This is a genomic window from Pseudomonas sp. HOU2 (genome assembly GCF_040729435.1).
GTDB lineage: Bacteria > Pseudomonadota > Gammaproteobacteria > Pseudomonadales > Pseudomonadaceae > Aquipseudomonas.
Genome location: NZ_CP160398.1, coordinates 4,420,105 through 4,535,447 on the forward strand (window position 1 = coordinate 4,420,105; position 115,343 = coordinate 4,535,447).

At 60.5% G+C, this 115,343-nt stretch carries 102 protein-coding genes and 1 pseudogene (1 of these 103 running past the window's edge); 58 read left to right on the forward strand and 45 right to left on the reverse strand.

Annotation, left to right across the window (positions count from 1 at the left end; translation table 11 throughout):
- On the reverse strand, positions 1-10 hold the start of the coding sequence (locus ABV589_RS19895; protein WP_367083196.1) for an MFS transporter. The gene continues 1,361 nt to the left of window position 1, outside the view; only the first 10 of its 1,371 coding nucleotides appear in the window; the start codon lies at positions 8-10; the stop codon falls past the left edge of the window.
- Positions 11-119: 109 nt separating this feature from the next.
- On the opposite strand from ABV589_RS19895, the gene ABV589_RS19900 reads away from it, so the two are divergent.
- On the forward strand, positions 120-1,001 hold the full coding sequence (locus ABV589_RS19900; RefSeq protein ID WP_367083197.1) for a LysR family transcriptional regulator: 882 nt from the start codon (positions 120-122) through the stop codon (positions 999-1,001).
- 133 nt (positions 1,002-1,134) lie between these two features.
- Here ABV589_RS19900 and ABV589_RS19905 read toward each other — a convergent pair whose 3' ends face one another.
- Together ABV589_RS19905 and ABV589_RS19910 are read right to left on the reverse strand one after the other, a co-directional pair.
- Positions 1,135-1,959: an SDR family oxidoreductase gene (locus ABV589_RS19905; RefSeq protein WP_367083198.1), complete on the reverse strand. Its 825-nt coding sequence runs from the start codon at positions 1,957-1,959 to the stop codon at positions 1,135-1,137.
- A 35-nt stretch (positions 1,960-1,994) separates the two neighbouring features.
- Positions 1,995-2,459: a hypothetical protein gene (locus tag ABV589_RS19910; protein ID WP_007969553.1), complete on the reverse strand. Its 465-nt coding sequence runs from the start codon at positions 2,457-2,459 to the stop codon at positions 1,995-1,997.
- Between the two features lie 178 nt (positions 2,460-2,637).
- Here ABV589_RS19910 and ABV589_RS19915 point away from each other — a divergent pair, with 178 nt between their 5' ends.
- Positions 2,638-5,490, forward strand: coding sequence for an RHS repeat-associated core domain-containing protein (locus ABV589_RS19915; RefSeq protein WP_367083200.1), 2,853 nt, complete (start codon positions 2,638-2,640; stop codon positions 5,488-5,490).
- Between the two features lie 74 nt (positions 5,491-5,564).
- Here ABV589_RS19915 and ABV589_RS19920 read toward each other — a convergent pair whose 3' ends face one another.
- The 13 genes from ABV589_RS19920 to yaaA form a co-directional block, all read right to left on the reverse strand.
- Positions 5,565-7,016: a mannose-1-phosphate guanylyltransferase/mannose-6-phosphate isomerase gene (locus ABV589_RS19920; RefSeq protein WP_007969551.1), complete on the reverse strand. Its 1,452-nt coding sequence runs from the start codon at positions 7,014-7,016 to the stop codon at positions 5,565-5,567.
- 209 nt (positions 7,017-7,225) lie between these two features.
- The gene (locus tag ABV589_RS19925) at positions 7,226-7,882 is read right to left on the reverse strand and encodes an alginate O-acetyltransferase AlgF (RefSeq protein ID WP_127651075.1); all 657 of its coding nucleotides are present in this window, start codon (positions 7,880-7,882) and stop codon (positions 7,226-7,228) included.
- Positions 7,883-7,897: 15 nt separating this feature from the next.
- Positions 7,898-9,070: an alginate O-acetyltransferase gene (locus tag ABV589_RS19930; RefSeq protein ID WP_367083203.1), complete on the reverse strand. Its 1,173-nt coding sequence runs from the start codon at positions 9,068-9,070 to the stop codon at positions 7,898-7,900.
- 10 nt (positions 9,071-9,080) lie between these two features.
- Positions 9,081-10,646, reverse strand: a complete 1,566-nt coding sequence (locus ABV589_RS19935) for an MBOAT family protein (protein WP_007969546.1) — start codon at positions 10,644-10,646, stop codon at positions 9,081-9,083.
- 248 nt (positions 10,647-10,894) lie between these two features.
- Positions 10,895-12,019, reverse strand: a complete 1,125-nt coding sequence (locus ABV589_RS19940) for a mannuronate-specific alginate lyase (RefSeq protein WP_123587185.1) — start codon at positions 12,017-12,019, stop codon at positions 10,895-10,897.
- Positions 12,020-12,027: 8 nt separating this feature from the next.
- Positions 12,028-13,488, reverse strand: coding sequence for an alginate O-acetyltransferase (locus ABV589_RS19945; protein WP_367083205.1), 1,461 nt, complete (start codon positions 13,486-13,488; stop codon positions 12,028-12,030).
- Between the two features lie 10 nt (positions 13,489-13,498).
- Positions 13,499-15,070 carry a mannuronan 5-epimerase AlgG gene (algG, locus tag ABV589_RS19950; protein WP_098968480.1) on the reverse strand — a complete coding sequence of 524 codons (1,572 nt, stop codon included), beginning with the start codon at positions 15,068-15,070 and terminating at the stop codon, positions 13,499-13,501.
- A gap of 26 nt (positions 15,071-15,096) precedes the next feature.
- Positions 15,097-16,578 carry an alginate export family protein gene (locus tag ABV589_RS19955; RefSeq protein WP_108589912.1) on the reverse strand — a complete coding sequence of 494 codons (1,482 nt, stop codon included), beginning with the start codon at positions 16,576-16,578 and terminating at the stop codon, positions 15,097-15,099.
- Positions 16,575-18,086, reverse strand: a complete 1,512-nt coding sequence (algK, locus tag ABV589_RS19960) for an alginate biosynthesis TPR repeat lipoprotein AlgK (protein ID WP_367083206.1) — start codon at positions 18,084-18,086, stop codon at positions 16,575-16,577. Before algK ends, ABV589_RS19955 begins: the two co-directional genes overlap by 4 nt.
- A 9-nt stretch (positions 18,087-18,095) precedes the next feature.
- Entirely contained in the window at positions 18,096-19,265 is a 1,170-nt protein-coding gene (locus ABV589_RS19965) for an alginate biosynthesis protein Alg44 (RefSeq protein ID WP_098967301.1), read from the reverse strand.
- A gap of 35 nt (positions 19,266-19,300) precedes the next feature.
- Positions 19,301-20,785, reverse strand: coding sequence for a mannuronan synthase (gene alg8 / locus ABV589_RS19970; protein WP_367086219.1), 1,485 nt, complete (start codon positions 20,783-20,785; stop codon positions 19,301-19,303).
- 245 nt (positions 20,786-21,030) lie between these two features.
- Entirely contained in the window at positions 21,031-22,347 is a 1,317-nt protein-coding gene (locus ABV589_RS19975; protein ID WP_007965217.1) for a nucleotide sugar dehydrogenase, read from the reverse strand.
- Positions 22,348-23,158: 811 nt separating this feature from the next.
- Positions 23,159-23,938, reverse strand: a complete 780-nt coding sequence (gene yaaA, locus ABV589_RS19980; RefSeq protein WP_367083207.1) for a peroxide stress protein YaaA — start codon at positions 23,936-23,938, stop codon at positions 23,159-23,161.
- 325 nt (positions 23,939-24,263) lie between these two features.
- On the opposite strand from yaaA, the gene ABV589_RS19985 reads away from it, so the two are divergent.
- From ABV589_RS19985 to ABV589_RS20010, 6 genes are all read left to right on the forward strand, one after another.
- The gene (locus ABV589_RS19985; RefSeq protein WP_367083208.1) at positions 24,264-25,388 is read left to right on the forward strand and encodes a polysaccharide deacetylase family protein; all 1,125 of its coding nucleotides are present in this window, start codon (positions 24,264-24,266) and stop codon (positions 25,386-25,388) included.
- Between the two features lie 337 nt (positions 25,389-25,725).
- Positions 25,726-27,120 (forward strand): PhoH family protein, encoded by a 1,395-nt coding sequence (locus ABV589_RS19990; RefSeq protein ID WP_007965210.1) that lies wholly within the window; start codon positions 25,726-25,728, stop codon positions 27,118-27,120.
- A 256-nt stretch (positions 27,121-27,376) separates the two neighbouring features.
- Positions 27,377-27,850, forward strand: a complete 474-nt coding sequence (gene moaC, locus ABV589_RS19995) for a cyclic pyranopterin monophosphate synthase MoaC (protein WP_367083210.1) — start codon at positions 27,377-27,379, stop codon at positions 27,848-27,850.
- Entirely contained in the window at positions 27,847-28,089 is a 243-nt protein-coding gene (gene moaD, locus ABV589_RS20000; RefSeq protein WP_007965206.1) for a molybdopterin converting factor subunit 1, read from the forward strand. Before moaC ends, moaD begins: the two co-directional genes overlap by 4 nt.
- 3 nt (positions 28,090-28,092) lie before the next feature.
- The gene (gene moaE / locus ABV589_RS20005) at positions 28,093-28,545 is read left to right on the forward strand and encodes a molybdopterin synthase catalytic subunit MoaE (protein WP_007965204.1); all 453 of its coding nucleotides are present in this window, start codon (positions 28,093-28,095) and stop codon (positions 28,543-28,545) included.
- Between the two features lie 263 nt (positions 28,546-28,808).
- The gene (locus ABV589_RS20010; protein WP_367083212.1) at positions 28,809-29,585 is read left to right on the forward strand and encodes an ABC transporter substrate-binding protein; all 777 of its coding nucleotides are present in this window, start codon (positions 28,809-28,811) and stop codon (positions 29,583-29,585) included.
- Between the two features lie 124 nt (positions 29,586-29,709).
- Here ABV589_RS20010 and ABV589_RS20015 read toward each other — a convergent pair whose 3' ends face one another.
- The 5 genes from ABV589_RS20015 to ABV589_RS20035 form a co-directional block, all read right to left on the reverse strand.
- Entirely contained in the window at positions 29,710-30,336 is a 627-nt protein-coding gene (locus ABV589_RS20015) for a transcriptional regulator (protein ID WP_108589922.1), read from the reverse strand.
- Positions 30,337-30,428: 92 nt separating this feature from the next.
- Positions 30,429-31,556: an FAD-binding oxidoreductase gene (locus tag ABV589_RS20020; protein ID WP_367083214.1), complete on the reverse strand. Its 1,128-nt coding sequence runs from the start codon at positions 31,554-31,556 to the stop codon at positions 30,429-30,431.
- Positions 31,557-31,693: 137 nt separating this feature from the next.
- Complete coding sequence (locus ABV589_RS20025) at positions 31,694-32,638, reverse strand: ornithine cyclodeaminase family protein (RefSeq protein ID WP_367083216.1); 945 nt, start codon at positions 32,636-32,638, stop codon at positions 31,694-31,696.
- Between the two features lie 136 nt (positions 32,639-32,774).
- Positions 32,775-34,247, reverse strand: coding sequence for an ATP-dependent RNA helicase RhlB (rhlB, locus tag ABV589_RS20030; RefSeq protein WP_367083217.1), 1,473 nt, complete (start codon positions 34,245-34,247; stop codon positions 32,775-32,777).
- A 96-nt stretch (positions 34,248-34,343) separates the two neighbouring features.
- Positions 34,344-35,000: an alpha/beta fold hydrolase gene (locus tag ABV589_RS20035; RefSeq protein ID WP_367083219.1), complete on the reverse strand. Its 657-nt coding sequence runs from the start codon at positions 34,998-35,000 to the stop codon at positions 34,344-34,346.
- A gap of 468 nt (positions 35,001-35,468) precedes the next feature.
- Here ABV589_RS20035 and ABV589_RS20040 point away from each other — a divergent pair, with 468 nt between their 5' ends.
- From ABV589_RS20040 to ABV589_RS20080, 9 genes are all read left to right on the forward strand, one after another.
- Positions 35,469-36,500 (forward strand): amino acid ABC transporter substrate-binding protein, encoded by a 1,032-nt coding sequence (locus ABV589_RS20040; protein WP_007965188.1) that lies wholly within the window; start codon positions 35,469-35,471, stop codon positions 36,498-36,500.
- A gap of 65 nt (positions 36,501-36,565) precedes the next feature.
- The gene (locus ABV589_RS20045; protein ID WP_367083221.1) at positions 36,566-37,747 is read left to right on the forward strand and encodes an amino acid ABC transporter permease; all 1,182 of its coding nucleotides are present in this window, start codon (positions 36,566-36,568) and stop codon (positions 37,745-37,747) included.
- Positions 37,748-37,757: 10 nt separating this feature from the next.
- Positions 37,758-38,855: an amino acid ABC transporter permease gene (locus tag ABV589_RS20050; protein WP_095667440.1), complete on the forward strand. Its 1,098-nt coding sequence runs from the start codon at positions 37,758-37,760 to the stop codon at positions 38,853-38,855.
- A 13-nt stretch (positions 38,856-38,868) separates the two neighbouring features.
- The gene (locus ABV589_RS20055) at positions 38,869-39,633 is read left to right on the forward strand and encodes an amino acid ABC transporter ATP-binding protein (RefSeq protein ID WP_003221897.1); all 765 of its coding nucleotides are present in this window, start codon (positions 38,869-38,871) and stop codon (positions 39,631-39,633) included.
- A gap of 234 nt (positions 39,634-39,867) precedes the next feature.
- The gene (locus ABV589_RS20060; protein WP_367083222.1) at positions 39,868-40,527 is read left to right on the forward strand and encodes a FadR/GntR family transcriptional regulator; all 660 of its coding nucleotides are present in this window, start codon (positions 39,868-39,870) and stop codon (positions 40,525-40,527) included.
- Positions 40,517-41,803 (forward strand): CynX/NimT family MFS transporter, encoded by a 1,287-nt coding sequence (locus ABV589_RS20065; RefSeq protein WP_007965178.1) that lies wholly within the window; start codon positions 40,517-40,519, stop codon positions 41,801-41,803. Before ABV589_RS20060 ends, ABV589_RS20065 begins: the two co-directional genes overlap by 11 nt.
- A 234-nt stretch (positions 41,804-42,037) precedes the next feature.
- Entirely contained in the window at positions 42,038-42,508 is a 471-nt protein-coding gene (locus ABV589_RS20070; RefSeq protein ID WP_367083223.1) for a nuclear transport factor 2 family protein, read from the forward strand.
- A 39-nt stretch (positions 42,509-42,547) separates the two neighbouring features.
- Positions 42,548-42,850 carry a GIY-YIG nuclease family protein gene (locus ABV589_RS20075; RefSeq protein ID WP_367083225.1) on the forward strand — a complete coding sequence of 101 codons (303 nt, stop codon included), beginning with the start codon at positions 42,548-42,550 and terminating at the stop codon, positions 42,848-42,850.
- An 84-nt stretch (positions 42,851-42,934) separates the two neighbouring features.
- Positions 42,935-43,870, forward strand: a complete 936-nt coding sequence (locus ABV589_RS20080; RefSeq protein ID WP_367083226.1) for a glutathione S-transferase family protein — start codon at positions 42,935-42,937, stop codon at positions 43,868-43,870.
- Positions 43,871-44,032: 162 nt separating this feature from the next.
- Here ABV589_RS20080 and ABV589_RS20085 read toward each other — a convergent pair whose 3' ends face one another.
- Positions 44,033-44,383 (reverse strand): glutaredoxin family protein, encoded by a 351-nt coding sequence (locus tag ABV589_RS20085; RefSeq protein ID WP_115986579.1) that lies wholly within the window; start codon positions 44,381-44,383, stop codon positions 44,033-44,035.
- Positions 44,383-45,387, reverse strand: a complete 1,005-nt coding sequence (gene yejK / locus ABV589_RS20090) for a nucleoid-associated protein YejK (protein ID WP_027610948.1) — start codon at positions 45,385-45,387, stop codon at positions 44,383-44,385. Before yejK ends, ABV589_RS20085 begins: the two co-directional genes overlap by 1 nt.
- A gap of 54 nt (positions 45,388-45,441) precedes the next feature.
- On the opposite strand from yejK, the gene ABV589_RS20095 reads away from it, so the two are divergent.
- Complete coding sequence (locus ABV589_RS20095) at positions 45,442-45,870, forward strand: hypothetical protein (protein ID WP_367083227.1); 429 nt, start codon at positions 45,442-45,444, stop codon at positions 45,868-45,870.
- A 47-nt stretch (positions 45,871-45,917) separates the two neighbouring features.
- A complete protein-coding gene (locus ABV589_RS20100; RefSeq protein ID WP_003221909.1) occupies positions 45,918-46,199 on the forward strand; it encodes an HU family DNA-binding protein in 282 nt (93 codons plus the stop codon).
- 193 nt (positions 46,200-46,392) lie between these two features.
- Here the strand turns inward: ABV589_RS20100 and rlmF are convergent, their stop codons facing one another.
- The 5 genes from rlmF to ABV589_RS20125 form a co-directional block, all read right to left on the reverse strand.
- A complete protein-coding gene (rlmF, locus tag ABV589_RS20105; protein WP_367083229.1) occupies positions 46,393-47,412 on the reverse strand; it encodes a 23S rRNA (adenine(1618)-N(6))-methyltransferase RlmF in 1,020 nt (339 codons plus the stop codon).
- A 226-nt stretch (positions 47,413-47,638) separates the two neighbouring features.
- Positions 47,639-50,485, reverse strand: a complete 2,847-nt coding sequence (locus tag ABV589_RS20110; protein WP_329695987.1) for a valine--tRNA ligase — start codon at positions 50,483-50,485, stop codon at positions 47,639-47,641.
- 264 nt (positions 50,486-50,749) lie between these two features.
- Positions 50,750-51,136 carry a hypothetical protein gene (locus ABV589_RS20115; protein ID WP_007965168.1) on the reverse strand — a complete coding sequence of 129 codons (387 nt, stop codon included), beginning with the start codon at positions 51,134-51,136 and terminating at the stop codon, positions 50,750-50,752.
- A gap of 8 nt (positions 51,137-51,144) precedes the next feature.
- Positions 51,145-51,573, reverse strand: coding sequence for a DNA polymerase III subunit chi (locus ABV589_RS20120; protein WP_367083231.1), 429 nt, complete (start codon positions 51,571-51,573; stop codon positions 51,145-51,147).
- A 60-nt stretch (positions 51,574-51,633) separates the two neighbouring features.
- Complete coding sequence (locus tag ABV589_RS20125; RefSeq protein ID WP_027610952.1) at positions 51,634-53,124, reverse strand: leucyl aminopeptidase; 1,491 nt, start codon at positions 53,122-53,124, stop codon at positions 51,634-51,636.
- A 308-nt stretch (positions 53,125-53,432) separates the two neighbouring features.
- Between ABV589_RS20125 and lptF the strand changes: the two genes are divergently transcribed.
- From lptF to pdxJ, 8 genes are all read left to right on the forward strand, one after another.
- Positions 53,433-54,554 (forward strand): LPS export ABC transporter permease LptF, encoded by a 1,122-nt coding sequence (gene lptF / locus ABV589_RS20130; protein WP_258678562.1) that lies wholly within the window; start codon positions 53,433-53,435, stop codon positions 54,552-54,554.
- Positions 54,547-55,608 (forward strand): LPS export ABC transporter permease LptG, encoded by a 1,062-nt coding sequence (gene lptG, locus ABV589_RS20135; RefSeq protein ID WP_007965162.1) that lies wholly within the window; start codon positions 54,547-54,549, stop codon positions 55,606-55,608. Before lptF ends, lptG begins: the two co-directional genes overlap by 8 nt.
- Before the next feature lie 172 nt (positions 55,609-55,780).
- The gene (gene lepA / locus ABV589_RS20140) at positions 55,781-57,577 is read left to right on the forward strand and encodes a translation elongation factor 4 (protein ID WP_007965161.1); all 1,797 of its coding nucleotides are present in this window, start codon (positions 55,781-55,783) and stop codon (positions 57,575-57,577) included.
- Positions 57,578-57,586: 9 nt separating this feature from the next.
- Positions 57,587-58,441, forward strand: coding sequence for a signal peptidase I (gene lepB, locus ABV589_RS20145; RefSeq protein WP_025112167.1), 855 nt, complete (start codon positions 57,587-57,589; stop codon positions 58,439-58,441).
- Between the two features lie 183 nt (positions 58,442-58,624).
- Entirely contained in the window at positions 58,625-59,314 is a 690-nt protein-coding gene (rnc, locus tag ABV589_RS20150; protein ID WP_024011703.1) for a ribonuclease III, read from the forward strand.
- Positions 59,307-60,209: a GTPase Era gene (gene era, locus ABV589_RS20155; RefSeq protein ID WP_003221935.1), complete on the forward strand. Its 903-nt coding sequence runs from the start codon at positions 59,307-59,309 to the stop codon at positions 60,207-60,209. The genes rnc and era overlap by 8 nt, the downstream gene beginning before the upstream one ends.
- Before the next feature lie 170 nt (positions 60,210-60,379).
- Entirely contained in the window at positions 60,380-61,069 is a 690-nt protein-coding gene (gene recO / locus ABV589_RS20160) for a DNA repair protein RecO (RefSeq protein WP_007965159.1), read from the forward strand.
- Positions 61,070-61,108: 39 nt separating this feature from the next.
- Positions 61,109-61,855 carry a pyridoxine 5'-phosphate synthase gene (gene pdxJ / locus ABV589_RS20165; RefSeq protein WP_367083233.1) on the forward strand — a complete coding sequence of 249 codons (747 nt, stop codon included), beginning with the start codon at positions 61,109-61,111 and terminating at the stop codon, positions 61,853-61,855.
- A gap of 85 nt (positions 61,856-61,940) precedes the next feature.
- Here pdxJ and mltF read toward each other — a convergent pair whose 3' ends face one another.
- Positions 61,941-63,401: a membrane-bound lytic murein transglycosylase MltF gene (mltF, locus tag ABV589_RS20170; protein ID WP_367083234.1), complete on the reverse strand. Its 1,461-nt coding sequence runs from the start codon at positions 63,399-63,401 to the stop codon at positions 61,941-61,943.
- 285 nt (positions 63,402-63,686) lie between these two features.
- Here mltF and purL point away from each other — a divergent pair, with 285 nt between their 5' ends.
- The 6 genes and pseudogenes from purL (at position 63,687) to ABV589_RS20200 (ending at position 72,193) form a co-directional block, all read left to right on the forward strand.
- Positions 63,687-67,583, forward strand: a complete 3,897-nt coding sequence (gene purL / locus ABV589_RS20175; protein ID WP_367083236.1) for a phosphoribosylformylglycinamidine synthase — start codon at positions 63,687-63,689, stop codon at positions 67,581-67,583.
- A gap of 5 nt (positions 67,584-67,588) precedes the next feature.
- Entirely contained in the window at positions 67,589-67,900 is a 312-nt protein-coding gene (locus ABV589_RS20180; protein WP_367083238.1) for a YqfO family protein, read from the forward strand.
- A gap of 386 nt (positions 67,901-68,286) precedes the next feature.
- Positions 68,287-69,378, forward strand: a pseudogene (locus ABV589_RS20185) (autotransporter outer membrane beta-barrel domain-containing protein); the annotation flags it as partial.
- A 1,117-nt stretch (positions 69,379-70,495) separates the two neighbouring features.
- Entirely contained in the window at positions 70,496-70,858 is a 363-nt protein-coding gene (locus ABV589_RS20190) for a DUF6124 family protein (protein WP_367083239.1), read from the forward strand.
- A gap of 260 nt (positions 70,859-71,118) precedes the next feature.
- Positions 71,119-71,757: a DUF6036 family nucleotidyltransferase gene (locus tag ABV589_RS20195; protein ID WP_367083241.1), complete on the forward strand. Its 639-nt coding sequence runs from the start codon at positions 71,119-71,121 to the stop codon at positions 71,755-71,757.
- Complete coding sequence (locus ABV589_RS20200; RefSeq protein WP_128615569.1) at positions 71,741-72,193, forward strand: hypothetical protein; 453 nt, start codon at positions 71,741-71,743, stop codon at positions 72,191-72,193. The genes ABV589_RS20195 and ABV589_RS20200 overlap by 17 nt, the downstream gene beginning before the upstream one ends.
- Before the next feature lie 78 nt (positions 72,194-72,271).
- Here the strand turns inward: ABV589_RS20200 and nagE are convergent, their stop codons facing one another.
- The 7 genes from nagE to ABV589_RS20235 all read right to left on the reverse strand — a co-directional run bounded on the left by nagE (position 72,272) and on the right by ABV589_RS20235 (position 81,269).
- Positions 72,272-73,987 (reverse strand): N-acetylglucosamine-specific PTS transporter subunit IIBC, encoded by a 1,716-nt coding sequence (gene nagE, locus ABV589_RS20205; protein ID WP_367083242.1) that lies wholly within the window; start codon positions 73,985-73,987, stop codon positions 72,272-72,274.
- A gap of 35 nt (positions 73,988-74,022) precedes the next feature.
- Positions 74,023-76,536: a phosphoenolpyruvate--protein phosphotransferase gene (gene ptsP, locus ABV589_RS20210; RefSeq protein WP_367083244.1), complete on the reverse strand. Its 2,514-nt coding sequence runs from the start codon at positions 76,534-76,536 to the stop codon at positions 74,023-74,025.
- 259 nt (positions 76,537-76,795) lie between these two features.
- Complete coding sequence (locus tag ABV589_RS20215; protein ID WP_367083245.1) at positions 76,796-77,818, reverse strand: SIS domain-containing protein; 1,023 nt, start codon at positions 77,816-77,818, stop codon at positions 76,796-76,798.
- Positions 77,799-78,905, reverse strand: a complete 1,107-nt coding sequence (nagA, locus tag ABV589_RS20220) for an N-acetylglucosamine-6-phosphate deacetylase (RefSeq protein WP_007967811.1) — start codon at positions 78,903-78,905, stop codon at positions 77,799-77,801. The genes ABV589_RS20215 and nagA overlap by 20 nt, the downstream gene beginning before the upstream one ends.
- A gap of 24 nt (positions 78,906-78,929) precedes the next feature.
- Entirely contained in the window at positions 78,930-79,670 is a 741-nt protein-coding gene (locus tag ABV589_RS20225; protein WP_367083247.1) for a GntR family transcriptional regulator, read from the reverse strand.
- Between the two features lie 448 nt (positions 79,671-80,118).
- Positions 80,119-80,634 carry a L,D-transpeptidase family protein gene (locus tag ABV589_RS20230; RefSeq protein WP_027610965.1) on the reverse strand — a complete coding sequence of 172 codons (516 nt, stop codon included), beginning with the start codon at positions 80,632-80,634 and terminating at the stop codon, positions 80,119-80,121.
- Between the two features lie 83 nt (positions 80,635-80,717).
- The gene (locus tag ABV589_RS20235; RefSeq protein ID WP_098967373.1) at positions 80,718-81,269 is read right to left on the reverse strand and encodes an NUDIX hydrolase; all 552 of its coding nucleotides are present in this window, start codon (positions 81,267-81,269) and stop codon (positions 80,718-80,720) included.
- A 146-nt stretch (positions 81,270-81,415) separates the two neighbouring features.
- On the opposite strand from ABV589_RS20235, the gene ABV589_RS20240 reads away from it, so the two are divergent.
- The 5 genes from ABV589_RS20240 to purT all read left to right on the forward strand — a co-directional run bounded on the left by ABV589_RS20240 (position 81,416) and on the right by purT (position 84,768).
- A complete protein-coding gene (locus ABV589_RS20240) occupies positions 81,416-82,015 on the forward strand; it encodes a CoA pyrophosphatase (RefSeq protein WP_007967803.1) in 600 nt (199 codons plus the stop codon).
- Between the two features lie 47 nt (positions 82,016-82,062).
- Complete coding sequence (locus ABV589_RS20245) at positions 82,063-82,587, forward strand: gamma carbonic anhydrase family protein (RefSeq protein WP_367083250.1); 525 nt, start codon at positions 82,063-82,065, stop codon at positions 82,585-82,587.
- Complete coding sequence (locus tag ABV589_RS20250) at positions 82,584-82,793, forward strand: DUF1289 domain-containing protein (RefSeq protein WP_007967801.1); 210 nt, start codon at positions 82,584-82,586, stop codon at positions 82,791-82,793. Before ABV589_RS20245 ends, ABV589_RS20250 begins: the two co-directional genes overlap by 4 nt.
- Positions 82,794-83,019: 226 nt before the next feature.
- Complete coding sequence (locus ABV589_RS20255; RefSeq protein ID WP_367083252.1) at positions 83,020-83,487, forward strand: preQ0 transporter; 468 nt, start codon at positions 83,020-83,022, stop codon at positions 83,485-83,487.
- Positions 83,488-83,586: 99 nt separating this feature from the next.
- Entirely contained in the window at positions 83,587-84,768 is a 1,182-nt protein-coding gene (gene purT / locus ABV589_RS20260) for a formate-dependent phosphoribosylglycinamide formyltransferase (protein ID WP_003221968.1), read from the forward strand.
- Between the two features lie 114 nt (positions 84,769-84,882).
- On the opposite strand, the gene ABV589_RS20265 is transcribed toward purT, so the two are convergent.
- The 3 genes from ABV589_RS20265 to ccsA form a co-directional block, all read right to left on the reverse strand.
- On the reverse strand, positions 84,883-86,199 hold the full coding sequence (locus tag ABV589_RS20265; RefSeq protein WP_047292737.1) for an MFS transporter: 1,317 nt from the start codon (positions 86,197-86,199) through the stop codon (positions 84,883-84,885).
- Positions 86,200-86,561: 362 nt separating this feature from the next.
- Complete coding sequence (locus tag ABV589_RS20270) at positions 86,562-87,794, reverse strand: transporter associated domain-containing protein (RefSeq protein ID WP_367083253.1); 1,233 nt, start codon at positions 87,792-87,794, stop codon at positions 86,562-86,564.
- Between the two features lie 12 nt (positions 87,795-87,806).
- Positions 87,807-88,619, reverse strand: coding sequence for a cytochrome c biogenesis protein CcsA (gene ccsA / locus ABV589_RS20275; RefSeq protein WP_027610969.1), 813 nt, complete (start codon positions 88,617-88,619; stop codon positions 87,807-87,809).
- 195 nt (positions 88,620-88,814) lie between these two features.
- Between ccsA and ffh the strand changes: the two genes are divergently transcribed.
- From ffh to ABV589_RS20305, 6 genes are all read left to right on the forward strand, one after another.
- The gene (gene ffh, locus ABV589_RS20280) at positions 88,815-90,191 is read left to right on the forward strand and encodes a signal recognition particle protein (protein ID WP_003221977.1); all 1,377 of its coding nucleotides are present in this window, start codon (positions 88,815-88,817) and stop codon (positions 90,189-90,191) included.
- A 261-nt stretch (positions 90,192-90,452) separates the two neighbouring features.
- On the forward strand, positions 90,453-90,704 hold the full coding sequence (gene rpsP / locus ABV589_RS20285) for a 30S ribosomal protein S16 (RefSeq protein ID WP_003185073.1): 252 nt from the start codon (positions 90,453-90,455) through the stop codon (positions 90,702-90,704).
- A gap of 5 nt (positions 90,705-90,709) precedes the next feature.
- Positions 90,710-91,246: a ribosome maturation factor RimM gene (gene rimM, locus ABV589_RS20290; RefSeq protein ID WP_047292745.1), complete on the forward strand. Its 537-nt coding sequence runs from the start codon at positions 90,710-90,712 to the stop codon at positions 91,244-91,246.
- A 3-nt stretch (positions 91,247-91,249) separates the two neighbouring features.
- Complete coding sequence (gene trmD, locus ABV589_RS20295) at positions 91,250-92,002, forward strand: tRNA (guanosine(37)-N1)-methyltransferase TrmD (RefSeq protein WP_003221981.1); 753 nt, start codon at positions 91,250-91,252, stop codon at positions 92,000-92,002.
- A 45-nt stretch (positions 92,003-92,047) separates the two neighbouring features.
- Positions 92,048-92,398 (forward strand): 50S ribosomal protein L19, encoded by a 351-nt coding sequence (gene rplS / locus ABV589_RS20300; RefSeq protein WP_003175895.1) that lies wholly within the window; start codon positions 92,048-92,050, stop codon positions 92,396-92,398.
- 148 nt (positions 92,399-92,546) lie between these two features.
- The gene (locus ABV589_RS20305; RefSeq protein ID WP_367083256.1) at positions 92,547-92,960 is read left to right on the forward strand and encodes an acyl-CoA thioesterase; all 414 of its coding nucleotides are present in this window, start codon (positions 92,547-92,549) and stop codon (positions 92,958-92,960) included.
- A 118-nt stretch (positions 92,961-93,078) separates the two neighbouring features.
- On the opposite strand, the gene ABV589_RS20310 is transcribed toward ABV589_RS20305, so the two are convergent.
- Positions 93,079-94,887 carry a sodium:proton antiporter gene (locus ABV589_RS20310; RefSeq protein ID WP_367083257.1) on the reverse strand — a complete coding sequence of 603 codons (1,809 nt, stop codon included), beginning with the start codon at positions 94,885-94,887 and terminating at the stop codon, positions 93,079-93,081.
- A gap of 108 nt (positions 94,888-94,995) precedes the next feature.
- Here ABV589_RS20310 and xerD point away from each other — a divergent pair, with 108 nt between their 5' ends.
- The 7 genes from xerD (at position 94,996) to ABV589_RS20345 (ending at position 102,287) form a co-directional block, all read left to right on the forward strand.
- Positions 94,996-95,892, forward strand: a complete 897-nt coding sequence (gene xerD, locus ABV589_RS20315) for a site-specific tyrosine recombinase XerD (RefSeq protein WP_096795208.1) — start codon at positions 94,996-94,998, stop codon at positions 95,890-95,892.
- Positions 95,893-96,191: 299 nt separating this feature from the next.
- Positions 96,192-96,923 carry a bifunctional protein-disulfide isomerase/oxidoreductase DsbC gene (gene dsbC / locus ABV589_RS20320; RefSeq protein WP_007967782.1) on the forward strand — a complete coding sequence of 244 codons (732 nt, stop codon included), beginning with the start codon at positions 96,192-96,194 and terminating at the stop codon, positions 96,921-96,923.
- 131 nt (positions 96,924-97,054) lie between these two features.
- Positions 97,055-98,359 carry a homoserine dehydrogenase gene (locus tag ABV589_RS20325; RefSeq protein WP_367083260.1) on the forward strand — a complete coding sequence of 435 codons (1,305 nt, stop codon included), beginning with the start codon at positions 97,055-97,057 and terminating at the stop codon, positions 98,357-98,359.
- Positions 98,360-98,425: 66 nt separating this feature from the next.
- On the forward strand, positions 98,426-99,835 hold the full coding sequence (thrC, locus tag ABV589_RS20330) for a threonine synthase (RefSeq protein ID WP_367083261.1): 1,410 nt from the start codon (positions 98,426-98,428) through the stop codon (positions 99,833-99,835).
- Positions 99,836-99,954: 119 nt separating this feature from the next.
- A complete protein-coding gene (locus ABV589_RS20335; RefSeq protein ID WP_367083262.1) occupies positions 99,955-101,307 on the forward strand; it encodes a transporter substrate-binding domain-containing protein in 1,353 nt (450 codons plus the stop codon).
- A gap of 128 nt (positions 101,308-101,435) precedes the next feature.
- Entirely contained in the window at positions 101,436-101,843 is a 408-nt protein-coding gene (locus tag ABV589_RS20340) for a response regulator (protein WP_367083264.1), read from the forward strand.
- A 162-nt stretch (positions 101,844-102,005) separates the two neighbouring features.
- Positions 102,006-102,287 (forward strand): DUF3509 domain-containing protein, encoded by a 282-nt coding sequence (locus tag ABV589_RS20345; protein WP_367083266.1) that lies wholly within the window; start codon positions 102,006-102,008, stop codon positions 102,285-102,287.
- Between the two features lie 175 nt (positions 102,288-102,462).
- Here the strand turns inward: ABV589_RS20345 and ABV589_RS20350 are convergent, their stop codons facing one another.
- Positions 102,463-103,299 carry a TIGR02285 family protein gene (locus ABV589_RS20350; protein WP_367086220.1) on the reverse strand — a complete coding sequence of 279 codons (837 nt, stop codon included), beginning with the start codon at positions 103,297-103,299 and terminating at the stop codon, positions 102,463-102,465.
- 70 nt (positions 103,300-103,369) lie between these two features.
- On the reverse strand, positions 103,370-104,569 hold the full coding sequence (locus tag ABV589_RS20355; RefSeq protein WP_367083268.1) for a CaiB/BaiF CoA-transferase family protein: 1,200 nt from the start codon (positions 104,567-104,569) through the stop codon (positions 103,370-103,372).
- 146 nt (positions 104,570-104,715) lie between these two features.
- Here ABV589_RS20355 and ABV589_RS20360 point away from each other — a divergent pair, with 146 nt between their 5' ends.
- The 4 genes from ABV589_RS20360 to ABV589_RS20375 all read left to right on the forward strand — a co-directional run bounded on the left by ABV589_RS20360 (position 104,716) and on the right by ABV589_RS20375 (position 109,115).
- Positions 104,716-105,258 carry a YaeQ family protein gene (locus ABV589_RS20360; protein ID WP_003222001.1) on the forward strand — a complete coding sequence of 181 codons (543 nt, stop codon included), beginning with the start codon at positions 104,716-104,718 and terminating at the stop codon, positions 105,256-105,258.
- A gap of 55 nt (positions 105,259-105,313) precedes the next feature.
- Positions 105,314-107,023 (forward strand): single-stranded-DNA-specific exonuclease RecJ, encoded by a 1,710-nt coding sequence (gene recJ, locus ABV589_RS20365; RefSeq protein WP_367083270.1) that lies wholly within the window; start codon positions 105,314-105,316, stop codon positions 107,021-107,023.
- A 363-nt stretch (positions 107,024-107,386) separates the two neighbouring features.
- Positions 107,387-108,493, forward strand: a complete 1,107-nt coding sequence (locus tag ABV589_RS20370) for an NADH:flavin oxidoreductase/NADH oxidase (RefSeq protein WP_115986545.1) — start codon at positions 107,387-107,389, stop codon at positions 108,491-108,493.
- Positions 108,494-108,581: 88 nt separating this feature from the next.
- Positions 108,582-109,115: a GNAT family N-acetyltransferase gene (locus ABV589_RS20375; protein WP_367083272.1), complete on the forward strand. Its 534-nt coding sequence runs from the start codon at positions 108,582-108,584 to the stop codon at positions 109,113-109,115.
- Between the two features lie 125 nt (positions 109,116-109,240).
- Here ABV589_RS20375 and ABV589_RS20380 read toward each other — a convergent pair whose 3' ends face one another.
- Positions 109,241-110,869 (reverse strand): glucan biosynthesis protein D, encoded by a 1,629-nt coding sequence (locus ABV589_RS20380; protein WP_367083274.1) that lies wholly within the window; start codon positions 110,867-110,869, stop codon positions 109,241-109,243.
- Between the two features lie 393 nt (positions 110,870-111,262).
- Between ABV589_RS20380 and ABV589_RS20385 the strand changes: the two genes are divergently transcribed.
- Positions 111,263-111,448 (forward strand): hypothetical protein, encoded by a 186-nt coding sequence (locus ABV589_RS20385; protein WP_003222012.1) that lies wholly within the window; start codon positions 111,263-111,265, stop codon positions 111,446-111,448.
- A gap of 163 nt (positions 111,449-111,611) precedes the next feature.
- On the opposite strand, the gene ABV589_RS20390 is transcribed toward ABV589_RS20385, so the two are convergent.
- On the reverse strand, positions 111,612-112,124 hold the full coding sequence (locus ABV589_RS20390) for a Bro-N domain-containing protein (protein ID WP_367086221.1): 513 nt from the start codon (positions 112,122-112,124) through the stop codon (positions 111,612-111,614).
- A 346-nt stretch (positions 112,125-112,470) separates the two neighbouring features.
- Here ABV589_RS20390 and ABV589_RS20395 point away from each other — a divergent pair, with 346 nt between their 5' ends.
- Both ABV589_RS20395 and ABV589_RS20400 read left to right on the forward strand, forming a co-directional pair.
- Complete coding sequence (locus ABV589_RS20395) at positions 112,471-113,052, forward strand: ComF family protein (protein WP_367083276.1); 582 nt, start codon at positions 112,471-112,473, stop codon at positions 113,050-113,052.
- A gap of 5 nt (positions 113,053-113,057) precedes the next feature.
- Positions 113,058-113,615, forward strand: a complete 558-nt coding sequence (locus ABV589_RS20400) for a hypothetical protein (protein ID WP_007967760.1) — start codon at positions 113,058-113,060, stop codon at positions 113,613-113,615.
- Positions 113,616-113,673: 58 nt separating this feature from the next.
- Here ABV589_RS20400 and ABV589_RS20405 read toward each other — a convergent pair whose 3' ends face one another.
- Entirely contained in the window at positions 113,674-115,158 is a 1,485-nt protein-coding gene (locus tag ABV589_RS20405) for an amino acid permease (protein ID WP_367083278.1), read from the reverse strand.
- Positions 115,159-115,343: the final 185 nt, after the last annotated feature.

The window sequence follows — 115,343 nt, forward strand, 5'->3', positions numbered from 1 at the left end:
GATAGGCCATGGCAGCTTCCCTGTGATGAGACGTGCAGGGTAGGGCGCTTGTGGCGTTAGGAAAACGCTGGTTTGCCTGCTAGTTTGTCAAAATTATTTTGACAGAGAGCGCACTGGACATGGTCAGCCTGGACCGTTTTGACACTTTCAAAGCCGTGGTCGAGGCCGGGTCGTTGACGGCTGCCGCCGATACTCTGGGCCAGACCCGGGCGGTGGTGAGCTTCAATCTCAAGCGCCTGGAAGAAGAACTGGGCGTCACCTTGCTCACGCGCAACACCCGGCAACTGGCCCTGACCGATGCCGGCGAGCGCTTCTATCGGCGCTGCCTGCGCACCCTCGACGAAGCGCGACTGGCGATCGAGGAGGCGCGCTCGGAGCACTCGCAACTCAAGGGTACGCTGCGCATCACCACCACCGTGGAATTTGCCCTGGCCCAGGTGGTGCCGGCGCTGGAAGTGTTTCGCCAGCAACAGCCGCAATTGAACATTCACCTGTCGACGTCCTCGACCCACGCCGATCTGATCTCCGAACGCTTCGACATGGCGATCCGTCTGGGGCGCATGCACGATTCCAACCTGCGCGCGGTGCAGTTGTCGACGTTCGAAGTGTTTGCGGTGGCCGCGCCGCAGCTGGTCGAGCGCTTTGCGCCGGTTGCCACGCTGGCGACGCTGGAGTCGATGCCGACGCTGGGCCATGGCCGCGTCCCGGAAATGACCGTTACCGACCCGACCGGCAGCGAGCATGTCTACCAGCCAAAACCGGGAACCACCGCCATCGTCGCCGACAACTCGGCGACGCTCAGAGCGTTTGCGCTGACCGGGCAAGGCGTGGCGATTTTGCCGCAGTGGTTGATTCAGGAGGATCTGCAGGCGGGGCGATTGGTGCGATTGCTCGCCGATTACCGCTTTGCCCAACAGGGTGTTTACGCGTTGTACCCGGATACCCGGCATTTGCCGCTGAAGGTGCGGGCGTTTATTGATTTCATGAAGGGTTGGGGCTGAGGATCTCGAGTGATTGTTCCGGCCTCTTCGCGGGCAAGCCACGCTCCCACAGTTTTTGTGTCGCTCTGGATATCCGTGTACACCGCAAAACCCTGTGGGAGCGTGGCTTGCCCGCGATAGGAGCACCTCGGTCTCAGAGCTGGCCGCGCAACCCGAACCGTTTCATCAACGTCGACTCCAGCAACCCCTTGGGCAACAACGTCGCCAGCAACGGCAACGCGCGGCTGCCATTGCCAATGCGGATCAATCTTGGCGGCGTGCCCTGCTGCACAGCCTTGAGTAATTGCGCCGCAAACTCAGTGGCCGGCGTCGGTTTGTCCTGCGAGGCCTTGGCCCGCGCGCGAATCCCCTCACGCAATGGAAACCACGGCGACTGTTCGTTGATCAGTTGCTCGGCCTCATGCCCGGCATTCTTGGCGAAGCTCGACTGGATCGCCCCCGGCTGTACCTCCATCACGCGAATGCCGAACGGCGCCAGCTCCATGCGCAACGCATCGCTCAAGGCATGCACCGCCGCTTTCGAAGCGCAGTAGGCGCCGGCGAACGGCGTCACCAGAACCCCCGACACACTGCCGATATTCACCACCAGCCCCTTGGCCCGGCGCAGCACCGGGAACAGTGCACGAGTCACGCCGACAATCGAGAACACATTGGTTTCGAACTGACGCTGCATGGCCGGCACGCCGCCATCGAGCAGCGGCCCCATCGCGCCATAACCGGCATTATTGATCAGCACGTCGAGGCCGCCGTGTTGCTGGTTGATGCGCTCGGCGAGTTGTTCCAGCGCCACGCTGTCATTGACATCCAGCGCGATGGCGGTGAACCCGGCAGCGGCGAGGGTCGCAACATCATCAGGCTTGCGCGCACTGGCCCAGACTTCGTAACCGGCGGCTTTGAACGCATCGGCGAGGGCGCGGCCAATGCCGCTGGAGCAACCGGTAATCAACGCAACGGGCATGGCGCATTCCTTGTGCAAAAAAGTGGGGAAGGGGATCAGTCGGAGAAACTGCCCTGCAAGCGCTCGGCGCGAAACTCCAGGGTTTGCGGACGGTAACCGGGGCGCAGCGGTGGCATCGGCAAGCAGTCTTCCCAGTCGCCGCCGGCCTGCAATTCACCGGGGCCGCGATAGCGTGGCGCGGTGTATTGGTTGTCGGCCAGATTCACCGTGTCACCCGGCGCATAGGCTGCGATGCGCCAGCGCAGTTCGGTCAAAGGCACGTCGTTGCCGTTTTTCATTTTCAGTTGCAACGGGCGATCCGCCGGGCACTGTTCAGGGGCGTAGGCAATGCGCATCTCCAGACGCGCCAGTTGCTTGAGTTCGCGGTTGTCCAGCCACACCACCCACACGGCCACCAGGCCCAGACCGATAGCCGCGGCCACGGAGACCGGCACAGCCTTGGCGGGATAGCGCAGCAGCAGAATCAACCAGGTGATGATCAGCAGGATGCCGATGAACATGAGGGAACGCTCCTTGGTTCGTGAGTACCATCCTACCGGAGGGCCGGCACAATGGACATTCGCGCGTATTCCGAATGTACCGTCAGTCGATACTGTAATTTCTGACAGTTGAAAATCGCAAAGCGCGGATGCTCTGATGCCCAGAAGCATGGTTAACGGTAGTGCCGGGAGCAAGCTGATGAACAAGCATGGCAAAACACCGACGCTTTCGGTAAGCGACCCGCGCGGATTGCAGATTCGGACGGTTGGTTATTGGCGTGCCGAAGACCTTTGCCCTGCTCAAGCCCGCATCAATCGCACGATGCGTGACGCTGCCGGAAGGGTTGTTGAACAGTGGGATCCGCGCCTGTGGGCACTGCAAACGACCGAGCCGCTGACGCCTGCGAATCTGCGCACCCTTTATTCGTTGATCGGGCAAACGCTGCGCTCCGACAGCGTCGATGCCGGTACGCAGCTGGCGTTGTACGGGCCAGGTGCCGAGACGCTGTACGACTGGGACAGTCGAGAAACCTGGCGCGAGGTGCAACACGACCCGCTGCTGCGTCCGATTGCCGTGTTCGAAGAAGGTGCATCCGAGCCTCGGCGGTGCGTCGAACGTCTCACTTACGGTCAGCCCGGCGCGGGTGATACCTCGCGGAATCAGCTGGGCCAGTTGATTCGGCACGATGATCCGGCGGGTAGTGTGTGCTCGCAAAGCTTTGCAATCAGTGGGCAATGCATTGAAAGCACACGGCACTTCACCCTCGACCACAGCGTCGCCGATTGGCCGCAAAACGTTGATGACCGCCAGCGCTTGCTGGAACCCGGCGACGGTGCCAAGACCCGCTGGCGCTTCGGGCCGCTGGGGCAGGTACTCGAACAAGTCGATGCGCGTGATAATCACCATGGCCGCGAGTTGACGCTCGACGGTCAGTTGCGCGCCTGCCATCTGCAATTGCGGCACCAGACCAAAGCGCTAACGCTGGTGAGCGACATTCGTTACAACGCTGATGGGCAAGTCACTCAGGAACTGGCGGGCAATGGTGTGCTGACGACGCTGACCTATCAGCCCGAGGACGGTCTTCTGCTAACCCGCCATGCGAGGAAAGCCGGGGCCGAGATATTGCAACATCTGATCTACGACTATGACCCGATGGGCAACTTGCTGAGCATCGAGGACAAGGCACTGCCGATCCGGTATTTCGCCAACCAGCGTATCGATCCTGTCAGTCGTTTCGACTACGACAGCTTCTACCAGTTGTATGTGGCCACCGGTTGGAAAGCAGGTGCTGCTACTCAAGGTCCGGCGTCCATCGGACGTGACGATCCGGCAGCAGTGAGCAATTATCGACAGACCTTCAACTACGATGAATCCGGCAATCTGCTGCTGCTGACGCATGTTGGCGCGCGCAATGGCCGCGAGCTCAAAGCTGCGCGATCAAGTAATCGCTGTTTGCCTTACCGTAATGGCGTGCCACCGACGGAAGAGGAGATTGCCGCGGCGTTCGATCCCCGTGGCAATTTGCGAGCGCTGTATGCGGGGAGTTCATTGACGTGGAATCTGCGTAATCAGTTGCAATCGGTCACGCCGGTCGAACGTGCCAGCGGACCCAATGACCGTGAACACTATTACTACGACGGTGCCGGCCAACGTGTGCGCAAGATTCGCTCACTCCAGACGAATGCCCGCGGCGTCACGGCCCAGGTGCGCTATTTGCCTGGGCTGGAGCTACGCACCGACACGGCCACCGGTGAGCAACTGCAAGTGATCTGCGTCGAGGGCCACATCAGCCGTGTACACGTGCTGCACTGGGAAAGTGCTCCGCCCACCGGTTCCAATGACCATTATCGGTACACGCTGACGGATCATCTCGGATCGACCTGCCTGGAACTGGGCGAGGATGCCCGGCTCATCAGTCAAGAAACATTCTTCCCGTTCGGTGAAACGGCGTGGAGCAAGGACACCGAGGCCAGTTACAAAACCCTGCGTTATTCGGGCAAGGAACGCGATGCCACAGGTCTCTATTATTATGGCTATCGCTATTACATGCCGTGGTTGCAGCGCTGGTTGAATCCTGACCCGAAAGGCTTTATCGACGGGCCGAACCTGTACCAGATGGTGGGTAACTCGCCCATGGGCCATGTCGACACCGATGGTGGCGGAAAGACCGCCACATCTGAATTGGCTGACAGTGTGCAAAAGCAGCAGGCATTAATGAGCACGATGACCTCGGCGGCAGCGGACGTCAGAAATTCATTGCTTAATCACACTCAGGCGCGACACCGGTTTCAGGCCCTTGTCAGGCGCGTCGGGACGCAACTGGCCAGCAGCATGTTCAGCGCAGGCGCTCAAGCCGCAGGGGGCACGATTGGCACTGCAATGGGCAACGTGTTCGGACCGGTAGCCGGTTCTCTTGGGGGCAAGATTGGCACCAAGGTCGGCGATAAGTTGGCGGGTGCAGCCATCGACAAATTGGTGGACACCTATCAGTTGAACCGACCTATCCATTTCAAAGGCAGCGAATTGAATCCCAAGGCTTTGGTTGAAAGCGTCGAGCCGAAAAAGAAGCTGAGTCTTGCCACAGTGAAACTGGAATTGGCAGCGCATGATCCGCGCACAGCCGACGGTCGATCACGTTTGACCAAAATGGCGCGCGCCAAGGTCGAGGACAAGGTGATCGAGGCAGTCTCTGAAAAACTGGGAGCGCAAACTCGGGGGCTGTTCCAGACGGGAAGGGAATTCATCGATGCAGCGCAGGGGATGAATGCCGAGGCGTTAAGCAACACTTACGAACATCTTTCGGCAGACATCGACATGGTCGAGTTCAGGACGCAAGCCATCCTGACCGAGCTGGCAACCACCGGCAGCTCGGATCCGGAGCTTTTCGAAGCGGTCTCCGACTTGTCGATGCAAACGTCCAGTACGGTGCAGGGCCTGCAGCGGACCCAGGACTTTATCGGACTGCTCGCACCGGCTCCTTACGCGGGAAGGCAGCAATCACTGGGGGGACATTCCCGGCCAAGGCTGACTCGACAACATTCGTTGAGTTGAAAAAAGCCCCCGCCCAACCCACTGCGGATAGGGGACGCAGCGGGCTGGACGGGGGCTTCTTGTTCTGCAGATCGTTACTGCGCGATGGTTTTCACCGACACGCCGCGTTCGATCGGGGTGGAGCGACCGTAGATATCTTCGAAGCGTTCGATATCGTCTTCACCCAGGTACGAACCGGACTGCACTTCGATGATTTCCAGCGGGATCTTGCCCGGGTTGCGCAGGCGGTGCACCGAGGCGATCGGGATGTAGGTCGATTGGTTTTCGCAGAGCAGGAACACATTTTCATCGCAGGTCACTTCAGCGGTGCCGCTGACCACGATCCAGTGCTCGGCGCGGTGGTGGTGCATCTGCAGCGACAGGCAAGCGCCCGGTTTGACCGAGATGTGCTTGACCTGGAAACGCCCGCCCATGTCCACCGAGTCATACGAGCCCCACGGACGGTAGACCTCGCAGTGGTTCTGGGTTTCGCTGCGGCCCTGCTCGTTGAGGGTGTTGACCATCTGCTTGACGCCCTGAACCTTGTCTTTGTGGGCGATCATCATCGCGTCCTTGGTTTCGACCACGACGATGTTTTCCAGACCGATCACCGACACCAGTTTGCCGTTGCCGTGGATCATGCAGTTCTTGCTGTCCTGGATCACCACGTCGCCTTTGCTGACGTTGCCGTTGGCGTCTTTCTCGTTGACTTCCCACAGCGACGACCAGCAGCCGACATCGCTCCAGCCAGCGGTCAGTGGCACCACGCAGGCGCGTTGGGTTTTTTCCATGACGGAGTAGTCGATGGAATTGTCCGGGCAGCAGGCGAAGGTGGCTTCGTCAAAGGTGATGGTGTCGGCGTCCTGCTGGCTGCGCTCGAGGGTCAGCAGGCAGGTGTCGTAGATGTCCGGATCGTGCTTTTTCAGCTCTTCGAGGAAGCGGCTGGCGCGGAACAGGAACATGCCGCTGTTCCAGTAGTAGCCGCCGGATTCGACGTATTCGGTGGCGCGTTTGACGTCAGGTTTCTCGACGAAGTGCGAAACGCGGCTGACGCCTTCAGGCAGCAACGAATCGCCGGTGGATTTGATGTAGCCGTAACCGGTTTCCGGTTTGGTCGCCGGCACGCCGAACAGCACCATCTCACCGTTTTCGGCGGCGACGGTGGCCAGGGCGAGGGCGCGTTGCAGGGCTTTCTGGTCTTCCAGCACGTGGTCGGCCGGCAGCACCAGCATCAGTTCGTCGCGACCTTCATTGACCAGCATCATCGCGGTCAGCGCCACCGCCGGCGCGGTGTTGCGGCCGAACGGCTCCATGAGGATGCGCTGGCATTCGAGGTTACGGTTGGCCAGCTGTTCGTTGACGATAAAACGGTGATCCTTGTTGCAGACCACGATCGGCGTGTCCATGCCTTCGAACACCAGACGTTCCAGGGTTTGCTGGAACAGCGTGTGTTCACCGGTCAGGGCGAGGAATTGTTTAGGGAATTGCTTACGCGAAAGCGGCCAAAGACGTGAACCGCTACCACCTGACAAGATCACCGGAATCATATTGTTTACTCCATAAAATCGATTGGTTAGAGGCACGAACGTTGTGTCGTTTCACTCTTGTTTTTGTCTCGTTCTGAACGTTCACCTCGGTCCCTGTGGGAGCCTGGCTTGCCAGCGATGGCATCACCTCGGTGTATCTGCAGAACCGAGGTGTCTGCATCGCTGGCAAGCCAGCTCCCACAGGGAGCCGGGTCAGTTCGGAAAATCTGTTAGCGAGTCGACACCGGGCGTTTCACCCAGACTGGCGACAGGCTGCTGCCGGAACCGGTGACGTACAGCACCGCTGCTTCACCGCGCTCCAGCGCGACCGGTTTCACGTCGCCGACTTTCTTGTCGCCTTCGTACAGCGCCAGGCTGACTTTCACCGGGTTGATTTCACGCTCGCCACGGCCCTTGGCGGCCACGTTCGGCACCACGTCGGTCTTGCCGTCGGCGGTCTTCAGGGTCAGCGGCTTGTCGCTGAGGTTCTGCACGCGCACCAGGGATTTCTGCTTGTTCTTGAACGGTGGTTCTTCGATCAGTTGCGGCGCGCCGGATGCGTTGTTGACCAGGGTGTAGTAGTGGTCGCCGGCGAGTTTGACCGGCAGGGTCTGGCTGCCGATCTTGGCGCTGTAGTCACCGCCCGGCATGAAGCTGAAGTCGCTGCTGGCCAGTGGTGCAACGTCGCTCAGGTTGGTGCTGCCGACGGTGGCGCTGACTTCGGCGTTGCTGGCGTTGTAGACACGCACGAAGGTCGAGCCTTTCGGCGCGGTCGGGCCGTACAGCGCGGCGTCACCACCGGCGAAAGCCTGGACCGACAGCACGCTCAGACCAGCAACCAGTGCGAAGCGTTTTGCGAGACGACGAGGAGTAGTTGTGAAAGTCATGGTGTTACCTCTCTTTCAGTTTTGCGCCCGATCGGGCGTCTCGGATTTAGTGTTGATGGCTACGTTTTGTTGGCGAGCACCGGCTTGTTTGAGCTCTGCGACCCACTGTGGGTCGGCGTCGCCGATTTCGTTGTTCACAGGCAGATATCGTTCAGGAAACTCCCAGATCAGCACCTGTGGCGGGCTGTTCTTGAAGTCATCGCTTTTCAGGTAGCTGAGCATCGGCAGGATCGGGCCGTGGCCGTCTTCGGCGTAATTCACGACGTCGCTGTGCAGCGCCTGTTTCAGCGCACCGACGAAGTTCCAGTTGGGGTTGGCGCTGTAGCTGGTGCCGATCAGTGCGACCGGTACTTCGCTGCTGGCGAACAGTGCGTCGTCACCGGCAGGTTGCTCGGCGGCCACGGTGTTGCGCTTTTGCAGCGGCTCTTGTGTCGGCATCAAGTTTTCGAACAGCGGGTCCAGCGGCAGGAACAGACGCAGGTCGCCCTTGTGCGTGACCTTCTCCGCTGGCGTGGTGACGAAGCGTTGCGGCTCGCCGCTGAGCGGGAACTTGTCGGCAATGGTTTTCGCCAGGGTGTTGGCCGCGATCTCGGCGCCTTCCGGGGTCCAGTGGGTGTCGGTGCGCAGGAACACTTGCTGACCGTTCTGCTTGGCTTTTTGCAGCGGGCCGAGCAGATCCGGGGCGAGGATCTTGTCTGCCGCGACACGGGCGTGGAAGTCCTGATAGAGGTTGGCGTGGATGCTCGCCGGCTTCACTTCACCCAGGTGTTCCGGGTACAGGCGCACCTTGGCCGGCACGATCGCCATCACCAGTTTCACGCCTTTCTCTTTCAGGGTCTGGCGCACGCCTTCGACCAGCGCGTAGTTGCCTTGCAGGTTCAGCTCTTCGTTGACGATCGGGTTGAATTCCTCGTCGCTGTACAGCCACTGATCGCGACCAAGCACTACGCCCGGACGACCTTCGTTGAACAGTTTGAAATCCAGCGCCGCCCAGAGGTTGGTGCCCAGACGCTTGATCGGAAACTGATCGTCGTAGTGGGTTTCCACGGCTTTGGTCCAGCGACCGTTAAGCACGGTCGCATCGGCGTTGGTGCTGAAGCCGAAGAAGCTGCGCACCGACCACAGACCGAGCACCAGCAGGGTCACCAGAAACAGCGCGATGTAGAAGATGCGTAATGAGCGGGTCATGTCAGATCCCTCAGAACTGGAAGTAAAGGAACGGCGAGAAGCTTTGCGCCGAGAGTTTGAGAATCGAGGCGATGAACAGCAGCAGGATCAGCCCGCGCATCACGTAGCGTGACCAGTCCGCCGTCCAGTAGGCCGGTTGCACCTGGGCTTCGACGCCGACGGTGTAGCCAGGCTCGTGGATGCTCGCCGGGTTTTCGCCAGGCGCGGCTTTGATCATGCCCGGGGTCGCGGTGGCAGGGCCGTTGGCCTCGACGTTGACTTCAGGTTTGCTCTTCACCGGAGGCTGGTTGGTGTACAGATCACGCAGGCCGAAGAACGCCAGGGTTGCGTACGCCACCACCAGGGTTGCCACTTGCAGACCGGTGAGGCTGGCGCGGTTGAGTTCCGACAGCGACCAGTCGCTGAAGCTGAACATCGCGCCGTACATGCGCCCGGCGACGTGCAGGTTTTCGGCACGGAAGATCACCCAGCCCATCACCACCAGCAGGAAGGTCAGCGCCCAGCGAATCGGGTTGAGGCTGCGCGGCGAGGTGTTGATGCCGAGCATTTTTTCGATCGCCAGCCACATGCCGTGCCAGGCGCCCCAGACGATGTAAGTGATGTTCGCGCCGTGCCACAGACCACCGAGGAGCATGGTCAGGAACAGGTTGCGATAAGTCATCAGCGTGCCTTTGCGGTTACCGCCGAGGGTGATGTACAGGTAGTCACGCAGCCAGGTCGACAGGCTGATGTGCCAGCGCCGCCAGAACTCGGTGATCGACTGGCTGATGTACGGCTGCTTGAAGTTTTCCATGAAGCGGAAACCCATCATCAGGCCCAGACCGATGGCCATGTCGCTGTAGCCGGAGAAGTCGAAATACAGCTGTGCGGTGTACGCCAGCGCGCCGAGCCAGGCGTCACCCGTGGTCGGGTTTTGCAGGGCGAAGCAGTGGTCGGCGACCACCGCGAGGGTGTCGGCGATGAAGACCTTCTTGATGAAACCCTGCATGAACCGCGTGCAACCTTCGGAGAACTTGTCGAGGGTGTGGGTGCGGTTGTTGAACTGATCGGCGAGGTCGCGAAAGCGCAGGACCGGGCCGGCAATCAGGTGCGGGAAAATCGCCACGAACGCCGCGAAGTCGATCAGGTTGCGCGTGGCCGGGGTGTCGCCGCGATACACGTCGATGATGTAGCTGATCGACTCGAAGATGTAGAACGAGATACCGATCGGCAGCAGCACGTGGGTCAGGATAAACGGCTCCAGACCGAACGAGGTCATGATCGCGTTGATGCTGTCCACGCCGAAGTTGGCGTACTTGAAGTAGCCGAGGATGCACAGGTCGACCGCCACGCCGAGCAGCAGCCAGCGCTGTGCCGGTTTGGTGCGCACGCCGGCGGCACCGACTTTCAGGCCGATCCAGTAGTTCCACAGGGTGACGCCGGCGAACAGCGCCAGGAAGTCCACCCGCCACCACGCGTAGAACACGTAGCTGGCGATCAGCAGCAACAGGTTGCGATAGCGTTGCCCGCTCAGGTAGTACAAGCCGAGAAAGATCGGCAAGAACAGAAACAGGAACACGTTGGATGAAAATACCATCCCGATCTCTCCATGTTTGAACCAACAGTCAAGGGCCAAAGCCCCCCCAAACCCCCCACGAAAAACGGGGTGGTTGTATTGCATGCTGCGCACTTGCCTGTGGCGAGGGAGCTTGCTCCCGCTGGGGTGCGAAGCGCCCCTGAAAACCTGATCACACGGTGTGTCAGTCAATCCGTGTTCACTGGGTTACGACTGCTTCGCAGCCGAGCGGGAGCAAGCTCCCTCGCCACAGGGGAATATCGTCAGCCTTACGAACCCTTGTTGCCCTTTTCGTGCGACGGGTCGTAGACCTTGGTCAGGTCGCCACCCAGGCGGAAGGTCTTGAACGGTTGCATGCCGTGCTTCTTCTCGATCACATCCGCCGGGCAGGTGTAGAGCGTGCAGAACGGTTCGAGCCAGGCGAATTTCATGTCCTCTTTCAAGTCGGTCATGTCCTGCTCTTTGCCGTTCTTCTTCTCGAACTGGTCCGGGTCTTTCACCCCGGCCAGCACCCGATCTCCCAGACGCTTGAGCGCGCTGTTGTTTTCCTGACGCAAATCGACACCGTTGACCTGGGCGAAACTGGCGATCATCGCCAGTGGCGGCAGGGCGTAGTTGTGATAGGCGAGGGCGCGTTGCTGGCGCTTGAGTTCGTTGGGCAGGAAGCCGTCGGCGTCGATTTGATTGACCCCGACCTTGTATTCCTTCACCGCCCAATCAAACAGGTCGCGGCGGTTGGTGGCGACGGCGGTAGCCATCACCGACCAGGCGGCCCAGTACGAGTGGTTGTTGGTTTTTTCCAGCGGCAGGTTGTCCCAGTCGCTGACCACCTGATCGGCCATCTTGCTGAACCACGCCTCGATCTGCTGCGCTTCTTGCTGATGCGTGGCCAGCGGATGCGAGTCGGAGAACTTCAGGCGAATGTACGAAGAGGCCATGCTGCCCAGCGCCCATTTGCGCATCGACTTGCCGGTGTGGTTGAAGTCTTTCGACATCAACGCATCGGCCTTGGCCCACGCGGTCAGCCAGTTCAGCGTGCAGTCGAGCTGCTCCGGACGACCGTCGCGCATGAACTGCATGACGCGTTTGGCGGTGCCGCGCTCCAGGGTGGTGATGTCCTTGGTGGTGTCGCGGAAGGCTTTTTCCGACTGCACGTTCAGGGTCGCGCGGGCCTTGTCCGAGCCTTCGTACTTGCTGCGAAATTGCAGCGGCCCGGTGTACGGCGCCGGCATTGCATCGCAGCCTTCGCTGTTGTCGCCGCTCTTGAATTTATCCACCGGCGCAAAGTAGCCCTGTGGCGGACGCAGTGGCGCGGCGGCCTGAGTGGCCCCGGCGAACATCGCCAGAGTCAGCAGGGATGGCGCAAGCAAGTGTTTGATCGTTCGATTTCGCATAGCAGACCTCATTGCCCGAGCTGAGCGGTTTGTGGCCCAGCGCCCGGGAATACGTTGCGTTTGCAGATTTTCGCTTCGACTTTTTGTGGCGCGGTGCCCGCTTCCGGGCCCTGGACTTCGACTGCCAGCAGGTTTTGCGAGGCCCAGTCTTCGTCCGTGCGCAACTCAAAGGCGAAACGACCGTCGGTGTCGGAGGTTTCCGGTTTCTCGATCTTGATGTCCTCGTGGCGACCGTTCATGTACCAGAGGGTGGCTTGCAGGGTTTTCACCGAGGTGTCGGCGAAGCGGATGTCGACCTGATGGCTGCTGTTCTGCAGGTTCAGGTTCTTGCTGTTGACCAGCAGTTCCTGTTTGCCGCCAGGCTTGAGCGTGGTGCTGGCGGACATTTGCGTGTCTTTGCCTTCGCAGCCGTTGTCGAGCAGCGACATCATCTGGCGGTAGATGGTCTCCTGGTCGAGGCGGTACAGCGGCGAGAATTCCCAGATCAGAATCTTCGGCGGAGTCTTCTGGAATTCATCGCTACCGAGGTACTGCAGCATCGAGCCTTCCAGACCACCGCCGGGGAAGGCGACGTTGAGAATGTCGGCGCCAATGGCCTCTTCGAGGAAGCCGGCGAAGTTGTAGTTCTTGCCGCTGTGCGAGGTGCCCACGAGGGTGATCTGCGGGTTGCCGGAATCACCGAACAGGTCGCCGTCACCGGCCTCGCCTTTCGGCTCGGTGGTGAACTGGTCCATGTACTGGATCGCGTAACTGGTGCCGCACAGTTGCCCGGCCATGTTGTGCAGGGTGCCGGTCTTGCCCATGCGCCCGGTGCGCTTGGTCTCGAATTCACGCTTGGGAATGTCGGCGAAGGCCGGGATCTGCTTGACCTTCTCGGCGACGATTTTCGCTGTGCGCTGAGCGCCGTACGGGGTCCAGTGCTGGTCGCCACGGAAGTAGAAATCGTGGGCGGGCAGGGTGTCCGGCAGCGATTCGTTGGTCAGCGGCGAGAGGTCCGGCACCACGTAACCCATCTGCGCGAAACGCCCGAGCATGGTCTTGTAGTTGCCCAGCGCTTTCTCGTAATCGAACGCGGCTTTTTCCTGTGGGTTGAGCTTGTTGCGGTTCACCAGGCCACGGGTCGGCTGGTAGACGATCACTAGTTCGACGCCTTTGGCCTTGAACGCATCGTGCAGCTGTTGCAGGCGTTTGTAGCCGGCCGGGGTGGTATTGAACTCGGTGCGCAAATCTTCCTGGGTACGGAATAGCCAGTCGCCCTGCGCCTGCACCAGGGTGGTGAAGTTCTGCTGGTAGCGCGTGGTGTAGTTCTTCGCATCGTGCGCGGCCGGGCACAGGCTGCAGCACGGTTCGGCGCTGAATTTTGGCGGCGTGGCGCCCGCCGCTTCATCGGCGCGGGCGCCTTGACTGGCCGCCAGAATGCCCACGGTCAGGGCCGACAGGCTGAGTAATTTGATCAAGTGTGGGTGCATAAAATTATCCTCAGTCCCGCAGTTCGGTCTGGCGTTCGACAGGGTCGATCAGTACGGCTTTCTGCTGGCGCACCAGCAGGTCGAGAATTTCATCCTGGCGCTCGCCGAGGATGCCGTTGAAGCTGATGCCGCTGGATTTGGTCGGCGCCAGCATCGATACCCGATACAGCTCGACGCTCAACGGCGAGTCGATGGCCATCGGCCCGCTGCCGTTGGCCGCCAGTTCACCGCCGACCACGATCAGCGAGACTTGCGCGTCGAACGGGTCGAGCTTGATGTCACGGTCGGTGTCGGTCAGATCCTTGATGTGGCCGTAGACGCCGGTCAGGCCGTTGGCCATGGCGACGTTTTCGTAGAGGCGGATGTTCACGCTGTTACGAATGCGGATGCCGTGGCGCTTGTTGCTGATGACCTTGTTGCCCCACAGCAGGTTGTCGGCGGACTCGTAAAGCGTGATGCCGTCGGTGTGGTTCTTGTAGATCTCGTTGTAGGCGATGATGTTGTTGACGCTGTTACGGTCGATCACCAGGCCCGAGAGATGGTTGTCGTAGCTCTTGTTGTTGAAGATGAAGCTGTCGTTCACTTCGCGGGAAATGATGATGCCGTGCTTCTTCTTCGTACCGTGGACGGTGTTCTCGGCAATGATCAGACCGTGGGAACGGTCGTGCGGGTCGATGCCGTAGACGATGTTGTCCTTGTAGGTGTTGCCCTTGACCACGAAGTCGCGGGTCTCGTAGCAGTAGAAGCCGTACCACATGTCGGAGAATTCGGAGCCGACGATCCAGCCGGTCGGTTCAGGGCGCTTGAGCACCTTGGCCATGTTCGGCGTGTACTGGGAAATACTCACCCCGTACGACTTGCTGTTGGCGTAGCCGAAACTGGCCATCTTGCTGTTGACGATGTAGGTCTCGGTGCCGCCCCAGGCCAGCAGGAACGGACGGAATTCCTTCGGCGAACGGAAGGTTGCCGGGCCGTTGTCCTTCTCGCGCCAGCCAGTGACTTTGGTGTCACGCACGAACAGCTGACCGTCGTTGACCAGGAACGAACCGGCCTCTTGCGACAGACGCAACTCCTGGGTCTGGCCGTCGATTTCGAGGATGCCTTTGCGGCCGACCACGATCGGCAGCTTCGCCAGGTACACGCCCGGCGAGGTCTCGCTGAAGTACTGCTTGGGCAGCTTCTGCGCCAGATCCTTGAGGTTCAGGTAACCGTCGTCGACGAAGATCGCCTGCGGGATGCCGTGCTGACGCACCACCCATTCGGCCATCTTGTTGTCGCCGCCGATGAAGTCCTTCAGCGCGTCTTCCTGCATCATCCGGCGCACGCTGATCTTGCCCGGTTTGCTGCGATTGATCTTCGCGGCAGCGGCCTCGGCGGTGAAGCCGGACAGGTCGGGCAGTTTCGGCTTGGCCAGTTCCAGCGCCTCGGTCGGCGCGCTGCTGACGGTGTAGGTCTTGGCTTGTTGCAGCTCTTTGGCGGTGGTCACAGGCTTGGCCGGTTCCACCGTGGCGAACGCGCCAGCGGAGGCCAGCAGCATGGCGCCGGCCAACAGGCTGAGCGAGCCTTTCCTTGCATGGTGCATGTCGGGCACTCCCTTGGCGGTTTGCATCAGAAGCGCCAGATCACGTCGATGAACGCGCGGTGCATGTACGAATCGACCTGGCTGCCATAGGCATCACCGGGCTTGAACACGCCGCCACGGAAACGCACCAGCGCCGACGGTTCGTCGATCGACTGGCTCAGGGCCGCTGGCAGCAAGCCTTGCTTGAAGTACTTGGTCACCACCAGGTCCATTTCCTGACCCAGGTCCTTGTTGCCATCCTGCAGTGGCAGCGAGGTGCTGGAGAGGATTGCGCCGGTGACGTCGTCGGTGTTGTTTTCCACGGCGTTGATGCCGTTGCTGCCTACCGGTTTGTTGCCGTCCACGCGCCAGAACTTGTGGTAGATCAGGCTGGCGTCGTACTGGTCGTTGAGCATCCACGAACCGAACAGGGTGGCAGTCTGCATGTTGTTCATTTCGCCACGGAACGCTTCGCCGAAGCGGTGCACGCGCGAGCGGGTACCGGTGTAGTTGGAGCGGTTGCTCTCCAGACCGTTCTGCTGGTAATCGGCGCTGGCGCGGGCGTAGGCCGCACCGACCTGCCACTGCGGATCGAGGCGCAGACGCACGCCAAGGTCGGTGGCCCAGCCGTTGATGTCATCGCTGTGTTTGGCCTGTGCCGGGCGGCTGCCATCGGCGTTCAGCGGGTTGACCGAATCGAGGTCGCCGCTCATGCCGGTGATGCTGCCCCAGTAGTTGACGGTGTTGGTGTTGCGCCAGTTGTAGGCGTCGCTGTCGGCAGTCAGGCCGAGCCAGCTGATATCGCCGTTCTGGGTTTTGTCGAGGGTGTCACGGGGCACGCCCGGTTCGGCGTAATCGAGCTTGCCGTTGTCGTGGGTGTGATGACCGCGAATGCCGACCCAGTTGCCCGGTGTCCACTGGTAGGCGGCATCGGCGTAAGCGTGCAGGCGATCCTTGTCTTTGGGCGCCAGCTCTTTGAGGTCGGTGCGGTATTCGCTGAAGCGTTCGGCGACACCGACGTTGGCACGCAACAGGGTGGTGTCGAAGGTCCAGTTCAGCGCTTCGATGTTGGTGTCGCGCCATTGCCCGTCGTCATTGCGCAGACGCTGGCGACCGAACTTGAGCATCTCGCCCGGGTACGGCGTGAAGCCGCTGTAGCCGACCCAGAATTCGCGCATCGCCAGGTAGTTTTTCTTGGTCTGGCGGTCACCGCTGTCGGTGGTTTCGGCGCCATCGGACTGCTGCAGGGTGTCGGTCTCGATGATGTCGGTCGAGGTCACGGCCTGACCCATGGCGTAGGCACTCCACGCACCGCTTTCGCCGTAGATCCAAGGACGCAGGTCCAGGCCCACACCGTTGACGTCGCCGCCGCTGGCGGTGCCGAGGTCGCGGTCGTCTTCGGACTGGCCGGTGATTTTCACTTCCAGGCCGAAGTTCTTGGTTTCAGTGATCGCGGCCAGTGTCGGGCAAGACCAGATCAGCGCGAACGTGAGGCCAATGCCGGCCTTCACAAAGGGATTCAACTTCATAGGGATTCCTCGCCGTCTTCTTCTTGCAGGGCGTGCAGTTGCAGCGTGTTCTGGTTCAGGGCGCCACGGCTGGCCTGTTCCTGTTGCAGCAGACGCTGGGCTTCGGCCAGATGCTCGGGCGGCAATTGCGCGGCCAGGGTGGTGGCCAGTTCATCAGCTTGCGGGGTGTTCTGCGCCTTGGCCAACTGGCTGAACACGTAGGCGTTGAGCGGGTCGGGCTTGGTGCCCTTGCCTTGGGAAAACAGTTGGGCGATGGCGAAATCGGCGCTGTTCTGGCCGTTGCGCGCAGCGGTCAGCAGATGGTCGAGAGCCTTTTGCGGGTAGACCTTGCCCAGGTAACCACGGCGATAGATCTGGCCGAGGTAGTAGTCGGCGGCGACTTCGCGGCCGACGGCTTTCTGGAAGTGTTCTTCGGCGACTTTCGCGTCGGCCGGTACCAGTTTGCCTTCGTAGTAGAGCTTGCCCAGCAACAGTTCGGCGCGCGGCTGGTCGGCGGCGCGGCCGTTGTCGAGGTATTTCATCATCTGATCGACGTCGCCCAGTTCCGGGAAGTCGTAGAGCAGCTGCGCGAGGGTCACCCACGACGCCGGGTAGCCCGGGGCGATCGGTTCGAGCAGCGACTGCGCGGTTTTCTCGTCGGTCTTGCCCAGGGTCGAATCGGCCAGCACGCGGGCCACCGAATCGACGCGCTGCGCACTGACCGTGCCACGGCTGTAACCGGCCTGCATCTGCTTGATCAGCTCGGCCTGTTGCTCAGGCTGGGCACGTTTCTGATAGACCGTGGCCAGTTCGACGTAGCAGATGTCGGTGGTGTTGAGCGCGGCTTTGCAGATCTTCTCCACGTCATCCAGATGCTGGTCGTAAGTGCCCTGAGTGCGATACAGCAGCACCTGCGCCAGACCGGCTTCCGGGTAGCCGGACTTGCGCCACTGATCGATCTGCTGCTGTGCGTTGATGTTCGGGAAGCTGTGCGGAAATTGCAGGTACAGCATCGCCAGCGGGATCAACGTGTTGCCTTCGCCATTGGCGGCGGCTTTTTTCAGCAGGCTTTCGGCTTCGTGGTGCTCGGCTTCGGTGGAACCCGGTTTGGCTACCAGCAGGCGACCGAGACGGGCCTGGGCCCGTGGCGAAACATCGGCGGCGGCGCGGTAGGTGGCCTCGGCCTGTTTGATCTGCTCGGGGTCGCGGCTGTCGACCTGGATATCGGCGAGACCGACTTGCGCCTCGCTGTAACCCAGATCCGCCAGCGCGCGGTAGTTCTGCGCGGCGGTGGCGGTGTCGCCACGCTTGAGCGCTTCGTTGGCCAGACGCTGGTCGGGCAGGCCGGCGCAACCGGCCAGACTGACGGCCAAAGCCAGCGAGCACACCATATGACCTTTGTGGGAGCTGGCTTGCCAGCGATTCAGGCGACTCGGTGTGTCAGACAGACCGCAGTGATCCAATCGCTGGCAAGCCAGCTCCCACAGGGATCGCGGTGTTCTCAGGAGACTGATGATGGTCACAGGCATGTCCTCGACTTAAAGACCGGCAGCCATGGCTTTGTCGATCAGCCAGTTCAGGTTCGGGCCACGGTCGCTGTTCACTTCCACCGGGCGCCCGGCGAAGCTGCTGTCCAGCGGTTCGTCCGGCTGGATCTGCACGCGGATGTCGGAGGACAGGTCGGCGCTTTTCAGGCTGGTGCTGCTGACGATCTTGCCGGTGCGGGTCTGGTCTTCGCCGGCGATCTGGAAGCTCACCGGGGTGCCCGGACGCACGTCGCCGAACTGGCGATAGGAGAAGCGTGCATCGACGGTGGCCTGGGTGTTGCGCGGCACCAGGGTGAAGATCACGTCGCCCTTGCTCGCGTACTGACCGTCAGCCACCAGTTGCTGGGCCACGGTGCAATCACACGGCGAAGTCAGGGTGCCGGTCATTTGTTTGCCGAACAGTTCTTCGACCTTGGCCGGTTGCAACTGGTCTTCGTCGAGATGGCCCTTGAGTACGTCGAGCATGCTGGTGCTGAAGGTCGCCAGCGGCGCGCCTTTGGCGGCGACGCCGTCGGACTTGACCAGGCTCTGCACGGTGCCGTCACGCGGCATGGTGATGTTCATCCCCGGCACGCTGACCAGACCTGCTTGCGCGTGGCTGACGAAGTACATGCCGTACACCGACTTGAAGACGAAACCGAACGCCACCAGGCCGATGGCGAAAATACCGGCGCTGAAGGTCACGGCTTTTAGCCGCCCGAACGGGGTCATGCCGCTGCCGCCGTCCTTGACCTTGCGCGCCTTGGTGAAGTTATCGCGCTGCAGGGTCGCCAACACTTCACCCATGCTGACGATGTCGCCGGCCAGGTGCGAAGTGATCAGGTGGCGCAGGGTGGAAATATCCTGCGGTTCCAGGTTCTGGAACTGGCAACCGGCGCGGCCGCTCTGGCGATCGTAGGAGCGCACTTGCAGTTCGACGTCCATGGCCAGGCCGAGGTTGTCGATGACGAATTGCAGGCGTGCCTTGTACACCTCGCCGAGGGTCAGCGGCAGTTGCCCGGCGTTGAACGCCAGACCCCCGGCGGACAGGTCCAGGACCCGCGCTTCGACCGGCGTCCGGTCCGGGCCGAAGAAGCGCAGTTTGGCCGGGATTTTCACTCGGGCGTGCTGACGCTGGGCTTCGGATTCATGCACTACGTTGGCGTTGACGGCGGTATTCATGGGGGCGATTTCCTTGTTAATTCAATAGGGGCAGGTCAGACCATCATCAGCAGCACGGCGACGAAAATGCTGCCGGCGGAGAAGGTCATGGTCCGAGACGACCAGGTGTTGAACCAACGTTGAAAGCTGGCGAGATCACGGGTCAGGGAAGTGGGTTGGCGTGTCCAGGATTGTTGGTCGAGGCGGAAGAACACGTAGATCTTCACCAGCGCACCGACGATCTGGTTGTAATACAGAATCACCGGGTAAGCCGGGCCGATCCGGTGACCGGAGCACGACAGCAACAGGGTCAGAATCAGGCGGGTGATGCCGATCCACAGCAGGTAGGCGAGGATGAACGCACCGCCGTACTTGAAGCTGGCGATGATCGCCACGGTCAGGCCCAGCAGCGAGGTCCACATCGACACGCGCTGGTCGAACAGCACCACCGAGGTGAAAGCGCCGAGGCGTTTCACACCCAGGCCCAGCGCTCGCGAGTTCTGGCGCAGGTTGTTGCCGTACCAGCGGAACATCAGTTTGCGGCTGGCCTTGATGAAGCTCTTTTCCGGCGGATGCTCAACGGTGTTGATCGCGGCGTCCGGCACGTAGAAGGTGTCGTAACCCAGGCGCATCAGGCTGAACCAGCTCGACTTGTCGTCGCCGGTGAGAAACTTGAAACGGCCCAGGCGCCAGTGCTGCAGCGAGTCGCTTTCGACGTCGGCGATGAACTCCGGATCGGTCACCACGGTGGCGCGGAACACCGACATGCGCCCGGTCATGGTCAGCACGCGCTTGGACAGGGCCATCGAGCACATGTTGATGTGGCGCTGGGCGAAACGCAGCTTGTGCCATTCGCTCATGATGTAGCCGCCGCGCACTTCGCAGAACTCGTTGGTGGTCAGGCCGCCGACATTGCCGAACAGCTGGAACCACGGCACGGTCTTGCGCACGGTGCCTTCGCCGAGCACGGTGTCGCCGTCGATCACCGCCACCACAGCGCGGTCGTCCGGCAGGTGGCGGGAGATCGCGCGGAAACCGTAAGCCAGGCCATCACGCTTGCCGGTGCCGGGAATGCGCACGAAGTCGAGCTTCACGCGGTCTGGCGGATTCATCCGCGCCCACAGCGCCTTGACCAGCAGCTCATCGGACATTTCGACGATCGAGCAGACCACGGTGGTCGGCAGTTCGCAGTCGATGGCTTCGCGGATCACCGAGCTGTAGACCTGCGCGGTGGTGAGCGCGTCGATACGGAAACTGGTGACCATCAGAAACACATGCGACGGATCCGCCGCCTTACCCAGCTTGCGCACTTTGCGGCGCAGATGCGGGTAAACGATGTAGAGAAAAATCATGCCGCGCACAAAGTGCGTTGCACCCATCGAGTAGCGCCAGATACCCACGGCGCCAATCAGGAAAATAAAGTCCTTCGACTCGGAGTCGAACGTGGACGTGGGCAGCATCAAGGCCAGGCCCAACAACACACTGAGGTAAAACAGCCAACCGGCGGCCTGAAGTAGGCCGTGCTTTAGCCTGTGCATAATCTGCATCCGTCTCTATCTCGGGCCGGGCCCGATGGGGTTAAGGCAGGCTTACAAAGAACTGCAATGTCACGCGCAATTCGGACGAACCCTGTGTAGGAGCTGCCGAAGGCTGCGATCTTTTGATCTTCCCCGGTTCACTCAGGACTCAAGTGCGCCGGGTAAAGATCGCAGCCTGCGGCAGCTCCTGCATTTGGGTTCACAGAGGTCGCGCGGCGTCGCGGATGCGGCGCCGTGCAACGTCTGCTTTACCAGCAGATACCTTCAGTGCGAGTACCTGGGTTGGTGGCTTTGGCCATGAAGCCGACCAGGTCGATGACCTGTTTGCCCTGCGGTGCTTCCTGGGCCAGCGAGCGGAACTTCTCGTCGCGGTTGCCGAGGATGATCACGTCGGAGTTGTCGATCACCGAATCGAAGTCCGAGTTGAGCAGGGACGATACGTGCGGGATCTTCGACTCGATGTAGTCCTTGTTCGCGCCGTGAACACGGGCGTACTCGACGTTGCTGTCGTAGATGCTCAGGTCGTAACCCTTGCCGATCAGCATTTCGGCCAGTTCCACCAGCGGACTTTCGCGCAGGTCGTCGGTACCGGCCTTGAAGCTCAGGCCGAGCAGGGCGACTTTACGTTTGTCGTGGCTTTCAACGATGTCGAAGGCGTTCTGCACTTGCGATTCGTTGCTGCGCATCAGCGAGTTGAGCAGCGGCGCTTCGACGTCCAGCGAACCGGCGCGGTAGGTCAGGGCGCGCACGTCTTTCGGCAGGCACGAACCACCGAAGGCGAAGCCTGGGCGCATGTAGTACTGGGACAGGTTGAGGGTCTTGTCCTGGCAGACCACGTCCATCACTTCACGACCATCGACGCCGACCGCTTTGGCGATGTTGCCGATCTCGTTGGCGAAGGTCACTTTGGTCGCGTGCCAGACGTTGCAGGTGTACTTGATCATCTCGGCGACCGCGATGTCCTTGCGGATGATCGGCGCGTCGAGTTCTTCGTACAGCGATTGCAGAACGTCACCCGAGGCCTTGTCGAACTCGCCGATGACGGTCATCGGTGGCAGGTCGTAGTCCTTGATCGCGGTGGATTCACGCAGGAATTCCGGGTTGACCGCGACGCCGAAGTCGACGCCGGCCTTCTTGCCCGAGCAGTCTTCGAGGATCGGGATCACCACGTTGGCGACGGTGCCCGGCAACACGGTGCTGCGCACGACGATGGTGTGGCGGGTGGTTTTCTCGCGCAGCACGAAACCGATCTCGCGGCACACGGCCTCGATGTAGTTCAGTTCCAGGTCGCCGTTCTTCTTGCTCGGCGTACCGACGCAGATCATCGACAGGTCGGTGTCACGGATCGCCTCGGCGAAGTTGGTTGTACCGCGCAGACGACCGGTCTCGATACCTTGAGCCAGAAGTTCGCCCAGACCCGGTTCAACGATCGGCGATTTACCGGCGTTGATCATGTCGATCTTGTCTTTGGCAACATCGACGCCAACCACGTCATGGCCCCGTGCAGACAGGCAACCGGCACACACTGCGCCAACGTAACCCAAACCAAATATGCTGATGCGCATCGCAATTACCTCTGTGTTTTATCAAGCCATTAGATGGCCGGAGTTAATGGTGTTCAGCGGTCATAGTGCACTCGAAAGTGCGGCATACAGGCGCCACAATGCCGTGTGCAGGCATACTAAGTTCCGAGTGTCTAAATAAGTGCACTCAAGATGTGCGCAACTAGGCCTTAGTTGTTATGACTTGCCCTGTTATGCAGCGGATCTTCTTTGTGGAAGACTCTGGTGCATGTGTCTTGTCCGCTTGATGTCGGACGTAACGCCCGTAGATCAAGGGATTGGGTGCTCAGGCGAGCACGTTTACAGGGGCGCAGCCTTGGCCTTGTAGAGGATGTTTATGGTGCGTATCACCTATCCATCGTTAATCGATCAGATGAGTGAACCATCTAGGCAAGTTGCTGTGACAACTTGGTTACATGGTTCTCCGCTCTGCGTAAGTTATCTCGTACAAAATCGGCGAGAATCGTTACCGGTGGTATGAGCTATGCATTTGGACATAGTTCCTACCCGCTCATCGCGAAATCTGAAATTTTTTGAAATATTGCCAAAGATGGCACTGGTCTCAATTTGATAGCACTTTCGATTTGGGCCTTTGTTAATCGGTGCGTAATCGAGCTAGATAGTTTTGTGCCACTACCGTAAAAAAATTTACGTGCCACTACTGAAAAAAAGTGCGGCTGTCGAGTGAAACTAAAATTAGAATCGGGGAGGACGATTTTATGGCGCCAATAAAGCGGCGAAATGTGGCGAGGGATTTTTGACGTCGTGCGAGCTGCACGACTCCTTCTATAAAGAGTCGTGCAATGGGCATGCTTTATTCCGGGGCGTGGTCGCGCAGAAACACCAGATTGTCCGGTTTCGATTGCTCGGCGCTGTAGCGATAACCCTGCACATCAAACTGCTTGAGCTGGGCGGGATCGTTGATTTTTTCCTGGATCACGAAGCGGCTCATCAGGCCACGGGCCTTTTTCGCGTAGAAACTGATGATCTTGTACTGACCGTTCTTCAGATCCTTGAAATCAGTGTTGATGATCCGCGCGTTCAGTGCGCTGCGCTTGACCGCCGAGAAGTACTCGTTGGAGGCCAGGTTCAGCAGCACGTCATCGCCTTGTTCGGCCAGCGCTTCGTTGAGCCATTCGCTGATGCGCGTGCCCCAGAACGCGTACAGATCCTTGCCACGGGCGTTGGCCAGTTTGGTGCCCATTTCCAGACGATACGGCTGCATCAGATCCAGCGGACGCAGCAAGCCATAAAGGCCGGAGAGCATGCGCAGGTGCTTTTGCGCGTAGTCGAACTGAGCTTCGCTGAACGATTGCGCATCGAGGCCGGTGTACACGTCACCCTTGAACGCGAGCAGGGCCTGCTTGGCGTTTTCCGGGGTGAAGGCGGGCGTCCAGCTACCGAAACGCGCTGCGTTGAGGCCGCCGATCTTGTCGGACACGTGCATCAGTTCGCTGATTTGCGCCGGGCTCAGTTCGCGCAGTTGCTGAATAAGCTCCTGGGAATGATCGAGGTATTGCGGCTGGGTAAAACGTTGTGTGGCCGGCGGTGTTTCATAATCGAGGGTCTTGGCGGGGGAAATCACCATCAGCATGAAGTCGTCTCCTTTAATCGTGGGGGCGATTCTAGGGGGTTGGCCGGGTTGACTCCAGCTATGAGGGTAATAGGTATCAGGAAGCTCGGGCATTTGCGACGGCTGGTGGATTTTTCCCTCACCCCAGCCCTCTCCCGGAGGGAGAGGGAGCTGACCGCGTTGTTCTCGAGTCATACATCGACCTGAAATATCCAGTCGAACTCAGGTTTGAAAACATGAAGATCGGCTCCCTCTCCCTCCGGGAGAGGGCTGGGGTGAGGGCAGCGTCCTTGAAGCTTACACATCAGCTATAGTGCCGCGCGGGTTTGGTAATGGAGACACCCCTTTGCGCATTGTTCTTTTATTCACCGCGTGGCTGTTGAGCTTCGGGGCCATGGCGGCGCCGGGTGATGTGGCGACGCTGGATCGCAGCACCTGGCCTGAACAACTGAGCAGCCCGACGCTGTTCGACGTCGCCTCGCGCGCGGAAATCCTCATGTTCGCCCGTGGGCTGCTGGGCACCGAGGCGCTGGACGAGGCTGCGCTGGCCCAGCGTCTGGGGCTGCGCACGATCAACGTCGACGCGATCAGCCGCCTGCGGCAGCGGCTTTGGGAACGTCTGTTGGCCAACTACAACTTCGCCCAGCAGAGCTGCGATCAGGACGCCTCGTTCTGCTTCCTTGTCGAAGACCTGCCGACCCTGCGCGAGCAGGCCGCCAAGTTCGTGGTCAGCGACGACAGCTATTACACCAAGTGGGCCGAGCCGAGCCGGCTGTTTCACTTGCAGTACCTCGACGAGCTGATGCGCAAGGCTGCGCTGTCGCCGCAGACCAGCAGCGAAGTCGATCGTTTTGGCGACTACGAGCGCAGTGGCGACGAGATGCACGACCGGCTGTTTCTGCTGAGTTTCGACAGCGCCGCCAATCTGCAGCCGGACAACACCGACTGGATTGCCGACTACCTGCGCAAATCCAGCCTCAGCGGTACGTTCTTTCTGTTGGGCAAGGATGTGCAGGCGCGGCTGGCGGATCGCTCGGTGAGCAACCTGCAATCGGAGTTCTCGAAACAGTGTGTGGGCGTGCAGGGTTGGGAGTTCCGTTCCCACAGCTATTGGCAGGACTGGCAGGACTCGGTGCGCCGCAGCGCCGATCTGGTGAAGAACAAGTTGCCGGAAAACTACGTGCCGCTGTTCCGTCCGCCGGAGGGTCAGCGCCGCCCTGATGCCGGCAGCTTCTTCCGCAATCAGGGCCTGCAAGTGGCGCTGTGGGATATCGATGCCCAGGACGGCGCCGGCAAGCTCAAGGGCGCACAGAGCGCGCAGCGGGTGCTGACCCTGATGCTGTTGTGGCGTCACGGAGTGATCAATTTCAACATGAAACAGGACGCAGTGAAGACAGCGATGCCGTGGCTGATCACGCAAACTGCGCAAAGCGGCATCGGCTTTGAAGACTGTCAGGACGGGTTTCGCTGACAAACGGCAAAAGCCCGGAAACATTGGGCTTGGGGCGATTTTTCTAGAGAATTCGATGCAGGCGGACTTCCGACTTTAGCGGGGTCTGGACGGTCCGCCAAGGGCTTTTCGTCACTCTGCAAAATAAACTTAAAAAAACCGTCAAAGTGCTTTTTTATGTCATGGGTTTTGGAGTATTACGAAGACAGACCGCCGAAACCTGCAACACAGGTGGCGTCTTCCAAGACTCCTTTTGTGTGCAGTTCATCCAGGCCCTCGTGGATGAATTCGGCAGTCACTTCGAGGCGCAGCACCGCCCAGGTATTGCGTCGAATGGCTCCCACAAAGGTGACCGAGTATGGATGATCACGGACGTAGCCCTTCTTCCAACCAGCCAATCCTTTATGTACTCGATACCAACGTATTGATTCACGATCCAAATGCCCTGCTGAATTTCGAAGAACACCACGTCGCGATCCCGATGACCGTGCTTGAAGAGCTGGACAAGCTCAAGAGCGGCCATCACAGCGTTGCTGCCGAATGCCGTCAGGCCATCCGGCTGATCGACAAGACCCTGGGCGATGCCTCCCCCGAGGACGTCGAGCTGGGTGTGCCGATCCAGCGCGGCAAGGGCGGGCCAAAGGGCTTGCTGTCAATTCTGATGAGCAAACAGGCCGAGTCGAACCTGATTCTGCCCGAGCATCTGAACGACAACAAAATCATCAACCAGTTGATCGATCTGCACACCCGTGATCCGAAGAAGGCCGTGGTGCTGGTCACCAAAGACATCAACATGCGCCTGAAGGCGCGCGCCTGCGGCATCGATGCCGAGGACTACAGCACCGACCAGTTGGTCGATGACGTGTCCCTGCTGCCCAACGGCTACCACAACATGACCGGCTCCTTCTGGGACCGCGTCAGCAAAGTCGAAACCCGTCAGGATCACGGCCGCACCTGGCATCAGGTGCAGTTGATCGACAACCTGCCGGCGGTGCACATCAACGAGTTCATCATTGACGAACAAGGCTTTGTCGGCTGGATCAAGGAAATTCAGGAAGACAGGCTGCTGATCCTCGATTTGCATCAGGAACCGCTGTTGCATCAGGAAGCCTGGGGTCTCAAACCACGGGACATCTACCAGAGTCTGGCGCTGTACGCCTTGCTGGATCCGGACATTCACCTGGTCAACCTTTCGGGTGCAGCGGGTTCCGGTAAAACCATTCTGGCGCTGGCCGCAGCGATTGAGCAGACCATGGTCAGCAAACGCTATCGCCGGATCATCGCGACCCGCAGCGTGCAGGGCCTGGATCAGGAAATCGGCTTCCTGCCCGGCACCGAAGCGGAAAAAATGGAGCCTTGGCTGGGCGCCATCACCGACAACCTCGAAGCCTTGCACATGGATGACGAAAACACCCATGGCAGCGTCGACTACATCCTCAGCAAAGTGCCGTTGCAGTTCAAATCGCTCAACTACATTCGCGGTCGCAGCTTCCAGCAGAGCCTGATCCTGATCGACGAATGCCAGAACCTCACGCCGCACCAGATGAAAACCATCATCACCCGGGCCGGCGCCGGTTCCAAAGTGGTGTGCCTGGGCAACCTGGCGCAAATCGACACCCCTTACCTGTCCGCGACCAGCTCCGGGCTGACCTACCTGACCGAACGCTTCAAGGATTTCCCCAACGGTGTGCACATCACCCTGCAAGGGGTGCCACGCTCGATTCTGGCCGAATACGCCGAATCGCATCTGTAACCCTTCCCACAAAACCGGGCGGCCCAAAAGCCGCCCGGTTTTTTATGCCTGAACCACAAATCCCTTGATTGATGCCAGCCTGATGAACACCACCGATCCACTGTAGGAGCTGCCGCAGGCTGCGATCTTTTGACTTTGATTGTTAAAAACAAGATCAAAAGATCGCAGCCTGCGGCAGCTCCTACACGAAGAATTCGTGCGTGCGGAAATTTGACCCGAAGGTTTACAATCCACGCTCCTGATCAGGAGTAATCCCGTGCTGACTCATCTCGATTCACAAGGTCGCGCCAACATGGTCGACGTCACCGAAAAAGCCGTGACGTTCCGTGAGGCGACGGCCCAGGCGCTGGTGCGCATGCTCCCCGAAACCCTGCAGATGATCGTCAGCGGCGGCCATCCCAAGGGCGACGTGTTTGCCGTGGCGCGCATTGCCGGCATTCAGGCGGCGAAGAAAACCAGTGATCTGATTCCGCTGTGCCATCCGCTGATGCTGACCGGGGTCAAGGTCGAACTCAGCGCTGAGGGCGCCGACAGCGTGCGCATCGTCGCCCGCTGCAAACTGTCCGGGCAGACCGGCGTGGAGATGGAGGCGCTGACCGCCGCCAGTGTTGCCGCCCTGACCCTCTACGACATGTGCAAAGCCGTCGATCGCGGCATGACCATCGAAAGCGTGAAACTGCTGGAGAAGGTCGGCGGCAAGAGCGGGCATTTTCAGGCGGAGCAGCCATGAAGCTGACGGTTAAATTCTTTGCCCGTTATCGTGAAGCGCTGGGCGTGGACGCGGTCGAGGTCGAAGGCGATTTCGCCACGGTCGACGCTGTGCGTGCGCTGCTCGCGCAACGTGATGGCGCCGAGGTGCTCAGCGAACAGAACCTGATGTGCGCGCGCAACGAAGACCTGTGCCAGCTCGACGAGCCGGTGAGCGATGGCGACGAAGTGGCGTTTTTTCCCACTGTGACCGGAGGCTGAAGCATGGCGATTCGGGTGCAGTCCACGGCGTTCGATCCCGGCGCTGAGGTCAACGCGATGCACGCGGCGAATGTCGGTGTCGGCGCGGTGGTGAGCTTTGTCGGCTACGTGCGCGACTTCAATGACGGGCTGGATGTGGCCGGGATGTTCCTCGAACATTATCCGGGCATGACCGAAAAAGCCTTGGGCAAGATCGCCGTCGAAGCCGAACAGCGCTGGCCGTTGCTGAAGCTCGAAGTGCTGCACCGCATCGGCGCGCTGGAGCCGGGTGAACCGATTGTGTTTGTCGGCGCGGCCAGCGCCCATCGCCAGGCGGCATTCGACGCCTGCGCCTTCGTCATGGACTACCTGAAAACCCGCGCCCCGTTCTGGAAGAAAGAGAACACCAGCGACGGCCCGCGTTGGGTCGAAGGGCGTGACAGTGATCATGCTGCTGCGGATCGCTGGAAGAAGTAATCTCTGCATCGCCCTTTAGTCAGCCATCGCTGGCAAGCCAGCTCCCACAGTGTTTTGTGTCGTGCACATATTTTATGTACACCACTGAACCGTGTGGGAGCTGGCTTGCCAGCGATGAGGCCATCTGCAACACCACAACCTCTCTTTCCTCTAATTGACGATTTGTACACATCAGTCCAATATGGATTTATAAGTACAAAAAAACCATTTCAGCTCTTTTCTTCTGTCTTGCCAAACCAACAACAACCCGCGAGAGAACGAACATGAAGAAACTCCCCCTGATCACCGGTCTGGCCCTGAGCCTGTTGGCGTGCACCAGCTCGTTTGCCGCCGAGAAAACCCTGCGCATCGGCATCGAGGCCGCTTATCCGCCGTTCGCCTCGAAAACCGACAAGGGCGAGATCGTCGGTTTCGATTACGACATCGGCAACGCCCTGTGCGCGCAGATGAAGGTCAAGTGTGTGTGGGTCGAGGGTGAGTTCGATGGCCTGATCCCTTCGCTGAAAGTGAAGAAAATCGACATGGCGCTGTCGTCGATGACCATCAACGAAGACCGCAAAAAGTCGGTGGATTTCACCCACAAGTACTACTTCACCTCGTCGCGGCTGGTGATGAAGGAAGGCGCCACGGTCGATGACCAGTACGCGAGCCTCAAGGGCAAGACCGTCGGCGTCCAGCGCGCGACCACCACCGACCGTTATGCCACCGAAGTGTTCGAACCGAAGGGCATCAACGTCAAGCGCTACGGCAACAACGAAGAAATCTACATGGACCTGGCGGCCGGGCGGCTCGATGCGATTTTTGCCGACACCATTCCGCTGACCGACTTCCTGTCGATGCCACGCGGCAAGGGCTATGCGTTTGTCGGGCCGGAGCTGAAGGATCCGAAGTACGTGGGCGAGGGAGCGGGGATCGCGGTGCGCAAGGGCAATACCGAGCTGGTCGGCGAGTTGAACACGGCCATCGACGGGATTCGGGCGAGTGGCGAGTATCAGAAGATTTCCCAGAAGTACTTCAAGTCTGACATCTACGGCGACTGACAATCCGCTATCGCTGGCAAGCCAGCTCCCACAGTGACCGAGTCGTGCACAGATTTTGTGTACACCAAAAAAACTGTGGGAGCTGGCTTGCCAGCGATGGGGCCGGAACCGCCAATGCAGATCTTCAGCCCTTCAATTCCTTCAAATGCTTGTACACCGTCGCCCGCCCCATGTTCAGCACATTGGCCACATAGTTCGAGGCGCTCTTGCCCTTGAACGCGCCTTCGGCGTGCAGCGCCAGCACCAGTTCGCGCTTGTGATCGCGGGTCAGCAGATTCAGGCTCAGCTGGCGCTCGCGCAGCCAGGCGTGGAGGAAGGTGTTGATGCGTTCCTGCCAGTCATCGCGAAACAGTGAATCCGGCTGCGGGATCAGCTTGCTCGGCGACAGGAACAGGTCGAGCGCGGCCTTGGCATTCTCGAACAGCGAAATATTCAGGTTGATGCACAGAACTGCCAGCGGCCGCTCTTCGCTGTCGCGCAGCACGGTGCTCAGGCTGCGGATTTTCTGGCCGTCCCAATTCAATTTTTCATAAGGCCCGATGTTCCGCTCGCTGACGTCCTCGCTGAGCATGTCTTCAAGCGATGAATCGTCGCCGATCTCGCGCTTGGACAGGTTGTTGGCGATGTAGTCGACCTTCTGTGTGCGCAGGTCGTGCAGCACCACTTCGGCGTGCGGAAAGAACAGCGTGGCGATGGCGTCGGCGATGGCACGGAAGTTATCCAGTGCCGGATCGAATTCGGGGGCGGTCATGATTGTGGAGCTCCAGGCGGCGTCAGCGCCCCCGTGCACGGGGGCGCTGCGAGTGTGCCGCAATCCGTTGGGCGCGTCATCCGCAGGGGGCATCAGCGCAGTCGTGAAAGAGAGAGCATGGCGCTGCTCAGACCGAACTGCTGCAACGACTCAGGCAACGGCTCACCGCGTACCAACGCCGCACTGGCCTGGCCCATGGCCGGTGAGGTCTGAATGCCGTAACCGCCCTGCGCTGCGACCCAGAACAGCCCCGGCACCTGCGGATCGAAACCGCTGAGCAGATCACCGTCGGCGACGAAGCTGCGCAGTCCGGCCCAGGTGCGGGTCGGGCGGCGGATGGTCAGGGTCGTGGCTTCTTCGATCTGGTAGATGCCCATGGCGATGTCCAGTTCCTCCGGCTGCACGTCGTGGGGTTCGACCGGGTCGGCGTTGGCCGGCGAGCCGAGGAACATGCCGGCGTCGGGCTTCATGTAGAACGATTCGTCGAGGCTGACCAGCATCGGCCAGTGATGAATGTCCACGCCCTCGGGGCCGGCGAAAATGAACGCCGCGCGGCGCTTGGGTTGCAGGCCCAACGCTGGTGCGCCGGCCAGTGCACCGATCTGGTCGGCCCAGGCACCGGCGGCGTTGATGATGACCGAAGCGCTGAAGGTCTGGCCGTTGGTTTGCACCTGCCAGAGGCCAGCGGCGTCGCGCGTCAGACCCAGCACCTCGCAGTCGGTGTGCACTTCGCCATTGTTGCGGCGGATACCGCGCAGGTAACCCTGGTGCAGGGCGTCGGTGTCAATGTCGCTGGCGGTCGGGTCGTAGATCGCGCCGTGGACTTTTTCCCGACGCAGAATCGGCAGACGGGCGCAGGCTTCATCGGCGCTGAGCAACTGCATCTCCGGCACCGTGGCCTTGGCGCTGAGGTACTGGTTGTTCAGTTCGGCGGCATCACCGGTGAAATCCACGGTCATTTCGCCGCGCGGTGTGAGCAGCGGATGCTCGCAGAAGCCACTCGGCGGGTTATCGAAAAACTCGCGGCTGGCCAGGGTCAGCGCGCGCACCTGCGGCGTGCCGTAGGCTGCGGTGTACAACGCCGCCGAGCGACCGGTGGAGTGATAGGCCGGGTGCGACTCACGCTCCAGCACAATCACTTTGGCGTGGGGCGACAGCCAGAAACCGGTGGAAGCACCGGCAATCCCGCCGCCGATGATGATGAAGTCTGCCTGGCTCATGAAAGTCTCCTGAGTCATTAAGGTTCCCGGTAGGAGCTGACGAGTGAAACGAGGCTGCGATCTTTTGATCTTGTCTTTTGAACATCAAAAGATCGCAGCCTCGTTTCACTCGTCAGCTCCTACAGGGGATCGAGGTGTCAGTGCGTGAGGTGATAAACCGCATTGGCCAACGCGATGTCTTCCAGGCCCAGGCCGATCGAGCGGAAAAACACGTGACGGTCGTAACCGGGGCGCGGCACTTTCTCGCTGAGCAGGTCGGCCAGGTCACCGACAATCGCAGACTTGTCCCAGCCATGCTGTTCGGTCGCGATCAACATCTCACCCGCCGAACCCGGTGTGGTCAGACGATAGTCACAGAACACCTGCATGTCGCCCAGGCTTTGCGGTGGCACCTCATGGGCGCGTGGCGCGTTGGTGCTGATCGAGGTGATCAGCGCCGGTTTGCTCAAGGTCGCCGGATCGATCACCGGGCTAGCGGACGAGGTGCAAAGCATGATCACGTCAGCATCGTGCACGGCGGTTTCGCGGCTGTCGGCGATCTGCACCCCCGGGAATATCTCCTGCAGTTGCGCACGGGTTTCAGCGTCTTCAGACAGGCTCGGCGAATACACGCTGATGCTCTGCCAGTCACGCAAACCTTTCACGTAATGCAGATGCGCCTGGGCAACCTTGCCGCTGCCGATGATCGCCAGTCGTGAGGCATTCAGCGGGGCGAGGGCATCGACCGCCACCGCAGTGGTCGCGGCGGTACGGGCGGTGGTCAGTTCGCCGGCATCGCACAGCAGCAACGGCTGGCCGGTTTTCATCGACATCAACAGCGTCCACGCCGTGACCAGTGGCCCTTGCTCGCGGACGATGTACGGCGAGGTTTTCACGCCGTACACGCCATCCTCGGCCAACACCCCCAGATAGTTGATGAAGTCGCCGGCGCCCTGCGGAAACTCAACCAATTGCTGCGCCGGTTGCACGGCGTGACCGGCGGCGAGGTCGCGGAACAGTTTGCGCAGGATCTGCGGCACGTCGATGCGCGCCAGCAGCTCGCGGGCCTGGGTTTGGTCGATCACGCAGGGTGTACTGGACATGTCAGGCTCCACCATCTGGAAATAAACTAATTTGTCTATTATGGACTTTTAGTTTTCTATCGCAAGCACCTGCTGAAACGCCGGGCAAAAAAAAGCGCAGTCCGTCGCCGGCTGCGCTTTTTTCGTCACAGATCGCTTATTGCGGCTGCGGACGCTTGCGTTCCACTGCACGCAACAAGTGAGTCGGCGGTGTTTCACAGCTGATCTTGCGACCGAGCTTCTCTTCGATCGACGGCAACTGGTAGGAGTCGTCTTCACCGGCGAAGCTGATGGATACGCCATCAGCGCCCGCGCGACCGGTACGGCCGATGCGGTGCACGTAGTCGTCCGGGACTTCCGGCAGGGTGAAGTTGATCACATGACTGATACCGTCGATGTGGATGCCGCGACCGGCGACATCGGTGGCCACCAGTACGCGAATCTTGCCTTCACGGAAGCCTTCGAGGGTCTTGATGCGCTTGTGCTGCGGCACGTCGCCGGACAGTTGCGCGGCGTTGATGCCATCGCGCACCAGGCGCTCCTCGATGCGACGCACTTCGTCCTTGCGGTTGGCGAATACGATCACGCGTTCCCAGCCGTTGTCGTTGACCAGGTTGAACAGCAACTTGTACTTGTCCGCACCGGCCACCGCATAGATGTGCTGCTCGACGTTTTCGTTGGCCACGTTGGTGACTTCGATTTCGACGATTGCCGGATCGGTGGTCCATTGCTTGGCCAGGTTCATCACGTCTTCGGTGAAGGTCGCGGAGAACAGCAGGGTCTGACGCTCGGACTTCGGCGGGGTCTGGCGAATGATCTGCCGCACTTGCGGGATGAAGCCCATGTCGAGCATGCGGTCGGCTTCGTCCAGCACCATCACTTCGACCATGTCCAGGTGCACGTCGCCGCGCTGGTTGAAGTCGAGCAGACGGCCCGGGGTGGCGACGAGGATGTCGCAGTGGCGCGCTTCGAGGTGCTTGAGCTGCTTGTCGAAGTCCATGCCGCCGACGAACGTCATCACGTTGAGGCCGGTGTACTTGGTCAGGTCGGCCGCATCCTTGGCGATCTGCACCACCAGCTCACGGGTCGGCGCGATGATCAGCGCACGGGGTTCGCCCATGTAGCGCTCTTTCGGCGGCGGCGTCTGCAGCAACTGGGTGATGATCGAGATCAGGAACGCGGCGGTCTTGCCGGTGCCGGTCTGCGCGCGACCGATGGCGTCTTTGCCGGCGAGGGTGAAACCCAGCACCTGCGCCTGGATCGGCGTGCAGTACGGGAAACCCAGATCCTGGATGGCGTGCATCAGTTCCGGAGCGAGTTTGAAATCGTGGAAGCGGGTTTTGCCTTCCTGTGGCTCGACGACGAAGTCTTCGAGTTTCCAGGGGATGACCGGTGCCTTGGGCTTCGGTTCGCGGCGCGGCCGGGGTGGTTTCGGCGCTTCGGCGCGGACCGGTTCGGTGGCGCTGGCGGGTTTCGGCTCGGGCTGGGGTGTCGCTACCGGAGCCGGACGTTCAGCCTTGGGTGCATCGCTGCGAGGGCCGGGGGCGTGCGACGGCGCACTGGGGACTGGCGCGAGCTGCTCAGCCTCGCTTTTACCGAACATTTTCTTGAGTGCTTCGAGCACGGTCATCTCATCAATTGGTTAAGGAATGTACGCCGGCCAGTGTAATGCAAGAAACGGGCGCGGCGTAGTGGGACGGATCAAAGGGTTTTTAAACGTTCAGATTCAACGCAGGCGTTCGCCCAGCCAGACGCCGATGTCGCGAATTTCTTCGGGTAACACTTCGTGCTCCATTGGGTATTCCTGCCATGTCACGGTGACACCATGCTTCACCAGATGCTCGTAAGCACTGCGGCCCATGGAGTTCTGCACCACGCCATCGAACTGGCCGTGCAGGCACAGCGCTGGAATGCGCTGCTGACTGGCTGAAAGCTCCATCTCGTCAGTGAAGGTCGGGGCGTAGGTGGACAGGGCAAGTACGCCACCCAGCGGACCTTGCCACTTTATATAAGCGGTGTGCAGAACAACGGCGCCGCCCTGGGAAAACCCGGCGAGAAAAATCCGCGAAGCGTCTATTCCGCTGGCGCGCTCCTTTTCGATCAATTCAATGATGCGATCCGCCGATGCTTCCAACTGCTCACGGTCAATCGACCGTGCCGGGCTCATGGCCTTGATGTCGTACCAACTCGGCATCGCATAACCGCCATTGATGGTGACGGGCAGGGTCGGCGCCTGCGGCAAGACAAAGCGTGTCGTCAGCAGGCTTTCCTGCAGCGCTTCGGCCACCGGCAAAAAGTCATAGCGGTCAGCGCCGAGGCCGTGCAGCCAGATAACGCAGGCGTCTGCAGGCTTTACGGGTTCAAGAATCAGGGGCTCGGTCATGGCTGCTCCAAAAATGTGCGGGCGCTCTCAATAAGTGCGTGATTTGCGTGCGCGCCCGGTCGATCCGTTAACAAGATGTCGCAAGGCTACAAGTTTTGCTATTGACCTGTCGCGCAATCGCTTCAGCAAGCGGTGTGGTACGGGCTTTGCTATGGCTCTCAGCGTGCAACCGATCTCGCGTGCGGCGGTAACACTATCAGTGTACGTCGTGCGATGGGATTGCAAAGAATCCGGTGATGGATGTTCGCCAATGGCCGCTACGGGCAAAGCGAACGTGAAAGGGCTACAGCCCGTTCGGCCGATTGGTGAGAAGTGAGTTGTCCATGATGTGGATTTTCTCCTACTAGACTCATAGCGAAGGTCTTACGTCGGTTGACCCCAAAAAAAGCCAACACGGGTCAACAACGCCTCAAAAGGGTGCGACTGGACTCAAGCTCCGACACAACAAGAGCAAAACTGGAGGTTTGAATGAAGATGTTGAAATCCACTCTGGCGGTCGTGACTGCAGCAGCAGTACTCGGCGTCAGCGGGTTCGCTCAGGCGGGTGCAACCCTGGATGCCGTGCAGAAGAAAGGTTTCGTGCAATGCGGCGTGAGCGACGGTCTGCCAGGTTTCTCGGTGCCGGACGCTTCGGGCAAGATCCTCGGGATCGACGCTGACGTCTGCCGCGCTGTGGCCGCTGCCGTATTCGGCGACGCCAACAAGGTCAAGTTCAGCCAGTTGAACGCCAAGGAGCGCTTCACCGCGCTGCAGTCCGGCGAAATCGACCTGCTCTCGCGCAACACCACCATGACCAGCTCGCGTGACGCCGGCATGGGTCTGAAATTCCCGGGCTTCATCACTTACTACGACGGCGTGGGCTTCCTGGCCAACAACAAGCTCGGCGTGAAAAGTGCCAAGGAACTGGACGGTGCAACCATCTGCATCCAGGCAGGTACTACCACCGAGCTGAACGTGTCCGACTACTTCCGCGCCAACGGCCTGAAGTACACCCCGATTACTTTCGACACCTCCGATGAAAGCGCCAAGTCGCTGGAATCCGGTCGTTGCGACGTGCTGACCTCCGACAAGTCGCAGCTGTACGCACAGCGCAGCAAATTGGCCTCGCCAAAAGACTACGTGGTGCTGCCGGAAACCATCTCCAAAGAACCGCTGGGCCCGGTCGTGCGTAATGGCGACGACGAGTGGCTGGCGATCGTGCGCTGGGTGGGTTACGCGCTGCTGAACACTGAAGAAGCCGGCGTGACCTCGAAAAACGTGCTGGAAGAAGCCAAGTCCACCAAGAACCCGGACGTCGCTCGTCTGCTGGGTGCTGACGGTGAATACGGCAAGGACCTGAAACTGCCGAAGGACTGGGTTGTGAAGATCGTTTCGCAGGTCGGTAACTACGGTGAAATCTTCGAGAAAAACCTCGGCAAGAGCACTCCGCTGGAAATCGACCGTGGCCTGAACGCGCTGTGGACCAACGGCGGCATTCAGTACGCACCACCAGTGCGCTAATGGTTCTATCACCCGGCGGGCCAACCGCCGGGTGATGTTCTGTTCCATTTCTTCCGGGGCACTTCATGCAAAATTCAATCGGCGCACCAAAGCAGAGGCTCAGCCTCAGCGATCCGCGAGTGCGTGCGTGGCTGTTTCAGATCATCACCGTCGTGGCGGTGGTCGCCATGGGCTGGTATCTGTTCGACAACACCCAGACCAACCTGCAACACCGGGGCATCACCTCCGGTTTCAGCTTTCTGGAGCGCAGTGCCGGGTTCGGCATCGCTCAGCACCTGATCTCCTACACCGAAGCGGACAGCTACGCTCGGGTGTTCGTGATCGGCCTGCTCAACACCCTGTTGGTGACCTTCATCGGCGTGATCCTGGCGACTCTGCTGGGCTTCATCATCGGTGTGGCGCGGCTGTCGCCGAACTGGATCATCAGCAAACTGGCGACCGTGTATGTGGAAGTGTTCCGCAACATTCCGCCGCTGCTGCAGATCCTGTTCTGGTACTTCGCGGTGTTCCTGACCATGCCGGGACCGCGCAACAGCCACAACTTCGGCGACACCTTCTTTGTCAGCAGCCGGGGCCTGAACATGCCGGCCGCGCAAATGGCTGACGGTTTCTGGGCGTTCGTCATCAGTGTGGTGCTGGCCATCGTCGCCATCGTGCTGATGTGCCGCTGGGCCAACAAGCGTTTCGAAGACACCGGCGTACCGTTTCACAAGTTCTGGACTGGCCTGGCGATCCTGCTGGTGATCCCGACCCTGTGCGCGCTGATCTTCGGCGCTCCGCTGCATTGGGAACTGCCGCAGCTCAAGGGCTTCAACTTCGTCGGCGGCTGGGTGCTGATCCCGGAACTGCTGGCGCTGACCCTCGCGCTGACCGTGTACACCGCCGCGTTCATTGCGGAAATCGTCCGTTCGGGAATCAAGTCGGTCAGCCATGGCCAGACCGAAGCGGCGCGTTCGCTCGGCCTGCGCAACGGCCCGACCCTGCGCAAGGTGATCATTCCACAAGCCCTGCGGGTGATCATTCCGCCACTGACCAGCCAATACCTGAACCTGGCGAAGAACTCGTCGCTGGCCGCCGGTATCGGTTATCCGGAAATGGTTTCGCTGTTCGCCGGCACCGTGCTCAACCAGACCGGTCAGGCGATCGAAGTCATTGCCATCACCATGAGCGTGTACCTGGCGATCAGTATCAGCATTTCCCTGCTGATGAACTGGTACAACAAGCGCATTGCGCTGATCGAGCGGTGAGGAAACGCGCATGACAACCCATACTTTCAAACCCGACATGCCACCGCCGGCCAAGGTCTTCGGCCCGATGGCGTGGATACGCGCGAACATGTTCTCCAGCTGGCTCAACACCCTGCTGACCCTGTTTGCGTTCTACCTGATTTATCTCGTCGTGCCGCCGATCCTCAGTTGGGCGATCCTCGATGCCAACTGGGTCGGCACCACCCGCGCCGACTGCACCAAGGACGGCGCCTGCTGGGTGTTCATTCAGCAGCGTTTCGGCCAGTTCATGTACGGCTACTACCCGGTGGAACTGCGCTGGCGCGTTGACCTCACCGTGTGGCTGGCAGTGCTTGGCGTGGCACCCCTGTTCATCTCGCGCTTCCCGCGCAAAGCGGTGTACGGCCTGAGCTTTCTGGTGATTTACCCGATTGTCGCCTGGTGCCTGCTGCACGGTGGCGTGTTCGGCCTCGACACCGTGGCGACCAGCCAGTGGGGCGGGCTGATGCTGACGCTGGTCATCGCCACGGTCGGTATCGCCGGCGCCTTGCCGCTGGGGATCATTCTGGCGCTGGGCCGACGTTCGAACATGCCGGCGATTCGCGTGGTGTGCGTGACGTTCATCGAGTTCTGGCGTGGCGTGCCGCTGATCACCGTGCTGTTCATGTCCTCGGTGATGCTGCCGCTGTTCCTGCCCGAAGGCATGAACTTCGACAAGCTGCTGCGGGCGTTGATCGGGGTGATCCTGTTCCAGTCGGCCTACGTCGCCGAAGTGGTGCGCGGCGGTCTGCAAGCGATCCCCAAAGGTCAGTACGAAGCGGCTGCGGCGATGGGTCTCGGTTACTGGCGCGCGATGGGCCTGGTGATTCTGCCGCAGGCCTTGAAGCTGGTAATCCCCGGCATCGTCAACACCTTCATTGCGCTGTTCAAGGACACCAGCCTGGTGATCATCATCGGCCTGTTCGACCTGCTCAACAGCGTCAAGCAAGCCGCTGCCGACCCGAAATGGCTGGGCATGGCCACCGAAGGCTACGTGTTCGCCGCTCTGGTGTTCTGGATTTTCTGTTTTGGTATGTCGCGCTATTCCATGCATCTGGAACGCAAGCTCGACACTGGCCACAAGCGTTAGGAGTTCTCTGTAAATGAGCGAAGCAATCAAAAAGCCTGTCGGCCCTGAAGGCATTATCCAGATGCAGGGCGTGAACAAGTGGTACGGCCAGTTCCACGTGCTGAAAGACATCAACCTCAACGTCAAGCAGGGCGAGCGCATCGTCCTGTGCGGTCCGTCGGGTTCCGGCAAGTCGACCACCATCCGCTGCCTCAATCGTCTGGAAGAACACCAGCAGGGTCGCATCGTTGTCGACGGCGTGGAGCTGACCAACGACCTCAAGCAGATCGAAGCGATTCGCCGCGAAGTCGGCATGGTGTTCCAGCACTTCAACCTGTTCCCGCACCTGACCATCCTGCAGAACTGCACGCTGGCGCCGATGTGGGTGCGCAAGATGCCCAAGCGCAAGGCCGAGGAAATCGCCATGCATTACCTGGAGCGCGTACGCATTCCGGAGCAGGCGCATAAATTCCCCGGGCAACTGTCCGGCGGTCAGCAACAGCGCGTGGCGATTGCTCGCGCGCTGTGCATGAAACCGAAAATCATGCTGTTCGACGAACCGACCTCGGCCCTCGACCCGGAGATGGTCAAAGAGGTACTGGACACCATGATCGGCCTCGCCGAAGACGGCATGACCATGCTCTGCGTGACCCACGAAATGGGCTTCGCCCGCACCGTGGCCAACCGGGTGATCTTCATGGACAAGGGCGAGATCGTCGAGCAGGCGGCACCGAATGACTTCTTCGACAATCCGCAGAATGACCGTACCAAGCTGTTCCTGAGCCAGATCCTGCATTGATTCCAGGTTGATGCACCAGACAAACCCGGCCCAGTGCCGGGTTTTCTTTTGCCTGCGATTTTCATTTTTCCCCTGTAGGAGCTGCCGCAGGCTGCGATCTTTTGACGTTGATCGTTAAACACAAGATCAAAAGATCGCAGCCTGCGGCAGCTCCTACACGGGGTTGTATGAACCCGGCCAGCTGACTAAGATGTCAGAAAATTCATCCTATGATTGGATGAAAGGGCGAATTTAATGACAGACATCTCACCTTTGATCAAGCGATCCCTGGTCGATCAGGCTCTGGATCAACTGCGCCAGCGCATCACCGATGGCGTGTGGCAGGTCGGCGAACGGCTGCCGACGGAGCCTGAGCTGTGCGCCGAACTGGGCATCAGTCGCAACACCGTGCGCGAAGCCATGCGCGTGCTGGCGTTTTCCGGGTTGATCGAAATCCGTCAGGGCGATGGCAGTTACCTGCGGGCGGTGGTCGATCCGATGGACACGCTCAAGGCGTTGTCCCGTTGCTCGCTGGAGCAGGCGCGTGAGACCCGGCACATCCTTGAAGTGGAAGCGATCGGCCTGGCCGCGCTGCGTCGCACCGATGAAGACCTGCTCGCCCTGCGCGAAGCGCTCGGCACCAGCGGCAGCCATTACCACGGCGATCTCGACACTTACATTTCCTGCGATCTGGTGTTCCACCGCCGTCTGGTGGACGCCGCGCACAACCCGACCCTCAGCGAGTTGTATCGCTATTTCTCCAGCATCGTCGGCGCGCAATTGCGCCAGACGCTGAACATCGTCCCGCGCCGTCAGGAAGTGTTCGACCTGCACATCGAGTTGCTCGATGCCGTCGAACAACGCGACCCGGAACGGGCCAAAGCCATATCGAGGCAGTTGATCAATGAACCTTGAAAGCGAAAAAAACCTGTCCATCCCCAAAAGAACTGCCGAGCTTGAAGAATTGCTGATCGACGCCGAGGCCGACGACGAGCAAGTGCAGCAAAGCCATCCGCTGGTGCGCCGGCCGTGGCTGTTGCTGCTGGGGCTGATTCTGGTCGCACTGAACCTGCGCCCGGCGCTGTCGAGCATGGCGCCGCTGCTCAGCGAAGTGTCGAAAAGCCTCGGCTTGTCTGCGGCTCAGGCCGGTTTGCTGACCACGCTGCCGGTGCTGTGCCTGGGCTTGTTCGCGCCGCTGGCGCCGATTCTGGCACGGCGTTTCGGCGCCGAGCGGGTGGTGTTGGGGATTCTGCTGACCCTGGCCGCGGGGATCATTGTGCGCAGCAACTTCGGTGAGATCGGGCTGTTTGCAGGTAGCGTGCTTGGCGGTGCGAGCATTGGCATCATCGGTGTGCTGCTGCCGGGCATCGTCAAACGCGACTTCGCCAAACACGCCGGAACCATGACCGGCGTGTACACCATGGCCCTGTGCCTGGGCGCGGCGATGGCGGCGGGTTCGACTGTGCCGTTGAGCGAGCACTTCGACCACAGCTGGGCGCTGGGCCTGGGCTTCTGGGTAATCCCTGCGTTGGTGGCGGCGGTCTTCTGGTTGCCGCAAGTCGGGCAGAAACACGGCGCGCACAACGTCGCCTATCGGGTGCGTGGGCTGCTGCGCGATCCGCTGGCCTGGCAAGTGACCTTGTACATGGGCCTGCAATCGTCGCTGGCGTACATCGTGTTCGGCTGGTTGCCGTCGATCCTGATCGGCCGCGGCCTGACTCCGACTCAGGCCGGGCTGGTGCTGTCCGGCTCGGTGATCATCCAGCTCGCCAGTTCGCTGGCTGCACCGTGGCTGGCGACCCGGGGCAAGGATCAGCGTCTGGCGATCGTGCTGGTGATGGCGCTGACCCTCGGTGGTCTGTTCGGTTGCCTGTATGCGCCGATTGAAGGGCTGTGGGGCTGGGCAATTCTGCTGGGGCTGGGGCAGGGCGGTACGTTCAGCCTGGCGCTGACCCTGATCGTGCTGCGCTCACGGGATTCGCACGTCGCGGCGAACCTGTCGAGCATGTCCCAGGGCTTCGGCTACACCCTGGCGTCGATGGGACCATTCGCGGTCGGCGTGGTGCATGACTGGACCGGCGGCTGGAATGCCGTGGGCTGGATCTTCGGCATCATTGGCGCGGGTGCGATCATTGCTGGCCTGGGTGCCGGGCGTGCGCTGTACGTGCAAGTACAAAGCGAGAAGATCTGACGCGTAACCCTTTTTTGGGGCGTGACATCCCATGTGGGAGCGAGCTTGCTCGCGAAGACGGTGGTTCAGGCACCGATCATGTTGAATGTGCCGGCCTCTTCGCGAGCAAGCTCGCTCCCACAGTTTTTGCGGTGCTTTAAATCTTGCGTGGTATTCGCTGTGCGAATGCCGATAGTGTTTCTGCGGCCTTCAGCTTATCGTGCTGGCAATCTGTCCATTTCCCGGAGTTTGCCCATGAGCGAAGCCCACGCCGCGTTGATCACTCGCTTCTATCAGGCCTTCCAGCGCCTCGACGCCGAGGCCATGGCCGCGTGCTACACAGACGATGTGGTGTTCAGCGATCCGGCCTTCGGTGAGCTGCGCGGGCGCGATGCCGGCGACATGTGGCGCATGCTCACCACCCGCGCCAAGGACTTCTCCCTGACCTTCGACAATGTCCGCGCCGACGAGCGCAGCGGCGGCGCGCACTGGGTAGCGACGTATCTGTTCAGCCAGACCGGCAACGTGGTGATCAACGACATTCAGGCGCGCTTCGTCTTTCGTGACGGCAAGATCTGCGAGCACCACGATCAGTTCGACCTGTGGCGCTGGTCACGCCAGGCCCTCGGGTTCAAAGGTTTGTTGTTGGGCTGGACGCCGCTGGTGCGCAACGCGGTCCGGGCGCAGGCGCTGAAAGGGCTGAAGGCATTTCAGGCCGGTCGCTGATAAGATCGCGGCCTGTTTCCTACACGTCCAGATCCCGAAGTGACCAGCCTCAGCGAAAAACCGGTTGAAGTCGTCGAGCCAGTGAGCAAATCCTGGTTCGTCTACCTCGTGCGCGCGGCCAATGGCTCGCTGTACTGCGGGATCAGCGACGACCCGGTGCGCCGCTTCGCCAAGCATCAAAGCGGCAAGGGCGCACGCTTCTTCCTGTCCAGCCCGGCGCTGGCGCTGGTCTACACCGAGCGTTGCCGCGACAAGAGCGACGCATTGCGTCAGGAACGGCTGATCAAAAAACTGCGCAAGAGCGCCAAGGAATGTCTGGTCGCGTCTTATCAATCTGACTGATCGGTTCCCATCAGGCAGATCTGTAGGCTGCTAATCAAATGCGCGCTAAGCTGCCGACTCACTTTCTGTGCGGCGGAGCCGAGCATGTCCGAGTTGATTCTGCATCATTACCCGACCTCTCCATTTGCCGAAAAGGCTCGCCTGCTGTTGGGTTTCAAAGGCTTGTCCTGGCGCTCGGTGCACATTTCGCCAGTGATGCCCAAGCCGGATCTGACCGCGCTGACTGGCGGCTACCGCAAGACCCCGGTGTTGCAGATCGGCGCCGACATCTATTGCGACACGTCGTTGATCGCCCGTCGTCTGGAGCAGGAAAAAGCCCTGCCGGCGTTTTTCCCCGAAGGCCAGGAAATGACCAGCGCCAGCTTCGCCGCGTGGGCCGATTCCGTGGTGTTCCAGCACGCGGTCAGCCTGGTGTTCCAGCCGGAATCGGTGGCGGTGCGTTTCGGCAAGTTGCCGCCGGAAGCGATCAAGGCGTTCATTGCTGACCGTGCTGGATTGTTCAGTGGTGGCACGGCAACCAAACTGTCCGCCGAGCAGGCCAAGCACCAATGGCCAACGCTCATGGCGCGGCTGGGGCAGCAGCTGCAGCGCGAGCAGGGCGACTTCCTGTTCGGCGAGCCGTCGATTGCCGACTTCGCCCTGGCGCATCCGCTGTGGTTCCTCAAGGCGACGCACGTCACTGCGCCGTTGGTCGATGAATATCCGGCTGTGACTGCCTGGCTGGGGCGTGTGCTGGGCTTTGGTCATGGTGCAGCGAGTGCGATGACTGCCGAGGAGGCGCTGGAAGTCGCGCGCAGTTCCACGCCGGCGGCGCTGCCGGATGAGCAGTTTGTCGATCCGAACGGCTTCAAGGCGGGGCAGCAGGTGGCGATTGCCGCGACAGACTACGGGGTTGACCCGGTGGTGGGTGAGTTGCTGTTTGCTGGCCGCGAAGAGCTGATCCTGCGTCGTGAAGATCCGCGTGGCGGTGGGGTGCATGTGCACTTCCCGCGCTTTGGTTTCCGTATCGAAGCCAAGTAACGGTTACACACAACATCCTGTGGCGAGGGAGCTTGTCGAATCGTCGCACCGTCCCGCTCGACTGCGCAGCAGTCGTAAACCTGCGAACGTGTTCTCGCCCGGAAAAGCGGGGGCCGCTTCGCAGCCCAGCGGGAGCAAGCTCCCTCGCCACAGGTGTGTGTGTTACTTCAGGGCGGCGAGGATCTCGTCCGGGTCGAACCCGCGAATCAACGTGCCATTCACGTCAATCAGCGGAATCCCGCGTCCACCCAGCGCCTCATACGCCTTGCGCGCCTCGGCGTCCTTCTCGATGTCGAATTCCTTGAAGGGAATCCCCTTGCTGTCGAGAAAACGCTTGGTCTGCTTGCAGTAGCCACACCAGTCGGTGGCATACAGCACAACACGGGCCTGCGCCCGCGTCTGCTCGGAGACCATCTGCGACGGGTTGAACACCCGCTCGATTTTGCCCCAGTTCTGATAGACCACCACCACCAGCAGAACCAGCGCAACCTTCTTCAGCACATTGCCGAGCATCAGTTGCGGCGCTTGAGCTGATCGGTGAGCGAGGTCGGCAGGCCCTTGATGATCAGGGTGCCAGCCTCTTCGTCGTACTCGATCTTCGAGCCCAGCAGGTGCGCTTCAAAGCTGATCGACAGGCCTTCAGCGCGGCCGGTGAAGCGGCGGAACTGGTTGAGCGTGCGCTTATCTGCCGGAATCTCCGGCGACAGGCCGTAGTCCTTGTTGCGGATGTGATCGTAGAAGGCTTTCGGCCGTTCTTCGTCAATCAGCTCCGACAGCTCCTCCAGCCCCATCGGCTCGCCGAGCTTGGCCTGGCTGCTGGCGTAATCGACCAGGGTCTTGGTTTTCTCGCGGGCGGAGTCTTCCGGCAGGTCTTCGCTCTCGACGAAGTCGCTGAAGGCCTTGAGCAGGGTGCGGGTCTCGCCCGGGCCATCGACGCCTTCCTGGCAACCGATGAAGTCGCGGAAGTATTCCGAAACCTTCTTGCCGTTCTTGCCCTTGATGAACGAGATGTACTGCTTGGACTGCTTGTTGTTCTGCCACTCGGACACGTTGATCCGCGCCGCCAGGTGCAGCTGGCCGAGGTCGAGGTGGCGCGACGGGGTCACGTCCAGCTCATCGGTCACCGCCACGCCTTCACTGTGGTGCAGCAGGGCGATCGCCAGGTAATCGGTCATGCCTTGCTGATAGTGGGCGAACAGCACGTGGCCGCCGACTGACAGGTTCGATTCTTCCATCAGCTTCTGCAGATGCTCGACCGCGACTTTGCTGAACGCGGCGAAGTCCTTGCCGCCTTCCATGTATTCCTTCAGCCAGCCGCTGAACGGAAACGCACCGGATTCCGGATGGAACAGGCCCCAGGCTTTGCCCTGTTTGGCGTTGTAGCTCTCGTTGAGGTCGGCGAGCATGTTCTCGATGGCCGCGGACTCAGCCAGTTCGGAGTCACGGGCGTGCAGAACTGCGGGCGTGCCGTCGGGTTTTTTGTCGATCAGGTGGACGATGCAATGACGGATCGGCATGGGCTTCTCGGCTGGTGGAAGGGAGGAGGGCAGGCTCCCCCGAAAAAGCGCCCAGTGTACCGCAATCTCCATCCGAGACTCCCTGTAGGAGCTGCCGAAGGCTGCGATCTTTTGACTTTGATTTTTCAAAAACAAGATCAAAAGATCGCAGCCTTCGGCAGCTCCTACAAAAACAGGGCGCAGCAAAAAAATGTGGCCCATGGTGGCGTAATCAGGGGGTGGAAGGGCAAATCCGGGGCAAGCGCCTGTGCTTATGCAGTTTTTTACCGATTTAGAGCAATAAAGCTGACCAAATGGGTAGCTAGAGGCGGATATTTCCCCGTCTCTGTGCTAGTTTTGCCCGGTCTTACGCGAAGTCACTGCGTTAAGCGTGCAATCAGCATTTGTCAGGTCGAACCAAACCCTGATTTCGGCATCTATAACCCGACTCGTCGTGGTTATCGCCGAGGGTGCCAGATCCAGAAGATCGGGCTCGATGGCTGACACTGCACTCTGCAATCCATATGAATTTGATAGGGAAGGAACACTACATGGCTCTTACTAAAGACCAACTGATCGCCGACATCGCTGAAGCTATCGACGCGCCGAAAACCACCGCGCGTAACGCTCTGGACCAACTGGGCCAAATCGTTGCTGATCAGCTGGAAAATGGCGGCGAAATCACCTTGCCAGGTATCGGCAAGCTGAAAGTGACCGAGCGTCCTGCCCGCACTGGCCGTAACCCTTCGACTGGCGCTGCCATCGAAATCCCTGCCAAGAAAGTGATCAAGCTGGTTGTGGCCAAAGGCCTGACCGACGCTGTGAACAAGTAAGACGCAGCGAAAAAAAACCGTGCACCGGAGTGATCCGGGCACGGTTTTTTTGTGCCTGCGATTTGGCGTGGTGCTACGCCGCCCTGTAGGAGCTGACGAGTGAAACGAGGCTGCGATCTTTTGATCTTGTTTTCAAGCAGGATCAAAAGATCGTCCGATCGCGGCCCGAACGTGCCGCAGCTCCTACACAGAATCAGCGAACCCAGCGCTCGCGCCGCCAGATCTGCTGCTCGGACTTGGTCTGGAAGGTCCACGCCACGAAGCGGCTCTGTTTCTGCCCTTGCGACATCTCCACTACCTGGCTTTCCAGCACGCCGGCCTTTTTCAGGGCGGTTTCGATGGCGGGCAGGTTCGAGGCTTTCGACACCAGAGTGCTGAACCACAGCACCTTGTGCTGGAAGTTCGCGCTCTCGGCGATCAGTTGGGTCACGAAACGCGCTTCTCCGCCTTCACACCACAGCTCGGCAGACTGACCACCGAAGTTCAGCGCCGGCAGTTTGCGTTTTGGATCGGCCTTGCCCAGTGCGCGCCATTTGCGCTCGCTGCCCTTGGTCGCCTCTTCCATCGAAGCGTGGAACGGCGGGTTGCACATGGTCAGGTCAAAGCGCTCGCCCGGCTCCAGCAAGCCGATCAGGATGTGCTTGCGGTTTTCCTGCTGGCGTAGCTGGATCACCTTGTTCAGCCCGTTGGACTGGACGATGGCTCGGGCGGCAGCCACGGCGGTCGGATCGATTTCCGAACCGAGGAAGTGCCAGCGGTATTCGCTGTTACCGATCAGCGGATACACGCAGTTGGCGCCCATGCCGATGTCCAGCACGTTGACGATTGCACCACGCGGCACCTTGCCGTCGTTCATGCTCGCCAGCAAGTCCGCGAGGAAGTGCACGTAATCGGCACGGCCCGGCACCGGCGGGCAGAGGTAATCGGCCGGAATGTCCCAATGCTCGATGCCATAAAACGCCTTGAGCAGCGCCCGGTTGAACACGCGCACCGCATCGGGGCTGGCGAAGTCGATGCTTTCCTTGCCGTACGGGTTGGTGATCACGAATTTCGCCAGTTCCGGCGTGGTCTTGATCAGCGCCGGGAAGTCGTAGCGACCCTGGTGGCGATTGCGCGGGTGCAGGCTGGCCTTTTCACGCGGCTCGACGGCTTTGGCCGGGGTCGCGGCATCAGGCTTCTTGCGCGCAGGTTTGGGTGTGCGGGGGGCGTTCATGGGTGTGATCGATTCGGGTATGGCTGAAAGTGGCGGGTATTGTCCCACATCCAGCCGCTGTGAACCCCATTCCCTGTAGGAGCTGCCGCAGGCTGCGATCTTTTGATCTTGTTTTTAAAAATCCAAAGTCAAAAGATCGCAGCCTGCGGCAGCTCCTACAGGGGAGGTGTGGCGGGCACAAAAAAAGGAGGCCATTGCGGCCTCCCTCTTTGATTGCGGCTTGCCCTTACAGGCTGGAAATCCGCGCGTGCTGCTCGGCCAGCTTGCCCAAGGCCTGTTCAGCCTCGGCCAGTTTGGCGCGTTCTTTCTCGATGACTTCGGCCGGGGCCTTGTCAACGAAACCGGCGTTGGACAGCTTGCCGCCCACCCGCTGGACTTCGCCCTGCAGACGCAGGATTTCCTTGTCCAGACGTGCCAGTTCGGCGCCCTTGTCGATCAGACCGGCCATCGGCACCAGCACTTCCATCTCGCCGACCAGGGCGGTGGCGGACAGCGGTGCTTCTTCACCGGCGGCGAGTACGGTGATCGATTCCAGACGCGCCAGTTTCTTCAGCAGCGCTTCGTTCTCGGTCAGGCGACGCTGGTCTTCAGCGCTGACGTTCTTCAGGTAGATCGGCAGCGGCTTGCCCGGGCCGATGTTCATTTCGCCACGGATGTTACGCGTGCCGAGCATCAGGCCTTTGAGCCATTCGATGTCGTCTTCGGCGGCCGGATCGATGCGCTCTTCATTGGCCACCGGCCACGGTTGCAGCATGATCGTCTTGCCCTGAATGCCGGCCAGCGGCGCGATGCGCTGCCAGATTTCTTCAGTGATGAACGGCATGAACGGGTGCGCCAGACGCAGCGCCACTTCCAGCACGCGCACCAGCGTGCGACGGGTGCCGCGCTGACGCTCGACCGGTGCGTTTTCGTCCCACAGCACTGGCTTGGACAGTTCCAGGTACCAGTCGCAGTACTGGTTCCAGATGAACTCGTACAGCGCTTGCGCGGCAAGGTCGAAACGGAACTGATCCAGTTGACGGGTCACTTCGGCTTCGGTGCGCTGCAGCTGCGAGATGATCCAGCGATCCGCCAGCGACAGCTCGTAGGCTTCGCCGTTCTGGCCGCAGTCTTCGCCTTTGTCCAGAACATAGCGCGCCGCGTTCCAGATCTTGTTGCAGAAGTTGCGATAGCCTTCGACGCGGCCCATGTCGAACTTGATGTCGCGACCGGTGGACGCCAGCGAGCAGAAGGTGAAGCGCAGGGCGTCGGTGCCGTAGCTGGCGATGCCATCGGCGAACTCGTCACGGGTCTGCTTCTCGATCTTCTTCGCCAGTTTCGGCTGCATCATGCCGGAGGTGCGTTTCTGCACCAGATCTTCCAGCTCGATGCCGTCGATGATGTCCAGCGGGTCAAGGACGTTGCCCTTGGACTTGGACATCTTCTGGCCCTGGCCATCACGCACCAGACCGTGCACGTAAACGGTCTTGAACGGCACCTGCGGGGTACCGTCCTCGTTCTTGATCAGGTGCATCGTCAGCATGATCATCCGGGCAACCCAGAAGAAAATGATGTCGAAACCGGTGACCAGCACGTCGGTGGAGTGGAATTTCTTCAGGAACTCGGTCTTTTCCGGCCAGCCGAGGGTGGAGAACGTCCACAGACCCGAGCTGAACCAGGTGTCGAGCACGTCGTTGTCCTGTTGCAGCGCCACGTCCGGGCCGAGGTTGTGCTTGGCACGCACTTCGGCTTCGTCGCGACCGACGTAGACCTTGCCCGACTCGTCGTACCAGGCCGGAATCCGGTGACCCCACCACAGCTGACGGCTGATGCACCAGTCCTGGATGTCGCGCATCCACGAGAAGTACATGTTTTCGTACTGCTTGGGCACGAACTGGATGCGGCCGTCTTCAACGGCAGCAATCGCCGGCTCGGCCAGCGGTTTGGTCGACACGTACCACTGGTCGGTCAGCCACGGTTCGATCACGGTGCCGGAACGATCGCCTTTCGGCACTTTCAGGTTGTGATCGTCGACGCTGACCAGCAGGCCGGCGGCGTCGAACGCAGCGACGATCTGCTTGCGCGCTTCGAAACGCTCGAGACCGGCGTATTCGGCCGGGATCTTGCCGTCGATGCTGTCGTTCAGCGTGCCGTCGAGGTTAAACACCTGGGCGGCGGGCAGCACGTTGGCGTTCTTGTCGAAGATGTTCAGCAGCGGCAGGTTGTGGCGCTTGCCGACTTCGTAGTCGTTGAAGTCGTGGGCCGGGGTGATTTTCACGCAACCGGTGCCGAATTCAGGATCGCAGTAATCGTCGGCAATGATCGGGATGCGGCGGCCAACCAGTGGCAGCTCGACGAATTTGCCGATCAGGGCTTTGTAGCGTTCATCGTTCGGGTTAACCGCGACGGCGGAGTCGCCGAGCATGGTTTCCGGACGGGTGGTCGCGACGATCAGGAAATCGTTGCCTTCAGCGGTTTTCGCGCCGTCGGCCAGCGGGTACTTGAGGTTCCACAGGAAACCTTTCTCGTCGTGGTTTTCCACTTCGAGGTCGGAAATCGCCGTGTGCAGCTTGGTGTCCCAGTTGACCAGACGCTTGCCGCGGTAGATCAGACCGTCTTCGTGCAGGCGCACGAAGGCTTCTTTGACCGCTTCCGAGAGACCGTCGTCCATGGTGAAGCGCTCGCGGCTCCAGTCCACGGACGAACCGAGGCGGCGGATCTGACGGCTGATGTTGCCGCCGGACTGATCCTTCCACTCCCAGACTTTCTCGAGGAATTTCTCGCGGCCCAGGTCATGGCGGTTCTGGCCGGTGGCTTCGAGTTGACGCTCCACCAGCATCTGCGTGGCGATACCGGCGTGGTCGGTGCCCGGCTGCCACAGGGTGTTGCGACCCTGCATGCGGCGGAAACGGATCAGGGCGTCCATGATCGCGTTGTTGAAACCGTGACCCATGTGCAGGCTGCCGGTGACGTTCGGCGGCGGGATCATGATGGTGTAGGAATCGCCCGCGCCTTGCGGTGCGAAATAGTTCTCGGACTCCCAGGTGTTGTACCAGGAAGTTTCAATGGCGTGCGGCTGGTAGGTCTTATCCATGCGCGGCGGGACCCTATTGGCATTTATTCAGGAAAAGCCGGGAAGTATAGCGGGGCATGGGGCCGAGGGCGAGCGGGGCGGCCGGATGGAGATCTAAATGTGGTCGCGAACTCTGTGGCGAGGGAGCTTGCTCCCGCTCGGCTGCGCAGCAGTCGTAACACGGCCACGCAGGCTTCGTGGACAAAACACTGTTGAATGGTTTTGGGGGGCGCTTCGCACCCCAACGGGAGCAAGCTCCCTCGCCACAAAATACCGGGGGCCGGACTATTCGTACTGGCTGAGGAGCCGTTCCATCCGCGCCTCGAGGCGGCGTTTGATTTCGGTTTCGATGTGCGGCGCGAAGTCGTCGAGCACGTCCTGCATGATCAATTGCGCGGCGGCGCGCAGTTCGCTATCGAGGTGCAGCAGGGCGTCCGGGCCTTTATCCACAGGCGCAACAGCAGGTGCCGGGGCCGGAGCGGGTGGTGGTTCGATGGCGGGCGGCGTGGCGTCGACGGCCTCGAACAACATCGGAATCTGTTCCTGTTCGCCATCCTCGACCGTGTCGGTCAGCAGTGGCGGTTGCAGGTTGTCATCGCCGAGCAACTGGCGGATCGATTCGAGATCGTCCAGCAGGTGCGCAGGCTTTTGCAGCGGTTTTGGAGTGTCCATCGGCGTACTCAGAGTCGCTGTAAACGGTGGTCTTGCAGAGGATAGCCCTGTTCGCGGTAGAAACGGAAACTCTCCCGTGCCGCCGCGCGAATCGTCGGATCTTCCACCACCACTTCCGCCACCCGGGCGAATTTACTGGCGAAAGCCGGGACTTTCAGGTCGAGGTTGACCAGCAGGTCCTGATGCTCGCCGCAGTCAGCGCCCAGTCCCAGCACGATCAAACCATCCGGCTCGCTCTCGGCAGGGCCGTGCGGCAAGAACGTTTCGCCCTTGAACGCCCACAGGCGCGCATCGAGGTCGTCACGCTGAGCGGCATCGCTGCAATGCAGGTAGATGCGGTGGCCCATGCGCCAGGCTTTCTCGGTGAGCTTGCAGGCAAAGTCCAGGCGAGCCGAAGGGTCGGCGCTGGGCAGGATGTAGAAGTCGACTTTGGTCATTGCGGTTCCTGAGCCTTGAGCGGCGTCACCGTAGAGTGACGCCGCCCAGGTTCATCGGTTTCAGGCTTTGGCGCGGTCCAGCAGGTATTGGGTCAGCAGCGGAACCGGACGGCCGGTGGCGCCCTTGTCCTTGCCGCCGCTGGTCCACGCGGTGCCCGCGATGTCCAGGTGCGCCCAGTTGAGGTTCTTGGTGAAGCGCGACAGGAAGCACGCGGCAGTGATGGTGCCGGCCTTCGGCCCGCCAATGTTGGCGATGTCGGCGAACGGGCTGTCCAGTTGTTCCTGGTATTCGTCGAACAGCGGCAGTTGCCAGGCGCGGTCGTCAGCAGCCTTGCCGGCGCTGAGCAGTTGTTCGATCAGCTCGTCGTTGTTGCCCAGCAGGCCCGAAGTGTGGGCGCCCAGTGCAACCACACAGGCACCGGTCAGGGTGGCGATGTCGATCACTGCCTGCGGCTTGAAGCGCTCGGAGTAGGTCAGGGCGTCGCACAGCACCAGACGGCCTTCGGCGTCGGTGTTGAGGATTTCCACGGTCTGGCCGCTCATGGTGGTGACGATGTCGCCCGGACGCGAGGCATTGCCGCTCGGCATGTTTTCCGCGCAGGCGAGGATGCACACCAGGTTGATCGGCAGTTTCAGTTCGAGCACGGCACGCAGGGTACCGAACACGGAGGCCGCGCCACCCATGTCGTACTTCATTTCGTCCATGCCGGCGCCCGGCTTGAGGCTGATGCCGCCGGTGTCGAAGGTGATGCCTTTACCGACCAGCGCGTAAGGCTTCTCGGATTTCTTGCCACCGTTGTATTGCATGACGATCAGGCGTGGCGGCTGGGCGCTGCCCTGGCCGACGGCGTAGAACGAGCCCATGCCCAGGGATTTGATCTTCTTCTCGTCGAGGACTTCGACTTTCAGATCCTTGAACTCTTTGCCAAGGTTCTTCGCTTGCTCGCCGAGGAAGGTCGGGTGGCAGATGTTCGGCGGCAGGTTGCCCAGATTACGGGTGAAGGCCATGCCGTTGGCGATCGCGGTGGCGTGGTTCACGGCGCGCTGCACTTCAGCCTGAGCAGCCTTGATGGTCAGCAGGGTGATTTTCTTCAGGGCGCGCGGTTCGGCTTTCTGGCTCTTGAACTGGTCGAAGGTGTATTCGCCGTCCACCAGGGTTTCCGCCAGCAGGCGGGTCTTGCCGTAGCTGTCGCGGTTCTTGACGATGATTTCATCCAGCGCCAGCACGGCGTCGCTGCCGCCCAGGCCTTTCAGGGTGTTGAGGATGCCGGCAACGATTTTACGGAACGGACGGTCGCCCAATTCCTCATCCTTGCCCACGCCGACCAGCAGCACGCGCTCGGCCTTGAGGTTCGGCAGGCTGTGCAGCAGCAGGCTTTGACCGACCTTGCCGGCCAGATCGCCACGCTTGAGCACGGCGCTGATCGCGCCACCGCTCAACTCGTCGACCTGTCTGGCGGCCACGCCGAGTTTGCGGCCTTCGCCGACGGCAACCACCAGGGTGGCGGTTTTCAACGTTTCTGGGCTAACGCTTTTTACAACCAGTTCCATGTCCGGATCCCTGAATGAATGGTCAACACACAGGCGCTCGACGGTGTCCGCAGTCGCCTGCTTATAGATAGAAGAGGCGCAGGTCTGTGCCTGCGACGAAGGCGGCAGTTTGAACCTCGCTCACCGCGCCTGACAACCCTCGGTTGTGCGATCTTCAACGGAATCTACGCTTGGGTGAGTGTGCGCAGTGACAGGCGCCCTCAATCACAGGATAATGCCGCATCTTTTTTCGACGGCTCTGCCTTGCGGGCCGGTCGAGACGTTTGCTTGTTTGGCCGCCTTAGCCTGACAACCCTGGAGTGTCTGGTTTGATCGTCTTCCGTTATCTGTCCCGTGAAGTGATGTTGACCCTGAGCGCCGTCAGCGCCGTGCTGCTGGTCATCATCATGAGCGGTCGCTTTATCAAATACCTTGCCCAGGCCGCTGCGGGCCAACTCGATCCGGGATCGCTGTTCCTGATCATGGGTTACCGTCTGCCGGGCTTCATGCAGCTGATCCTGCCGTTGGGCCTGTTTCTCGGGATCCTGCTGGCTTACGGCCGGTTGTACCTCGAAAGCGAAATGACCGTGCTCTCGGCCACCGGCATGAGTCAGCAGCGTCTGCTGCGCATGACCCTGTTCCCGGCGACGCTGGTGGCACTGGTGGTGGCGTGGCTGAGCCTGAGTCTGGCCCCGCAAGGCGCCAACCAGTTTCAGTTGCTGCTGAACAAGCAGGACGCCCTGACCGAGTTCGATACCCTCGAGCCTGGCCGTTTTCAGGCTTTGCGTGACGGCACACGGGTGACCTACACCGAAAGCCTGACCGACGACCGCGTCAACCTCGGCGGCGTGTTCATCTCGCAGAAAAATCTCGGGGCCAATCAGAAGGACCGCGGGATTTCCGTGCTGGTGGCCGAAAAGGGCCGTCAGGAGATCCACTCGGACGGCAACCGCTACCTGATCCTGCACAATGGCTATCGCTATGACGGCAGCCCGGGTCAGGCCGATTACCGCGCGATCAAATACGACACCTACGGCGTATTGCTGCCAAAACCCGACGCCAGTGACGAAGTCACCGACCGTGACGCGATCCCGACTTCGACCCTGCTGGGCGCCGACGACGAGCGTTCCAGGGCCGAGCTGCAATGGCGAATTTCGTTGCCGTTGCTGGTCTTCATCGTGACCCTGATGGCGGTGCCGCTGTCGCGGGTCAATCCGCGTCAGGGCCGTTTCCTGAAGCTGCTGCCGGCGATTCTTCTTTATATGGCTTACCTGACTATCCTGATTGCCGCCCGCGGCGCCCTCGAAAAAGGCAAGATCCCGCCGGCCCTTGGCCTGTGGTGGGTGCACGGGATCTTCCTGGTCATCGGTCTCGGCCTGCTGTACTGGGAGCCGTTGCGCCTGAAGCTGGCCAGCCGTCGCAGCGCTGCGCTGGAGGTGGCCCGTGGTTAAACTCGACCGCTACATCGGCAGCAGCGTATTCGTGGCGATCATCGCCGTGCTGGCGATCATTCTGGGTCTGGCGACCCTGTTCGCCTTCATCGACGAGATGAGCGACGTCAGCGATACCTACACATTGACCGACGTGCTGAGCTTCGTCCTGCTCACCGCGCCGCGTCGCCTGTATGAAATGTTGCCGATGGCCGCACTGATCGGCTGTCTGATCGGCCTCGGCAGTCTGGCCAGCAGCAGCGAGCTGACCGTCATGCGTGCCGCGGGTGTGTCCATCGGACGCATCGTCTGGGCGGTCATGAAGCCAATGCTGGTGCTCATGTTGGCCGGCGTACTGATCGGCGAATACGTGGCCCCGGCCACCGAAAGCATGGCCCAGGCCAATCGCTCGCTGGCGCAAGGCAGCGGCGACGCGCAGAGCGCCAAGCACGGCATGTGGCACCGTCAGGGTGAGGAATTCATCCATATCAACGCCGTGCAACCCGACGGCCTGTTGTATGGCGTGACCCGCTATCACTTCGACAAAGAGCGTCACTTGCTCAGCTCCAGCTTCGCCAAGCGTGCGGAGTTCGACGGCAAGCGCTGGCTGCTCAGCGACGTGACCACCACGGTGTTCCACGAGCGCAGCACCGAAGTGGTGAACGCGCCGAGCGAGGAGTGGGACGTGTCGCTGAGCCCGCAATTGCTCAACACGGTGGTGATGGCGCCTGAGTCGCTGTCGATTTCCGGTCTGTGGGGCTATATCCACTATCTGGCGGACCAAGGCCTGAGCAATGGCCGTTACTGGCTGGCATTTTGGGTCAAGGTGTTGCAGCCGCTGGTCACCGCCGCGCTGGTGCTGATGGCGATCTCGTTCATCTTCGGCCCGTTGCGCTCGGTCACCCTCGGGCAGCGGGTGTTCACCGGCGTGCTGGTGGGCTTCACCTTCCGCATCGTCCAGGATCTGCTCGGCCCGTCGAGCCTGGTGTTCGGTTTCTCGCCGCTGTTCGCGGTGCTGGTGCCGGCCACGGTCTGTGCGCTGGCGGGTGTCTGGTTGCTGCGACGGGCCGGTTGATGGCCGCGTTGTTGCCAACGCTTTAACCGCGAAAACGCCTCGGTCGACAGATCGGGGCGTTTTCGTATGCAATCGGGGTGACAGGCGAACGTGACGCTTGCGCCGTGTATCAGGTACAATTCCCGGCTATTTTTCGGCGGGCCAAGCCTGCAGCCTTTTTGAGTGTTGATCCGTGAGTGATTTGAGTCATATCCGCAATTTCTCCATCATCGCCCACATTGACCATGGCAAGTCGACGCTGGCTGACCGTTTCATCCAGATGTGCGGTGGCCTGGCCGAGCGTGAAATGGAAGCCCAGGTACTGGATTCCATGGATCTGGAGCGCGAACGCGGGATCACCATCAAGGCCCACAGCGTTACCCTCTATTACAAAGCCAAAGATGGCGTCACCTACCAGCTGAACTTCATTGACACCCCGGGCCACGTCGACTTCACCTACGAAGTCAGCCGTTCCCTGGCCGCGTGTGAAGGTGCATTGCTGGTGGTCGATGCCGGTCAGGGTGTTGAAGCCCAGTCCGTGGCCAACTGCTACACCGCCATCGAGCAAGGCCTCGAAGTCATGCCGGTGCTGAACAAGATCGACCTGCCACAGGCCGAGCCGGACCGCGTCAAGGACGAGATCGAGAAGATCATCGGCATCGACGCCACCGACGCCGTCACCTGCAGCGCCAAGACCGGCCTGGGTGTCGACGAAGTGCTCGAACGTCTGGTCGCGACCATTCCTGCGCCGACCGGCAACATCGAAGATCCGCTGCAAGCGTTGATCATCGACTCCTGGTTCGACAACTACCTGGGCGTTGTCTCCCTGGTGCGCGTGCGTCATGGCCGCGTGAAGAAGGGCGACAAGATCCTGGTGAAATCCACCGGCAAGATCCACCTGGTCGACAGCGTCGGTGTATTCAACCCGAAACACACTGCCACCGCTGACCTCAAGGCCGGCGAAGTGGGCTTCATCATCGCCAGCATCAAGGACATTCACGGTGCACCGGTCGGTGACACCCTGACCCTGAGTTCGACTCCGGATGTGCCGGTTCTGCCCGGCTTCAAACGCATCCAGCCACAGGTTTATGCCGGTCTGTTCCCGGTCAGCTCCGACGACTTCGAAGACTTCCGCGAAGCGCTGCAGAAACTGACCCTGAACGACTCGTCGCTGCAGTACACCCCGGAAAGCTCCGACGCCCTGGGCTTCGGCTTCCGTTGCGGGTTCCTCGGCATGCTGCACATGGAGATCATCCAGGAGCGCCTGGAGCGCGAATACGACCTGGACCTGATCACCACCGCGCCAACGGTAATTTTCGAGCTGGTGCTGAAAACCGGTGAAACGATTTACGTCGACAACCCATCCAAGCTTCCGGATGTGTCGACAATCGAAGACATGCGCGAGCCGATCGTGCGGGCCAACATCCTGGTTCCGCAGGAACACCTGGGCAATGTCATCACCCTGTGCATCGAGAAACGCGGCGTTCAGGTCGACATGCTGTTCCTCGGCAATCAGGTCCAGGTGACCTACGACCTGCCGATGAACGAAGTGGTCCTGGACTTCTTCGACCGTCTCAAATCTACCAGCCGTGGCTATGCTTCGCTGGATTACCATTTCGATCGTTACCAATCGGCTAATCTGGTGAAACTGGACGTGCTGATCAACGGTGACAAGGTCGACGCCCTGGCGTTGATCGTGCACCGTGACAATTCGCACTTCAAAGGTCGCCAGTTGACCGAGAAGATGAAAGAACTGATTCCTCGTCAGATGTTCGACGTGGCGATCCAGGCGGCCATTGGCGGTCAGATCGTTGCCCGGACCACCGTCAAGGCACTCAGAAAGAACGTATTGGCCAAATGCTACGGCGGTGACGTAAGCCGTAAGAAAAAGCTGCTCGAAAAGCAAAAGGCCGGTAAGAAACGCATGAAGCAGGTCGGCAACGTGGAAATTCCACAAGAAGCCTTCCTTGCCGTGCTCAGGTTGGAATAGTCAGGTCCTATGTCACTAAATTTCCCGCTGTTGCTGGTCATCGCCGTGTTCGTCTGCGGCCTGTTGGCGTTGCTCGATCTGCTGTTCCTGGCGCCGCGTCGGCGTGCTGCCATTGCCTCTTATCAAGGCAGTGTCAGCCAGCCCGAGCCCGTGGTGGTCGAGAAGCTGAACAAAGAGCCGTTGCTGGTTGAATACGGCAAGTCGTTCTTTCCGGTGCTGTTCATCGTGCTGGTGCTGCGTTCGTTCCTGGTGGAACCGTTCCAGATTCCATCCGGCTCGATGAAACCGACCCTGGACGTGGGCGACTTCATTCTGGTGAACAAGTTTTCTTACGGGATCCGCCTGCCGGTGATCGACAAGAAAATCATCGAAGTCGGTGATCCGCAGCGTGGCGATGTGATGGTGTTCCGCTACCCGAGCGACCCGAACGTCAACTACATCAAGCGTGTAGTCGGCCTGCCGGGGGACACGGTGCGTTACACCGCCGACAAGCGTCTGTTGGTCAATGGCGAGTCGATTGCCGAGCAACTGGTCGGCTCCGAGCCGGGCACGCTGGGCAGCGCGGAGCTCTACAAGGAGAAACTCGGCGCTGCCGAGCACCTGATCCGCAAGGAAATGAGCCGCTACCGCGCCACGCCGGACCATACCTGGACCGTGCCGGCCGGGCACTACTTCATGATGGGCGACAACCGCGACAACTCCAACGACAGTCGCTATTGGGATGATCCGAACATTCCCAAGGATCTGCTGGGCATGGTTCCCGACCAGAATATCGTCGGCAAAGCCTTCGCTGTCTGGATGAGCTGGCCGGAACCGAAACTCAGCCACCTGCCGAATTTCTCGCGGGTTGGCCTGATCAAGTAATCAATCACGGCGCTGTTGACCACAGCGCCGAATGCATTTCTGGAGTCGACACAAATCGGCACCAGGGCATGAAGCCACGATATTCAGGACGTCATTTTTGAACACAGCGTTAATTGTCCCAGGCCTGCGCCTTACCCCGGCGATGGCAGTGGAATCCAGCCACGAACTCAGCGTGGGTAAACCGTGAGCGTTTCTCTAAGCCGTCTCGAGCGCCAGCTCGGTTACACCTTCAAGGATCAGGAGCTGATGCTGCTGGCCCTCACGCACCGCAGCTTTGCCGGGCGTAACAACGAACGCCTGGAATTCCTCGGCGATGCCATCCTCAACTTCGTCGCCGGCGAGGCGCTGTTCGATCGCTTCCCGCTGGCTCGCGAAGGCCAGTTGTCGCGTTTGCGCGCTCGTTTGGTGAAGGGTGAGACACTGGCCGTGCTGGCCCGTGGTTTCGACTTGGGCGACTACCTGCGTCTGGGCTCGGGCGAACTGAAAAGCGGTGGCTTCCGTCGCGAATCGATTCTGGCCGATGCCCTCGAAGCGCTGATCGGCGCGATCTACCTCGATGCCGGCATGGACGTCGCTCGCGAGCGCGTACTGGCCTGGCTGGCCGGTGAGTTCGAAGGCCTGACGCTGGTCGACACCAACAAGGATCCCAAGACCCGTCTGCAGGAACACCTGCAATCGCGCGGTTGCGAACTGCCACGCTATGAAGTGGTGGATATCCAGGGTGAGCCGCACTGCCGTACCTTCTTCGTCGAGTGCGAAGTGGTCTTATTGAATGAAAAAAGCCGAGGTCAGGGTGTGAGCCGTCGTATTGCCGAGCAGGTAGCGGCCGCCGCAGCACTGATTGCCCTGGGCGTGGAGAATGGCAATGACTGATACAAACGCAACTCGCTGTGGCTACGTTGCCATCGTCGGCCGTCCCAACGTCGGCAAGTCGACGCTGCTCAACCACATCCTCGGCCAGAAGCTCGCGATCACCTCGCGCAAGCCGCAGACCACCCGTCACAACATGCTCGGGATCAAGACCGAGGGTGACGTGCAGGCGATCTACGTCGACACCCCCGGCATGCACAAAGGTGGCGAAAAGGCTCTGAACCGCTACATGAACAAAACCGCTTCGGCGGCGTTGAAAGACGTCGACGTGGTGATCTTCGTGGTCGACCGCACCAAGTGGACCGAAGAAGACCAGATGGTCCTGGAGCGCGTGCAGTACGTGACCGGCCCGCTGATCGTCGCGCTGAACAAGACCGACCGCATCGAAGACAAGGCCGAGCTGATGCCGCACCTGTCGTGGTTGCAGGAACAACTGCCGAACGCACAGATCATCCCGATTTCCGCGCAGCACGGGCACAACCTCGACGCGCTGGAAAAGGTCATCGCCGATCATCTGCCGGAGAACGATCACTTCTTCCCGGAAGACCAGATCACCGACCGCAGCAGCCGTTTCCTTGCCGCCGAACTGGTGCGCGAGAAAATCATGCGCCAGATGGGCGCCGAGCTGCCGTACCAGATCACCGTCGAGATCGAAGAGTTCAAGCAGCAGGGCAAGACCCTGCACATCCACGCGCTGATCCTCGTCGAGCGTGACGGTCAGAAGAAGATCATCATTGGCGACAAGGGCGAGCGCATCAAGCGCATCGGCACCGAAGCGCGCAAGGACATGGAGCTGCTGTTCGACTCCAAGATCATGCTCAATCTGTGGGTCAAGGTGAAAGGCGGCTGGTCCGACGACGAACGTGCACTGCGTTCGCTGGGTTACGGCGACCTGTAAAAAATCTCGGTTCCTGTTTAAACCAGAGAACCCTGTGGGAGCGGGCTTGCCCGCGATGAGGATGTAATGTTCAACAGAGATGTTGAATGTGAATCCGCCATCGCGGGCAAGCCCGCTCCCACATTTGGTTTATGTTGATCTCAAGACTGCGTTTCTTCATCGAGAACTCCATGTCGCAAACCCCACCTCCCGCCCAACTCGCCTACGTCCTGCATTCGCGCGCCTACCGCGAAACCAGCGCGCTGGTCGACTTCCTCACGCCGCAAGGGCGGCTGCGGGCGGTGTTGCGCAGTGCGCGGGGCAAGGCCGGGACACTGGCGCGGCCGTTCGTGCCACTGGAAGTCGAGTTTCGTGGCAAGGGTGAACTGAAGAACGTCGGGCGCATGGAAAGTGCCGGCAACGCGACCTGGATGGTCGGTGAGGCGCTGTTCAGCGGTCTCTATCTCAACGAATTGCTGATCCGCCTGCTGCCCGCCGAAGACCCGCACCCGGCAGTGTTTGATCATTACGCTGCAACACTGCTGGCCCTGGCCGAAGGTCGCCCGCTGGAGCCGTTGTTGCGCTCGTTCGAATGGCGCCTGCTGGACGATCTCGGTTACGGCTTCTCCCTGAATACCGATATCCACAGCGAGCCGGTCGCGCCGGACGGTCTTTATCGTCTGCAAGTGGATGCCGGGCTGGAGCGCGTCTTCCTGTTGCAGCCGGGTCTGTTCAACGGCACCGAATTGCTGGCCATGGCCGAAGCCGACTGGACCGCTCCCGGCGCGCTGTCGGCGGCCAAGCGTCTGATGCGTCAGGCACTGGCCGTTCATCTGGGTGGCCGTCCCCTCGTCAGCCGCGAGCTATTTCGCAAGCCCTGATATGCTGTGCGCCGAACCTTTCCCTTCAGGAGCGCATCCGTGACCACCAGCAATCGCATTCTTCTTGGCGTGAACATCGACCACGTCGCCACCCTGCGTCAGGCCCGTGGCACACGCTACCCGGATCCGGTCAAGGCAGCGCTGGACGCGGAAGAGGCGGGCGCCGACGGCATCACCGTGCACCTGCGCGAAGACCGTCGGCACATCCAGGAGCGCGACGTGCTGTTGCTCAAGGATGTGCTGCAGACCCGCATGAACTTCGAAATGGGCGTCACCGAAGAAATGATGGCGTTCGCCGAGTGCATCCGTCCGGCGCACATCTGCCTGGTCCCGGAAACCCGTCAGGAGCTGACCACTGAAGGCGGTCTGGATGTAGCGGGGCAGGAAGAGCGCATCAAGGCAGCGGTCGAGCGTCTGTCGAAGATCGGCAGCGAAGTGTCGCTGTTCATCGATGCTGACGAACGCCAGATCGCTGCGTCGAAGCGCGTTGGCGCGCCGGCCATCGAACTGCACACCGGGCGCTATGCCGACGCTGAAACCCCGACCGAAGTCGCTGAAGAATTGAAACGTGTGGCGGACGGCGTGGCGTTTGGTCTGGCGCAGGGCCTGATCGTCAACGCCGGGCATGGCCTGCATTATCACAACGTCGAAGCCGTGGCGGCGATCAAGGGCATCAACGAACTGAACATCGGCCATGCGCTGGTGGCGCATGCGTTGTTCGTGGGGTTCAAGTCTGCGGTGTCCGAAATGAAAGCGTTGATACTTGCGGCTGCGCTTAAAGGCTAAAGATCAAAAGATCGCAGCCTTCGGCAGCTCCTACAGATGTACGCAAAACCCTGTAGGAGCTGCCGAAGGCTGCGATCTTTTGCTTTTAGAGCGGGGCAGGCTCCTGCGCCGGCTTGGTCTTGTCGATCCCCGGCACATGCAGATTGCCCTCGGCCACCTGATCGCCTTCAAGCTGCGGCTGGGTCACCCAGGTCAGGATGTCGTAGTAGCGACGGATGTTCGCCACGAAATGCACCGGCTCGCCGCCTCGGGCGTAGCCATAGCGGGTCTTGCTGTACCACTGCTTCTGCGACAGGCGCGGCAGCATCTTCTTCACGTCCAGCCACTTGTCCGGGTTCAGGCCTTCGCGGGACGCCAGTTTGCGTGCGTCATCGAGGTGACCGCTGCCGACGTTGTACGCCGCCAGTGCGAACCAGGTGCGGTCCGGCTCCTGAATCGAATCGTCGAGCTGATCCTTCATGTAGGCCAGGTACTTGGCGCCGCCCATGATGCTCTGCTTGGGATCGAGACGGTTCGACACGCCCATCGCCTGCGCGGTGTTCTGGGTCAGCATCATCAGACCGCGCACGCCGGTTTTCGAGGTGACCGCCGGTTGCCACAGCGATTCCTGATAACCGATGGCCGCCAGCAGGCGCCAGTCGACTTTCTCTTTCTTGGCGTAGGTCTTGAAGTGCTGTTCGTATTTGGGCAGGCGTTGCTGCAAGTGCTGGGCGAAGGTGGTGGCGCCCATGTAGCCGAGGACATCGACGTGGCCGTAGTAACGGTCTTTCAGGCGCTGCAGGGTGCCGTTCTTCTGCACCTTGTCGAGGTAGGCGTTGATCTCGTTGAGCAGGCTGTTGTCTTCGCCGGCGGCCACCGCCCAGCTCTGGCTGCGCGCATCGCCAAGGTCGAAGGCCACGCGGATGTTGGTGAAGTACACCTGGTTCATCGCCACTTCGTTGGAGTCGACCAGCGTCAGGTCGATCTGGCCTTCATCGACCATGCGCAGCAGGTCGACCACTTCCACGGCGTCGGATTCTTCGTACTCGATGCCCGGAAACTTCTTTTTCAGCTCCGCCAGTTGCTCGGCGTGGGTGCTGCCCTTGAGCACCATGATCTTTTTGCCGACCAGATCACCTGGATCGGTAGGGCGCGACTGGCCGTTGCGATAGATGATCTGCGGAGTGACTTCGAGATAGGAGTGGGAGAAGCGCACCTGTTTCTTGCGCTCATCGCTGCTGACCAGACCCGCCGCCGCCAGCACCGGGCCGTTCGGCTTGCCGATCTGGTTGAACAGGTCGTCGAGGTTATCGGCGGTCTCGATCTTCAGTTCAACACCCAAATCGTCGGCGAAGCGCTTCACCAGCTCGTATTCGAAGCCGGTTTCACCGCTGCGATCCTGAAAGTAGGTGGCGGGGCTGTTACGGGTAATCACCCGCAGCACACCATCCTCCTTTACGCGCTCGAGTGTGTTGGGTTTATCAACACAGCCACCGAGCATCAGGAAGAGTCCGGTTGCGATCAGCCATTTGGCGTATCGCGGACGCAAAGCCGTTGGGAAAAACATCTGCGCAGTATACGCAAACGGCTGCGGGCGCCATATCTCGACAGTGAGGGGCTTGTCTGCTAGAGATCACAAAACTGCACGAAACCCCGCAGGAATGGGGCTGAACGGCATTTTGTGACAGAAAAAATAAGCGCTGCCCGCACACCCTCGAAATTTGACTTCAAAGGCAGAAACACAGATTGATATCCGAGTGCAACCGTGCGTAGCGTTTCGGGTGATGTTGAGGGCGGTTTAGGCTAGAATGCACGGCCTCAAAGCACACCCCTTCCCGAGGCTGTCCCGAAGATGTTGATCCTGCGCGGCGCTCCTGCCCTTTCTGCCTTTCGCCACAGCAAACTCCTTGAGCAACTGAGCCAGAAGGTTCCAGCTGTCAGTGGCCTGTATGCTGAATTCGCTCACTTCGCCGAAGTCACCGGCGTCCTGACCGGCGACGAACAGCAGGTGCTTGCGCGCCTTCTGAAGTACGGCCCAAGCGTTCCGGTACAAGAGCCGACCGGCCGTCTGTTTCTGGTATTGCCGCGGTTCGGCACCATCTCGCCATGGTCGAGCAAGGCCAGCGACATCGCCCGCAACTGCGGCCTGAGCAAGATCCAGCGCCTGGAGCGCGGCATCGCGTTCTACGTGGCCGGCCAGTTCAGCGACACCGAAGCCCAGCAGATTGCCGACTTGCTGCATGACCGCATGACCCAGATCGTTCTGAACAATCTGGAACAGGCCGCCGGTCTGTTCAGCCACGCCGAGCCGAAGCCGCTGACCGCGATCGACATCCTCGGTGGCGGCCGCGCCGCGCTGGAAAAAGCCAACACCGAGCTGGGCCTGGCCCTGGCCGAAGACGAGATCGACTATCTGGTCAACGCCTTCAACGGTCTCAAGCGCAACCCGCACGACATAGAACTGATGATGTTCGCCCAGGCCAACTCCGAGCACTGCCGCCACAAGATCTTCAACGCCAGTTGGGATATTGACGGCGAGAGCCAGGAAAAAAGCCTGTTCGGCATGATCAAGAACACTTATCAGATGCACAACGAAGGCGTGCTGTCCGCTTATAAGGACAACGCTTCGGTGATCGTCGGCAACGTCGCCGGCCGCTTCTTTCCGGACCCGGAAACCCGTCAGTACGGCGCGGTGCAGGAGCCGGTGCACATCCTGATGAAGGTCGAGACCCACAACCACCCGACCGCGATCGCCCCGTTCCCGGGCGCGTCCACCGGTTCCGGTGGCGAGATTCGCGACGAAGGTGCAACCGGTCGTGGCGCCAAGCCAAAGGCCGGCCTGACCGGTTTCACCGTGTCCAACCTGCAGATCCCGGGCTTCGAACAGCCGTGGGAAGTGCCGTACGGCAAGCCTGAGCGCATCGTTACCGCGCTGGACATCATGATCGAAGGCCCGCTGGGCGGCGCCGCGTTCAACAACGAATTCGGTCGTCCGGCCCTGACTGGCTACTTCCGTACCTTCGAGCAGTCGATCAGCACCCCGCACGGTAACGAAGTTCGTGGCTACCACAAGCCGATCATGCTCGCGGGCGGCATGGGCAACATCCGTGAAGAACACGTCAAGAAAGGCGAGATTTTGGTCGGTTCCAAGCTGATCGTGCTCGGCGGCCCGGCGATGCTCATCGGTCTGGGCGGCGGCGCTGCGTCCTCGATGGCCACCGGCACCAGCTCGGCGGATCTGGATTTTGCTTCCGTACAGCGTGAAAACCCTGAGATGGAGCGTCGCTGCCAGGAAGTCATCGACCGTTGCTGGCAGCTGGGCGACAAGAACCCGATCAGCTTCATCCACGACGTGGGTGCGGGCGGTCTGTCCAACGCCTTCCCGGAACTGGTCAACGACGGCGACCGTGGTGGCCGTTTCGAACTGCGCAACATTCCCAATGACGAGCCGGGCATGGCCCCGCACGAAATCTGGTCCAACGAATCTCAGGAACGTTACGTTCTGGCGGTCGGCCCGGCCGACTTCGAGCGCTTCAAGGCGATCTGCGAACGTGAGCGTTGCCCGTTCGCCGTGGTCGGCGAAGCCACTGCCGAGCCGCAACTGACCGTGACCGACAGCCACTTCGGCAACAACCCGGTGGACATGCCGCTGGAAGTGTTGCTGGGCAAGGCCCCGCGCATGCACCGTTCGGTGGTTCGCGAAGCCGAGCTGGGCGATGACTTCGATCCGTCGAACCTCGACATCAGCGAATCCATCGAACGCGTTCTGCACCACCCGGCCGTAGCGAGCAAAAGCTTCCTGATCACCATCGGCGACCGCACCATCACCGGCCTCGTGGCCCGTGACCAGATGGTCGGCCCATGGCAGGTGCCGGTGGCCGACGTCGCCGTCACCGCCACCAGTTTCGACGTCTACACCGGTGAAGCGATGGCCATGGGCGAGCGCACTCCGCTGGCGCTGCTGGACGCTCCGGCGTCGGGCCGCATGGCCATCGGCGAAACCCTGACCAACATTGCCGCTTCGCGCATCAACAAGATTTCCGACATCAAGCTGTCGGCGAACTGGATGTCCGCTGCCGGCCACCCGGGCGAAGACGCGCGTCTGTACGACACCGTGAAAGCGGTCGGCATGGAGCTGTGCCCTGAGCTGGGCATCACCATTCCGGTGGGCAAGGACTCGATGTCCATGGCCACCCGCTGGAACGACAACGGCGAAGAAAAAACCGTGACCTCGCCGATGTCGCTGATCGTGACCGGTTTCGCTCCAGTTGCTGACATCCGTCAGACCCTGACCCCGGAACTGCGCATGGACAAGGGCACCACTGACCTGATCCTGATCGACCTCGGTCGCGGTCAGAACCGCATGGGTGCCTCGATCCTCGCTCAGGTTCACGGCAAGCTCGGCAAGCAGGCGCCGGACGTCGACGACGCCGAAGACCTGAAGGCCTTCTTCGCGGTGATCCAGGGCCTCAACGCCGACGGTCACCTGCTGGCTTACCACGACCGTTCCGACGGTGGTCTGCTGACCTCCGTGGTGGAAATGGCGTTCGCCGGCCACTGCGGTCTGAGCCTGAACCTGGACAGCGTTGCCGAAAATTCGGCCGAAATCGCTGCGATCCTGTTCAACGAAGAACTGGGTGCAGTGATCCAGGTCCGTCAGGACGCCACCCCGGATATCCTCGCGCAATTCAGCGCGGCCGGTCTGGGTGACTGTGTGTCGGTGATCGGCCAGCCGATCAACAATGGCCAGATCAACATCACCTTCAACGGTGACACCGTGTTCGAAGGCCAGCGTCGTCTGCTGCAGCGTCAGTGGGCCGAGACCAGCTACCAGATCCAGCGTCTGCGCGACAACGCCGACTGCGCCGAGCAAGAGTTCGACGCGCTGCTGGAAGAAGACAACCCGGGCCTGAGCGTCAAGCTGAGCTACGACGTCAATCAGGACATCGCCGCGCCTTACATCAAGAAAGGCATCCGCCCACAGGTGGCCGTGCTGCGTGAGCAGGGCGTCAACGGTCAGGTGGAAATGGCCGCCGCGTTCGACCGCGCCGGTTTCAACGCGATCGACGTGCACATGAGCGACATTCTCGCCGGCCGTGTCGACCTGAACGAGTTCAAAGGTCTGGTGGCCTGCGGTGGTTTCTCCTACGGCGACGTCCTCGGCGCCGGTGAAGGCTGGGCCAAGTCGGCACTGTTCAACAGCCGTGCCCGCGATGCGTTCCAGGGCTTCTTCGAGCGTAACGACAGCTTCACCCTCGGCGTGTGCAACGGTTGCCAGATGATGTCCAACCTGCACGAGCTGATCCCGGGCAGCGAGTTCTGGCCGCACTTCGTGCGCAACCGCTCCGAGCAGTTCGAAGCGCGCGTGGCGATGGTGCAGATCCAGGAATCGAACTCGATCTTCCTGCAGGGCATGGCCGGTTCGCGCATGCCGATCGCCATCGCGCACGGTGAAGGCCATGCCGAGTTCTCCAGCGAAGAAGCCCTGCTGGAAGCCGATCTGTCGGGTTGCGTGGCGATGCGTTTCGTCGACAACCACGGTAAGGTCACCGAAGCCTACCCGGCCAACCCGAACGGTTCGCCGCGCGGGATTACCGGTCTCACCAGCCGCGACGGTCGTGTGACGATCATGATGCCGCACCCGGAGCGGGTGTTCCGCGCGGTGCAGAACTCGTGGCGTTCGGAAGACTGGACCGAGGATGCTCCTTGGATGCGCATGTTCCGTAACGCGCGTGTCTGGGTGAACTAAGCGTCGTGTACAAGCTCGGGTTTTTTGTTCCTGACAGTCATGTCGAGGTGGTCAAGGACGCTGTATTCGCTGCCGGTGGTGGGCGGATCGGGGACTATGACCACTGTGCTTGGCAGGTGCTTGGGTCTGGTCAGTTTCGGCCTTTGCACGGCAGTCAGCCGTTCATTGGCGAGGCGGGGCAGGTTGAGCGGGTTGAGGAATGGAAGGTTGAGCTTGTGGTGGTGGATGAGTTGATCGTGGCTGTTGTGGCGGCGTTGAAGCTCAGTCATCCGTACGAGACGCCGGCTTATGAGGTGTGGCGGCTGGAAGATTTCTGAGTCTTTGGCCGCTGATAAAAGAACCGCTGAAAGTGATTTCAGCGGTTTTTTTTGCCTGCTTTTTGCTGGTAATGCCAAAGCGCTATATAGGATGATCGAGTCATAACGACAAAAGGATTTCTCGCATGTTTCTTACCCGTCATCGTTTCACCGTATGTATGGCCTCGGTTGTTGCCGGAGGTTTTTTCAATCAAGTCAGAGCGGCAGAGACGATCAGCGATGCCTTCAATCGGGTGGACGTTCCTCATAAGCTGGACCTTAGTCGTTATGCTCGAACTGCGAACGGTATCCATGCCGCTGAAAGTATCCAAACGATAAGCCCTGCACTCGATTTCGACCCGATCTTCGGGCCTCCAGGGTCTGGATTTCCGGTCAATGGGGATAAGTCCAACGTCCTTTACAACGCTGTCATGACGATCTCTCAAGGTGCTGCAGGCATTAGTGCAGCCATCGAAAGTCTCGCTGCTGGCAGCAATGCCAATTTGAGCAGCGCCACACTGGCCGCCAGTTCGTCGGTAATGACCAGCATGCGTACAGCGATGCAGCAAATGGGCAGCGATAGCGGCTTGCGGGTGGGGCTTGATTCATCGCAGACCCCAGTTCTGGCGGCCACTGACGTTGCGAACACTGTTCGCAATCTGAACGATCCAAGCGCACCGGGCCGCGTATGGCTGCAAGGCATTGGCAGCTACGGCAAGCTCGACGGCGAACAGGGCAATTCCAGTTTTGAGCAACGAACGGCTGGCACTGTGCTGGGCGTGGATTGGTCGCTTTCGCCCGAATGGCGCATGGGCGTACTCGGTGGTTATTCGAAGACTGACCTCGACAGCCATAGCTTCGAGGGCACGCTGCACAGTTGGCATGTCGGCGCGTACGCCATGCGCCAGGATGGGCCTCTGGCGTTACGCCTGGGGGCGGCTTACAGCGGCCATGACGGAGATAATAAGCGAACGGTTGAATTCGAAGGCTTCAGCGACCGGCCAAAAGGCAACTACGATGCCGACAGCCAACAAGCCTTTGCGGAACTGGGCTATTTGTTGGGCAGTGGCCGGCTCAACGTCGAGCCATTCGCCAATCTGGGGTACCAGCGTTATCACCGCGAAGGGTTCACTGAAAAAGGCGGCTTGGCCGCGTTGGCCGTGGACTCCCAGACCCAGGATAACTTCAGCAGCACGTTCGGCGTGCGACTGGCGCAGCTTAATCAGTTGCAGAACGGTATCAGCGTAACGCCGAGGGGTAGCCTTGGCTGGCGCCACACTTACGGCGACGTAGAAAGTGAAACCCGTCAGGCCTTTGTTTTGGGTGGCTCCGGGTTCAATGTCCAGGGCAGTGCTTTGGATCGCGACAGCCTGATAGTCGGGGCAGGTGTGGACGTCGGGATCTCTGCACGCCAAACCCTGAGTATTGGTTACAACGCCGAGGTGGGTAGCAATAGTCGTAATCAAGCGTTGACCGGGCAGTGGCAGATGAGTTTCTAGAGGCAAAATGTAAACCCGCGGAAAGCAAATTCTGCGGGTTTTTTGTTGGCCACGATTTGAGGGGTTAACTCATTTAACTGTGGAAGTTGGCTTGCCGGCGATGGCGCCCTTATAGTCGACCATGCTCTTGTTGATTGGGTGAATATCCATTCTTTTGGTTGCTGCGGCTGGCGGTTTCGCCCTTACGGCGACTCACTTTTTTACAAGCGCCTAAAAAAGTAAGCAAAAAACGCTTGCCCCAACGTTCGGCCCGCTCGCTGAGGCTCGGGGTTCCTTCGCTCCGGGATTGATCCGGGCGCATCGCCTCCGGTTTGCTTCGCTGCACCTCCTCTCGATGTGTTCGACTTCGTCGAACGGTCGCTGCGCTCCCACCCTCCGGATCAATCCCTCCACTCAGCCTGCCGACGGGGCCGGTGGATCAAGATCAAAAGCTGCAGCCGAGCTTGCGCTCATCCTGTTGAGTGGTGAAGAGCACGGGGTGTTCGGTTTTTGATTTGTGTTGGAGCTGCCCCTCATCGGAACGCCGACCGCCCAGCCCTTTCCCGAGGGAGAGGGGGCCGATTTTTGGGCTTTTCAGGATATGAGTTCGACTCGGTATTTCACGTCGGCGTACATCCACCAAACACCTCGGTCAGTCCCTTCTCCTCTGGGTGAGGGGGGGGGTGAGGGGCTTTTGATCTGTTTCAGAGTCTGAATTCGATTCGGTATTTCACGTCGGCGTACATCCACCAAACACCTCGGTCAGTCCCCTCTCCCTCTGGGAGAGGGCTAGGGAGAGGGTTTGTTTTTGGTTGTTTAATGATGTGTCGAATAACCAGAACCTTCCCACAAGGTTTTCAGGTTGTCCGTCGGACGCCCGCTCTCTAGGCTTTGTCTGTCGCTGCCAATTCAGCGACCGGGCGTGAGATCCCCGGAATGCTTGCAACTAGCGCCAACACCACGATAATTGGCGCCAGCTCAATCTGCTGCCTGCTTTATGGCGGCTGTGTGCGGGCAGACTTCGGTCTGGCCGGTTGCCTGCTCCGGTGGATCTCACCCTGCACATAGCTGCCACCTCTTCGCCGCGTGAGATCCGGCGAACGATGGCATCCCCACTTGCAGTAGCAGGAGTTGAACTTTGGACAAACTGATCCCCGACCCACCCCGCGAAAACACCACCCCACTCGAAGAAGCCCTCCGCGCCGAAGACCAGGCCCGAAACCGCGAAGCCATCAAACGCGCCCTCGACTTCTACCTGTGCCCCGAACCCGCAAAGCCCTGCCGACCGAGCACCATGTTCATGGTCCGCCCAGAGGTCGACACCGAAAGCCTGCTCGCCCACGCCTGCGAATCGTTAGCCTCGGCAAGCACCGCCGCCAGCAACTTCGCCAATGAGCTAAGCGGTTCGCAGCGCAGTACGGCGTTAGGCATCCAGCAAATCGTCATGCTCGCCGAACTGGCGGTAAACCGAGCGCTGGATCGAGTCGACCCACAAACCTGACGTCCGCGTCATCGTTCATCGCCAGCAGGCTGGCTCCCACAGTTGAAATGCATTCCCTTGTGGGAGCTGGCTTGCCAGCGATGAGGCATTAACAGGCGTCAGACGAGTTTCAGAGCGCAATCAAACCGGGGAATTTTCCTACCACTCTTTCAGGTTGTCCCTCGGAAGTCGCATCCATACCTTGATCTGTCTCTGGCAAACAGCGAGCAGGGCAACAAGTTGCGTCGCTTTAGCCATCGACATGACTCTGAGGTTCAAAAATGGAATTGCTGCCCGTAGTCACTCCCCGTATCAACACGAATACTGCATTGGGGAAGTCATTGGTTTCGATGTTCAAATCAGTCGAAGCAGAATTGACGCAGGAAAATGCCGATCCGGGGGCAGTCAAAATCATCGTCTTTGGTGGTTGCGCCGTACATCTCTACACAAATCATCGTATTTCCATGGATGTCGATGCGGAGATTTATGAAGCTTGCCTTCCGCCAGGGTTCGACCTTCAAGCGCTTCTTGCTCAAGTTCCGGAGCCTTTTATCGACGAACGCTCCGCTCGAGTGATGGAGCTGAACTACGACCTTCAATACAACACTAGTTTTGGCCCGATCCATGAAGACTACTGGGTGCGAAGTATTCCCATGACTGAGTTTCCGGAGACGTCCCCGCTCCAGATTCACATCGCTGCTCCGGTGGATATTGCAATTACAAAACTTGGCAGGGCTACCGATCACGACGTTGCGGACATTAAGGCGCTTCTTAGAGCCGGTTTCATTCTGACGAGTGATTTCCGGCGTCTGGCATTGCAAGCAATTGATGTATATGTTGGCAACAAAGAGCAACCTGCCTCAGTGCTCTTCAATATCTTGCAGGACTACCTGGAGGAACCAGATGTCGAACTCTCTTGATGATCATGTCCTTTCTTCGGCATTGGATACGTTGGTCAGAAGACCGCTGGATCAAGCGGATGGGACGGCGCTGGTCGATGCAGCCAAAGAGGTCTGGTATTCAAAATCCGATCTTGAGAGTGAGATATCAACATTTCTCAAGTTTCACAGCGATGAAGTCGAGCTGCGGCGAGCGGCTTATCTGCTGGAGCGATTTACGCGTTTCGCATGTGTATCGGATAGCCGCGTGTTGGAAACGCTCCATGCACTCGAGCTTTTCAACGCCAAAACACCCAAGCAACACGTCGTTTCTCAACCAGCTGTTTTATTACGCAATCGCCGCGACGAGTTGGCGGTTGCTTGGGGTTTGACGGAAAGTCTGGGTTTGAAGATTCAGGCGCTCATGCCGTACCAGACTCGGCATTACGAGGCGGAACAGCGCGCAAGAATGCCCTGAACTTGAGCAGCATGAAAAAACCCGGCCAACGCCGGGTTTTTTGTATCAGTTGTTTCGAGTAGAGCCTGATGCAAAGGCTCAGACCTTGGCACTGACCTCGCTGCGATTGACCAACGCCTCCAGCGCTCCACTCAAACTCGCCGCCTTATCCCCCACCAGCAAATGCCAAACCCCACCCTCCAACTGGCTGACACCCTGACAACCCAACTCTTTCAGCTGCGCCTCGGACAACGCCTTGCCATCCGCCAACAGCAAACGAATCCGGCTCATGGCAATGCAATCCAGTTGCAGCACGTTGTCGCCACCACCCAGCGCATTCAGCCATTGCTGAGCTTCGGTGCCTGCGACCACAACCGCTTTCGGCTCTTCGACAACCGCAACAGGTTCAGCAAGAATTGCGCGCCCCAAGGCCGGCATCGCCAGGCGAATCTCATCAGCAATGCTGTCGGCCAGCGGGCCGACCACCACCTGCAAACTGCCACCCTTGCCCGGACGCACAACGGCCATCGCACCCAATGCTTTCAGGTCTGCATCGGACGCCTTGTTGCGATCCACCATTTCCAGTCGCAACCGCGTAGTGCAGGCACCGACAGTCACAAGGTTGTCTGCACCACCGAGTGCCTTGATGTAAGCCCCGGCGCGTTCGTTTTCCGCGAAAACCGCTTTTTCAGCCGTCGCCACATCCTCACGACCCGGCGTCTTCAAATTGAAGCGACGAATGCAGAAATCAAACACCGCGTAATACACCACGGCGTAAGCCAGCCCGACCGGAATCACCAGCCAGCCATTGGTCGAGCGACCCCAACCGAGCACCATGTCGATGAAGCCGCCGGAGAAGGTGAAGCCAAGGTGAATGTTCAGCGCATTGGTAATCGCCATCGACAACCCGGTCAGCAGTGCATGCAGCAAATACAGCAGCGGGGCGAGGAACATGAAGGCGAATTCGATGGGCTCGGTCACCCCGGTCAAAAACGAGGTCAGCGCCATCGACAGGAAAATCCCGCCCATCACCTTGCGCCGCTCCGGTAGCGCGTTGCGGTACATCGCCAGGCACGCAGCAGGCAGGCCGAAGATCATCATCGGGAACATGCCGGTCATGAACTGGCCGCCCTTCGGATCGCCGGCGAAGTAGCGCGACAGGTCGCCGGTGACCAGTGCGCCGGTGGTTGGATCAGTGAAGTTGCCGAACACGAACCACGCCATGTTGTTGAGGATGTGGTGCAGACCGGTGACGATCAGCAGGCGGTTGAATACGCCGAACACGAACGCACCGATGCTGCCGCTTTCCATCATCAAGGCGCCGAAGCTGTTGATGCCGTGCTGGATCGGCGGCCAGATATAGCCGAACACCACGCCCAGCGCGACGGCGGCGAAACCGGTGACGATTGGCACGAAGCGCCGGCCGCCGAAGAACGCCAGGTACTCCGGCAGCTTGATGTCCTTGAAGCGGTTGTACAGCGCGCCGGCCATCAGGCCGCTGACGATCCCGGCGAGCATGCCCATGTTGATGCTCGGGTCGAGCACCTTGAGCGTGGAGATCATCACCAGGTAACCGATCACCCCGGCCAGGCCTGCGGTGCCGTTGTTGTCCTTGGCGAAACCGACGGCGATGCCGATGGCGAAGATCATCGCCAGGTTGGCAAAAATGACTTGGCCGGCATCATGAATGATCGCGATGTTCAACAGGTCGGTGTCACCCAGACGCAGCAGCAGGCCAGCAATCGGCAGGATCGCGATCGGCAGCATCAGCGCACGGCCGAGGCGTTGCAGGCCTTCGATGAAGAGTTGGTACATGGTGGTTCTCCCTGCTCTTTATAGAGAGCTTGTTGTTAGTGCAGAGGCCAATGCTGGTGGCAGGCGTGACGAACCGCAGCGGCGCTGTTGAGCTTCAACAGGTCGCGGCTGAGGCGTTGGCATTCGGCCTCGTGCAACTGGCGCACGCGATCCTTGATTTCACCGATCTGTACCGGGCTCACCGACAGTTCGGTCACGCCGAGGCCGATCAACACCGGCGTTGCCAGCGGGTCGGAGGCGAGGGCGCCGCACACGCCGACCCAGCGTTTGTGCACCGCTGCGCCTGCGCAGGTCATAGCGATCAGCCGCAGCAACGCCGGGTGCAGCGCATCGACCCGGGCGGCCAAACCTGCGTGATCGCGGTCCATGGCCAGGGTGTATTGCGACAGGTCGTTGGTGCCGATCGACAGGAAGTCGGCGTGCTCGGCCAGTTGTTCGGCTTGCAGCGCAGCGGCGGGGACTTCGATCATCACGCCGATTTCCGGGCGCTGGCTGATGTTCAGTTCCAGGCACAGCGCATCGACCCGTTGACGGATGTGCAGCAGTTCGTCGACTTCGGTGACCATCGGCAACAGGATCCGGCAACGGCTCAGCGGGCTGACTTGCAGCAGTGCGCGCAGTTGCTGATCGAGGATTTCCGGGCGGGCCTGAGCCAGACGAATGCCGCGCAGGCCCAGCACCGGGTTGGCTTCGGCGGGCAGCGGCAGGTAGTCGAGTTGCTTGTCGCCACCGACGTCGATGGTGCGGATGATCACCGAGTGATCGCCCATGGCATCGAGCACGGCTTGATAGGCGGCACGCTGCTCTTCGACGTCCGGCGCCGTTTGCCGGTCGACGAACAGGAACTCGGTACGCAGCAGGCCGACGCCATCGGCGCCGTTGGCAAAGGCGTCCGCCGCCTCATGGCTGGAGGCAACGTTGGCGACCACTTCGATGGCCACACCATTACGGGTTTCGGCGGGCAGATGCGCCTTGGCCTGTTGGGCATCGCGGCGTTGCTGACGGTCGATTTGCGCCTGCTGCACTTCGGCCAGGCGTTCGGCGTTCGGTGTCAGTTCGAGGCGGCCGCCATCGGCATCCAGCACCACCGACTGACCTTGTGGCTGTTCGAGCAAAGCGGCGCTCAACGCCACCAGGCACGGCAGACCTTTGCCGCGCGCCAGAATCGCCACGTGCGACGTCGCGCCGCCCTCGGCCATGCACAACCCGGCGACACCTTGCGCGCTGAGTTGCAGCAGATCCGACGGCGTCAGTTCATGGGCCGCGACGATGGCGCCGGCCGGCACGTCGTAATGCCAGGCTTCACCGAGCAGGGCGCGCAGCACCCGTTGCTTGAGGTCGCGCAGGTCGTTGGCGCGTTCGGCCAGCAGCGCACTACCGGTGTGTTGCAGCACTTCGCACTGCACGTCGATCGACTGGCTCCAGGCATGAGTCGCCGCCGTGCCTTGGTCGATGGAGTGCTGTGCGGCGTCGAGCAGGGCCGGGTCTTCGAGCAGGGCCAGATGCGCGGCGAAGATCGCTTCTTCGTCGGTGCTCTTGTGCTTTTTCGCTTGGGCGAGGGTCGCGTTGATTTCGCCGCGAACCTGATTCAGCGCCGACTCAAGCACTTGCTGTTGCACCAGCGGATCATGCTTGCCCGCATCCGCCGGCAGGCTGATCGCGTTCAGACGAAACAGCGGCCCGCCGACCAGTCCCGGTGCGGCGCACACCCCTTGCAGCACGCCAGCTTCGGCCGGGCGTTTTTGCGGTGCGGCGCTGACCGGAGCAGCGGCGTGATGATCGTCGGGCAGAGCCGTCGCCAACGCATTGAGCAAGGCTTGCAGCGCGGCTTCGGCGTCCGGTCCCTGGCAGCTGACCTGCACTTGATCCTGTTCGCCGATGGCCAGACCCATCAGCCCGATCAGGCTGTTGCACGGCGCCGATTTGCCGGCGAAGTGCAGGTGCGACTGGCTCTTGAAGCCTTGTGCGGTCTGGCGAATCAGCGCGGCCGGGCGCGCATGCAAGCCGCCGCGATGAGCGACCAATACTTGACCCTGAACCTCTGGGCCACCCATCTGTTCAGTCGCCGCCGTGGCATTGTTGCGCGCGACGATGTGCAACAACGGTTCGCCAACTTTCACCACTTTAAGCGTGATCGGGCGCACCTGGAAATCCTGGCTGTTAGTCAGGATCAACAGGCTGACCAGGCTTTTGCATTGCTGGCCGACCTTGTCCAGGTCGTAGCGCAACAACGGCTGGCCGTTGCTGACCCGGGTGCCTTGCTTGACCAGCATCGAGAAGCCTTCGCCGTTCAGTTCAACGGTGTCCAGGCCCAGATGAAGGAGGATTTCCGCGCCGTTGTCGGCGCGCACGGTCAGCGCGTGGCCGGTGCGGGCGACATGGATGATCTCCCCGGCGCAGGGCGAGTACAGGGTGTCATTCAGCGGGTCGATGGCGATGCCGTCACCCATCGCGCCGCTGGCGAACACCGCGTCCGGGACTTTGGCGAGCGTGAGCACCGGGCCGCTGAGCGGGGCGCTGAGGGTCAGCTCTTTATTGTTGTTGTGCATGGCTCGGTCTCATCAGTAATTTCGCTGTCCCCTGTAGGAGCTGCCGCAGGCTGCGATCTTTTGATCCTGTTTTTTTCAACGTCAAAATCAAAAGATCGCAGCCTGCGGCAGCTCCTACAGGGTTGTGCATCAATCAACGGTTTTCGCATCCGTCGACGGGGTTGTGCATCAATCAACGGTTTTCGCATCCGTCGACGGGGTTGTGCATCAATCAACGGTTTTCCGTCCGTCGACAGGGTTGTGCATCGTTCAGCAGTGGTTAGTGTGTACGGGTCACTTTGCTCAGGTGGCGCGGCTGGTCCGGATCCATGCCGCGGGCCACGGCCAGGCCGGCGGCCATCACGTAGAAACTCTGGATCGCCAGAATCGGATCGAGGGCCGGGTGTTCGGCGCGGCTCAGGGTCAGGTCGCGTTCGAGGATGTCGTCCGGCGCGGCCAGCAACACGCGAGCGCCGCGTTGACGCATCTCTGCCGCAAGACTGATCAGGCCGGCCTGTTCGGCACCGCGTGGAGCGAACACCAGCAGCGGGTAGTGTTCGTCGATCAGCGCCATCGGGCCGTGACGGACTTCGGCACTGCTGAACGCTTCGGCCTGAATGGCCGAGGTTTCCTTGAATTTCAGCGCGGCTTCCTGGGCGATGGCAAAACCGGCGCCACGGCCAATGACCATCAGCCGTTCGCAATCACGCAAGGCGTCGATGGCCGCGCTCCAGTCCTGTTTCGCTGCTTCGCGCAGGCCTTCGGGCAAGGCGTTGTGCGCCTCCAACAGTTCGTTGTCCTCTTTCCAGTGCGCGATCAGGCGGGCGCTGGCGCTGAGGGTGGCGATGAAACTCTTGGTCGCGGCGACGCTGCTTTCGGTGCCGGCGAGCAGCGGCAGGCTGAATTCACACGCGGCTTCCAATGGCGAATCGGCGGCGTTGACCATCGACACACTCAGTGCTCCACGCTTGCGCAACAGGCGCAGGCTGTTGACCAGATCCGGACTTTGCCCCGATTGCGAGAACGCGAACGCCACCTGACCGCTGACCTTCAACGGCGCCTGCTGCATGGTCACCACCGACATCGGCAACGACGCCACCGGCACACCCAGTTGCTGCATGGTCAGGTAGGCGAAGTAGCTCGCCGCGTGGTCGGAACTGCCGCGCGCGACGGTCATCGCCACTTGCGGCGGCTGCCGGCGCAGACGCCCGGCGATCTCGATCATTTGCGGGTCGAGCTGTTGCAGTTGGGCTTGCACGGCCTCGAACGAGGACAGCGCCTCTTCAAGCATTTTTGAAGTCAATGTCTTCTCCTTCGACCATGACGGCGGTCAGTGTGAGTGAGCGATCCAGCCGCACGCAGTCGGCCCAGGCCCCCGGTTGCAGGCGCCCGCGTTCAGTGATGCCGAGGTAGTCGGCGGGAAATTGCGACAGGCGCTGCGAGGCCTCGGCGATCGGCAGTCCGATCTTCACCAGATTGCGCAGGGCCTGATCCATGGTCAGGGTGCTGCCGGCCAGCGTGCCGTCGGGCAGGCGCACGCCGCCCAGGCATTTGGTCACGGTGTGGCTGCCGAGCTTGTATTCACCGTCGGGCATGCCGGCGGCGGCGGTCGAATCGGTGACGCAATACAGGCACGGGATCGAACGCAGCGCCACGCGGATCGCGCCGGGGTGCACGTGCAGCAAGTCCGGGATCAGTTCGGCGAACTTGGCGTGTGCCAGCGCGGCGCCGACGATCCCAGGCTCGCGGTGATGCAGCGGGCTCATGGCGTTGTACAAATGGGTGAAGCTGGTGGCGCCGGCGTCGAGGGCGGCGACGCCTTCCTCGTAGCTGCCGAGGGTGTGGCCGATCTGCATGCGGATGCCGCGGCTGCTCAGTTCACGAATCAAGCCGTCGTGGCCGGCGATTTCCGGGGCGATGGTGATCACCCGGATCGGCGCCAGCGCGAGGTATTCCTCGACCTCGGCCATCAACGCGGTATGGGCGAAATTCGGTTGCGCGCCGAGTTTGCCGGGGTTGATGTACGGGCCTTCGAGGTGTACGCCGAGTACTCGGGCGGTGCCGTGCGGACGCTGTTCGCAGAATTCGCCGACCTCTTTCAGCACGCTGGAGATCTCGGCACTCGGCGCGGTCATGGTGGTGGCCAGCAGCGAAGTGGTGCCGAAGCGCACGTGGGTTTTGGTGATGGTTTCGAAGGCGCTGGCGCCTTCCATGATGTCTTTGCCGCCACCGCCGTGGACGTGCAGGTCGATGAATCCCGGCAGCAGGTAGGGCAGGTCATTGTCAGCCGGGTCGCAGGGCACGCCTTCGATCGACACGACTTTGCCGTGTTCGTGGATCAGCCGGCCGCGAACCCAGCCGCTGGCGGTAAGGATGTTGTCTTCGGACATTTCGGTTCTCGCTTATGGCTGCTCTTAACGACGCAGCTCTGCAACAAAGTCGTAGTAGTCGTTGCGGCAATAGGTGTCGGTGACTTCGATCGGCGTGTTGTCTTCCAGGTAGCCGACCCGGGTCATCAGCAGCATGGCGGTGCCGGGGGCGATGCCGACCAGCGCGGCGAACTCGTCCGAGGCGTTGATCGCTTGAATGTGCTGCAGGGCGCGGACGATCGGTTTGCCGATGCCGTCGAGGTATTCGTAGAGCGAATCGCCGACCAGGTGCGGCTTGGGCATGATCGAGGCGGGCAGGGTGCTCATCTCGATGGCCATCACCGTGTCGTCGGCCTTGCGCAGGCGTTTCATGCGCGCGACCTTGTCGTTCGGCGACAGGCTCAGGCGGATCAGTTCTTCGTGGGTCGGCAGGGTGACTTCGCGCTCCAGCCACTGCGAGCTGGGCACGAAACCCTTGAGGCGGAGCATTTCGCTGAAGCCCGAGAGGCGTGACAGCGGTTGTTCCAGACGGGGTGTGATGAAGGTGCCGGAACCTTGCAAACGGCGGATCAGACCTTGATCGAGCAGCACTTCCAGTGCCTTGCGTGCGGTGACTCGGGAGATGCCGAGTTGCTCGCTGAGGTTGCGCTCGGACGGCATTGCCTGCTCGGCCTTCCACTGCCCGGAATGGATCGCCGATTCCAGATTGCGCGCCAGCTGCAGGTACAGCGGCGTCGGCTGGGAGTCATCTGGGCGTAGGGCCTGGAGGTCGTTCATGTAGGTCATTTCCGACGCGAGTATAGGATTGTTGTGGCTCGCTTGTGGGGCGGAAATTAATACCACTTGAATACCATGTCAACGCGGGGAATTGACGTGCAGCCCAATGAAATGGCGGGTTTCGGGGGTTGTGGTTTGAAGTGGTATTAGCGGTGGGCTTTAAAGAACAAAAGATCGCAGCCTGCGGCAGCTCCTACAGTGGGAAGTGGTATCAACCCTGTAGGCGCTGCCGCAGGCTGCGATCTTTTGATTTATTTTTTCGAGAGCGACCAAAGGTAGCGGTAGTGCTCATATCTGTGGCGAGGGAGCTTGCTCCCGCTGGGCTGCGAAGCGGCCCCAAACCCTATCTCCGCTAACTGTCTGACATACCGCGCGTTCAGCTTTTACGACTGCTGCGCAGCCGAGCGGGACGGTGCGTCGATTCGACAAGCTCCCTCGCCACAGGTTTTCGGTCAGCCTAAGGGCGAATCTCGATCATCGTGCCGTCCGGCACCAGACCCCAGACTTCACGCATGTCCATGTTGCGCATGGCGATGCAGCCGTCGGTCCAGTCCAGAGTGTGGAACAGGTCTTCGGGAGTTTCTTCCGAATCCGGGGTGCCGTGGATCATGATCATCCCGCCAGGCTCGACGCCTTCGCGGCGGGCGCGGGCCGAATCGCTGATGTTCGGGTAGGAGATGTGCATCGCCAGGTTGAATTTTTCACTGACCTTGCGCCAGTCGATCCAGTAGAAACCTTCCGGCGTGCGTTTGTCGCCTTCAATCAGTTTCGGCCCCTTTTTCGCACCCTTGCCCAGCGAGATGCGATAGGTCTTGATCGGTTTGCCGTCGGCAATCAGCTGCAACTGATGCGCCGATTTGAGCACCAGGATTTTTTCGATCATCGGGGTATTCGACGGCGTCACGGTGGTCACGAAGGAGGCTTGTGAGACCGTGACGAATGACAGGCAAAACAGGGCAAGCAACCAGCGCATTGAAACGATTCCCCAAGAGTGACGCAATGTTAAGTGTAGGAGCTGCCGCAGGCTGCGATCTTTTGATCTTTGATTTTTTTGAGTCAGCTGATGGCAGGCTGGACCAACGGCGGAATCGATTCCGAACGAACCGGATACGCCTCGACCCGTCGATCCGCGAAGAAGCATTCTAAGGTACGCCCCACGGTGCGGAAAGCCAGCTCGTCCCACGGGATGTCGGCTTCGTCGAATAGTTGCACTTCCAGGCTTTCGGGGCCGGCGGCAAAGTCCAGATCCGCCAGTTCGGCGCGAAAGAACACGTGCACCTGACTGATGTGCGGCACATCGATCAGCGTATAGATGCTCAGATTGCGCACTCGGGCGCAGGCTTCCTCCGCGGTTTCGCGGATGGCGGCCTGCTCGATGGTCTCGCCGTTTTCCATGAAACCGGCAGGCAGCGTCCAGTAACCGAGGCGTGGCTCGATGGCACGGCGGCAGAGCAACACTTGGCTGCCCCAGGTCGCGACGCAACCGGCGACGATATTGGGGTTTTGATAGTGAATGGTCTGACAGCTGTCGCAGACAAATCGCAGCCGCGAGTCGCCTTCGGGAATGCGCTGGGTCACCGGGTTGCCGCACTGGCTGCAAAATTTCATGCTGGGGTTCCTGAATGCTGCGCCTATCTTGGCGTGCAGCGGTGCCGGTCGGCAAGTTGTCGTTTCGCGACATGGCCCGGCGAGGGGCTTGGGCGGCTGCAATGATTGGTGCATGATGCAGGGTAAGGCACAGATCGAGAACACTCATGCTGGACGAGCTACTGCATAGGGTAAGCAACCACACACCGCGCACGCTGGAGACCGATAAACGTTTCCCCGAGGCCGCTGTCCTGGTGCCGATCACCCGCAGTGACGAGCCCGAGCTGGTGCTGACCCTGCGCGCCAGCGGCCTCTCGACCCATGGCGGCGAGGTGGCCTTCCCCGGCGGACGCCGTGACCCGGAAGACCCCGATCTGATCTTCACCGCTCTGCGCGAAGCCGAGGAAGAAATCGGCCTGCCACCGGGGCTGGTCGAGGTCATCGGCCCGCTCAGCCCGCTGATCTCCCTGCATGGCATCAAGGTCACGCCCTATGTCGGGGTGATCCCGGACTTTGTCGAGTACCAGGCCAACGATGCCGAGATCGCTGCGGTATTCAACGTGCCGCTGGAATTCTTCCGCAAAGACCCGCGCGAACACACGCATCGCATCGACTACCAAGGCCGTAGCTGGTACGTGCCGAGTTATCGTTACGGCGAATTCAAGATCTGGGGTCTGACCGCTATCATGATCGTCGAGCTGATCAATCTGCTCTATGACGAACAGATCAGCCTGCACCACCCCCCTAAAAGCTATATCAATACCTGAAGCCATCGCTCGAATGGCCCGTCATCGTGAGCCCTGAGGAAAACAAGATGAAATACCGCCTGGGCGACGCCCGCGTCGAAACCCATCCACAGAGCTGGGTCGCGCCCAATGCCGTGCTGGTGGGCAAGGTCAGACTGGAGGAGGGCGCCAACGTCTGGTTCAACGCCGTATTGCGCGGCGACAACGAACTGATCCTGATCGGCAAGAACAGCAACGTCCAGGACGGCACGGTGATGCACACCGACATGGGCTATCCGCTGACCATCGGCACCGGCGTGACCATCGGTCACAACGCCATGCTGCATGGCTGCACCGTCGGCGACTACAGCCTGATCGGCATCAACGCGGTGATCCTCAACGGGGCGAAAATCGGCAAGAACTGCATCATCGGCGCCAATTCGCTGATCGGCGAAGGCAAGGAGATCCCCGATGGCTCGCTGGTCATGGGCTCGCCGGGCAAAGTCGTGCGTGAATTGACTGAGCCGCAGAAGAAGATGCTTGAGGCCAGTGCTGCGCACTATGTGCATAACTCGCAGCGTTATGCGCGTGATCTGGTCGAGCAGGAACAATGAACACGCCCGAGAGACCGGTTGCCTCGCCGTGTGTGAATATCTGCGCACTGGATGAGGACGATATTTGCACCGGCTGCCAGCGCACGGTCGCCGAGATAACGCGCTGGGGGCGGATGACCAATGACGAGCGGCGGGTGGTGCTGGGGTTGTGTCATGAACGGGCGAAGGCCAGTGGGTTGGTGTGGATGATCCCGGCCAAGCGCTGATGGATCGGCTGAACAGCTTTTGTGGCGAGGGAGCTTGCTCCCGCTGGGCTGCGCAGCAGACCTCGCTTTTCAACATCAAGAGAGGGGCCGCCTCGCGCCCCAGCGGGAGCAAGCTCCCTCGCCACAGATAAGTCGCTTGGCTCGACGGTTGTATACAGTTCGCTTGCCGACTTGGCCGAACTCTCCTCCTCAAGTAACCTGTGCGCCAATCTGACAGGTCGCCACCATGATTTTCCTCATCGCCTACATCAGCAGCGTCGTGCTGATCAACTTCGCTTTCTCCACCGCGCCACATCTGGACATCATCTGGTCGGCCTGGGGCGGGTTGGTGTTCGTGTTGCGCGACATGGTGCAAACCCGTTTCGGTCACGTTGCACTGGTGGCGATGCTGGCGGCGCTGGTGCTGTCTTACGTCACATCCGATCCGTCGATCGCCCTGGCTAGCGCCACGGCGTTCGCAGTGTCGGAAATCATCGACTGGCTGGTGTTCAGCGTCACCAAACGACCGTTGCGCGATCGTCTGTGGATCAGCTCGGCGCTGAGCATTCCCCTCGATACCTTCATCTTTTTCGGCATGATCGACCTGATGACGCCACCGGTGATCATCACCGCACTGGTCTCGAAGTTTGCCGGCGTCACTGCCGTCTGGCTGATCATGGCCTGGCGCGAGCGCAAACAGGCTGTCGCGAGCTGAGCCAAACCCTGCGGTTCATGTAAAATGCCGCGCTTTCTCCCCATGGAAAGCGCGTCTGGCGTTGCTTTCCTCGATGATCCGCTTCTTTGAGGACCTGAGATGACCCGTATCGGAACTCCATTGTCGCCAACCGCGACCCGCGTATTGCTGTGTGGCTGTGGTGAGTTGGGCAAGGAAGTGGTGATCGAGCTGCAACGCCTGGGCGTTGAAGTGATTGCCGTCGACCGTTACGCCAACGCGCCGGCCATGCAGGTTGCGCACCGCAGCCACGTGATCAACATGCTCGACGGCGCCGCGCTGCGTGCAGTCATCGAAGCCGAGAAGCCGCACTTCATCGTGCCGGAAATCGAAGCCATCGCCACCGCCACGCTGGTCGAGCTGGAAGCCGAAGGCTTCACCGTGATCCCGACCGCGCGCGCCGCGCAACTGACCATGAACCGCGAAGGCATCCGCCGTCTGGCCGCTGAAGAGCTGGACCTGCCAACCTCGCCGTACCACTTTGCCGACACCTTCGAGGACTACAGCAAAGCCGTTCAGGACCTGGGCTTCCCGTGCGTGGTCAAGCCAGTCATGAGCTCGTCGGGCAAAGGCCAGAGCCTGCTGCGCAGCGCCGATGACGTGCAGAAAGCCTGGGATTACGCGCAAGAGGGCGGTCGCGCCGGCAAAGGTCGGGTGATCATCGAAGGCTTCATCGATTTCGACTACGAAATCACCTTGCTGACCGTGCGCCACATCGGCGGCACCACGTTCTGCGCACCGGTCGGCCACCGTCAGGAGAAGGGCGACTATCAGGAATCCTGGCAGCCGCAGGCCATGAGCCCGATTGCTCTGGCTGAGTCCGAGCGCGTGGCCAAAGCCGTGACCGAGGCTCTGGGTGGTCGTGGTCTGTTCGGCGTGGAATTGTTCATCAAAGGCGATCAGGTGTGGTTCAGCGAAGTCTCGCCGCGCCCGCACGACACTGGTCTGGTGACCCTGATTTCCCAGGACCTGTCGCAGTTCGCCTTGCACGCGCGCGCCATTCTCGGTCTGCCGGTGCCGCTGATCCGTCAGTTCGGCCCTTCGGCTTCGGCAGTGATTCTGGTGGAAGGGCAGTCGACCCAGACTGCGTTCGCCAACCTTGGTGCTGCGCTGAGCGAGCCGGATACGGCACTGCGTCTGTTCGGCAAGCCTGAAGTCAACGGTCAGCGCCGGATGGGCGTGGCGTTGGCGCGGGATGAGTCGATTGAGGCTGCGCGTGCCAAGGCGACCCGGGCGGCTCAGGCTGTTGTCGTAGAACTCTAAACCGAGTCGCGACCATCGCGGGCAAGCCCGCTCCCACAGATTTTTTGGTTGAGCACAAAATTTGTGATCAACAGAGAACCCTGTGGGAGCGGGCTTGCCCGCGATAGCGATCTATCAGGCAACCTGATTCAGATCGTTATTGCGCGTTTCCTTCAGGCACAGCACCGCGATCAAGCTAAGCACCGCTGCCGCCGACACATACCCGCCGACATAACTCAAACCACCCATCGCCACCAGTTTCTGCGCGAAGAACGGAGCCGCCGAGGCGCCGACGATGCCACCGAGGTTGTAAGCGGCCGATGCGCCGGTATAGCGCACGTGGGTCGGAAACAGTTCCGGCAGCAGCGCGCCCATCGGGGCAAACGTCACACCCATCAGGAACAGCTCGATGCACAGGAACAGCGCCACGCCCCAGGTCGAACCTTGCGTCAGCAACGGCTCCATCAGGAACCCGGACAGAATTGCCAGCACGCCACCGACGATCAGCACCGGCTTGCGCCCGTAGCGGTCGCTGGCCCAGGCGGACAACGGCGTTGCGGCGGCCATGAACAGCACGGCAAAACACAGCAGTCCAAGGAACGTCTCACGGCTGTAGCCGAGGGTGGACACGCCGTAGCTCAGGGAAAAAACCGTCGAGATGTAGAACAGCGCATAGCACACCACCATCGCCGCCGCGCCGAGCAGGGTGGGCGCCCAGTACTGGCTGAACAGCTCGACCAACGGCACCTTCACTCGCTCCTGACGGGCGATGGCGTTGGCGAATACCGGGGTTTCGTGGAGTTTCAAGCGCACATACAGGCCGACCATCACCAGCACCGCGCTGAGCAGAAACGGAATCCGCCAGCCCCAGCTGCGGAACTGCTCGTCGTTGAGGGTCATGGCCAGGGTCAGGAACAGGCCGTTGGCCGCGAGAAACCCAATCGACGGGCCAAGCTGCGGAAACATGCCGAACCACGCTCGTTTGCCCTTGGGCGCATTCTCCGTGGCCAGCAACGCCGCGCCACCCCATTCGCCGCCCAGGCCCAGCCCCTGACCAAAGCGTAATACGCACAATAGAATCGGTGCCCAGGCGCCAATGCTGTCGTAACCCGGCAGCACGCCGATCAGCGTGGTGCACACGCCCATCAGCAACAGCGAGGCGACCAGCGTCGATTTGCGCCCGATGCGATCACCAAAGTGGCCGAACAATGCCGAGCCCAGCGGGCGGGCGAGGAAGGCGATGCCGAAGGTGAGAAATGCCGAGAGCATCTGCGCAGTGCCGGACGTCTGCGGAAAGAACACCGGCCCGATCACCAGTGCGGCGGCCGTGGCGTAAACGTAGAAGTCGTAGAACTCGATGGCGGTGCCGATGAAACTCGCCGTTGCCACGCGGGTGGCGGAGTTGGTCGGCTGGGCAGGCGCGGTGGCGCTGTAAGCGGTACTGGTCGTCATGCGGTGATCCCTGACAGTCATGGCTCCGTTGGAGCGAATTATTATGGTCGAGCACCCAGGGATGTGGGATGAGGCGCGAGCGCTGTTTCGAGTAGGAACAGTCGCCGGGGTAGTGCGGAAAATGGCCGAAACCGCCTTAGTGCGGGGTAAGCACAGGGCTCGGCATCGCTTGGGTAAGCGGCTCGATTATAGGAAGGGGGCTAACGAATGAACAAGAGCAAAGATCGCTGCTGTCGGGCTTTCTGTGGCGAGGGAGCTTGCTCCCGCTCGGGCGCGCAGCGGCCGCATGAATCTGTGGGTAAATCAAAAGCCAGGGCTGCTTCGCAACCCAGCGGGAGCAAGCTCCCTCGCCACAAAAGCGCTTAAACCTTGGCGGGCACCGCGCTCGTATGCCAGATCAGCACCTTGCTCACCCGGTTGTCCTCGGTCTCGAGAATCTCCAGCCGATAACGCCCGATCTTCAAACACACCGCGCTGTCCGGAATGGTCTCCAGCGCCTCGGTCACCAGACCGTTGAGGGTTTTCGGCCCGTCGCTCGGCAAATGCCAGCCCAGGCATTTGTTCAGCTCGCGGATCGACGCAGTGCCGTCGATCACCATGCGCCCGTCTGGCTGCGGATGGATGTGCGGGTTGTCGAGGCTGTGCTCGCTTTCGAATTCGCCGACGATTTCTTCGAGAATGTCTTCCAGGGTGACGATGCCCAGCACTTCGCCGTACTCGTCCACCACCATGCCCAAGCGGCGTTGCTGCTTGTGGAAATTCAGCAGTTGCAGTTGCAGCGGCGTGCTTTCCGGGACGAAGTACGGTTCGTAGCTGGCGGCCAGCAACGCTTCGCGGGTCAGTTGGCCATCGTTGAGCAGGTGGCGGATCTGCCGGGTGTTGAGCACCGCTTCGACCTGGTTGATGTCGCTGTGGAACACCGGCAGGCGTGTGCGTTTGTTCTGGCGCAGTTGTTCGATGATCGCTTCGATCGAGTCGTCGAGGTTGATGCCGTCGACATCGCTGCGTGGCACCAGAATGTCATTGACCGTGATGTTGTCCAGCGCATGGATTCCTGAGACCGGGTGGGTGCGAGACGGGTGTTCCGGATCGTTATCAGGGTCGGCAGGTTCTTCGTCTTCACTTTGCTGCACCACCTGGGGTTTGCGCGCGAAGGGACGCAGCAGCAGACCGCTGATGCGACTCAGCAGCCAGGCCAGCGGGTAAAGGATCTTCAGCGGAACGGCCAGCAGGGTATTGCCGAACGACAGTACTGCATCCGGATAGCGTTGGGCCACGGTGCGCGGAAAGTAGTCGGCAAACACCAGCAACACGGCACCGGCGCCGAGGCAGGCGGCCCACGGGCCGTTTTCTTCGCAAAGGAAGATTGCCAGCAGTGTGGCAATGACCACCGCGAGGGCGCGGCACAGGGTGTTGCACAGGATCAGACTGTCGAGCGGGAAGCTCAGCTTCGCCAGCGGCTTATCGCTGGCGCGCGAGGCGGTGCGTTGCGCCAGCAAGTGCTGCTGCGCGATTTCGACGGCGGTAAACAGCCCCGACCATAAGATCAGCAGGACAAATACCGCGAGCATCGGCCCTATGGGCAAACCGTCCATTTATGCCGCCCGTCAGATGTGCAGGATATATTCACGAACCAGTTTGCTGCCGAAATACGCCAACATCAGCAGGCAGAAACCGGCGAGGGTCCAGCGAATCGCCTTGTGGCCACGCCAGCCGAGGCGATTGCGGCCCCACAGCAGCACGCTGAACACGATCCAGGCCAGGCACGCCAGCAGGGTCTTGTGCACCAGATGCTGGGCGAACAGGTTCTCGACGAACAGCCAACCGGAGATCAGCGACAGCGACAGCAGCGTCCAGCCGGCCCAGAGGAAGCCGAACAACAGGCTTTCCATGGTTTGCAGCGGCGGGAAGTTCTTGATCAGACCCGAAGGGTGCTTGTGCTTGAGCTGGTGATCCTGCACCAGCAGCAGCAAGGCCTGGAACACCGCGATGGTGAACATGCCGTAGGCGAGGATCGACAGCAGGATGTGGGCGAGGATGCCCGGCTCTTCGTCGATGATCTGTACCGTGCCGGCCGGGGCGAACTGCGCCAGCAGCACCGTCGCCGCGCCGAGCGGGAACAGCAGCACCAGCAGGTTTTCCACCGGGATCCGCGAGCAGGCCAGCAGTGTCAGGGCGATGACGGCCGCGGCGATCAGGCTGGCGGCGCTGAAGAAGTCCAGGCCCAGGCCGATCGGCGTCAGCAGGTGAGTGAGCAGGCTGGCGCTGTGGGCCAGCACGGCGAGGATGCCGAGCGTAACCAGCAGGCGCTTGTTCGCCTTGGCGCCGGAGGCCAGGCGGGTGCCCTGATAAAGGGTCGCAGCGGCATAAAGAAGCGCGGCGGCGATGGTAGTCAGCAAACTGGGTGACAAGGGGAGCATAAATCCTGTTAGGCAAGCCCGAAAGGCGCTGAGTTTGGCATAGAACCGCCACACCACGAAAGTGCGAGGTGTCCGCCCGACGCAGTCTTCGCTATAATCCGCGACCTGCCCACGCCGCAGGCTCGCCGAGCACATGTTGAATCCGGTCTGGGCCGCCATTATCCCGGTCTACACAGGGCCTGAAAGGATCGCGCAATGTTTGAAAACTTAACCGACCGTCTCTCGCAGACGCTGCGCCATGTCACCGGCAAGGCCAAGCTGACTGAAGACAATATCAAAGACACCCTGCGCGAAGTGCGCATGGCGTTGCTCGAAGCCGACGTCGCCCTGCCGGTGGTCAAGGACTTCGTCAATTCGGTCAAGGAGCGCGCTGTCGGCACCGAGGTGTCGCGCAGCCTGACGCCGGGCCAGGCATTCGTGAAGATCGTCCAGGCCGAACTCGAAAGCCTGATGGGTGCGGCCAACGAAGACTTGAACCTGAGCGCCGTGCCGCCCGCCGTCATTCTGATGGCCGGTCTGCAGGGTGCGGGTAAAACCACCACCGCCGGCAAACTCGCGCGCTTCCTTAAAGAGCGCAAGAAGAAGTCGGTGATGGTCGTGTCGGCGGACATCTACCGTCCGGCTGCGATCAAACAGCTGGAAACCCTGGCCAACGACATCGGCGTGACGTTCTTTCCGTCCGATCTGAGCCAGAAGCCGGTCGACATCGCGACTGCTGCTATTAAAGAAGCAAAACTGAAATTCATCGACGTGGTCATCGTCGACACCGCCGGCCGTCTGCACATCGACGAAGAGATGATGGGCGAGATCAAGGCGCTGCACGCCGCGATCAACCCGGTGGAAACCCTGTTCGTGGTCGACGCCATGACCGGTCAGGACGCCGCCAACACGGCCAAGGCCTTCGGTGATGCGCTGCCGCTGACCGGGGTGATCCTGACCAAAGTCGACGGCGATGCCCGTGGCGGTGCCGCACTGTCGGTACGCGCAATCACCGGCAAGCCGATCAAGTTCATCGGTATGGGCGAGAAGAGCGAAGCGCTCGATCCGTTCCACCCTGAGCGTATCGCTTCGCGGATCCTCGGCATGGGCGACGTGCTCAGCCTGATCGAACAGGCTGAAGCGACCCTCGACAAGGACAAGGCCGACAAGCTGGCCAAGAAGCTGAAGAAGGGCAAGGGCTTCGACCTCGAAGACTTCCGCGATCAGCTGCAACAGATGAAGAACATGGGCGGCCTCGGCGGCCTCATGGACAAGCTGCCGAGCATCGGCGGCGTCAATCTGTCGCAGATGGGCAATGCCCAGAACGCCGCAGAGAAGCAGTTCAAGCAGATGGAAGCCATCATCAACTCCATGACCCCGGCCGAGCGCCGCGACCCTGAGCTGATCAGCGGTTCGCGCAAGCGCCGGATCGCCATGGGTTCCGGCACTCAGGTGCAGGACATCGGTCGCTTGATCAAGCAGCACAAGCAGATGCAGAAGATGATGAAGAAGTTCACCGCCAAAGGCGGAATGGCGAAAATGATGCGCGGCATGGGCGGTATGTTGCCCGGCGGCGGCATGCCGAAAATGTGATTCAGGACACCATGACTTCGCCGGTCGTCGCACCGGCGCAGACCCTGCAAGGACGCAGGATCAACAGCAAACCCGCACTCGGCGGGAGCTGACTGGCCGTTTTCATCGACGGCTCTATATGCAAATCCGCACGGCATGCCATAGGCGCCGGAAAAAGTCATTTGCAAAAGTCCGGATATTCCTTAGAATATGCGGCCTTTCGGGCACCCATGCCCGCTGTGCATTTAGATTTGCAGCACCGACTACAGGAACGATGTTCACATGCTAACAATCCGTCTTGCCCTTGGCGGCTCCAAAAAGCGCCCGTTTTACCACCTGACCGTAACCGACTCGCGTAACCCGCGTGACGGCTCCCACAAAGAACAGGTTGGCTTCTTCAACCCTGTTGCCCGTGGTCAGGAAATCCGTCTGTCCGTGAACCAAGAGCGCGTAGCCTACTGGCTGAGCGTTGGTGCACAGCCATCTGAGCGTGTTGCTCAGTTGCTGAAGGAATCTGCCAAGGCTGCAGCCTGAGCAGTATGAGCGCGACGCCAGAAAAAGCTGATGACCTGATCGTTGTCGGCAAGATTTTTTCGGTTCACGGCGTTCGCGGCGAGGTGAAGGTCTTTTCCTTTACCGATCCGATTGAAAACCTGTTGGACTACCGCAACTGGACGCTTCGGCGCGAAGGCGTGGTGAAACAGGTCGAGCTGGTCAGCGGCCGATCCACTCAAAAGGATCTGGTTGCCAAGCTCAAAGGCCTCGACGATCGCGATGAAGCCCGTCTTCTGAGCGGTTACGAGATTTGCATCTCGCGAAGCCTTTTGCCCAACCTGACAGGCGACGAGTACTACTGGTACCAGTTGCAGGGTCTGAGCGTCATCAACCAGGACGAGCAATTGTTCGGCAAGGTTGATCACCTGTTGGAGACCGGCGCGAACGATGTATTGGTGGTCAAGCCCTGCGCGGGCAGCCTGGATGATCGTGAGCGGTTGTTGCCCTATACAGAGCAATGCGTGCTGACAATCGATCTGGATGCAGGCGTGATGCGGGTGGAATGGGACGCGGACTTCTAAGCAATGGCCAGCCTGCGCGTAGACGTCATAACGTTGTTCCCCGAGATGTTCTCGGCCATCAGTGAGTACGGCATTACCAGTCGTGCGGTCAAACAGGGGCTGTTGCAGTTGACCTGTTGGAATCCGCGGGATTACACGACGGATCGGCATCACACTGTGGACGATCGCCCGTTTGGCGGTGGTCCGGGCATGGTGATGAAGATCAAGCCCCTGGAAGATGCTCTGGTTCAGGCCAAGGCAGCAGCCGGGGAGGCGGCGAAGGTGATTTACCTGTCCCCCCAAGGCCGTCAACTGACTCAGTCGGCGGTACGCGAGTTGGCAAAATCGGATGCATTGATCCTGATTGCCGGCCGCTATGAAGGCATTGACGAGCGCTTTATTGAGGCTCATGTCGATGAAGAGTGGTCGATTGGTGACTATGTACTGTCTGGCGGCGAGCTGCCGGCCATGGTCATGATCGATGCGGTTACACGACTGCTGCCCGGAGCTTTAGGGCATGCGGATTCCGCTGAGGAAGATTCCTTTACGGATGGTCTGCTGGATTGCCCGCACTACACCCGACCTGAGGTGTATGCGGATCAGCGTGTTCCCGACGTGTTGCTGAGTGGCAATCACGCGCATATCCGGCGTTGGCGTTTACAGCAGTCCCTTGGTCGGACCTATGAACGACGCGCCGATCTTCTGGAAAGCCGCTCGCTTTCTGGAGAAGAGAAGAAGCTGCTCGAGGAATACATCCGCGAGCGGGACGATAGTTAACAACGTATCGATGGTAGATCAGTTGATTTACCTTAGGAGCACAGCATGACCAACAAAATCATCCTTGCACTCGAAGCAGAGCAGATGACCAAAGAAATCCCTACCTTTGCCCCGGGCGACACCATTGTCGTTCAGGTGAAAGTGAAGGAAGGCGATCGTTCCCGTCTGCAAGCGTTCGAAGGCGTTGTAATCGCCAAGCGCAACCGCGGCGTGAACAGTGCGTTCACCGTTCGTAAAATCTCCAACGGTGTTGGCGTAGAACGTACTTTCCAGACCTACTCCCCGCAGATCGACAGCATGGCTGTCAAACGTCGCGGTGACGTACGTAAAGCCAAGCTGTACTACCTGCGCGACCTGTCGGGTAAAGCAGCTCGCATCAAGGAAAAACTGGCTTAAGCCCAGCTTCCGATGCAGAAAAAAGCAGCCTACGGGCTGCTTTTTTGTTGCCTGCAATTTAACCCGTCCCCCTGTAGGAGCTGCCGAAGGCTGCGATCTTTTGATCTTGCTTTGTATTCGGAAGCCCGCGATTTACGAGCAATAACCCATGACCACCCGCGACCAGGAAATCCAGCGCCGCACCGAACTCTCGGTAACCCGCGTAACCAAAGCCGTCTTCCCGCCGACCACCAACCACCACAACACCCTGTTCGGCGGCACCGCCCTGGCATGGATGGACGAAGTGTCGTTCATCACCGCCACCCGCTTCTGCCGTTTGCCGCTGGTAACGGTGTCCACCGATCGCATCGACTTCAATCACGCGATCCCGGCTGGTTCCATCGTCGAGTTGGTCGGCGAAGTGATCAAGGTCGGCAACACCAGCCTCAAGGTCGAGGTGGAAGTGTTCGTGGAAAGCATGAGCTGTGATGGGCGTGAGAAAGCGATTCATGGGCAGTTCAGCTTTGTCGCCATCGACGATGACAAGCGGCCGGTGCCGGTGCTGCCTGGGTTTCCTGCCTGATCCGGCACCGAGTCGCGCCATTCGCGAGCAGGCTCGCTCCCACAGGTTTTGTGTCGGACACAATTGTGTGTTCACCCCCGATCACTGTGGGAGCGAGCTTGCTCGCGAATGCGTCAGCTCAGGCGCTGCTGCTCTCAGGCTGAATCAACGCCAACAGCGTCCACCCGGATCCCGGTTTCAAAGCCGTCTCCGGCGTCACCACATGCACCCAGCCACTGTCGTCACGCATGAACAGCAAGGTCGCCCGATTGCCATGCAGTGCCTGGTAATCTTCCCAGCCAAAACCGTCCGTCAGCGTCGTACTGTACAACTCGGCGCCATTGCTGATCAGGCTGGCCAGCTTGGCATAGGTCAGCGCCTCGCTCCCCAGCTGATTGCCGCGATGCTCAAGACTCGCCCGGTGCTTGTCACTGCGACGACTTTCCTGACCGCTGGCCAGGCCAAACAGCCGTTGATGACCGAAGTCATGGCGAAAACGCATGGCCGCCAAAGTGTTCAGCTCGCCTGAAGGCGACAGCGCGAGCAAGTGACCCAAACCCACCAGATCCAGATGCGCATCGGCATGCTGCGAAGCCGGATTGCCAAAATACGTCGGCAAACCTTCCATGCGCGCCGCACGAATATTTTCCCAACTCGAATCGGTCAGCAGCACTCGACTGCCCAGTTGCTGCAACGATTTGCCCAGCAGACGCGCCGGGCCGTTGGCGCCGACGATCAGGAAGCCGCTCGGCGCCGGTTCGGCGACGTTCAGCAAGCGTGCCAGTGGCCGAGCGGTTGCGCTTTGCAGCACCACGGTGCCGATGATCACGGCGAAGGTCAGTGGCACCAGCAGCAGCGCACCTTCGTGCCCGGCTTGATCCAGGCGAATCGCGAAAATCGCCGACACCGCCGCCGCCACGATCCCGCGCGGGGCGATCCAGCAAAGCAGGGCGCGTTCACGCCAGCTCAGGCTGGAGCCGGCCGTGCTCAACAACACGTTCAGCGGGCGCGCGATCAACTGAATCACCAGCAACAGAATCAGCACCAACGGCCCGAGACCGATCAAGGCATGCAGGTCCAGCCGCGCCGCCAGCAGAATGAACAGTCCGGAAATCAGCAGCACGCTGAGGTTTTCCTTGAAGTGCAGGATGTGCCGCACATCCACGCCCTTCATGTTCGCCAGCCACATGCCCATTAGCGTCACCGCCAGCAGGCCGGACTCGTGCATCACCTGATTGGACGCAATGAAAATCCCCAGCACCGCCGCCAGCGAGGCGAGGTTGTGCAGGTATTCCGGCAACCACTGACGCCGGATGACGGTGCCCAGCACCCAGCCGCCGACCACCCCGAACACGCTGCCGCAAACAATCACGCCGCCGAAGGTCAGCAGACTCTGTTCGAGGCCGTTGCCCTCGGCGCGGGCAATGATGAAGCTGTAGACCACCACCGCGAGCAGGGCGCCGATCGGGTCAATGACGATGCCTTCCCAGCGCAGAATGTTGGCGATCGAGGCTTTCGGTCGCACCACCCGCAGCATCGGCACGATCACCGTCGGCCCGGTCACCAGCGTCAGGCTGCCGAACAGGATCGCCAGCAGCCAGTCGAAGCCGAGCAAGAAGTGGGTTGCGACCGCGATCACTACCCATGTGGTGAGGGCACCGAGGGTCACCAGCCGGTGCACGACGCTGCCGATCTCGCGCCATTCCGACAGGTGCAGGGTCAGACTGCCTTCAAACAGGATCAACGCCACCGCCAGCGACACCAGCGGCATCAGCAGCGGGCCAAACATTTCCTGCGGGTCGAGCCAGCCGAGTACCGGTCCGGCGAGAATCCCGGTCAGCAACAGAAACAGAATCGCCGGCAGCTTCAGGCGCCACGCCAGCCACTGGCAACCCAGCGCAGCGACGCCGATCCCGCCAAATGCCAAGAGAATTTGCTGCTCGTTCATTGAAGCTCCCTGTTCCTTGAAATAGCGGGCTATGAAAGACTAGCGGCCATTCCTACAGTTCACTCTACATTTGCGCACAGCCCCGGAGGTTGTGTGTCTTGAGCGCCCATGCCTGCCATCGACCATCCGCTGATTGACCAATTCCTCGACGCCCTGTGGCTGGAAAAAGGCCTGTCTGACAACACCCGCGGCGCCTACCGCAGCGATCTGGCGCTGTTCAACGGCTGGCTGCAGGAGAAAAACCTCGAGCTGATCAATGCCGGTCGCGAGTTGATCCTTGATCACCTGTCCTGGCGTCTGGAGCAGAACTACAAACCGCGCTCCACGGCCCGATTTCTTTCCGGGGTGCGTGGCTTTTATCGCTACCTGCTGCGGGAAAAGCTGATCAGCGTCGATCCGACCTTGCGCGTCGACATGCCGCAACTGGGCCGGCCGTTACCCAAGTCGTTGTCGGAAGCCGACGTCGAAGCGCTGCTCAAGGCACCGGATCTGAGCGAAGCCATCGGCCAGCGTGACCGCGCCATGCTGGAAGTGCTGTACGCCTGCGGCCTGCGGGTGACCGAACTGGTGAGCCTGACCCTGGAGCAGGTCAACCTGCGTCAGGGCGTGCTGCGGGTGATGGGCAAGGGCAGCAAGGAGCGCTTGGTGCCGATGGGCGAAGAGGCGATTGTCTGGGTCGAGCGCTACATGCGCGATGGCCGCAGCGAGCTGCTCGGCGGACGCCCCAGCGATGTGCTGTTCCCCAGCCAGCGCGGCGAGCAGATGACCCGCCAGACCTTCTGGCACCGCATCAAGCATTGGGCCAAGGTCGCCGGGATCGGCAAATCGCTGTCGCCGCACACACTGCGTCACGCGTTTGCCACGCACCTGCTCAACCACGGTGCCGATCTGCGGGTGGTGCAGATGCTGCTCGGCCATAGTGACCTGTCGACCACACAGATTTACACCCATGTGGCCCGGGCACGTCTGCAGGACCTTCACGCCAAGCACCACCCAAGAGGCTGATGCAAAGTCAGCTTTTTGTGGCGAGGGAGCTTGCTCCCGCTGGGGTGCGAAGCGCCCCGAAATCTGTCAGTCGCGTCGATTGTGCAATATCTACGACTGCTGCGCAGCCGAGCGGGAGCAAGCTCCCTCGCCACAGGGAAATTCGAGTCATCCCCTGCAGTGAGTGTCTGGCGACAGGCGCATTCGGCCATGCGGGCCTTATGTGTTAGGCTTTGCCGGTTTGCACGATGGACGGTTATGACCCGGTGTTCCGGCACGGGCGTTCTGACCGTTTCATTTGTCCGCCTTCAGGAGTTCTCATGCGTCTGACCCAGATTTTCGCCGCCGCAGCCATTGCGTTGGTCAGCACCTTTGCCGTCGCCGATGACGCGGCCGACAAAGCCATTCGTCAAAGCCTGGAAAAACTCGAGCTCGAGGTTCCGGTAGAAAGCATCAGTGCCAGCCCGTTGCCGGGCATGTATGAAGTCAAGCTCAAGGGCAGCCGCGTGCTGTACGCCAGCGCCGACGGCCAGTACATCGTTCAGGGCTACCTGTTTCAGCTCAAGGACGGCAAACCGGTCAACCTGACCGAGAAGACCGAACGCCTGGGCATCTCCAAACTGATCAATGCCATTCCGGTGGCCGAAACCGTGGTTTACCCGGCCGTGGGCGAGACCAAATCGCACATCACCGTGTTCACCGACACCACCTGCCCGTACTGCCACAAGCTGCACGCCGAAGTGCCTGAGCTGAACAAGCGCGGCATCGAAGTGCGTTACGTGGCGTTCCCGCGTCAGGGCCTCGGCTCGCCGGGTGACGAACAACTGCAGGCCGTGTGGTGCTCGACCGACAAGAAAGCCGCCATGGACAAAATGGTCGATGGCAAAGAAATCAAGGCCGCCAAGTGCGCCAACCCGGTTTCCAAACAGTTCGCTTTGGGTCAGTCGATCGGCGTGAACGGCACACCGGCCATCGTTTTGGCCGACGGACAAGTCATTCCGGGCTACCAGCCGGCGCCACAAGTCGCCAAACTGGCGCTGGGCGCCAAGTAATTCGCATCGTCACGGTCAGCCTTTGACGATCATGGTCCGGCGGTAACTTCGCCGGGCCATTAATAGAGAGCCGCGAACACGCGGTTGTTTTCCGGCCGACCTTGCGTCGGCCGTTTCATGGGGAGTTCACAGTGAATCCGGTCAAAGTAGGCATCTGTGGGTTAGGGACCGTCGGTGGCGGTACCTTCAACGTACTTCAGCGCAACGCCGAGGAAATTGCTCGTCGTGCCGGGCGTGGGATTGAAGTGGCACAAATTGCCACGCGCACGCCAAAGCCTCAGTTCCAGACGACCGGTATTGCGATTACCAACGATGTCTTCGAAGTGGCCACGAACCCTGAGATCGACATCGTCATAGAGCTGATGGGCGGCTACACCGTTGCCCGCGAGCTGGTACTCAAGGCCATCGAGAATGGCAAGCATGTGGTCACCGCGAACAAGGCACTGATTGCCGTTCACGGTAATGAGATTTTTGCCAAGGCACGCGAGAAAGGCGTGATCGTGGCGTTCGAAGCGGCTGTGGCCGGTGGCATTCCGGTGATCAAGGCGATCCGTGAAGGCCTGTCCGCCAACCGCATCAACTGGGTCGCCGGGATCATCAACGGCACCGGCAACTTCATCCTCACCGAAATGCGCGAGAGGGGTCGCACCTTCGAAGACGTGCTGGCCGAAGCGCAAGCGCTGGGCTACGCCGAAGCCGATCCGACCTTCGACGTCGAAGGCATCGATGCGGCGCACAAGCTGACGATTCTGGCGTCGATCGCGTTCGGCGTTCCGCTGCAATTCGACAAGGCTTACACCGAAGGCATCACCAAGCTGACCACCGCCGACGTGAATTACGCCGAAGCGCTGGGCTACCGAATCAAGCACCTCGGTGTGGCGCGCAGCACCGCTGCCGGCATCGAGCTGCGCGTGCACCCGACGCTGATCCCGGCCGATCGTCTGATCGCCAACGTCAACGGCGTGATGAACGCGGTGATGGTCAACGGTGACGCCGCCGGTTCGACGCTGTTCTATGGCGCCGGTGCCGGCATGGAGCCGACCGCTTCGTCGGTGATCGCCGACCTGGTGGACGTGGTTCGCGCCATGACTTCCGATCCGGAAAACCGCGTACCGCACCTGGCCTTCCAGCCGGATTCGCTGTCAGCGCATCCGATCCTGCCGATCGAAGCCTGCGAAAGCGCCTACTACCTGCGCATCCAGGCCAAGGACCATCCGGGCGTACTGGCTCAGGTGGCGAGCATCCTCTCGGAGCGCGGCATCAACATCGAGTCGATCATGCAGAAGGAAGTCGAGGAACACGACGGCCTGGTGCCGATGATCCTGCTGACCCACCGCGTGGTCGAGCAGCGTATCAACGATGCGATCGCCGCCCTCGAAGCCCTGGCCGGCGTGAATGGTCCGGTTGTGCGGATCCGCGTCGAGCACCTGAACTAAGTCGTTGGCCTGCAATGGCCCCGTGAAAGGGGCCACTGTTGTGCACACTCTCCATTGGAGTCAGTCATGCGTTACATCAGTACCCGCGGCCAGGCACCGGCCCTGAATTTCGAAGACGTCCTGCTGGCAGGTCTTGCCACCGACGGCGGTCTGTACGTCCCGGAAAACCTGCCACGTTTCACCCAGGAAGAAATCGCTTCCTGGGCCGGCCTGCCGTATCACGAGCTGGCTTTCCGCGTGATGCGCCCGTTTGTCACCGGCAGCATCCCGGACGCCGATTTCAAAAAGATCCTCGAAGAAACCTACGGTGTGTTCTCGCACAGCGCCGTTGCGCCGCTGCGTCAGCTCAACGGCAACGAATGGGTATTGGAGCTGTTCCACGGCCCGACCCTGGCGTTCAAGGACTTCGCCCTGCAACTGCTCGGTCGTCTGCTCGACTACGTGCTGGAAAAGCGCGGCGAGCGCGTGGTCATCGTCGGTGCCACCTCGGGTGACACCGGTTCGGCCGCCATCGAAGGCTGCAAGCACTGCGAAAACGTCGACATCTTCATCTTGCACCCGCACAACCGTGTGTCCGAAGTGCAGCGTCGGCAGATGACGACGATTGTCGGCGAGAACATCCACAACATCGCCATCGAAGGCAACTTCGATGACTGCCAGGAAATGGTCAAGAACAGCTTCGCCGACCAGAGCTTCCTCAAGGGCACGCGCCTGGTAGCGGTGAACTCGATCAACTGGGCGCGGATCATGGCCCAGATCGTCTACTACTTCCACGCAGCCCTGCAGTTGGGCGGCCCGGCGCGTTCGGTGGCGTTCTCGGTTCCGACCGGCAACTTCGGCGACATCTTCGCCGGTTATCTGGCGCGCAACATGGGCCTGCCGATCAACCAGTTGATCGTCGCCACCAACCGCAACGACATCCTGCACCGCTTCATGAGCGGCAACCAGTATGTCAAGGAAACCCTGCACGCTACGCTGTCGCCGTCGATGGACATCATGGTTTCGTCGAACTTCGAACGCCTGCTGTTCGACCTGCACGGTCGTAACGGCGCGGCGATTGCCGGGCTGATGGATTCGTTCAGGCAGGGCGGTGGTTTCAGCGTCGAGCAAGAGCGCTGGACCGAAGCCCGCAAGCTGTTCGACTCGCTGGCCGTGGACGATGCACAAACCTGCGAAACCATCGCCGAAGTCCACGCGCAGTGCGGCGAAGTGCTGGACCCGCACACCGCCATTGGCGTGCGTGCTGCCCGCGAATGCCGTCGCAGCCTGGACATCCCAATGGTGATCCTGGGCACTGCGCATCCGGTGAAATTCCCGGATGCCGTGGAGAAAGCGGGTGTAGGAAAAGCTCTCGAACTGCCTGCACATCTTTCTGATTTGTTTGAGCGAAACGAGCGCTGCACCGTTCTGCCAAACGAGCTGAAAGCCGTACAGGCCTTTGTCAGCCAGCATGGCAACCGCGGCAAGCCGCTGTAAGCCGAAAAAGCTGTCACATTTTGAAGCCCGTCTCCTGACGGGCTTTTTTGTTTGTGCTGCCACACTGCTCGGGTTTTCGCCCATGAAGGACGGGTGAGTCGATCTCGAAGGAAGTGGCAATGCTGTTTGAAAGAGGATGGAAACACACCCTGAAGCGGGTTTTTCTGCTGTACCTGTTGGTTGGCTGGCGCGTGGGTGTTGCGGCGCATCTGGCGCATGATGAAGAGCAATTGAACATCGGCACCGTCGTGCTGAATGAAGCCGAGCGGCAATGGGTTCGCGATAACCCGACGGTGATCGTGGCGGCGGAGCAGTACCCTTTGTACCTGTTTCTGGATGAGCATGGTCATTGGAGCGGCTTGAACAACGATGTGCTCAAACGCATCAGTGCCATGACCGGGTTGCAATTCGTTTACCGCGAGTCGTTTTCCACCGCGCAAATGCTCGAGCGCCTGGAGACCGGTGCCGCCGATATGAGCACGACCCTGGCGATGAATGATGAGCGCCGATTGAGTCTGGATTTCAGTCATGCCTTTGGCGGTGCCGGCTGGGTTTTTGTCGGCCGCGCCGGCGAGCCGGGGGTGCAATCGCTGGAGCAGTTGGCCAAACGGGTACTGGTATTGCCGGGTCGGCATGCCCTGGAGGGGGTGATCCGACGCGATTATCCGTCCATCGAATTACGTTCGGTGAAAACCTATGCCGAGGCGCGGGCGCTGGTCGAAAGCGGTGAGGCCTATGCCACCATCGAAAATGAAATCGGTGCGCAGCTCTATCCCTCAGGCCTGCTCCAGGTCGGCGAACTGCTGGAAGGCAAATGGGAAGCCGATCTTTTGGCGGTGCGCAGAGGCCAGCCGCAATTACTGAGCATTCTGAACAAGGCGCTCGAAGCGTTCCCGGCCTCCGAACTGCGAGCCATTCGCCTGAAATGGCTGGGCGGCATCGGGCCGAAACCGGCCGCCGCCGGTTGGCAGCACTGGCTCCGCTCAAGCTGCTGGGGGATGGTTTTGGTGGGGGGCTTTTGTGTGATGTCGCTGTTATGGAATCGGCGCATGGCGGCCGTGATCAAACAACATCGGGACGTGCAAGGCGAACTCGGCGATCAGTTGGTCTTCCAGCGCGCATTGATTGATGCCATGCCTGATCCGGTATTTGTCCGTGACCTGGAAGGGCGCCTGATCCTGTGCAACAAAAGTTACGAAGAGGCATTGTCGCTTCGCTTTGAGCAGGTGCAGGGATGCCGCTTGATCGACGTCGATGCGCTACCGCGAGCCACCGCCGACATGCTGCATGCTGAGTTCATGATTCAGTTGAGAACACGCAGGACCCGCTTCAGCCGACGCCGTTTGCAATTCAGCGATGGCAATCGGGAAATCTACCAGTGGACCGTCCCGTTCTACAGCGCCAATGGGGAATTGCGCGGTCTGCTCGGGGGCTGGACGGATATCACCCAGCGTGATGCGGCGGCGGGATAGTGTCCGCATCGATATAGGGAAATTTCCTATGTCACGCGCCTCTTTTTCCGATGGGGGACTGAAGGAGGCTGCCCTAAAGTGGGCAGCAACTGCGGACGCGTCCGCGATTGCCGTTTCCGAGGTCGCCCATGCGCTCGCTCAAAGTCCTGATTCTCGAACCTGATCCTTATCGAATGATGGCGTTGCACCAGATGCTCAACGCGGTCGGTATTTATGACGTACTCACGGCACCATCGCTGGCCTCGGCACGCAGCTCGCTGGAGCGGCGCACCCGGGTCGACATCGCGATCTGCGATCCGCAGCTGAAAGGCGGAGAAGGCCTGGCGCTGATCCGCCATCTGGCGACCGAACGGCAGGCCAGCGCGCTCATTCTGCTGGGGCGAGTAGCACCGGGTCTGCTGAGCGATCTCGAAAGCCTGCTGCACGAGCAGGCGTTGACGCTGCTGGGGCGCCTGCAGACGCCGGTCTCGGCCGTGCTGATGCGCGGGCTGCTGGACACCTACCTGCAAGCGGCAGCCCAGCCGGCGCGAGCTTGAGCCGACGGTTATGTTTCTGTCATCTTCACCGTGCATGCTCTGACAGACCGCTCACTGCTCCGGGAGCAGCGCGGTATTCAGAACTTTCTTCTCGGGCCGGTGGTCATTTATGGTGAACACGCCCCAGGCACAATGTTTTCGGACTATTGAGTGGAGATCGAGATGGAAAGTATCAGTCTATTGCTCGGTGAGGCTCTGAGCCCGTATCAGGTGACGTTGACCCCCCGCGGTGCCCATGGCGAGTGCCTGGTGACCTTGAGAAACAGCAGCGGCGCCCTCGTGGTGGAGCGCGAATTCAATCAGGCGCAGTTGAGCGACAAGCGCCTGCTGACCGATGTGGTCGACGGTTTGCACCGCGACGTCCTGATCGCCGAGGGGCGGCTGGAACCCTGTGTGATCGCGGCCTTGCGCAACGCAGCACTCGATAAGCGTGCAGCATTGTGAAGATGAAATATTTTTTGTGGGAACCTTCCTGCGTCCCCGTCAGTCAGACCCCATAACAGCAGGATCAAGCATTGTGCTCCGGTGCTTGTCGCTTGCTGCTACGGGTCTTTATGTAGACCGCGTTTAACCCCGAGTCGTCTCCCCACTTCTCGGGGTTTCTTTTTGCCCGCAGGTTTTATGGTGCGGCTTGCTGCTCGAAAAAAATCCGCGCCTGTTGCAGGTAATCCGTGCGCATTTCGGGGTCCAGCCAGTCGGCGTACGACTGGTTCATTTGCTCATGGGGCAGGGTACGCAGCAGTTGGTTGATCTCGCTGATCGCCTGACGGCCCTGGGGGGTATCGGAACACCCGACAAAGCCAGACAGATACTTGCCGGTGCCACGAATCGGATAGAACACCAGTTCATCTTCGGCAATTTGCGCCTGATGCGCCTGATAGCGGATCTCCGGCCAGTAACCCAACACTACTTGCAGACGCCCCAGGCGTTGCATCGACAGCAGGCTGCTCAGGGCGTCGTTGCCATAATGCGGCGTCAGCGCACCGTCCGGGGCCTGCTTGAGTAGCGTGTCGAGATACTCGCCGTAACTGCGCTCGGCGACCACTCCGACCTTGGTTTCGCCGTTGGCCAGAAATGCCGTCAGATCGACTTCACCGTCGATCAGGAACGGCGCCAGTACGTTGCGATCTTTCTGACGCACCACCAGACCATTACTGACAGCGCGAAACGCCGGGATAGAGAAGGCGATCCATTGTGTACGCTCCTTGCTCCAGATCAGCGAGGGGTCGCAAGTGAAGGACGGCTCGTGCAGCATCTGCATGCCACGGGCGCGATTGACCCGCATCAGCGTGTGTTCGTATTGCGGCATGCCGGCGATCAGCATCGGCAGCAGTTGATCGATCACGCCCTGGCCCTTTTTCGGGCCTTCGAAGATGGTCAGGGGCGGCAGATCGCGCAACAACCAGACCAGCGTGGGTTTGGCTTGCGCCCAGGCGGGCAGGGCGAGCAGAAACAACAGGCCGAACAGCCGCCACGTCCACCAGTGGTGAGCGCGGTTGGCGTCCGATGTCCGGTGATGTTTCAGGTTAAATAGCTCCGTCTGCGCGCAACCGGGCGATCTGCTGTTCGTCGTAGCCAAGATCGTGCAGTACCTGCGCATTGTGTTCACCGAGTTGCGGCCCGACCCATTCGGAAGTGCCCGGTGTCTCGGAGAGTTTCGGCACGATCCCCGGCATCTTGAAAGGCTTGCCGTCCGGCAGTTTCGCGTGCAGGAACATTTCCCGGGCCAGGTACTGCGGATCGCTGAACATGTCTTCGGCACTAAAGATCCGGCTGGCCGGTACTTCTGCCTGGTTGAGCAAATCGAGCACGCTTTGCAGCGGCAGCGAATTGACCCAGCGGTCGATCACCCCATACAACTCGTCGCGGCGGGTGTCGCGCCCGTCATTGCTCACCAGTGTCGGGTCGTTGGCCAGATCCTCGCGGCCGATGATCAGCATGAAGCGCTTGAAGATCGCGTCGCCATTGGCGCCGATCTGCACGTGCTTGCCGTCGGCGCTGGTGTGGATCGATGACGGCGTGATGCCTGGCATGATGTTGCCGGTGCGCTCGCGGATGAAACCGAACACGTCGAACTCCGGCACCATGCTTTCCATCATGGCGAAAATCGCCTCGTACAGCGCGACATCGACGACTTGGCCGAGACCGCCGTTGACCTCGCGATGACGTAGCGCCATCAGCGCACCGATCACGCCCCACAGCGCGGCAATCGAGTCGCCGATGGAGATCCCGGTGCGCACCGGGGGCCGGTCGTCGAAGCCGGTGATGTAGCGCAAGCCGCCCATGGATTCGCCGACCGCACCGAAGCCCGGTTGATCTTTCATCGGCCCGGTCTGGCCGAAGCCCGAGAGGCGCACCATCACCAGTTTCGGGTTCAGCGTGTGCAGGGTTTCCCAGCTCAGCCCGAGTTTTTCCAGCACGCCGGGGCGAAAGTTTTCGATCAGGATGTCGGCTTCGCCCAGCAGTTTTTTCAGGATCGCCAGACCTTCCGGATGCTTGAGGTTCAGCGTCAGCGACTTCTTGTTGCGCGCCTGAACGAACCACCACAGCGAGGTGCCTTCATACAATTTGCGCCACTTGCGCAGCGGATCACCGCCGTCGGGCGATTCGATCTTGATCACTTCGGCGCCGAACTCGCCGCAAATGCGCGAGGCGAACGGCCCGGCAATCAACGTACCCAATTCAATGACTTTCACACCGCTGAGCGGTTTGTTGGCGAACGGCATACTGAATCCTGTAGGACAAGGCTGAGCGGATACAGCGTTTTAACATAGCCGGCTGTCAGACGCCGCAGGTTGATCGCCATCAATTCGATGATTGCCTACCGCATCGGTTAGACTTGCCGACTTTCCTCGTATCAAGAAGCCCGTCCATGGCCCAGCCGTCTACCACCTACAAATTCGAACTGAACCTCACCGACCTCGACCGCAGCGTCTACGAGAGCGTCAAGCAGACCATCGCCCGTCACCCTTCGGAAACCGAAGAGCGCATGACCGTGCGGCTGCTGGCCTACGCCCTCTGGTACAACGAACTGCTGTCGTTTGGCCGTGGTCTGTCGGACGTGGATGAACCAGCGCTGTGGGAAAAAAGCCTGGATGACCGCGTTCTGCACTGGATCGAAGTCGGTCAGCCAGACGCCGATCGTCTGACCTGGTGCTCGCGTCGCACCGAACGCACCAGCCTGCTGGCCTATGGCAGTCTGCGCGTGTGGGAAGGCAAAGTGGTGCCGGTGGCAAAGAACCTGAAAAACGTCAACATCGCCGCCGTGCCGCAGGAAGTGCTGGAAACCCTGGCCAAGGACATGCCGCGTGTCATCAAGTGGGACGTGATGATCAGCGAAGGCACGATCTTCGTCACCGACGACCGCGGTCAGCACGAAGTCCAACTGGAATGGCTGGCAGGCGAGCGCGGCTGATCCCGCGCCGTCCGCTGATTAATCCCACGTACTCAAGAGAAGTTTCCGTTAGCCCATGCGTATTGATCCTCGCCCGTTGCCTGCCACGCTGCCGTTTCTCGGTGACCTGCCACCTTTGCTGACCCGTTTGTACGCGGCGCGGGGTGTGCAGTCCGAAGCGGAGCTGGATAAAAGTCTGGCGCGGCTGATTCCGTTTCAGCAGCTCAAGGGCATTGAGGCGGCGGTGGATCTGCTGGTGACGGCACTGGAGCAGCGTCAACGGATTCTGATCGTCGGCGACTTTGACGCCGATGGCGCGACGGCCAGTACGGTCGGCGTGCTCGGCTTGCGTCTGCTGGGCGCGGCGCATGTCGATTATCTGGTGCCGAACCGCTTCGAATACGGCTATGGCCTGACCCCGGAAATCGTCGAAGTCGCCCTGACCCGCGAGCCGCAGTTGCTGATCACCGTCGACAACGGCATCTCCAGCGTCGAAGGCGTGGCCGCCGCCAAGCGCGCAGGGCTGAAAGTCTTGATCACCGACCACCACTTGCCCGGTGATGAACTGCCGCTGGCCGATGCGCTGGTCAATCCGAACCAGCCCGGTTGCGAGTTTCCGAGCAAGGCGCTGGCCGGGGTCGGGGTGATTTTCTACGTGTTGATGGCCTTGCGCGCGCGCCTGCGCAATCTCGGCTGGTACGAGAGCAAGCCGCAGCCGAACATCGGCGAACTGCTGGATCTGGTGGCGCTGGGCAGCGTCGCCGACGTGGTGCCGCTGGACGCCAACAACCGGATTCTGGTGCATCAGGGCCTCGAGCGGATTCGCGCCGGGCGCGCACGGCCGGGGATCAAGGCGATTCTCGAAGTCGCCAAGCGTGACGCGGCGCGGATTACCTCCACTGATCTGGGCTTTATTGTTGGCCCGCGCCTGAACGCGGCGGGGCGCCTGGACGACATGAGCCTGGGTATCGAATGCCTGCTCACCTCCGACGCCAATCTGGCGCGGGAAATGGCCGCGCAACTGGACGGCATGAACCAGGACCGCAAATCCATCGAGCAGGGCATGCAGCGCGAGGCGCTGGCCCAGCTCAAGGATTTGCCGGTGGAGTCGATGCCGTTCGGCCTGTGCCTGTTCGATCCCGAATGGCACCAAGGGGTGATCGGCATTCTTGCCTCGCGGATGAAAGAGCGCTATTTCCGCCCGACCATTGCCTTCGCCGATGCCGGTGATGGCCTGCTCAAGGGCTCGGGGCGTTCGGTGCAGGGCTTCCACATTCGTGATGCCCTGAGCGTGGTGGCGGCGCAGCATCCAAACCTGATCGCCAAGTACGGTGGTCACGCGATGGCGGCCGGTCTGACCTTGCCGCAAGAGAATTTTCCGTTGTTCGCCGAGGCTTTCGATGCCGAAGTGCGTCGGCAACTTCGTGAAGAAGACCTGACCGGGCGGATGCTCACAGACGGTACGTTGGCGGTGGAGGAGTTCCATCTGGAACTGGCTCGCGCATTGCGTCATGCCGGGCCTTGGGGCCAGCATTTCCCGGAGCCACTGTTCCACGGCGTATTTCAGTTGGTCGAGCAGCGGGTGGTCGGCGAGCGGCATCTCAAAGTGGTGCTGAAAAGCGAGTGCGGTTCGGTGAAGCTCGACGGTATTGCCTTCGGTATCGACCGCGATGTGTGGCCGAATCCGACCATTCAGTGGGTCGAGCTGGCCTACAAGCTCGACGTCAACGAGTTTCGGGGCAACGAGACGGTGCAACTGATGATTGCCCACATCGAACCGCGCTGACCCCCTGAGGGCTTTTGTGGCGAGGGAGCTTGTCGAGTCGTCGCACCGTCCCGCTGGGCTGCGAAGCGGCCCCAGACCCTGCAAACGGGTTGCTACCGGAAAATTAAAGTGCAGGGTTTTACGACTGCTGCGCAGCCGAGCGGGAGCAAGCTCCCTCGCCACAGGTTCGGTGGCACTCATGGAAAACGTCTTGAACCCTCCCTCATCCCCGGTTGTCGACTAGGCTCTAAGCACTGCTTGATTGGCCTTGTGACGTCTTGTCGAATTTTTTGCCCGCGGGGGCGGGTGCTGCACCTTTTCCTGTCACTCGTCGACTTTTCAAACAGAACCCTGGAGCCTGCCCACTGATTTGAGAGGTGCCCCATGAGTCTGCTGCTCGAACCCTTTACCCTTCGCCAACTGACCCTGCCCAATCGCATCGCCGTCTCGCCGATGTGCCAGTACTCCAGCGTCGACGGTCTGGCCAACGACTGGCATCTGGTGCACCTGGGCAGCCGCGCAGTGGGCGGTGCCGGCCTGATTTTCACCGAAGCCACAGCGGTCACCGCCGACGGGCGCATCACCGCCGAAGACCTCGGTTTATGGAACGACGAACAGATCGAACCGCTGCAACGCATCACCCGCTTCATCACCGCTCAGGGCGCGGTTGCTGGCATTCAACTGGCGCACGCCGGGCGCAAGGCCAGCACCCATCGGCCATGGATCGGCAAACATGGCAGCGTCAAACCGGAGGATGGTGGCTGGACCCCGGTCGGACCCTCGCCAATTGCTTTCGACCCGCAACACACGCAACCGAAACAGCTCGATGAAGCGCAGATCGCCGAGGTCATCCAGGCCTTCGTTGCTGCGGCCAAACGCGCGTTGACCGCAGGTTTCAGCGTGGTCGAGGTGCATGCGGCCCACGGTTATCTGCTGCATCAGTTTCTGTCACCGCTGAGCAACCAGCGCCGCGATCAATACGGTGGGTCGTTCGAAAATCGTATTCGGCTAGTGTTGCAAGTTACCGAAGCCGTGCGCGAGGTCTGGCCGCAAGAGCTGCCGGTGTTTGTCCGGGTTTCGGCCACCGACTGGGTCGAAGATGGCTGGAACCCGGATGAAACCGTGGAGCTGGCGCGCCGCCTCAAGGCATTGGGAGCGGATCTGATCGATGTGTCGTCCGGCGGCACGGCGGCCAACGCCGAAATTCCCGTGGGGCCGGGTTATCAGACACGCTTTGCCGAACGGGTGCGCAAGGAGTCCGGCATCGCCACCGGCACCGTCGGCATGATTACCGAGCCGGCGCAGGCCGAGCACATTCTGCGCACCTGTCAGGCCGACATCATCTTCCTCGCCCGGGAGCTGCTGCGTGACCCGTACTGGCCGCTGCATGCCGACGATGATCTGGGTGGGCGCAAAGCGGTATGGCCGGCGCAGTATCAGCGCGCGACCCACCGTGATCAGCCGATTCACGAGTCTGATCTGCGCGATTGATTTCAGGTCTGGGTAACGTCTATAAACCCGCCATTGAACCGGCGGGTTTTTTCTTGCCTGCCGTTCGCGGATATCAGGGAAGACTGCCATGTTGATCGAACGAGAACTGAGCGAACACGACTTGCCATTGCTGGCACAGATCGACCGCAGCGAGCTGGTGGAGGAGTGCTATCGGCTGGAAAACGGTGAATTGATTCTGTATCCGGTGCATTTCGACATGCGAGGCTGGCCGGAAGGCGAAGCCGAAGAGAATGCGCTGACGCTGGCGCAGTGCTTGCGGCGCGGTGGCTGGTTATACGGGGTTTTCGATGGGCAGGCGCTGGTCGCGGCGGTCGTTGTGGATAACCGGGTTATGCACAATCAGGGGCTGAGCATGCGGCAGATGAAGTTTCTGCACATCAGCTGCGACTATCGGGGGCAGGGGCTGGGAGTGAAGTTGTTTGCGCTGGCCTGTGAGCAGGGGCGGCGGTTCGGTGCCGAGGCGTTGTATGTTTCAGCGACTGAATCGCGTAATACCGTGGAGTTTTATCAGCGTCAGGGTTGCCGGCTGGTTGATCAGGCGGATCCGGATTTATTCGCTCTGGAACCCTGCGATATCCATTTGTATTTGCCGCTGGCCTGACGGACGCCATCGCTGGCAAGCCAGCTCCCACAATGGTCGGTGTCGATCACGAAATTTGTGGACGGCGCCGAACTTGTGGGAGCTGGCTTGCCAGCGATGAGGTCCGATCAGACGCTAGACAACCTTCAAGGATACTTGCGCTTGTCCGGCGCCGGCGGGAAGTACTGGTACAACCAGGTCTCGCTCAACGTGCGGTCATTGGTGCGGATGAACAGGCGCAGTTCCACCGGCTCGACACTGTCGCTGGTCGGGTACCAGTCGAACAGGATCCGGTAGCCCTTGATGTCATCGAGCACCAGCACGCTGAAGTCTTGCACCTTGCCGTTGGAGCAAGTGACCACCGGTTCGATCCCGGTGCCCTGCGGCAGGCGATCCAGGCCGCCACCGGTAAAGTCCACGGCAAAACGTCGCGCCCAGACCGGCGGGTAATGCTCGCCCGGTGCCCAGCCTTCGACGAAGCCACCCATGCCCGAACGGGTCGCATGCACTCGCGCCAGCGGTGTGCCGACTGGCGGTAGGGCGCTCCAGTAGAGTTTGTAGCCGTAGTTCAGCGAGTCGCCAGCGGCCACCGGTTTCTTCGGCGTCCAGAACGCGACGATGTTATCGAGGGTTTCGCCGGTGGTAGGAATTTCCAGCAGATCGATGGAGCCTTCGCCCCACGCGGTTGTAGGCTCGACCCACAGGCTCGGGCGTTTGCTGTACCAGTCGACAGTGTCCTGATAGTTGGCGAACTCGTGGTCGGTCTGCACCAGACCGAAGCCCTTCGGATCGGTGTCGGCGAACGCGTTGAACTGCAGGGTCGCCGGGTTGTTCAGCGGACGGCAGATCCACTCGCCGTTGCCGCGCCACATCGCCAGGCGATCAGAGTCGTGGATCTGCGGGTGAATGGTGTCGCACATGCGGCGTTCGTGGGTGCCGCAGCTGAACATACTGGTCATCGGCGCGATGCCCAGTTGTTCGATGGCGGTACGCGCGTTGATGTGGGCGTCGATTTCCATCACCACGCGCTCGGCCTGGCAATCGATGTCGAAGCGGTAGGCACCGGTGGCGCTCGGCGAGTCGAGCAGGGCGTAGACCACAAAACGCGTGGCGTTCTGCTCCGGAGTCTCGAACCAGAACTTGGTGAAGTCGGGGAATTCTTCGCGCTTCTTCGCGTAAGTGTCGACGGCCAGACCGCGAGCGGAGAGGCCATATTGGCCAGTCGCGTCCACCGCGCGGAAATAGCTGGCGCCGAGGAACGACACCACGTCATGGCGATCCAGCTCCGGCGCCTTGAACAGCTTGAAGCCGGCAAACCCCAGGTCGCCCTTGAGCTGCTGGGTGTCCACCGAGGTGTTCTCGTAATTGAACAGGGTCGGGCGGAAATGCACTTCGCGGGCCGTGCGGGTCTTGGGATCGACGCTGTACATGCGCACCGGCTGGCGGAAACCCATGCCGACGTGGAAGAACTGCACGTCCAGTTGACCCTTGTTTTCCTTCCACAGCGAATGATCGCCGTCGTAGCGGATCGCGTTGAAGTTCTGCGGGGTCATGGTCGCCAGAGTCGGCGGCAGCACCTGTTTGGTGTCCTGATAGGCCGAGCCGGCCAGTTGCTTGGCCTGACGCTTGAGCGCTTCGAAGTCGAAGGCCTGCGCTTCACCATCGGCGGCGCCACCATTGGCGGCCCAGGCACGGGCGGCCAGCAGGCCGGAAGCCGAGAGACCGGTGTAAGCCGCAATGGCCATCGACGCTTTGAGCAAATTCCTGCGGTGCATAAATACAACCTGTCGTGAGCAATCCCGCGCCTTTCCTGGCACGTGCTGGATCAGAAATAACGGTTCGGACAAGCCTTCGGCCAAACGCAACGGACTATAAACAGATGCCGGCTAGCTTAAACGGTTCGCTCGCCGAGCAAAATTCGTTGATACGCGGTGACAGAGTGTCAATGAAACAAGACATGTCGGTTAAATGTCTGACGGCACTTTCTGATTTACAGGGCATATCTGCTTTTCTCGACTAATTACTCTAAAAACCGCTTTTCAGCGCCGATTAAATTTCTATTCTATGGGCATGGCCGGCACGACCGGCAGGGCACAGGCGCTGCTGTAAGGGGCAGGGCGATGTGGTGATCAAGCAATTCTTCGAAGTATCAGAGAAGGACATCGTCCATGGCAAAAATTCAAGGCATCGCCGAAATGCTCGGCATCTTTCCCTGCCTCGGCAGCGGGCGCAGAAGACGTCGATTGAGTTCTGAAGAGCTGAAGCTGGTGGAGCGTTATCGCGAGTTGTCGGAGAGTGACCGGATAGCGATGCGGTATCTGGTGGATGCGATGCGCAGTGTTTCGCGGTTTTAACGGCGCGTAAGAGTGTGGCGAGGGAGCTTGTCGAATCGTCGCACCGTCCCGCTGGACTGCGCAGCAGTCCCCTGCTTTTTGTAGAGGGGCCGCTGCGCGACCCAGTGGGACGGTGCGACGATTCGACAAGCTCCCTCGCCACAGGTTTTTTGTTAGATGGGCTTCAGCTACAGGTTCCGAGCACCGGATACGGCTGCTGGCCGTGCATCAACTCCGGCACGTCACGCCATTTGACCCACGCCTGTTGCTGCCAGTGCAGCAGCGGCACAGTGACGCCAGCCCAGTTCACCGAACTCAGGCTCGGGCAGTTCTCCAGAGATACCGCGCTGGTTTCGCGCAACATCGGAATCACTTCATGGCTCAGCCATTGGCGCAGGTTGCGGTTTTCCGGAACGAAGTGATGAACGAGCAGTGCGAACAGGCCGGATTCGCTGACCATCGCGCAATCGATAATTTCGCCATCCCGACGCAGGAGGACATGGCGGCGCTGATCGGGATCGAGTTTCAGGGTGAGGCGTTCGTTTAGCGGATAGCCCATCAGGCGACCTAGATCCTGAACGCAGAACCAGGCTTCGTGGTCTTGCATGAAGGCGTGGAGGAAGCGGTTGTGGCGCGTGAAGACGGTGGGGGTGAAGTGAGGAAAGTTTTCAGAGGTGTTTTTGATTTGTTTAGGCATTTGTCGACTCCAATATTCAGAATAGAGCCGCCACTCAAATGAGCGCGGTTGCGCCATGTTGATTTTGTTCCGGCTTCGACACCGGGCTGCTGATTTCACAGCCGGAAAGAAGACTATCTCCCGGATGCTCTCCGCGCCAAGTCTGCGCTATCGACACTAACTGTAGGAAACGGAGCTTTTTCAGGAGGGCTGCGTCTGTAGGAGATGCCTGTTTTTGCACTGGCGCCAGTGAAACGACCCCTAACCAGTGTTTTTTCCGCTATTTGTTTGAATCTCGCGCATCGCTACAGATGCTCGGCCCTTGGTTTCAGGGCTCAAAAGATTGTTATGAATACTGGAGAATTCAATGAAGGTATCCCTCAAACAGATCAATGGACCTTGGGATCAGGGCTGGGTGCTGGACAAACACATGGTAAGTAGTACCTTTCTTGGCAACGATGATCGCGGGCATCCATGCTTCGATAACCAGCGCACCGAGATCGGCGAAGCGACCTACCAGCTCAAATACCAGAAGGATTGGACTCAGGTCGACCCACTCGCCCAAGCGGTAGCGACAAATGTGTTCCCAAAACTGGATCAGGTCGGATTTGTAGTACCTATGCCTGCTTCAAATATTCGTCAGCGACAACCGGTAACCGAGGTTGCCCTGGCGTTGGGACAAATTACTGGGCTGCCGGTTTTCTCTGATTTGCTTCGGAAAGCGGCCACTGGAAAATCGCTCAAGGATTTGCACTCCAAAGCAGACAAGGTTGCTGCGATTGGAGACAGTTTCAGCGTCAATGACGAAATCACCACGGATGGGCGCTGGAATGTTTTGGTTGTAGATGATCTGTTTGATAGCGGGGCGTCGATGGACGCGGCCTGCGCTGTTTTGCGTAAATATCCCAAGGTAGGGAAGATTTACGTAGCGGCGCTAACTTGGAAGTGAACTCAATGACGACTGTATTTATTGCTGGCTCTATCAACATCAAGAACCTTGATCCGAAGGTTAAAGAGCGTATCAATAATATCGTTGCGTCCGATTTTGAGGTGGTGGTGGGTGATGCAGGTGGCGCCGACACCTCCATTCAGGAGTATCTGCTCAGTCTTGAGCGATCCAGAACCACGGTGTTCTGCAGCGGTTCGGCACCGAGGAATAACCTTGGGAAATGGCCCGCCAGAACAGTCGACTCCAAACACTCCAAAGGGTCGAGAGCCTTCTTCACCGAAAAAGACGTGGTGATGGCTGAAGCGGCTGATTACGGCTTGATGATCTGGGATGCAAAGAGCACCGGTACGCTCAGCAACGTCATTGAACTGTTATCGAGAAAGAAGAAATCGCTTGTCTTCGTCAACAAGGAAAAGGAATTCAAAGTGGTCGGAGACGTCAGTCAGCTCGAAGAGTTGATTGCATTCATGTCCGATCACGCCAGGCAAAAAGCCAATGAAAAAATCAGGTTGTTCGATCGTATTTCCTTGCTGAAGCACGATCAGGCAGAGCTTTCTTTTTGATGTTTTTTCTCGGCCTTCCTGAACCCCGGCACCTTGTCGGTGCCGGGATGGCAGGTTCTTAGCGACTCACCTTCCACGCATCCCCAGCCGGCGCCTTCCCATGGTCATACGGCTTGCCAATCCACATATAAGCCAACCCCAATCCAATCACGATGGCCGTGCTCAGCACCATCGCATAGTTCACGTACCACGCCGCATCCGGCGTACGTGGCCAGGCCATGTTGATGATTGCGCCAACGCCGTACACCAGCGCGCCGATGTTCACCGGCCAGCCCCAGGCGCCGAGGGTGAATTTGCCGCTGGGTTTCCAGCCTTTGCTGCGTGCATACAAAGCGGCCAGCACGATCATCTGGAACGCGAGGTAGATGCCGATGGCGGCGAAGCTGACGATGGTGGCCACGGCGTCTTGCAGGAAGAAGCCGAGGGCGATGATCAGGGCGGGCAGGACACCGGAGACGAACAGCGCGGCAACCGGCACCTGGGTGGTAGGAGAAATCTTTTTCAGCAGTCGGCTGCCGATGACCATTTCGTCGCGAGCGTAGGAGTACAGCAGACGGCTCGCCGCAGCCTGCAGGCTGATGACGCAGGAGATGAAGGAAATCATCACTACGCCCATCACCACTTTCGAGCCGATCGGGCCGAAGGCATTGTTGAGGATGGTGGTGACCGGGTCCTTGTCGGTGCCGTTGATCACCGCTTGCATGTCCGGCACGGCGAGGATCAGCGCCAGGCAGGCGAACATCGCCGCGATGCCGCCGATGTAGATGGTCATGCGCATGGCCACCGGGATTTTTGCGCTCGGGTTCGGAGTTTCTTCGGCGACGTCGCCGCAGGCCTCGAAGCCGTAGTAGAGGAACATCCCGGCCAGCGAAGCGGTGAGGAAGGCTGGCAGGTACGAGCCGTCGACGCGGATGTCGAAGGTGTTGAACAGCACGCTCAACGGCTGATGACGTTCGAAGATCAGCAGGTACACGCCGACGATCACCGCACCGACCAGTTCGCAGAGGAAGCCGAACATCGCGATGCGCGCCAGCACTTTGGTGCCGCTCAGATTGACCAGCGTGGCGAACAAGGTCAGCACCAGCGCGATGACGATGTTGGTGTTGTTGCTCGGTTCAAACCCGAGCATCGCCGCCAGATACGGGCCGGCACCGACAGCCACCGCAGCAATGGTCACGCACAGGGCGATGGAGTAGATCCAGCCGACCATCCATGCCCATTTCTTGCCGACCAGACGCCGCGCCCATGGATAAACGCCACCGGAAATCGGGAACTGCGAGACCACTTCGCCGAAGATCAGGCACACCAGCAACTGGCCGAAACCGACCAGCAAGTAAGCCCAGAACATCGGTGGCCCGCCGGCCGCGAGGCACAGGCCGAACAGGGTATAAACCCCTACGACCGGTGACAGATAAGTGAAGCCCAGCGCGAAGTTTTCCCACAGGCTCATGCTGCGGTTGAAGTTCGAGGTGTAGCCGAGTTTGCGCAGTTGTTCGGCATCGCTGTCGGCAACGGCGGCCGAGAGTTCGGGTGAGGCACTCATGGGTGTTTGCTCCGGGAAATCGGCAGATTTCGGATGGCCGAGGCCGTGGCGGGGCTTTGCGGGCGCCGCCCGGGTCGGTGGTTATTGTTTTGGGATCCTGGTGGTGCGTAATGCCGGTTTCCTTCCTGAAACCGAGGTGACGCCATCGCTGGCGAGCCAGCTCCCACAAGAGCTGCACTGAACCT

What these genes read in the sequence shown, in the direction of transcription:
- ABV589_RS19945 (WP_367083205.1), bottom strand. Translation starts at nt 13,488, where the DNA reads ATGCACCCACACTTGATCAAATTACTCAGCCTGTCGGCCCTGACCGTG.
- algG (WP_098968480.1), bottom strand. Translation starts at nt 15,070, where the DNA reads ATGCACCATGCAAGGAAAGGCTCGCTCAGCCTGTTGGCCGGCGCCATG.
- ABV589_RS20125 (WP_027610952.1), bottom strand. Translation starts at nt 53,124, where the DNA reads ATGGAACTGGTTGTAAAAAGCGTTAGCCCAGAAACGTTGAAAACCGCC.
- ABV589_RS20055 (WP_003221897.1), top strand. Translation starts at nt 38,869, where the DNA reads ATGAGCGAAGCAATCAAAAAGCCTGTCGGCCCTGAAGGCATTATCCAG.
- ABV589_RS20070 (WP_367083223.1), top strand. Translation starts at nt 42,038, where the DNA reads ATGAGCGAAGCCCACGCCGCGTTGATCACTCGCTTCTATCAGGCCTTC.
- ABV589_RS20245 (WP_367083250.1), top strand. Translation starts at nt 82,063, where the DNA reads ATGAAATACCGCCTGGGCGACGCCCGCGTCGAAACCCATCCACAGAGC.
- rplS (WP_003175895.1), top strand. Translation starts at nt 92,048, where the DNA reads ATGACCAACAAAATCATCCTTGCACTCGAAGCAGAGCAGATGACCAAA.
- ABV589_RS20335 (WP_367083262.1), top strand. Translation starts at nt 99,955, where the DNA reads ATGCTGTTTGAAAGAGGATGGAAACACACCCTGAAGCGGGTTTTTCTG.
- recJ (WP_367083270.1), top strand. Translation starts at nt 105,314, where the DNA reads ATGCGTATTGATCCTCGCCCGTTGCCTGCCACGCTGCCGTTTCTCGGT.
- rimM (WP_047292745.1), top strand. Translation starts at nt 90,710, where the DNA reads ATGAGCGCGACGCCAGAAAAAGCTGATGACCTGATCGTTGTCGGCAAG.
- ABV589_RS20305 (WP_367083256.1), top strand. Translation starts at nt 92,547, where the DNA reads ATGACCACCCGCGACCAGGAAATCCAGCGCCGCACCGAACTCTCGGTA.
- ABV589_RS20255 (WP_367083252.1), top strand. Translation starts at nt 83,020, where the DNA reads ATGATTTTCCTCATCGCCTACATCAGCAGCGTCGTGCTGATCAACTTC.
- dsbC (WP_007967782.1), top strand. Translation starts at nt 96,192, where the DNA reads ATGCGTCTGACCCAGATTTTCGCCGCCGCAGCCATTGCGTTGGTCAGC.
- ABV589_RS20405 (WP_367083278.1), bottom strand. Translation starts at nt 115,158, where the DNA reads ATGAGTGCCTCACCCGAACTCTCGGCCGCCGTTGCCGACAGCGATGCC.
- ABV589_RS19940 (WP_123587185.1), bottom strand. Translation starts at nt 12,019, where the DNA reads ATGCGAAATCGAACGATCAAACACTTGCTTGCGCCATCCCTGCTGACT.
- mltF (WP_367083234.1), bottom strand. Translation starts at nt 63,401, where the DNA reads ATGTTTTTCCCAACGGCTTTGCGTCCGCGATACGCCAAATGGCTGATC.
- ABV589_RS20025 (WP_367083216.1), bottom strand. Translation starts at nt 32,638, where the DNA reads ATGTCCAGTACACCCTGCGTGATCGACCAAACCCAGGCCCGCGAGCTG.
- nagE (WP_367083242.1), bottom strand. Translation starts at nt 73,987, where the DNA reads ATGTACCAACTCTTCATCGAAGGCCTGCAACGCCTCGGCCGTGCGCTG.
- rlmF (WP_367083229.1), bottom strand. Translation starts at nt 47,412, where the DNA reads ATGAACGCCCCCCGCACACCCAAACCTGCGCGCAAGAAGCCTGATGCC.
- ABV589_RS20060 (WP_367083222.1), top strand. Translation starts at nt 39,868, where the DNA reads ATGACAGACATCTCACCTTTGATCAAGCGATCCCTGGTCGATCAGGCT.
- yaaA (WP_367083207.1), bottom strand. Translation starts at nt 23,938, where the DNA reads ATGCTGATGGTGATTTCCCCCGCCAAGACCCTCGATTATGAAACACCG.
- ABV589_RS19990 (WP_007965210.1), top strand. Translation starts at nt 25,726, where the DNA reads ATGGATGATCACGGACGTAGCCCTTCTTCCAACCAGCCAATCCTTTAT.
- ABV589_RS20360 (WP_003222001.1), top strand. Translation starts at nt 104,716, where the DNA reads ATGGCCCAGCCGTCTACCACCTACAAATTCGAACTGAACCTCACCGAC.
- ABV589_RS20250 (WP_007967801.1), top strand. Translation starts at nt 82,584, where the DNA reads ATGAACACGCCCGAGAGACCGGTTGCCTCGCCGTGTGTGAATATCTGC.
- ABV589_RS20380 (WP_367083274.1), bottom strand. Translation starts at nt 110,869, where the DNA reads ATGCACCGCAGGAATTTGCTCAAAGCGTCGATGGCCATTGCGGCTTAC.
- ABV589_RS20385 (WP_003222012.1), top strand. Translation starts at nt 111,263, where the DNA reads ATGGCAAAAATTCAAGGCATCGCCGAAATGCTCGGCATCTTTCCCTGC.
- ABV589_RS19965 (WP_098967301.1), bottom strand. Translation starts at nt 19,265, where the DNA reads ATGAATACCGCCGTCAACGCCAACGTAGTGCATGAATCCGAAGCCCAG.
- ABV589_RS20080 (WP_367083226.1), top strand. Translation starts at nt 42,935, where the DNA reads ATGTCCGAGTTGATTCTGCATCATTACCCGACCTCTCCATTTGCCGAA.
- ABV589_RS20110 (WP_329695987.1), bottom strand. Translation starts at nt 50,485, where the DNA reads ATGGATAAGACCTACCAGCCGCACGCCATTGAAACTTCCTGGTACAAC.
- ABV589_RS20050 (WP_095667440.1), top strand. Translation starts at nt 37,758, where the DNA reads ATGACAACCCATACTTTCAAACCCGACATGCCACCGCCGGCCAAGGTC.
- ABV589_RS19975 (WP_007965217.1), bottom strand. Translation starts at nt 22,347, where the DNA reads ATGCGCATCAGCATATTTGGTTTGGGTTACGTTGGCGCAGTGTGTGCC.
- ABV589_RS20040 (WP_007965188.1), top strand. Translation starts at nt 35,469, where the DNA reads ATGAAGATGTTGAAATCCACTCTGGCGGTCGTGACTGCAGCAGCAGTA.
- nagA (WP_007967811.1), bottom strand. Translation starts at nt 78,905, where the DNA reads ATGTCCGAAGACAACATCCTTACCGCCAGCGGCTGGGTTCGCGGCCGG.
- ABV589_RS20390 (WP_367086221.1), bottom strand. Translation starts at nt 112,124, where the DNA reads ATGCCTAAACAAATCAAAAACACCTCTGAAAACTTTCCTCACTTCACC.
- ABV589_RS20270 (WP_367083253.1), bottom strand. Translation starts at nt 87,794, where the DNA reads ATGGACGGTTTGCCCATAGGGCCGATGCTCGCGGTATTTGTCCTGCTG.
- ABV589_RS20235 (WP_098967373.1), bottom strand. Translation starts at nt 81,269, where the DNA reads ATGAAATTTTGCAGCCAGTGCGGCAACCCGGTGACCCAGCGCATTCCC.
- recO (WP_007965159.1), top strand. Translation starts at nt 60,380, where the DNA reads ATGTCGCAAACCCCACCTCCCGCCCAACTCGCCTACGTCCTGCATTCG.
- ABV589_RS20065 (WP_007965178.1), top strand. Translation starts at nt 40,517, where the DNA reads ATGAACCTTGAAAGCGAAAAAAACCTGTCCATCCCCAAAAGAACTGCC.
- purL (WP_367083236.1), top strand. Translation starts at nt 63,687, where the DNA reads ATGTTGATCCTGCGCGGCGCTCCTGCCCTTTCTGCCTTTCGCCACAGC.
- ABV589_RS20400 (WP_007967760.1), top strand. Translation starts at nt 113,058, where the DNA reads ATGACGACTGTATTTATTGCTGGCTCTATCAACATCAAGAACCTTGAT.
- ABV589_RS20340 (WP_367083264.1), top strand. Translation starts at nt 101,436, where the DNA reads ATGCGCTCGCTCAAAGTCCTGATTCTCGAACCTGATCCTTATCGAATG.
- ABV589_RS19930 (WP_367083203.1), bottom strand. Translation starts at nt 9,070, where the DNA reads ATGACCCGCTCATTACGCATCTTCTACATCGCGCTGTTTCTGGTGACC.
- ABV589_RS19935 (WP_007969546.1), bottom strand. Translation starts at nt 10,646, where the DNA reads ATGGTATTTTCATCCAACGTGTTCCTGTTTCTGTTCTTGCCGATCTTT.
- lepB (WP_025112167.1), top strand. Translation starts at nt 57,587, where the DNA reads ATGTCACTAAATTTCCCGCTGTTGCTGGTCATCGCCGTGTTCGTCTGC.
- thrC (WP_367083261.1), top strand. Translation starts at nt 98,426, where the DNA reads ATGCGTTACATCAGTACCCGCGGCCAGGCACCGGCCCTGAATTTCGAA.
- ABV589_RS19925 (WP_127651075.1), bottom strand. Translation starts at nt 7,882, where the DNA reads ATGACTTTCACAACTACTCCTCGTCGTCTCGCAAAACGCTTCGCACTG.
- ABV589_RS20010 (WP_367083212.1), top strand. Translation starts at nt 28,809, where the DNA reads ATGAAGAAACTCCCCCTGATCACCGGTCTGGCCCTGAGCCTGTTGGCG.
- algK (WP_367083206.1), bottom strand. Translation starts at nt 18,086, where the DNA reads ATGCCTGTGACCATCATCAGTCTCCTGAGAACACCGCGATCCCTGTGG.
- trmD (WP_003221981.1), top strand. Translation starts at nt 91,250, where the DNA reads ATGGCCAGCCTGCGCGTAGACGTCATAACGTTGTTCCCCGAGATGTTC.
- xerD (WP_096795208.1), top strand. Translation starts at nt 94,996, where the DNA reads ATGCCTGCCATCGACCATCCGCTGATTGACCAATTCCTCGACGCCCTG.
- ABV589_RS20265 (WP_047292737.1), bottom strand. Translation starts at nt 86,199, where the DNA reads ATGACGACCAGTACCGCTTACAGCGCCACCGCGCCTGCCCAGCCGACC.
- ABV589_RS20100 (WP_003221909.1), top strand. Translation starts at nt 45,918, where the DNA reads ATGGCTCTTACTAAAGACCAACTGATCGCCGACATCGCTGAAGCTATC.
- ABV589_RS20035 (WP_367083219.1), bottom strand. Translation starts at nt 35,000, where the DNA reads ATGACCGAGCCCCTGATTCTTGAACCCGTAAAGCCTGCAGACGCCTGC.
- ABV589_RS20120 (WP_367083231.1), bottom strand. Translation starts at nt 51,573, where the DNA reads ATGACCAAAGTCGACTTCTACATCCTGCCCAGCGCCGACCCTTCGGCT.
- ABV589_RS19910 (WP_007969553.1), bottom strand. Translation starts at nt 2,459, where the DNA reads ATGTTCATCGGCATCCTGCTGATCATCACCTGGTTGATTCTGCTGCTG.
- ABV589_RS20310 (WP_367083257.1), bottom strand. Translation starts at nt 94,887, where the DNA reads ATGAACGAGCAGCAAATTCTCTTGGCATTTGGCGGGATCGGCGTCGCT.
- ABV589_RS20020 (WP_367083214.1), bottom strand. Translation starts at nt 31,556, where the DNA reads ATGAGCCAGGCAGACTTCATCATCATCGGCGGCGGGATTGCCGGTGCT.
- ABV589_RS20225 (WP_367083247.1), bottom strand. Translation starts at nt 79,670, where the DNA reads ATGACCTACATGAACGACCTCCAGGCCCTACGCCCAGATGACTCCCAG.
- ABV589_RS19915 (WP_367083200.1), top strand. Translation starts at nt 2,638, where the DNA reads ATGAACAAGCATGGCAAAACACCGACGCTTTCGGTAAGCGACCCGCGC.
- rhlB (WP_367083217.1), bottom strand. Translation starts at nt 34,247, where the DNA reads ATGACCGTGCTCGAAGCACTCAAGAAAATGTTCGGTAAAAGCGAGGCT.
- moaD (WP_007965206.1), top strand. Translation starts at nt 27,847, where the DNA reads ATGAAGCTGACGGTTAAATTCTTTGCCCGTTATCGTGAAGCGCTGGGC.
- ABV589_RS20375 (WP_367083272.1), top strand. Translation starts at nt 108,582, where the DNA reads ATGTTGATCGAACGAGAACTGAGCGAACACGACTTGCCATTGCTGGCA.
- ffh (WP_003221977.1), top strand. Translation starts at nt 88,815, where the DNA reads ATGTTTGAAAACTTAACCGACCGTCTCTCGCAGACGCTGCGCCATGTC.
- rpsP (WP_003185073.1), top strand. Translation starts at nt 90,453, where the DNA reads ATGCTAACAATCCGTCTTGCCCTTGGCGGCTCCAAAAAGCGCCCGTTT.
- ABV589_RS20395 (WP_367083276.1), top strand. Translation starts at nt 112,471, where the DNA reads ATGAAGGTATCCCTCAAACAGATCAATGGACCTTGGGATCAGGGCTGG.
- yejK (WP_027610948.1), bottom strand. Translation starts at nt 45,387, where the DNA reads ATGCCGATCCGTCATTGCATCGTCCACCTGATCGACAAAAAACCCGAC.
- ABV589_RS20015 (WP_108589922.1), bottom strand. Translation starts at nt 30,336, where the DNA reads ATGACCGCCCCCGAATTCGATCCGGCACTGGATAACTTCCGTGCCATC.
- ABV589_RS20230 (WP_027610965.1), bottom strand. Translation starts at nt 80,634, where the DNA reads ATGCGCTGGTTGCTTGCCCTGTTTTGCCTGTCATTCGTCACGGTCTCA.
- ABV589_RS20200 (WP_128615569.1), top strand. Translation starts at nt 71,741, where the DNA reads ATGTCGAACTCTCTTGATGATCATGTCCTTTCTTCGGCATTGGATACG.
- ABV589_RS19920 (WP_007969551.1), bottom strand. Translation starts at nt 7,016, where the DNA reads ATGATTCCGGTGATCTTGTCAGGTGGTAGCGGTTCACGTCTTTGGCCG.
- ptsP (WP_367083244.1), bottom strand. Translation starts at nt 76,536, where the DNA reads ATGCACAACAACAATAAAGAGCTGACCCTCAGCGCCCCGCTCAGCGGC.
- ABV589_RS20195 (WP_367083241.1), top strand. Translation starts at nt 71,119, where the DNA reads ATGGAATTGCTGCCCGTAGTCACTCCCCGTATCAACACGAATACTGCA.
- ABV589_RS20345 (WP_367083266.1), top strand. Translation starts at nt 102,006, where the DNA reads ATGGAAAGTATCAGTCTATTGCTCGGTGAGGCTCTGAGCCCGTATCAG.
- purT (WP_003221968.1), top strand. Translation starts at nt 83,587, where the DNA reads ATGACCCGTATCGGAACTCCATTGTCGCCAACCGCGACCCGCGTATTG.
- ABV589_RS19900 (WP_367083197.1), top strand. Translation starts at nt 120, where the DNA reads ATGGTCAGCCTGGACCGTTTTGACACTTTCAAAGCCGTGGTCGAGGCC.
- ABV589_RS20370 (WP_115986545.1), top strand. Translation starts at nt 107,387, where the DNA reads ATGAGTCTGCTGCTCGAACCCTTTACCCTTCGCCAACTGACCCTGCCC.
- ccsA (WP_027610969.1), bottom strand. Translation starts at nt 88,619, where the DNA reads ATGCTCCCCTTGTCACCCAGTTTGCTGACTACCATCGCCGCCGCGCTT.
- era (WP_003221935.1), top strand. Translation starts at nt 59,307, where the DNA reads ATGACTGATACAAACGCAACTCGCTGTGGCTACGTTGCCATCGTCGGC.
- ABV589_RS20045 (WP_367083221.1), top strand. Translation starts at nt 36,566, where the DNA reads ATGCAAAATTCAATCGGCGCACCAAAGCAGAGGCTCAGCCTCAGCGAT.
- ABV589_RS20115 (WP_007965168.1), bottom strand. Translation starts at nt 51,136, where the DNA reads ATGGACACTCCAAAACCGCTGCAAAAGCCTGCGCACCTGCTGGACGAT.
- ABV589_RS19955 (WP_108589912.1), bottom strand. Translation starts at nt 16,578, where the DNA reads ATGAAGTTGAATCCCTTTGTGAAGGCCGGCATTGGCCTCACGTTCGCG.
- ABV589_RS20085 (WP_115986579.1), bottom strand. Translation starts at nt 44,383, where the DNA reads ATGCTCGGCAATGTGCTGAAGAAGGTTGCGCTGGTTCTGCTGGTGGTG.
- ABV589_RS20240 (WP_007967803.1), top strand. Translation starts at nt 81,416, where the DNA reads ATGCTGGACGAGCTACTGCATAGGGTAAGCAACCACACACCGCGCACG.
- ABV589_RS20355 (WP_367083268.1), bottom strand. Translation starts at nt 104,569, where the DNA reads ATGCCGTTCGCCAACAAACCGCTCAGCGGTGTGAAAGTCATTGAATTG.
- moaE (WP_007965204.1), top strand. Translation starts at nt 28,093, where the DNA reads ATGGCGATTCGGGTGCAGTCCACGGCGTTCGATCCCGGCGCTGAGGTC.
- ABV589_RS19905 (WP_367083198.1), bottom strand. Translation starts at nt 1,959, where the DNA reads ATGCCCGTTGCGTTGATTACCGGTTGCTCCAGCGGCATTGGCCGCGCC.